Here is a 112358-nt window from a genome sequence, read left to right as displayed (position 1 = left end):
GTGGAACAACTTCTACCAGACCTTCTCCTCAGCGATCGCCTCAAAGACGGGCCCGGCCGTCTCCACGGGTGGCGGCTTCCAAGCGTTCCAGTTCGAGCAGCAGGGCCAGATCGCCTACGCGGACAAGGTGATCGAGAAGCTGAAGGCCAACGGCCAGTTCGATGACTTCCTGCCCGGGGTGCTTGACCCGTTCAAGTCGGACAAGGGCTACGTGGCGGTCCCCTGGCAGCTGGACATGCGCGTCTTCTGGTACCGCAAGTCGCTGTTCGAGAAGGCGAACGTTGCCCTCCCAACGGACTGGCCGTCGCTGCTGGAAGCCGGCAAGGCCCTGAAGAAGGTGGGCGCGTTCGGCTTCACCACCGGCGCCGGCGCGGGCAACAACTACGCCAACCACTCCATGATCATGATGATGGTCAACAACGGCGGCGGTGTCTGGAACAAGGACGGCGAGCTGGACCTGATGAACGACCGCAACGTGGAGGCCATGGAGTTCGTCCTGGAACTCGTGTCCAACGGCATCGTCGACCCCGCAGCGGTCAGCTACACCACGGACAACATGTCCGCGCAGTGGAAGGACGGCAAGGCCGGCTACGGCCTGTTCCAGGTGAACGTCCCGCAGCGTGTGGGCGATACCTCGGGCGACCTGCTGGTGGCCGACCCCATCAAGGGCCCGCACGGGGACAAGGCAACGATCGTCTTCCCGAACAACATCATGATGTACACCAACACCCCGTCCCAGGAGGCGTCGGAAGAGTTCCTGGTGTACTACCTGGGCCAGCTCAAGCAGCTGTGGCAGAAGAAGCTCATGTCCGCCCTGCCGGTCTTCAAGTCGATCACCGAAATTCCCGAGTTCGCCAACGACCCCAACAACGTCAAGATCGTCAAGGACTGGCAGCCCATCGCCAAGACCTTCGCCGCCCAGGGCAGCAGGCTCAACGCCAACCTCGCCGCCCTCGACGGCGGGCAGGCACTGAACCAGTTCAGCCAGACCATCATCACCGGAAAGGCCGACGCCAAGACTGCCCTGCAGACCTTCCAGTCCGGCCTCGAATCCGTCCTGAAGAAGTAGGTCGGACCGCCCATGTCCAGCACCACCACCGAGTCCGGCTTTGCCCGGGCCCGCCGCGGGGTTGCCCCCGGCGGATCCGGGACCGCCCACGGCAACCGCAAGAGCAAGCTCTCCGCCCAGGCCACCAGGACCTTCTTTTGGCTCCTGCTTCCCTCCGTGGTCCTCCTTGTCCTGATCCACGGCTACCCGCTGATCTATGCGGCCATCCAGGCGACGCACGATGGAGACCTGCTCCAGACCGGCAACTTCGTGGGCGCGCAGAACTTCGCCACCGTCCTGACCTCGCCTGCGTTCTGGAAGGCCGCCCAGTTCACGCTGTGGTTCACCATCGTGGGCGTCTTCGGTTCCTGGCTCGTCGGCCTGGGCCTGGCCCTGCTCCTGCGCACCAGAATCCCGGCCGGCGGCACCTTCAAGGTCCTGCTGCTCCTGCCCTGGGTGGTGCCCATCGTGGTGTCCTCCACCGCATGGAACTGGCTGGTGGCCACCCCGGACAGCCTCATCCCGTCGCTGTTCCGGAACCTGGGCATGGGCACCCCGCTCTTCCTGGCAGACCCCTCCCTGGCCTCCATCACGGTGATGGTGTTCAAGGTCTGGGTCAGCTTCCCGTTCATGATGATGATGATCTCGGCCGCCCTGGCCTCCGTGGACACCACCGTCTACGAGGCAGCCAGCATGGACGGCGCCAGCCGCTGGCAGCAGTTCACGCAGATCACCCTGCCGCTGATTGCCCGGTCCACCTACATCAGCTGGATCCTGATGACCATCTTCTGCGTCAACGACTTCCCCACCATCTACCTGCTCACCGGCGGCGGCCCTGTCAACGCCACCACCTCCCTGGTGGTCCTGGCCTACCGGACCGTGTTCCAGGACTTCGCCACCGGCCCGGGCGTGGCCATCGCCTTCCTCATGACCATGACCCTGGTGGTCATCTCGGTCATCCTGTACCGCCAGATCCGAAAGTCGAGCGTCGAATAATGAGCGCAGTACTCCACGCCCACCCCGAATCCGGTCCCACGCTCGGCATCGACGCCGGCAAACGCCGCAAGGTCCTCTCCGAGGCGGGCGAGCGCGGCCGCTGGTGGCGCTTCGCAGCGATCCTCATCATCACCGGGATCGTGCTGGTCCCCATCATGGTCACCGTGCTGCTGGCGTTCACCCCCGGGCCCAACAGCACCGCCACCGGCCTGACCTTCGAAAACCTCAGCAATGTGTTTTCCAAGACCTTCGCCGCCACGTGGCTCAAGAACAGCCTGGTCACCACCCTCTCCACCGTGGTGGTGTCGGTGGCCGTGGCCGCACCAGCGGGGTACGTCCTCTCCCGGGGCCGCAGCAAGGCAGTCTCCGGGTATTCGCTGCTGCTGTTCGTGATGCAGTCGCTGCCGATCATCACCTCGGTGGTGCCGCTGTTCATCCTGTTCGCCGGGATGGGCCTGGTGGACAACCTCCTGGGCCTGACCATCATTTACGTCGGTTCCACCATGACGGTTGCCACCTGGATGATGGCCGCCTACTTCGACTCCATTCCCATCAGCCTGGAGGAGGCTTCCTGGATCGACGGGTGCTCGGTTTTCGGCTCCTTCACCAAGGTGGTGCTCCGGAATTCCCTTCCCGGCGTCCTTTCGACAGCGATCTTCGCCTTCCTCCTCGCCTGGAACGACTACCTGGTAGCCATCGTGTTCCTGCGCTCGAATGAAATCTTCACCCTGCCCATGGGGGTACAGTCCTTCTTCCAGCAGAACGCAACGGACTGGACCTCCGTCATGGCCCTGGCCGTGGTCATGATGCTCCCGCCCGTCATCGTCTTCGCCACCCTGAACAAGTACTTCAGCGTCGGCGGCATCGGCGGCTCGCTCGCCGGCCGCTGACCCCAGCCCACACCTACAGAACAGCTAAAGGAAACCCATGTCCTACTCACTGCAGCTTTACACCCTCCGCAACGCCATCTCGGAGGATCTTCCGGGGACCATCAGGAAAGTGGCGGAGATCGGCTTCACCCAGGTTGAGCCGTACAACTTCGTGGCCACGGCCAAGGAACTCGGCGCGGCCCTGAAGGAGAACGGCCTCACCGCACCGTCCGGCCATGCACCCCTCATGAGCCAGGACCAGGACGAGATTTTCGCGGCAGCCAAGGAACTGGGCATCACCACCGTCATCGATCCGTTTCTGCCCGCCGAGCACTGGCAGAAGGCCGAGGACATCCAGGCAACGGCCGAAAAGCTCAACGCCGCCGCCAAGAAGGGCGCGGACTACGGCATCCGGGTGGGTTACCACAACCACGCCTGGGAACTGGAGTCCAGCATCGAGGGCCGCACCGCCCTGGAGTACTTCGCGGACCTGCTGGATCCGGAACTGGTCCTGGAGGTGGACACCTACTGGGCGGCAGTCGGCGGCCAGGATCCCGTGGAACTGCTGGCCAGGCTGGGCGACCGGGTGAAATTCATCCACATCAAGGACGGCCCCCTGAACAAGGACAACAAGGCCCAGCAGCCGGCGGGCCAGGGCAAGGTGCCGGTCATGGACGTCATCGCCGCGGCAAAGTCGCTGGAGGTGGGCGTAGTGGAGTTCGACGACTACGCCGGCGACATCTTCGAGGGCATCAGCGAGAGCCTGTCCTTCCTCAACGCTGCAGGCGAAGGAGTAAAAGCATGAGCACCACAGCCTCCCGCCAGGGCCCGGTGGGCGTCGGCGTCATCGGCGCCGGCGTGATCAGCAAGCAGTACCTGGACAACCTCACCGCTTTCCCGGACCTCAAGGTCCATGTCATCGCCGACCTCTTCGAGGAAGCCGCCGAGGCACGCGCCAAGGAATACGGCGTCCCCGAATGGGGCGGGGTGGACAAGGCCCTGAACCACCCGGACGTTGAGATCATCGTCAACCTCACCATTCCTGCCGCGCACGTGGAGGTGGCCACCGCCGCCGTCAACGCCGGCAAGCATGTCTGGACGGAGAAGCCGTTCTCGCTGGACCGCGAATCCGGGCTGGGCCTGCTCAAGAACGCTGACGCGGCCGGCATCCGCCTGGGCTGCGCCCCGGACACGTTCCTGGGCGCCGGGATCCAAACGGCCCTGCGCCTGATCCAGCGGGGCGACATCGGGACGCCGCTGACCGCGATGACCACGTTCCAAACCCCTGGCCCGGAGTCCTGGCACCCCAACCCGGCCTTCCTGTTCCAGCACGGCGCCGGCCCGCTGTTCGACATGGGCCCCTATTACCTCACCACCCTGGTCCAGGCCTTCGGCTCCATCCGCAAGGTGGCCGCCGTCGGGTCAAAGTCCAAGGATGTGCGCGTGATCGGTTCCGGGCCCAAGGCCGGCGAGGAGTTCACCGTGGAGGTGCCCACCCACGTCTCCGCGATGGCGCAGTTCGAATCCGGCGCCTCCTCGCACAGCGTCTTCTCCTTCGAGTCCCCCCGCACCCGCATGGGATTCGTGGAAATCACCGGCACGGAAGCGACCATCTCGCTGCCGGATCCCAACTACTTCACCGGCGACATCAAGCTCTGGCGCGCCGGCGACGAGGACTGGACCACCGTTCCGGCCACCGGGCCCGCCAACGGCCGCGGCATGGGCGTACTGGACATGGCGCGCTCCCTCCGAGCGGGAACAGCCCATCGCGCCACGGGTGAGCTCGCCTACCACGTCCTGGACACCATGGTTTCCATCTCCGAGTCCATGGGCTCCGGCACGTTCGTGGACGTGGAAAGCTCTGCCCCGGCGTCGCCCGCCCTCCCCGAGGACTGGGCGCCGGAAACCGCCACCCTCTGATCCAGCAAGTAATCCAGCACCTAGTCCAGCCAGCAGGAAGCACGCAGGAACGCATCATGACCACACCCGCACACCCGTCCGAACCTCCGGCCTCCCGCCCGCTCGGTGTCGCCGCCATCGGTTACGCCTTCATGGGCAAGGCCCACTCCAACGCGTGGCGGAACGTGGCCAGCTTCTTCGACGTCCCGGCCTTCGAGCAGAAGGTCCTCGTGGGCCGGGACGCCGGCGCCGTGGCAGAGGCCGCGGCAAAGTACGGCTGGGCTGAGTCCGCAACGGACTGGCGGACGGTGGTCACCCGCGATGACATCGACGTCGTGGACATCTGTGCCCCGGGCTGGATGCACGCCGAAATCGCCATCGCCGCGCTGGAAGCGGGCAAGCACGTCCTGGTGGAAAAGCCGCTGGCCAACACCCTCGCGGAAGCCGAGCTGATGACCGCCGCCGCGGCCAAGGCCCGCGCCAAAGGCATCCAGTCGATGATCGGCTTCAACTACCGGCGCGTCCCGGCCCTGGCACTGGCCAGGGAACTCATCGCCGAGGGCCGGCTGGGCATTGTCCGGCACGTCCGCGCCGCCTACCTCCAGGACTGGCTCACCGATGCCCAGGCCCCCATGACCTGGCGGCTGCGGAAGGAAACCGCCGGGTCCGGCGCTCTCGGGGACATCGCCAGCCACGCCATCGATCAGGTCCTGTTCCTCCTGGGGGACCAGGTCACCGAGGTCAGTGGCCGGCTCAACACCTTTGTGAACCGCCGCCCCGGGGCGGACGGCATGGAGGATGTAACGGTCGACGACGCCGCCTGGGCCACGCTGTCCCTCACCTCCGGAGCGGTGGCCTCAGTGGAGGTCTCCCGGGTTGCCACCGGCAGGAAGAACTCCCTCCAGATCGAGGTCTACGGCGACAAGGGCAGCCTCCTGTTCGACCTGGAAAACCTCAATGAGCTCGGCTTCCTGGACGCCACGGCCCCGGTCCGTGAGCAGGGCTTCCGCAGGATCCTGGTGAACGAACCCGAGCACCCCTACCTGGACGCGTGGTGGCCGCAGGGCCACATCATCGGCTGGGAGCACACGTTCACCCACCAGGTCCGCGACTTCCTGCTGGCCATCAAGGACGGAAGCCAGCCCTCGCCGTCGTTCGAAGAAGGCCTGAACGTCCAGTACGTCCTGGACGCGGTGGAGGAATCCGCGGCCAACAAGAGCACCCTCACCGTCGTCCGCCACTAGCACCCTTATCTTCCAAGGAGCCCTGCATGCCCCGCCCGTTCACCCTGTTCACCGGCCAGTGGGCCGACCTGCCCTTCGAAGAAGTCGCACGCCTGGCCTCCGGCTGGGGCTACGACGGACTGGAAATCGCCGTCTCCGGCGACCACCTGGACGCCTGGCGCTGGGATGAACCCGGCTACGTCGAGTCCAAGCTCGAGATCCTGGACAAGTACAACCTCAAGGTCTGGGCCATCTCCAACCACCTCAAAGGCCAGGCCGTGTGCGATGACCCCATCGACTTCCGCCACCAGGCCATCGTCGGCTCCAAAGTCTGGGGCGACGGCGACCCCGAAGGCGTCCGCACCCGCGCCGCCGAGGAAATGAAACACACTGCCCGGCTCGCCAAGGCACTGGGTGTGGACACCGTCGTCGGCTTCACCGGCTCCTCCATCTGGCAGTACGTGGCCATGTTCCCGCCCGTCCCCGAAAAGTTCATCGACGCCGGATACCAGGACTTCGCCGACCGCTGGAACCCCATCCTGGACGTCTTCGACGAAAACGGCATCCGTTTCGCCCACGAAGTCCACCCCTCCGAGATCGCCTACGACTACTGGACCACCGTCCGCACCCTCGAAGCGATCGGCCACCGGGAAGCGTTCGGCCTGAACTGGGACCCCTCCCACATGATGTGGCAGGGCATCGACCCCGTCTCCTTCATCTGGGACTTCAAGGACCGGATCTACCACGTGGACTGCAAGGACACGAAGATCCGCCAGACCGGCCGCAACACCGTCCTGGGCTCCCACCTGGCCTGGGGCGACCCGCGACGCGGCTGGGACTTCGTCTCCGCCGGCCGCGGCGACGTCCCCTGGGAAGCCTCCTTCCGCGCCCTGTCCGCCATCGGCTACAGCGGCCCCATCTCCGTGGAGTGGGAAGATGCAGGCATGGACCGCCTCCACGGCGCCCCCGAAGCACTCGCGGCCCTGAAGAAGTACGACTTCCCCGCCTCCCAGACCAGCTTCGACGCCGCCTTCAGCAGCGGGGAGTAGGGGTGGTCCGCACCCTTCAACCAGGCCAGTGCTTGAGGTGTGGACCGCGTCGGTTACCGGGGAATCTTCGCTCGTCTTCCGCACTGAGGACATGCTGCTCGAGGCACCCAACTGGACCCTCGACGGGCGGGGGCTGATCCTCAACGGAGACGGCAGTCTGTGGCGGCTCGACCTGGCGGCCGGCGCCCTCACCGAAGTTCCGCTCACCGGCGTCCCCGATCTCAATAATGACCACGTCCTGGACCCGGACGGCAGCGGTATCTTCCTCTCGGGCGATGACGGCCATATCTACCGCGCACCACTTGCCGGCGGACAGGCCACCAGGATCACGGATGACGACGGATCCTTACATTTCCTCCATGGCGTCAGTCCCGACGGCGGCCGGCTGGCCTATGTGGACATCGCGGCGGGAGACTTTGCACGGCCCGGCCGGTTGCGGACCATCGCGTCCGCGGGCGGCCCACCGGAGAACGTGGAGGTGGGCCAGGGGCACTGCGACGGACCTGAATATTCCGCCGACGGAATATGGCTTTACCTGAACACGGAGTCCTTCACCACGGCACCCGGCCACGCCCAGCTTGCCCGGGTCCGCCCGGACGGCAGCCAGTTCGAGCGTCTGCTGGATAGCGGTACCGTCGACTGGTTCCCGCACCTCTCCCCCGACGGCCGCCTGGCCAGCTATCTCCGCTTTCCCGCTGGAACCCGGGGGCACCCTGCAGACCTTCCGGTGGAGGTCGTCCTGGTGTCCACCAACGACTGGGCCACGCCGCTGCACACCTGGCCGGTGTTCGGTGGGCAGGGCACCCTGAACGTCAGCAGCTGGTCACCGGATTCGAGGCTGTTCGCATACGTGGCCTACCCACTGGACGCCGGACGTGGCGCTTAGCGCCTGATCAGACAGCACCCTCCTTCAGGACGACGTCGTACGCCTCCACCCGCCGGTCCGTCACGGTGGTAGGCGACTCCAGGTGGACCGCTCCCGACGGCAGGATGCCCGCTGCGCCGCAGCGTTCCATCACCTGCCATTGCGCCACCACATCCTCTCCGGCGTGCTCAGCGGGCAGGCTGGTCCAGAAATGGAAGCCGCCGGCGTCGTTCAGCGCCTCCCTGCGGTAGAGCACGCAACCGCCCAGCCACGCCACGTGGTACGGCACCCATTCGCCGGGCTGCAGCGACAGTTCCGCGCTGAGGTGGCTGAGGTTGGCAGCGCTGTGCAGCGGCCAGCGCTCAAAGCCCGGGGCACCCGGCCGGATCCGTTCCGGAGTCACCGGGCCCTCCCAGGCCTGGAAGGCTGCGGTCTGTTCCGGCCTGCGGTCGTCCAGGAAGGACAGGCCCTGCGGCGCCATTCCCACGAAACCGCACTGAAGCTCACCCAGCGCCGTGCTCAGCCGCTCCAACGCACCCGGCTCCAGCCAGACGTCGTCGTCCAGGAAGAGGCACTGCTCCGCTGTGGCCTGTTCCAGCAGGAACTGGCGGTGTTCGGCCAGCCCGCGGCGGGGCAGGTGCCGCAGCAGCGTGACGGGCCGGCCCTGGGCCTCCAGTACCCGCACCATGGCCGCGGCGGCGGGATGGTCCCAGGCCGGTTGCCCGGCTGACTGGTCGCTGATGACGACGGCGAACGCGGGCTCGGCCTGCCCGGCCAGTCCTGCGAGGGTGACGGCGAGCTCGGCCGGCCGGTTGCAGGTGGGCACCAGGACGTCCACCGCCACGTTGTCCGGCCGGTCCTGCTGCCGCGCCCACTGCTCCGAAGTTCTCCTGGCCACAGTCCACCTTCCCGGCGTTGAGATTCCCGCTGGCGGCTGCACAGGCTGCTTATTGCTGCGCCGGCGGATTGGCTTTCCGCATGTTCCGTACCCAGCCGGGCGGGATGTATTCGCCGGTGCTGCCCCACCGCCAGGGATCGATGGGGCCGGGCCCGCTGGACGCCAAAGACCCCCGTTTCCGCTGACACCAGGGGCCGCAGAAACGGGGGCCTGAATGGATGAGGAGGCTTTATCCGGCGTCGAAGCTTTCATCGTTGTCGTTGGGCGACTCCTCCTTGGGAAGATCGTTTCCGCTGCCGTCCGGAATGCCCGTCGCTTCCTGACCGGACTCCGAGGACACTGGCGCCGACCCCTGTGAATCGTCATTGGACTCGTCGATTTCAGCTGCGCTGGACGGAAGATCCATGTCGTGCGGGACGGGCTCCTGGCCAGTGCCCGACTGCGGTTCGTTGGTCTCCGCGCCGCCTGAAGATGCACCGCCACCGGACTGCTGGGCGCCGCCCTGGGTCCCGGCAGCCTCCTGTTCGGCGGTTGGGGTGCCGTAGCCGCCCGGAGCCGTCTCGGGTTCAGCCTGCTGGTTTTCCTGCGTCATGCTTCCTCCTGTTGTTCATTGCCGATATTGCTGGTCTGGTGTTCCTGATTAAAGTCCCTTGCCGCCCGTGACGGGCAGGACTGCACCGGAAATGTAGGAACCATCCTCCGAGGCGAGCAGTACATACGCCGCGGCGAGCTCCGCCGGCTGTCCCGCGCGTTCCAGCGGGGTGTCCTGCCCGAAGGAGGGGAGCTTGTCCGGCCACTCGGTGGCCGGGATCAATGGGGTCCAGATGGGACCGGGAGCCACGGCGTTGACGCGGATCCCCTTGGGGCCCAGTTCCTGGGCCAGGGCCTTGGTGAAGGCAACCTGCGCCGCTTTGGTCATGGCGTAGTCGATCAGCCCCGGCGACGGGTTGAAGGCCTGGATGGAGGCGGTGGTGATGATCGAGGCCCCGGCCTTCAGGTGCGGCACGGCCGCCCGGGCGGACCACAGCAGCGAATAGAGGTTGGTCCGGAAGACCCGGTCAAACTCCTCGGTGGGAAGGGTCTCAAGGCTCTCGCGGTTCTTCTGGTACGCGGCGTTCAGGACCAGGACGTCGAGGCGGCCGAATCCGGAGACCGTCTCCTCCACGATCCGGGTGCTGAACTCCTCGTCGCGTCCATCGCCGGGCAACAGCAGCACGCGGCGTCCGGCTTTCCGGATCCACTCCGCGGTGTCCTGCGCGTCGTCTTCCTCCTCCGGCAGGTAGGAGATGGCAACGTCGGCCCCTTCACGGGCGAAGGCGATGGCGGCAGCCTTGCCGATGCCGGAGTCCCCGCCGGTGATGAGCGCGGCCTTGCCTTCGAGCTTGCCGTGCCCCTCGTAGCTGAGCTCCCCGTGGTCGGGTTTGGGGTCCATGGGCGCGGTCAGTCCGGGCTGCTTTTGTTCCTGTTCCGGAAAGGGGCCCGAGTGGTAGCCGCCGCGGGGATCCTTCGGCTGGTCTGTTTGCTTGTCCGTCTCGCTCATAGTCCGCCTGCCTGTGTCGGTTGACCTGTGTCGGTGGGAAGGGCACCGCCCTGCTCCGGCCCTTCGAAGCTATCCCGGCTGGAGGACCAAGTCCACCGACCATGGGTAATAATCAGTAAACTTATCAAATGTTATAGCTCGCGCAACGGGCCGCCTTGTTTCTGGGTATGGGAGGAGTAGAAAGAAGGCGAGGGCCGGGGCCGGAGAGGAAGGAGGGCCGATGTCCGAAGTTGAGGACTACACGGGCCGGACGGGACGCAACGAGACCCGTGAGGAGCAGCTTGACCGCAACTGGGCGGAACTCCTGCAGGAGTTGCGTGTGCTCCAGACCGGCGTACAGATCCTGGCCGGCTTCCTGCTGACGCTGCCGTTCCAGCAGCGGTTCGAAAAGCTGGACGACTGGGAGGTCAACCTCTATCTGACCAACGTTGTGATCGCCGCGCTGACCACCGCTTTTATCCTCCTCCCGGTCAGCGTGCACCGGCGGCTTTTCCGGAAGCGGCTCAAGGAAACACTGGTCTCCAGCGCCGACACCATCACCAAGATCGCCCTTGGCGGCATTGCCCTGCTGAGCGCCGGAACCGCCGCCCTGGTGTTCGATGTTGCCGTTGGGCGCTCCGCCGGCGTCACGGCCGGCGGCGCGCTGCTGGGCGTCATGGTGGTCATGCTGGTGTTCGTGCCGCTTCGACTTAACAAGCGGGCCACGGGAAGGATCATCCCGCCCGCATCGGAAAAGGAGTAAGACATGCGCAAATGGGCAAAAGAACATGGCCTGTTGCTGGCCAACGTGGGCTGCTTCCTGGCGTTCTTCGTAGGCATGATCCTCTCCGGTGCCGCTTCCTACAGTGAGGATCAGCAGGCCCACGGGGAGCCTGCCGTCTCGGTCCTGCAGTTCCTGGGAACGGGCGCCTTTGTGGAGGCCACGTTTGAGAACTGGGAATCGGAGTTCCTGCAGATGGCCATGTACGTGGTCCTCACCGTATTCCTGTTCCAAAAAGGCTCATCCGAATCCAAGCCCATGGGCAAGGAAGCGCCCCAGGATGAAGACCCGCGCCAGGCGACTCTCAAGAGAACCACGCCATGGCCCGTACGGCACGGCGGAGTGGTGCTCAAGGTCTACGAGCATTCCCTGTCGATCCTGCTGTTTGCGCTGTTCCTCGGATCGTTCTTCCTGCACGCCGCCGGCGGCGTGGACGAGTACAACCAGGACCAGCAAAGCCATGGCCAGCCCAGCATCACGTTCCTGCAGTACCTGGGCACCAGCCGCTTCTGGTTCGAGTCTTTCCAGAACTGGCAAAGCGAGTTCCTGGCCGTCGCGGTCCTGGTGGGCGCCTCCGTCTACCTGCGGGAGAAGGGCTCCCCGGAGTCGAAGCCCGTTGCTGAACCCCACTACGAGACCGGAGCCTGAGGGCGCGTCCAATCACCCGGTCTGGTTATCCAGTCCTGTCAGCCGTCCCATCACCCAGCCCCATCCAAAGAGGAGAGACTGTATGAGAACGTCCGTGCAAACCATCCTGCTGGCCCTGCTGCTCCTGGCCGCTCCGGCCCTTCCTGCCGGCGCCGCCGTTGCGACGGCGCCCGCATCCGCCATCAGCCAGGCGGGCCCGGCACAGGCAGGGACGGCACAGGTCGCGTCAGGATCAACAGGCACGGTGTGGGCCGCGGGCACGTCCCCCACACCTTCCCCCGGTGACACCGCCTCCACCGGCCCCGCCAATCCGGGCACGGGTGAATCGGCAAAGAATGAGTCCACCCGCCTGAACTACGCCCCGTGGGTGATTGCTGGAATCGCGGTCCTGGTGGTGATTGCGGTGCTCATTTTCCGGCGCCGCCGCAACACCACGATCGTGGGCTAGTAAGGCTAGGCGCCTTCAAGTACCTGGCTTGTTGCCCAGGTCAGGTACTTGGCGGCGTTCGCCACGGCGTCTGCAGGGCTGGACGCGACGTCCAGCAGCTGCGCCGCGGCAACCACGCCATGCCCGGCGAGGTCCTCAAGGGTCACCAGGATCCTGCCGGCCACCACGATGACGGGAATTCCGCGTTCCCGGGCCGCGTCCGCGAGCGCGATGGGAGCCTTGCCGGTGAGCGACTGCGAATCCATGGATCCCTCACCGGTGATCACCAGATCTGCCTGCTCCAACTGCGCGGCGAGGCCGGTCAGCCCGGCTACCAGCGCGAAGCCGCCTTCCAGCGTGGCGTCGGTGAAGGCAAGGAACGACGCCGGGAAGCCGCCGGCGGCGCCGGCGCCGGGGACGTTGACGTCCCGGCCCGTTGTTTCCCGCAGCACGGACGCCCAGTTGCGCAGTCCGGCGTCGAGCATTTCCACAGCGTCCTGGTCCGCGCCCTTTTGGGGGCCGAAGACATGCGCGGCGCCCGACGGCCCGTACAGGGGGTTACGGACGTCGACGGCGATGCGGAACGTTGTTGCTGACAGCCGCGGATCCAGCGCGGCCGTGTCCAGGGCCACCACGTCGGCCAGCGAGCCGCCGCCCAGGGGCACCACGTTCCCGGCGGAGTCCAGGGGCTTCAGGCCGAGGGCGCGCAGTGCGCCGCTGCCGCCGTCGGTCATGGCCGAACCGCCCAGGCCCAGGACAATTTCGGTGGCCCCCGCGTCCAGGGCGGCGGCAATGAGCTGGCCGCAGCCGTAGCTGTGGGCACGCAACGCGTTGGCAGGAGTTGGTTCCATGTCGGCCAGGCCGGAGGCCTGCGCCGTTTCGATCACTGCCGTGACCTTGCCGTCGCCGGCCTTGTGGATTGCCCAGGCGGCGCCGAGCGGGGTGAGGATGGGACCCACCACGGCATTCAGCCGCTCTTCATAGCCCGCCGCGACGGCCGCCTCAAGAGTGCCCTCGCCGCCGTCGGCAATGGGGAACTGGGTGGCGACGGCCTCCGGGTAAACCCGCAGCGCGCCTTCGGCGATGGCGGCGGCAGCCTCGGCCGCGGTCAGGGACCCCTTGAACTTGTCCGGAGCGATAAGAATGCGCATGGGCTCCATCATGCCAGCAAGTCCTGGGAATGCGCTTGCCGAGCCTATCAGGGGGGCTTCTGTGACTGCCCGCTTGGAGTCCCGGCCGGATGCGCCCTGGGACTACGCCTCGCGCCAGTCGTTGCTGGTGATGTGCGATCCCGCCTGCGGACCCATCTGGAGCATCCCCCCGTCAACCACCCAGGCCGCCCCGGTCACGTAGCTTGAGGCGGGCGAGGCGAGGAAGGCAATGACGTCGGCGATCTCCCGCGCGTCCCCGGGCCGGCCCAGCGGCACCCCGGGCCGCTCCGTCGTCCTCGGATCCTGGTCCTCCTGCCCCGTCATCGGGGTGGCGATCTCGCCGGGTGCCACGGTGTTGGCAGTGATGCCGTATTGGCCCAGTTCCAGGGCGAGGGTCTTCATGAGCCCGCCCAGCCCGTGCTTCGACGCGTCATAGGCGGACGAGCCCACGCGCGGCTGGAACTCATGGACGCTGGACACCGCCACCAGCCGGCCTCCCCTGCCGGCCTTGACCATGCGCCGCGCTGCCGCCTGCAGGCAGACAAACGCGCCGTTGAGGTTGGTGTCCAGGATCTGCATCCAGTCATCGATGCCCATGTCCAGGAATTTCGTGCTTGCACCGGTGCCGGCATTGTTCACGAAGACGTCCAGCCCGCCCAGCTCCTCGGCGAGTTCATCGATGACGTCCGCAGCAGCACGGAGTTCGGTGGTATCCAGCTGCCGGACCACCGCTTTGCGCCCCAGGCCGCGGACTTCTTCGGCAGTCTCCTCGGCGCCCGCCTTGTCCGAATGCCATGTGACGCCGACATCCATTCCGGCGCGGGCCAGGGCCACGGCGGTGGCCTTGCCGATCCCTGAGTCGGAAGCGGTCACGATGGCGGTGGTGGGCGTGAAGCTGCTGGTGTCCGGCATGGCGGGGCCTTTCTTTGGGTCAGGCGGTTTCTGGTCAGACGTTGCTTGGGTCAGACGGGGGTTCGGGTCGGTTGGAGTTCCGGCGGCCTGGTCAGGCGGGGCGGCGGAGGTCGTCCTCGTAGGACTCGTCGTGGGTGGCCGCGGCCCTGCGGCCGCCTGCCTCGAAATCCGGCTCGGCTTCCGGCACGGCCATCAACGGCACCGCGAAGGTCACCACGGGCCGGCCGTCGCCGTCGTCCGCCGACCTGATGGTCAGGCTCCTGGTGCCGGGCGGCACCGACGGGGTGAAGACCTGCAGGTTGCGGGAGCCCACCGTGGCGGATTCCTTCAGGGTGTATTCCGTTCCGAAGTGGTCCTGGACGGTGAGGCGGGGTTCGGCCGCGTCATCGGAGGGGAGGTGGATGTTGACCACCAGCCCGGACGCCCATACCTCCACGGACAGGATGGTGAATTCAGTGGCGGAGGTAACGTGCCGCCCATAGGTGGGGGGAAGGAGCATCCGGCGCAGTGCGCCGGATGGGATGAGGTTGCTCATGATTGTTCCTGTAGGTCTTGCGCCGGCGGCCGGTGGGTGGGCTCCGGAGGGTGGTCCGGTGCCGGCCGATCGCTGGGGCGCGGGTGCGGCTTAGGCGTCTTCGCGGTTGGGATTTTCCAGGCGGAAGAAATTGGATTGGGTGCCGTCGCTGCGCTGTTCCTGGTAGATGAAATTCAGTTTCCGGGAATCGAAGGTGTCAAACCATTCCTCCCAGCTGATGTGGCGGAGTTTGCCATCCTTGCCACCGAAGTCGATCCGCAGTACTCCAAGGTGGTCGCCGTGTTCCGTGCCCTCCACTGTGGCGGGCACGCCGTCGCGCTCCTCCGCCCACCGCCTGATGACTTCGTGGTGTGTGGTGGCGAGGCTGCGGCCTTCGCGTTCCGGTTCGTCGTCTGTGGAGGTGACTTCCTGCGAGTACTTCAGGGACTTTGAAGAGTCCGGGCCGTGGCGGATCTTTCCGTCCTCGGGGCCTGCGCCCAGGTCCTCCTCGTCCGTGCTGCGGTCAGCGCCGCCGGTCTTGTTGCCTTTGTCCTGTGCCATGGCGGTCTTCCTTTCACCTCCGGCTAACTAGTAAGTCTACTTACTATGGAGCCTCCGGATCCGTCCCCTGTCAAGGGGATGGAAGACACCCTGTGGGCGCGGTGCGGGGATCTGCGCGAAGTCTGCGGGACGGCTGGAACCTCCCGCGGCAGGGCTACCGGCGCGGGCGGACCACCGCGTAATACCCGGGTACCCGGTCCTGGCCCGGCACGCCGGTCACCGGGTTGGTTTCGATAGCCACGTGGCCGTCCTCAAGGAGTTCCCAGGCCGACGCCGGGAAGGCACGTTCGCGCTCTTCGGGTCCGAAGTGCCCCGGCATGGGAAGTCCGCGGATGGCCAGCTCCAATGGTGCAGGAATGCCGCGGGTGGTTGCGCCAAGATGGGTGACGTACTCCACCGGGTTGCCCTGGAAGTTGGTTTCCGCCATGAAAACCGTGCCGCGGCGGCCCACCAGGGTCCGCAGGTTTTCTACCATCGCCGCTTGGTGGGCGGGATCGAGGACGTGCAGCACGCCGCGGATGAAGACGTTGGCGCCGTCCAGGCCCAGTTGGAAGAACTCCGCCAACTCGGCAGCAGCACCTTCCGCCGTCATGTCCCGGGCTTCAAAGGCGGCATTGCTGATTCCGGCAGATTCGGCCCGTGCCCGGGCAACAGCATGCGGCGAGACATCCACGCCGATGACGCTGGGAAAGATTCCTGCGAGCGCACGGGTAAAGCTGCCGTGCCCGCAGCCGGTATCCACCACGGGAAGGGCGGGGTCCAGGTGGCGCAGGAGGCTGTCCTGGTAGCCCTGGAACTCGTGGTTGCTGCCCGAGTCCCACAGGACCTCACCGCCGGGGCCGGTAGCGGTAATGCCGGCCCAATACCGGTCCCACGCCTTGTGCCGGTCCTTCGGGGCGCTGCGCGACAGCCTGACAAGCTTGGGGATCATCAGGTACTTCTGCCAGGCGGACCGTGGCGGGTTTGTTGGAGACACGGCTCAAATATATGGTCCCGGCCGCCGCAGCGGCGGACCTTCGGCAACATTACGGCGTGCCCCAGCCCGGGCGGCAGCGGCGGAAAGTGGACGTAAGGGTCAGCACCCCGTGGACCCTCCGGGCCCGCATCCCCCTAGAATGTACTCAACTGGGAGGGAAGGGAGCACTGTGACGGCTGTCCCGAGTGACGTGCGCCCGCCCCGCACCGCCGTCGTCGCCGATCCCGACGCCGGCCGGCTGGCCCTTAATGCACAGGCACTGCGCGGCGCCGGATACACCGTCCTCGAAGCGACCGACGCCCACAGCCTCGCCGCGGCGCTGGAAGCCACTGAACCGTCAGTCGTGGTGGCTGATGCCTTCCTGTCCGGTGTCCTGTCCACGTCCACGGCACCGGTCCTGGTGATGGTGGACCTGGACAACCCCGCTGAGATCGAAGCCGCCAATCCCCCCGGCATCCACGACTGCATCACCAAGCCGCCTGCACCGCAGGAACTGGTGCACCGCGCATCCGTCCTCATCGACCAGGTATCCCGGCGCCGCGCCTCCCGGCAGGAAGCCGAAGGGCTCCGCGAGCAGCTGCGCGGCGTCTCGGCCGCAGTGCGCGCCACCAACGATCCGCAGGAAATTGCGGACCACGTTGTCGCGGGATTCGGCCGCACCTTGAAGGCCGACCACGTTGTCCTGGCAACCTTCGAGGACCACCGGGTCCCCCTCATCACGGCCAGTTGGCACCGGCGGGGCCTGGCGGAGCTGCCCGTGGAGGCCCTTCCGCACGAGGATAAGGCCCGCGCTATGGCAGACGCCCTCTGGGCAGGGACGGAGACGCTCTCGGGCGACGGAAACGAACAGGCCGCCCGCAGCGAGGCGAAGCCGGGTCCCGGCCCCAACATCGCCGGAGCTGCCTCAACACTGGCGGTCCCTATCGGCGAGGGAAATTCGTCCCTGGGCATCATCTGGATCGCCATGATGGACCGGCCCCGGACCTGGTCCAGCGCGGAACTGGGACTGATCCAGCACGTGGCCGGCAACGCCGCCTACGGCCTCATCCAAAGCCACCTGATCAACAGCCAGCAGCAGGTGGTGAAGCAGCTGCGGGAGCTCGACAAGGCCAAGACGGACTTCCTGGCGACGGTGAACCACGAGCTGCGGACCCCGCTGACCTCGATCATGGCCTACCTGGACATGATCCAGGAAAGTACCGAGCATCCGGTCTCCCGGGAAGTCCACCAGATGCTGGACATCGTGGTCCGCAACACCGAACGCCTCCGCACGCTGATCGAGGACATGCTCAGCGTCTCCCGCGGCGGGCTGGACACCATGGCCATGCAGCTGGCACCGGTGCGGCTGGGGCAGACCCTGGACCTGGTGGCCGCTGCGCTCCGCCCCCTGGCCACACTGCAGAACGTCACCATCGACGTGGACCCCGTTCCGGAGGATCCGGAGATACTCGCCGATGAAGTACAGCTGCAGCAGGTCTTTACCAACCTCGTGTCCAACGCCATCAAGTTCACGCCCAGCGGCGGACGGATCGAGGTGGGCAGCGAATCCCACGCCGCCGCGGACGGCTCCAAGTGGGCCACCGTGCGCATCGCCGATACCGGGATCGGCATTTCGAGCGACGAGATCAACCACGTCTTCACCCGGTTCTACCGGGCCTCCAACGCCATGAACGGCGCAATCCCGGGAACAGGCCTGGGCCTTGCCATCTCCAAGGACATCGTGGACCGCCACGGCGGCCGGATCGACGTCGCCTCCACCCTGGGCACCGGGACCACCGTCACCGTCAGTCTCCCCCTCGGCACAGACAGCGCCCAGGCCAACTAGGCGCCGGAGGAGGACCCGCATGTTTGCCGACGACGACCCCCGGCTTTCCCAGTTGCTGGAAGGTATTGTCCGGCTGGCTTCCGGCGACCTCAGCTCCCGGATAGAGGTCTCCCCCGCCCGCGATGAACTGGACGCGATCATCATGGGCACCAATCTCCTGGCCGAGGACCTTCAGGTCATTTACGAAGAGCTTGAGCAGCGCGTCCAGGTCCGCACCCAACTGCTGCATGAGGCACACCTTGAGATGCAGAAGATGGCCATGCAGGACCCGCTTACCGGCCTGGCCAACCGCTCGGCCCTGATCGAGGCGCTGCGCAGCTCCCTGCAGGCCCGCGATGCTGCTGAGGGCGAGCCTGCGGAGGAAGGCCCCGCCATTCTGCTGCTGGACCTGGACGCGTTCAAGTCGATCAATGACAGCCTGGGGCACACCGCAGGCGACCAGGTCCTGGTGACCGTTGGCGAACGGCTCCGGACCGCTGTCCGCGGCTCCGACGTCGTGGCCCGGCTGGGCGGTGACGAATTCGCGATCGTCATGCCGTCGGCGTCGGCAGACCAGGCTGCCATCGTGGCGCAGCGCATCCTGGCTGACCTCACCGAGCCCATCGAGCTGCCCGGCCGCAGCGTGCGCTGCGGTGCCAGCATCGGGCTCAGCGTGGGCAGCGAAGGCCAAAGCCCCGAGGACATGCTGATGGAGGCCGACGTCGCCATGTATGCCTCCAAGGCCGAGGGGCAGAACAAGCTGCACCGGTTCGAGCCGGCAATGCTGCTGGTGCGACGGCTCCGCAGCCAGCTGGTGGACGACCTGCGGGCGGCCATCAGGAACGACGCACTGACCCTGTACTACCAGCCGGTGGTGGAGCTCGCCACGGGACGGATCGAAGGCGTGGAGGCATTGGTCCGCTGGAACCACCCCACCCGTGGCTTCATCATGCCTGACGAGTTTATTCCCCTTGCCGAGGACGCAGGGCTGATCTCGGAACTGGGCCTGTGGGTGCTCAGGACGGCCGTAAGGCAGCTGCGCGCCTGGATTGACGCATCCCTGCTGGACACGACGTTTTCCGTTCGGATCAACATCTCCGCCACAGACCTGCAGAGCCTGCAGTTCATCGAGGACGTCAGGAACGTGCTCAAGGAGACCGGGGTCAGGCCCGAGCAGGTGGTCCTGGAATTGACGGAAGTAGCCATCGTCAAAGGCAACGAGCTGGACCGGTATTCGCTGGGCGGACTCCGCGGCTTGGGCGTAGGCATCGAAATTGATGATTTCGGTACCGGCTATTCCTCCATCAGCTACCTCCGCCGGCTTCCGGTGGACCGGGTGAAGGTGGACAAATCGCTGATCGCCGGACTGGAGACCGACCCAAGCCAACCTGCCCTGGTGGCCGCGGTGCTGCAGTTGGTGCGGGCATGCGGGCTGGAGGCCGTGTGGGAAGGCGTGGAAACGGCAGAACAGGCGGAGATCCTGCGCGGCCTGGGCTGCCGCAGCGCCCAGGGCTACTACTTTTGCCGCCCTGTTCCGCCGGACCGGATTCCCCAACTGCTGGCTGACCAGCAGGAAAGCGCTAACCAGTAGCGGAAAACTACTGCGCTTTTGTGGCCGCCGTTATACGATCAGCGTGCGGTGTCAGGTTTTTCGCCGCCGCGAAATTCAGGTCTGGCAACACCGTACTTTTATAAGGCGTTTGGAAATTTGAACATTAATGGGCCATGGGGTCATTACTTCGTCAACTGGGGGCGTCGCTAATGTCGGTTCGGGTACAGGCATGGGGAATTATCGCCGCCGTGCTGGCGGATACGGATCCTGCGGGAGCCGCCGTCCGGCAACAGCTGAGCAACAGCCTCGATGAGAATCCCGGCGTGCCCGAACGGGCTTTGCTGGAGTATCTCCTCGAAACCCGGCGCAGCGACGCCAACACCGTGGAAACACTGGAAACGGCGCGGGAAATGCGCCTCACGCCGCCCACGCTGCCGCCGCACTTTGCGGAGCAGCTGGACGCCATCCGCAGCATCTCAAGGATCAGCGCGCTGCTTGAGAACCAGATGCTGATGACCGCCTTCCAGCCCATTTATGGCCTGGAAGGAAAAACCGTGGTGGGCGCGGAGGCCCTCTCCCGCTTCGTCAGCGACGACGGCGCTGCCGCGGAGTTGTGGTTCGCCGAGGCCGCGGCCGTGGGCCTGGGCGCAAACCTTGAATTCTCGGCTTTGGGTTCGGCCGCGGCCGCGGCCCGCGACCTGCCCGAAAACCTTTATGTATCCCTCAATATTTCGCCCACGTCCTGCATGGACCCGCGCCTGCCGGAATTGTTCGACCACATTGAACTCCCCATCCACCGCGTGGTGCTCGAAATGACCGAGGACATTCCCGAAGAGGAATATCTGCAGTTCATTTCCGCAATCAATCCGCTCCGGGAGCAAGGCCTGCGGATCGCCGTCGATGATGCCCATACCGGTGCCGGCGCGCTGAGCCGCATGATTCACCTGCGGCCCGATTTCCTGAAGGTGGGCCGCAACGTGATCGGCGACGTCGACAAGGACGGCCTCCAGCGGACCCTGGCTGCGTGCCTGGTGGACTTCACCGACCAGATCGGCACCACCCTGGTGGCCGAGGGCATCGAAACGGTGGGCGAACTCAAGGTCCTCACCGAACTTGGGATCAGCGCCGGCCAGGGGTACCTGCTGGGGCGCCCGTCGGTGCGGCCCCAGGACTGGGCCAACTGGAATACGCGCCTGGACATGGACGGCCTGGAGCGTCATTTGGCAGGGCCTGCAGGCCCGGCAGAATCCCACGGCCGCCACGGCAAAAACCCTTCCTGACACGGGTCAGCGCGGCGGCGGGATCTTTTCGCCGCCGTGCCGACCATTCAGGCGCTATTCGGAATGGCCCTGGTCCCGACTCATCTGGTCTTCGGCCGGCGGCGTCTCTCCCGGCGGCACTCCCCCGCCCGGTTCAAGACCGGTGACATTGCCCTCCGCCGGATCCGGGTTCGGCGAGCCGCCCGACTCGCGGCTGCGCTGCTCCGCAAGGTGGGACTGTGCGGCGCCAACGTCTTCCTTCCCCGGCCGGTCAGGGTTCGCGGGGTCATTTTCCGGATGGTAAGTGCTCATGCTGCTCTTCCTTCCTCTCCGGCTGCGGTCTGATTCCCCAGCACTGGACTAATTGTAAGCATGCTGATAATTCTGGAGGAGTAGGGCCGGTGTGCCGCTGGGGCACCGGTACGCGATGTCGGAAGGAGCAGTCACATGGGAATCGGCGACAGCATCGGCAAGGCAGCAGAAAACGCCATGGAGGACCTGGCCGGGACATCCAAGCCCACGGAGAAGATGGATGTACCCGACCCCACAAACCCCAATGACGACGTGGAAGTCCATTCGTCCCTGAGCGAAGGCTCAAACGCCATGGAGGCGGAGAAGCAGAAGGCGCCGGGCCTCAAGACGGGGGCCGCTCCGGGGCCGGTATCCGAGAGCCCGTTCGGCGGGGATGTCGACGAAAATGACACTGACGAAGCCGACGACGGCGGCCTGGCCGGCAACGCCACAGCGCCCGGTGCGGCAGGGACAGCCGGCGGCAGCGTTCGGGGGTCCGGTGGACTTCCCGAGAGTAACCCGGATGAGTTGCGGGCAGACCCCACTGAGGGCGACCAGGACCCGTCAACCAGCACGGGCCGCGGCTAGGAGGCTGCGCCAGGTGAGTGGCCCCCTGGCCACTCGCCGCGCTCCATCAGCACGTTGCGGAGCAGGTCTGCCCGGTCCGTGACGATGCCGTCGACGCCCAACTGGAGGAGCCGGTGCATCTCCGCGGCGTCGTTGATGGTCCAGACGTGCACAACCAGGTCCAGGGCATGGGCCCGGCGGATGAAGCCGGCGCTGACAACAGGGACCCGTCCATAGCGGACGGGGACCTGCAGCGCGTGCACGTCCCGGAGCACACCGCGCATGAGCCGTCGGAACAACGGGCGTGGAAGCACCGGGCCCAGCAGGGTGAAGAGGGCGCTGGAGGCCACGCCGGCCGATGAGGCGACCGGCCGGCTGAGAAGTCTCAGCACCGCCCGCCGTCGGCGGTCCGAAAAACTGGTGACCAGCACCCGCTGGTGCGCTTGGTGCCGCTCGATGGCCGCGGCAGTGCTCTGGACTGATTTCCAGTCCTTGACGTCCAGGTTCAGCCTGGCGTGGGGCAGCTGGGTCACCAGTTCATCGAACGTGGGGATGGGCTCGCGGCCGTTGATCCGCGCCTTCGCGACGTCCGCGGCCGGCAGCTCCGCCACACGCCCCCTACCGTCGGTCACCCGGTCCAGGGTTTCATCATGGAAGAGCAGCAGGACGCCGTCGGCCGTGGTGTGCACGTCCGTTTCCAGGTACCGGAAGCCGAGTTCGACGCCGGAACGGAACGCGGCCATGGAGTTCTCCAGCCCCTCGGCGGAGAATCCGCGGTGGGCCATGGCGATGGGAAGCTGCCGCCCGGCGTCGTCCTTGTGCTCGAAAAAGGGCAGGGTCACTCTGCGAGCGTACCCCGGACCTGCCGCTCAGTCCCGGCAGCCGGTCTCCCCGCACGGAACAATGTCCACGCCATCCCCGCAGTGCAGCAGGGTGCGGCCGCGGCCGCCGTCCAGGTGCACCCACACGGCCGTATGGTCCGCGGTGATGGTGTCCACCACGCCGCCCGCCTCGAAGGCGGGTGAGAAGAGGACCCGGACGCGGTCGCCCTGGCGCAGCTGCTTCCAGTGTGGAGCGGGCGTTGCTTTGCGCAGCGTCCCATCGGCCATGTGCTGCCTGACGTTCCTTGCCATGTTGCCCCCTGTGAGCCGGCGGGCGAAGTGCCTGCCTTCCACGCTTTACGCTACGGCCGGAAGGTAAACGCCAGGTGAGCGGTAGCTGTGAACACGGGGCTAGCGGGGATCAGGAAAACTGGACGCCCAGGGAGGCGAGCCTGGCCTCCAGAACCTGGGCCACGCCGTCGTCGTCAAAATGCGGCGCCTGCTGCCCCGCCGCCCGGATGGCCTCTGGATGGCCGCTGGCCATGGCATAACCATGGCCGGCCCACCGCAGCATCTCGATGTCGTTGGGCATGTCACCGAAGGCCACCACGTCGGCGGCGTCAATGCCCAGGGCCGAGGCGTATTCGGCCAGGGTGACGGCTTTGTTGACGCCGGGCAGGGAGAGTTCCAGCATGGGGACACCGGGCGAGGAGTGCGTGGTGGCGGCCAGATGTTCGACGGCGGGCGCCACCTCGGCCAGGAAATCGTCGGGCGTGCCTTCGCGGACGATGGCAAGGAATTTGACCACCGAATCGTCACCCGCGAGGGTGTCCTTCAGCGGCGCGGGGGTGAATTCGGCGAGCAGTTCGCTGGACTCGTTTTCGATGAAGCCCGGTTCCAGGTGGAATCCCGTGAGCGTTTCGGCGGCGAACAAGGCGGCGGAACGGAGCGTCTTGATGATGCGCCGGGCTTCCAGGACGGTGCCGATGGCGAGGGTGCGGGCGGAAACCAGGCGGTCCGCCTCGAGGTCCCAGACCACAGCGCCATTGGAGCAGATCACGCGTCCCGTGTGGCCCAACTGCTCCTCGAGGGGGTGCAGCCACCGCGGCGGGCGCCCCGTAACGAAGACAAGCTCGACGCCGGCATCACGGCAGGCGTGGAAGGCGCGGATGGTGCGGGGGCTGATTTTTCCGTCGTGCCCAAGGATCGTTCCATCGATATCGCTTGCTACCAGCCGCATCCTGCCAGTCTACGTGGGCTGCCGGCCGCCGTCGTACTCCCTTGCGAAGCACCCCGGCCTGTGGGTGGGTGCCGGTTGTCAGCGCTCAGGGCTACACTGAAACTATCGAACATATATTCGAATAAGGGTGTGTTGTGGGCGTTATTATCGGTCCCCGCGTGATAGATGCGGGAGCCTCGTTATTCTCGGTGCTGATCTCCCCCGTGGCGGTGGCGGCAGGCTTTCCGTCGCCGGCGCAGGACTACTTCGACGGACGGATCGACCTAAACGCGCACCTCATCAAGGACATCACCAGCACCTTCGTGGTCCGGGTCACCGGGGACTCCATGGAGGGCGCCGGCATCAGCGACGGCGATGAACTGATCGTCAACCGGGCGCTGGAGCCCAGGGACGGGTGCGTGGTGATTGCGGTGCTGGACGGGGAACTGACGGTGAAACGCCTCCGCATCACCCCCACCGGTGTTGTGCTGCAGGCGGAGAACCCGAACTACCCGGACATCCACGTCCCCGCCCTGTCCGAGCTGACCATCTGGGGTGTTGCCACCAGGTGCCTGCACCATGTCTGACGTCCGCCGGCCTGAGGTGCGCCATGCCTAAGCCCGCGCTTATGCGGCGGATGCCCCAGATTGCCCACGTCGACGTCAACTGCTTCTACGCCTCCGCGGAGCGCGCGTTCGATCCTTCGTTGGAGGGGCGCCCGCTGGTGGTGCTGTCCAACAATGACGGCTGCGCGGTGACCCGCTCCCCGGAGGCCAAGGCGTTGGGCATCGCCACCGGAGATCCTTGGTTCAAGCTCGCGCCCCGGGCCAGAGAGTGGGGGTTGGTGGCGAAGTCCAGCAACTATGAGCTGTACGGGGATATCAGCTCGCGGGTGATGGAACTGCTGGGCCGGTACTCGGCCTGGCTTGAGGTGTACAGCATCGACGAGGCGTTCCTGGGCGTGAAGGGCGGGCCGGGGGAACTGCTGGCTTTGGGCCGCAGGATGAAGGAGGCGGTGCGCCGGAATGTCGGGGTGCCGGTTTGCGTGGGCATTGCACCCACCAAGACCCTGGCGAAGCTGTGCAACAAGTGGGCCAAGAACAACCCCGTCTTCGGTGGGGTCTGCCTTTGGGAGTCGGTCCCCGCTGATGTGCGCGAGGCACTCATGGCCCGATTGCCGGTGGACGAGGTCTGGGGCATCGCCGGCCGGCTGATGAAGCGGCTCAACGTCATAGGGATCTTCACGGTGCTGGACCTGGTCCGGGCGGATCCGGTGGCCATCAGGGACAAGTTCTCCGTGGTGCTCATGCGGACGGTCCTCGAACTGCGCGGCACCCCCTGCATCCCCATGGAGGAGGAGCGCATCGGCCGCGACCAGCTGATCTTTTCCCGGTCCTTCGCCACGCCGGTCACCACCGCGGCCGGCCTGCGGGAGGTACTCAGCATTTATGGGCAGCAGGCGAGCGCCAGGCTTTCCAAGCACGGACTCCAGGCGAAAGTCCTGACGGCGTTCGCTGCCACGTCACCCTTCAGGGACCACGAACAGCATCATCCTTCGGTCTGCGTCACATTGCCCATGCCCACGGCGGATCCGCTCCAGCTCACCAAAGCCGCCCACGCGCTGCTGCCCAGCATCAGGGACGGCCTGAAATACGCCAAGGCGGGCCTGATGCTCACCGACCTGCGGCCCACCGCGAACCAGCCCCCACTGGAGATCTTCGAGAACCGGCACGAGGAACGCGGAATCGGGCCACTGCTTGAGGAAGTGAGCCTCCGGTTTGGGCGTGGGTCCATCGGTTTGGGGCATGCGGGGATCAGGTCAGGCCTCGACTGGACCATGAAGCGGGAAATGCGTTCGCCCCGCTACACCACCCACTGGGACGAACTGCCGCTGGTCAAGGCCGCCTGAATCGCTTCGCGTGGCGTCCCGCCGCAGGCACCACAGCCCACAGCGGGACGCACTTTCGTATCTAAACCCGCGACCTGCCCTGGATGAAGTGGAAGATGAGGACCACCACTGCAACAACCAAAAGTATGTGGATAAGGCCACCGCCGATGTTCGTCAGCAGGCCGAGAAGCCAGAGAACGGCGATGACAATAGCGATCCAAAGCAACATGACGTCTCCTTGTCTAGTTTTTCAAAGCCCCCATGACCTGCACGTACCCACAAGCAGGGCGGGAAAATCAAGGCCGGACAACCTGCCGGTGATCCGGATAAAGACGCTCCAAGACGATTTTTGACGTCCCGCTACGCCGCGTTGAGGCTTCGGGTCGCTTCGTGAACCAGTGCGACACGAATGATTGTGGGGCCGCTGGGCGCTCCGTAATCTCGTCTCAGCATCCGCCCCAGCAAAGGATTTTCCCCATGGCAAACCCACACGAGACGAGTCCGCAAAACCAGCAGCCATCCACCCGCATCGTCGCGGGCGGCCCCGCCAGACCCAAGCGGCCGCTCGGCCTGAAGATCGGCGTCGCGGCAGCCGCCCTCGCCCTCATCGGCGGTGGTGCCGCCGTCGCCTCCGCCGTCAACAGCGGTGCGCCCGCACCGGCAGCCGACGCTGCCCCGGCCGGCAACCCTGCCGCCGAGCTGAAGCTCGGCTACTTCGGCAACGTCACCCACGCGCCGGCCCTGGTGGGGGTCAGCCAAGGTTTCATCGCCAATGAACTGGGCAGCACCAAGCTCAGCACCCAGGTGTTCAACGCCGGCCCCGCAGCCATCGAAGCCCTGAACGCCGGCGCTATCGATGCCACCTACATCGGGCCCAATCCAGGCATCAACTCCTTCGTCAAGAGCCAGGGCGCATCAGTGAACATCATCGCCGGCGCCGCAGCCGGCGGCGCGCAGTTGGTGGTGAAGCCGGAGATCAGCTCCCCCGCAGACCTCAGGGGCAAGACGCTCGCATCGCCGCAGCTCGGCGGCACGCAGGACGTCGCGCTCCGGGCCTGGCTCACCTCACAGGGCTACAAGACCAACGTGGACGGCAGCGGGGACGTCGCCATCAACCCCACGGAGAACGCCCAGACCCTGAAGCTGTTCCAGGACGGAAAGCTCGACGGCGCGTGGTTGCCTGAGCCGTGGGCGTCGCGCCTGGTGCTGACAGCTGGAGCGAAGGTCCTGGTCGATGAAAAGGACCTGTGGGACGGCTCATTGTCCGGTAAGCCGGGAGAGTTTCCCACCACCATCCTGATCGTGAACCAGAAGTTCGCCTCCGACCACCCTGACACTGTCAAAGCCCTGCTGAAGGGCCACGTAAAGTCGGTTGAGTGGCTGAACGCCGCACCGGCCGGCGAAAAGGCCACGGCCATCAACGCCGCGCTCAAGGAAGCGGCCGGCGCCGAACTGAAGGCCGACGTCATTGACCGGTCCCTCAAGAACATTGTCTTCACGGTGGACCCGCTGGCCGGGACCTACCAGAAGCTCCTGGCCGACGGCGTGACTGCCGGCACCACCAAGCAGGCGGACATCAACGGCATCTTTGACCTGCGGGCTCTCAACAGCGTCTCCGGCGAAAAGACCTCGGCTGCGGGGCTCGGCAAGGAGTAGCAACACCCCCATCGATTGCTCCGTAAATGTCCTTTTGAACCCTCAGAACGGCATTTACGGAGCAATCGATTCTTGCTTAAGAGTTCATTTCCACCGCGTTCAGCTCGGCCCGCGTGGGCGGATTGGCGCCGGGGCGGGAAACCGTGACGGCAGCGGCCTTGGCGGCATGTGCCAGGAGTTCGGCCAGCCCCTCGGCGGGAAGCTCCCGCAGTTCCTGCCGGTTCTGCGCGCCGTCCAGCTCCCGGTCCACCAGGCCGGACAACAGCGCCGCCATGAAGGAATCCCCGGCCCCCACGGTGTCCGCCACGTCCACCTTTGGCGCAGGCACCTTGGCCTCGCCGGCCCGGCACACACCCCAGGGCCCATCCGCGCCCCGTGTGACCACCACCATCGCCGGGCCTTCCTCTCCCCCCAGCTCCAGCCATTTGCGGGCCGAATCCAGCACGTCCTGCCCGGGGTACAGCCAGGCCAGGTCCTCGTCGGAGGCCTTCACCACATCGGAAAGCGTGACGAACTTCTCGGCCTGCCGGCGCGCGAAGTCCACATCAGTAACGATGCTGGGCCGGCAGTTGGGATCGAAGCTGATCGTGGCGGAGGGGTGGGCATATTCGACGGCGGCCAGCACCTCGGTGGCACCCGGCACCAGCATCGTCGCAATGGAGCCGGTGTGCAGCAGCGTGGTGCCCTGCAGCATGAAGCCGAGCCGGTCCGCGATTCCCGGCAGCTCCCAGGCGAGGTCGAACGTGTAGGTGGCGGCGCCGTCGTCGTCAATCAGCGCCGTGGCCACGCTGGTGGGCAACCCGTCCGGGGGCAGCGGCAGCATCACTGAACTGGCGCGCAGGTGGGCCGCGACCGAATCGCCGTAGGCGTCCCGGCCGTAACGGCCGATGAACTGCACCGGATGGTCCAGCCGGGCCAGGCCCACCGCAACGTTGAGCGGGCTGCCGCCCACGTGGGCCTCGATTCCCGAGGCGCGCTGGACAACGTCAACAAGGCCTTCGCCGATAACTGTGAGCATGGACATACTCTGCCAGAAACGCAGCCCCGTCAGCAGTTCGTGTCAGCGGAGCAGCCGGCCCACCAGTGCCCGGCACGTAAGATACGCCTCCGCCGTGACGTCGATCAGGGCGAAGTGGTCCCCGGGCACCATGACCAGCTGTGCCGGTACGGGTCCGGACTGGCTAGCGTCCACATAGCTGGTGGACATGCCGAGGGGGACGTCGCCGTCCTTTATGCCGTATACGGCATATACAGGAATATCCAGCGGCAGCGCGGCCATGGGGTCAGCGTACCGATGGCGCTCCGGGAATTCCGACGACGGCCCGGCCAGCAGGTTTGCCACCGCACCATCGCTAAGGCTAAGCCGCTCGGCCTCGCCCAGGTTGAGGACGCCCGACTGGCTCACCACCCCGGTGAGGCGGACGCCGTCGTCAGTGTTTTTCACCTGGCCGCCTTCCGCCGGGACCAGCCCCTCCAGTTTGTGTCTGCCCGCCGCCCACACGGCCAGGTGTCCGCCGGCGGAATGGCCCAGCGCCACCACCTTGCCCAGGTCCAGCGCCTGCGGTTCCGCCAGGTCAGCCAGCTTGTCGATGCCGGCCAGGATGTCCTCGAAGGTGCCCGGCCAGCCCCCGCCGTTGCCGGTGCGCCGGTATTCGAGGTTCCAGGCCGCCATGCCGTGCTCCGCCAGGTCTTGCGCCAGCGGCTCACCCAGTTCGGCCCCGTATGTGGAGCGCCAGTATCCGCCGTGGATCACCACCACCACGCCCTGGTGCCTGGCGCCGGCCGGAAGGTCGGGGAGGAAAAGCTCACCCCACTGGCTGGGGTCCGGGCCGTAGTCATAGCGGTGGCGTCGTGTCACACTGGCCCACTTTAGCGGTCCCGGTCACCGGGAAGACGCCGTGTTTGCGCAGGCAGAACCATCAAAACTGGGCCAGTTCGTGCGGAGCGCCATGCGGCATGTCCGTTTAGCCGCACCGTCCTATGGGCACGGTTCCCGTATGGAAGATCAGGAAGTGACTACGCAAGCGTCAACGGTGGAAGAGTGGACGCGCGCGCTGGCAGAATCCACGGGCTCCCCGGGCGGAGGTGCCGGGACAGGACTGATGCTCGCCGTCGCTGCCTCGCTCACGTCCATGGTGGCCGGCTACAGCGGGAACGACGGCGGGGAGCCGGCAGGGATACGGACGCGGGCACGGGCACTGCGTCAGGAAGCCCTGCGCCTGGCGGATGACGACGCGTCCGCTTCGAAGGCGTTCGGCGCCGCCTTCCGGCTGGAGCCGGGACCGGACCGGGACGAAGCGATTCGCCGCGCCTCCGTGGACGCCGCCGCCTCCTCTGCAGTGCTCGGCGAGCGGGCCATTGCCGCCATTGACGACCTCGCCTGGCTGGCAACCAACGGCAACCGGTCGCTGGTGGCGGACGTCGTGGTCGCATTTGGTGCCCTTCGGGCCGCTGTTGCCGGAGCGCGCACCAACGTGAGCTTTGACCTCGGGTCCCTGCGGTCCGCCGGCGCCACCCTGGACCAGGTCCGGGAGCAGCATCCGGACCTGTGGGCCGCCGTCGAGAAGCTCAACGGCGCCATGGACCGCCTTGACGAACTGACGGCCGCGATTGACCACCGTGCCGCCCCCACCGACGCCGCCTGACCTGCCCAAACTCCTTGAGAGCTTCATATGGGTTGTACCGGTCAGTGGTTGGACTCTGCCCCTGGCCTGTGCTTATGGTGGGCAGCATTGTTTGCCGGTGAGCCTGGGGGAGGCGTACAACGTGAAGTCAAGACTCGATGCCTGGGCGTTTCTCCGCCCGCTGCTGCTCGCCCTGGCGGCGGCTGCATCGTGGATCGCATTGTCCGCCACAGGCGCATCTGCCGACTCTTCCGCTTCCAGCGACCCACTCCCCGGTGCTGGCCCGTCTACCGTGATCGCGGTCCCTGCCACGGTGGCCCATCCGGCCAAGGACATCCTGGAACCGGTAGAAGCAGGGCTGGGCGGCAACCTGGCATCAGCTCCCGCTTCCTCCATCCCAACCCCCGCCACAGCGCCACCCATCCACGCGGCAGTGGAGGAAGTGACGGGCATGGTTGATCAAGTTGTGGAGACCGTTCCGGTGGTCGAGCGGATGGTGCCGGACGGCACGGTGGCGGCAGTGGTGGATCCCGCCGTCGGGAGCGTGGACGGCCTCGTCGGCGGGGCGGTGGGGACTCTTGTTCCCCTGGCCGGCGCCGCCCTTGAACCTCTTGACCCCGTACTGGAGCCAGTCATCGGCCCTGTGCCACCGCCAGTGGCTGCGCCGGAACGTGCACCGGACAGCTCTCCGCCCTTGGTTACCGAGGTGCCTCAGGTGAGTGGGGAGACGGCGGCGCACCCGGCCGAAACGGCAGCGGAGCCTGAGGGCACTGTGTCCGTTTCCGACCGAGTGACCAGCTTCGACAGCCTGCACCATAACGGCGCGGCCTGCGATGCGCATCTGAGGCCCGCATCCGCAACGGCGGTGCTGTCCGCGGCAGGTCCTGGAGACGCACCGGTCGATGCACCGCAGGAACCGGCCATTCCCGCCGTCACCACGGGAGGAAGCAACCCGTCCGGGGGCCACGGATCAACCATGCCGGCGTGCCTCGGCGCCTATCATTTCCAGATCCCTCCGGCCGACTGGGCCGCCGCCCAGGCCAGGTTGTTAGCTGTCCCCGCACCGGTGTCCTTCGACCCTGGTTCATCTCCTGACTAGTTGAGGCCCTTCCGCAGCCACAGGCGGAGACGAGCCCAGCCCGGTCTATGCAGTAGGCCAGTCCAACTTTCAGGAGAACTTCATGATGCACCGCAATATCCGTGGCTGCCTGCTCGGCGCCGTGATCGCACTCAGCCTTTTGGCCTCTGGTGGCGTCGCCGCCCACGCCGCGGATACCACCTCAGGGACGCAAGGACTGCCGTCCGGGACCCAAGCGGCAACCACCATCAACACCGCCACCGGCCTCTGGGCCATTCCTCCGGCGGCCACCCTGCCGGCTGTAAACCGACCCGCCGTGGCCACTCCCGTGCTTGCCGGTCCGGGCATGTACCTCGCTGCGGCCCAGCCCTCCGCCGTAGACGCGGGCGCCAACGGTGGCCTGCTGGTGGTGGGCGTGCTGCTCCTGGCGTTCGGAGGACTGCTGGCGCTGATCCTTGGCAGGAAGCGCAGCTGACCTCTGCGCCTGCTGCCTGGCTGCTTCCGCCGGCGCGCTCCGTCAGGCAGCAGGGAGGGCGCTGCCCGCATTCATTCCCATGTGGCGCTGAGCCGAGCCGCGGGCTACTTCAACCTGTCCGTTCATCAGCCTCGACGTGGCCGCTACTGATGGACGGAATCCCTTATGAACGAGAAAAAGATACTAGGCGTGCGTTGAGCGGATGACGTCCGCGACGCTTTCCAGGTGAACTCGCATAGCTTCGGCGGCCGCATCGGGGTCGTGCGCGCAGACCGCATCGATGATTGCGAGGTGCTGGGGCAATGAAACGGCAGGACGGCCAGGTTGCCGGGCCAGCCGAAACTGGAAGCGCACGGCCTGCCCACGAAGGCGGTGGATAGTAGCAGCGGCCGTTTGCTGTGCACTTATTTCGATGACCCTCGCGTGCAGGGTCTGGTTGCTTTCCGAATAGGAATCCCGGTCGCCACGCTCCACCGCGTCCTTCATGCGTTTAGCGAGTTCCTGGAGTTCGGAGGCTTCGGCGTCCGTGATCCGCTCCGCGGCCTTACGCGCGCAGAGCGCTTCAAGGGCAGCACGTACTTCTGTAATTTCAACGGCTTCCTCCACGGACACCGCCCGTACGCGGGCGCCCCGGTTCTGGACCCGCTCAACCAACCCTTCGACGGTCAACTCCGCCAAGGCGGCACGTATGTTTCCCCTGCTGGCCCTGTACTCAGCAGCCAGGTCCGCCTCGACGAGACGTTGGTTGGGCACGAGTTCCCCGCCGACAATGGCCGAGCGCAGCACATTTACGAGTTCCGCCACGGTTAGCGAACGCCCCTCCAGGCCTTCGAGGGTTTCCATGCCTTTCCACCTCCATGCGCACCTAAGCAGCGAGCAATATTGTCAACAACTTCTCATCAGAGTACTTGGCTCCTTCGCCTTCGGCATCTGGACGCGGAAGAACCGTAAACATAAATGTACAAGAAATTGTTGACAATCTTGAATGTAACTTGGTTCACTTAAGGCGACGGCGCCGTTCCAAAGGCGTTCCCCGGATTACCAAAGGACGGACATGGATGAGAGCCTGAACAAAACGGCTGGAGTGGATCTACTCTTGCCGGAGAGCTCGCCTGAACCTGCTGGTGGAATCCACCCTTCAGGGGGCCAACTGGCGGTCCCGTGCTGGTTCATGCGGGGCGGGACATCTAAGGGCCCGTTCTTCCGCGCCACAGACCTGCCTAGGGATATCGCCGCCCGTGACGCCGTGCTGTTGGCTGCCATGGGATCCCCAGACCCCCGGCAGATCGACGGGCTGGGCGGCGCCCACCCGCTGACCAGCAAAGCGGGGATCGTCTCGGCCAGCGACCAGGAGGGCGTGGACCTGGAGTTCCTGTTCGCGCAGCTCCAGCCCACGACCAACGTGGTGGACACGACGCCAAATTGCGGCAACATGCTGGCCGCGGCGCTGCCTTTCGCGATCGAGGCTGGCCTTTTGACACCCGACGGCGACACCACCACCGCGCGCGTCCTCACCTTGAACACGAACATGATTGCCGAAATCACCGTCCAGACTCCCTTGGGTAATGGCGGCCGGTACGTCGACTACGCCGGAGACACCCGAATCGACGGCGTCCCCGGCACGGCCGCGCCGGTCACAATCAACTTCCTGGATACGGCAGGCTCGGTCTGCGACTCCCTGCTGCCCACCGGGAACCTCCGCGACAGTGTGGATCTCGACGGCGTCGGGCCGGTTGATGTGACCTGCATCGACAACGGACAACCCTTGGTGATCATCAACGCCGACGACCTGGGCCGCACGGGGCGGGAGTCCGCCGTCGACCTTAACAAGGACGCTGAACTCAAGGCCCGCCTTGAGGAACTGCGGCTGGCGTGCGGAAACCTAATGGGCCTGGGGGACGTGACGGATAAGAACTACCCGAAAATGACGCTCGTCTCTCCTCCCGCTGCGGTCGGCGCCCTCTGCACCCGCAGCTTCATCCCGCATGTCTGCCACGAATCCATCGGAGTGCTTGCCGCCGTCACCGCCGCAACCGCCGCAACCCTCAAGGGGACCGTGGCACACGACGCGGCCGTCCTCCCGGAGGGGACCGATCTCACCGTCTCGGTCGAACACCCCAGCGGCGAGTTTACTGTCCAGCTTGGCCTTGACCCTGCCGACCCCACCAGGGTGGTCAAGTCCGCGCTGATCCGAACCGCGCGGCTCCTCATGTCCGGTGAGGTCATGGTTCCCGCCTACCTCTGGAAGGCCGCCAACACCGAGGCGCCAGCCCTTTCTTCCCAGGAGCATCAACTGTGATTATCGACATCCACGGCCACTACACCACAGCCCCGCCCACACTCGGTCGATGGCGGGACCGGCAGGTGGCCGCCCTGAAGGACCCAGCCGCAGCACCGTCCCCGGCCGAGTTGAAAATTTCCGATGACGAGCTCCGCGAGAGCATCGAAGCGAACCAGCTGCGCCTCATGGACGAACGCGGCATCGACCTTACGGTGTTCTCGCCCCGGGCGTCGTTCATGGCCCACCACGTTGGCTCCTTCGAGACCTCATCGGAGTGGGCGGCCATCTGCAACGAGCTCTGCTACCGCGTCAGCCAGCTTTACCCGGAGCGGTTCGTCCCAGCCGCGATGCTTCCACAGTCCCCCGGAGTGGACCCAGCCACCTGCCTCCCCGAGCTCACCCGCTGCGTGGAGGACTACGGCGCCGTGGCCCTGAACCTGAACCCGGACCCCTCCGGCGGGCATTGGACCGCTCCCCCGCTGACGGACCGGTACTGGTACCCGATCTACGAAAAAATGATCGAGTACGACATCCCCGCCATGGTCCACGTCAGCACCAGCATCAACCCGGCCTTCCACACCACGGGCGCCCACTACCTAAACGCCGACACCACCGCCGTCATGCAGCTCATCCAGGGCGACCTGTTCGCAGACTTTCCCACCCTGAAACTGGTCATCCCGCACGGCGGAGGGGCCGTCCCTTACCACTGGGGGCGCTTCCGCGGCCTGGCCATGGCACTCGGCAAACCCACCCTGGACGAACACCTGCTGGGCAATGTCTTTTTCGATACCTGCGTCTACCACCAGCCCGGCATCGACCTGCTCCTGGACGTCATCCCCACAAAGAACATCCTCTTCGCCTCCGAAATGATCGGGGCCGTCCGCGATATCGATCCCTGCACAGGGCACAACTTCGACGACACCCACCGGTACCTTGACGCGGCAGGACTGAACGAAGCAGACCAGGCCGCCATCCAGGAACACAACGCCCGCACCGTCTACCCCCGCCTTCACAGCCTGCTCAAGCAGCAGGGCCGTTAGCCAACCCAGGAGCCAGAAACATGCAGGAACTCGGCGTGGTCCACACCTCCATCACCCGCGCAGTTGAACAAGACGTCAAAGCCCTTTCCGGGTTCGGCGTCAGCACCATTCATGAAGCGATGGGCCGCCTGGGCCTTATGCGCCCGTATATCAGGCCCGCCTACCCCGGCGCCAGCATGTGCGGCACGGCCGTCACCGTCCTACTCCAGCCCGGCGACAACTGGATGATGCACGTCGCCGCCGAACAGGTCCAGCCCGGCGACGTCGTGGTCGCCGCCTGCACCACCGAAAGCGAAGACGGCTTCTTCGGCGACCTCCTGGCCACCTCCCTTCAGGCACGTGGCGCGAAGGGCCTCATCATCGACGGTGGCTGCCGCGACATTGCGGCCCTCCAGGACATGGACTTCCCCGTGTTCAGCCGCGCCATCAACTCCAAGGGCACCGTCAAGGCCACCCTGGGCTCCGTCAACATCCCCGTGGTCTGCGCCAACGCCCTGGTCAACCCTGGCGATGTGGTGATTGCCGACGTCGACGGCGTGGTGGTGGTCCCCGCCGCCCGCGCCGCAGAAGTAGCGGAAGCAGCCCGTAAACGCGAGGAAAACGAAGAAGCAAAACGCCGTCGCTTCGCCAACGGAGAGCTCGGCCTGGACATCTACAACATGCGTGGACCCCTCGAAGCTGCCGGACTGCGCTATGTCGATTGACGGACCCTTGAAGACCGACGAACCGGACCAGGCCACGGCCGACCGAAGGAGCCCCATGGACACCGCATCCACAAAGACGCCGGGCTGGCTCGACTGGTACAGCAACCCGTCCAAGCCCCGCTTTCAGCTTCCGGAAGGAGCGGTGGACTCACACTGCCATGTCTTCGGCCCGGGGGCGGAATTTCCCTTCGCTCCTGAACGGAAGTACACCCCGTGCGATGCCGGCAAGGAACAACTTTTCGCCCTTCGCGACCATCTGGGGATCAGCCGCAACGTCATTGTGCAGGCCACCTGCCACGGCGCCGACAACAGCGCGATGGTGGACGCGGTGCAGGCAGCAGGAGGCCGGGCCCGGGGAGTAGCCACCGTCCGCCCGGACATCAGCGATGCGGAGCTCCAACGCCTCGATACTGCCGGAGTCCGAGGCGTACGATTCAATTTCCTCAAACGGCTGGTCAACGCTGCGCCGCAGGAGGAGCTGGCGAAAATAGCCCGCAGGATCGCCCCACTGGGCTGGCACGTAGTCATCTACTTCGAAGGAGAGGACCTGGAAGACCTTGAGGGATTCTTCGGGTCCCTGCCGACCCCATTGGTGGTGGACCACATGGGCCGCCCGGATGTGACCAAGCCGGCGAACGGTCCCGAGTTCAACCGCTTCCTGCGATTCGTGGAAAACAACGACGTATGGGTCAAGGTCAGCTGCCCCGAACGGCTCAGCGTCTCCGGTCCGCCGGCGTTGGAAGGGGAAACGGCGCCGTACCGTGACGTTGTCGCGTTCGGCCGCACCGTCGTCGAAAAATTCCCTGACCGGGTGCTCTGGGGAACCGACTGGCCCCACCCAAATCTGACCGATCACATGCCGGATGACGGGCTGCTGGTGGACTACATCCCCCAAGTGGCCACCACTACTGAACTGCAGCACAAACTGCTGGTCACCAATCCCATGAACCTCTACTGGCCCGGCGAAAACGCCTAGGCACCCGCCCTGATTCCCGTACCTTTGCCCCAAGGATTCCAATGATGCATTCCAACGCCGCCAACCGCCTTGACCGGTTGCCCATCTCAAAATTTCACAAGATCGCCCTCGTGGCCGTCTCATTCGCCTATTTCTTCGAGTTCGCCGACATCAACAGCTTCGCCACGACCGTTCCAAAACTCATCAAGCTGTGGGGTGTCACCGTTAACCAGGTGGCATACGTGACGTCCGCGTCCTTCGTCGGCATGTTCTTCGGATCACTCATCGCCAGCTGGATGGCTGACCGCTGGGGGCGCAAGAACGCCTTGGTCATCACCACGCTTTGGTACGCGTCCTTTTCCTTGGTAGCAGCCTTCTCCTGGGACATCGTGTCCCTGGGGGTGTTCCGGGTCCTGACCTCGGCAGGCCTGTCCGCGATGACCGTAGTGGCTGTCATCTATGTCAACGAACTGTTCCCGGCAGCCAAGCGCGGAAAGTACCAGGCGTACGCAATTGTCATCGGCATTTGCGGTACCCCTGCAACCAACCTCATCGCCAGCCTTGTAGTTCCCCTTGCGGACTGGACCTGGCGCCTTGTGTACGTGTGGGGCGCACTGGGCATTCTGTTTGTCCTGTTCACCCGCCGCCTTAAGGAGTCCCCGCGCTGGTACGAGAACAAGGGCGATTATGCGAAAGCCGACGCCATCCTGAACGAGATCGAAGCCGCCGTCAGCGCCGAGAAGGGGGCGCTTCCCAAGCCTGCAGCACCCGTCGAAGCACCCCGCACCACCAAGGCACCCCTAACGCTCCTGCTGCAGAAGAAGTACCTTGCGCCGACCGCCCTGCTGACCATCCTGTGGGTGACCCAAACCATCGGATTCTTCGGCTACTCCAGCTGGGCACCCACCCTCCTTGCGAAGGAAGGCTTCAGCGTCGAGAACTCCATCTTCTACGTGGCACTGACCACCGTCGGCGCGCCGCTGGGCTCGTACCTGGCTTCCCTCGTCACCGACCGGTTTGAACGGAAGTGGTGCCTGGTGGTCTTCGGCAGCGTGATCGCTGTGTGTGGCCTGCTGTACGGGCTCACCTTCAACCCCGTTCTCATCGTCCTGTTCGGCTTCCTGGTCAACCTGTTCGAACGCGGCTACACCGCACTGGCCTACGCCTACTCCCCCGAACTGTTCGACACCACCGGACGCTCCATGGGCACCGGCGTTTCCTACGGCCTGGGGCGCCTTTCCAACGCCGCCGGTCCGCTGATAATCGCAGCGCTCTACAACGGCAGCGGCTACCAGAGCGTCTTCTTCTTCATCGCCGGCACCTGGATGTTCGGCGCAGTTGCCCTGGCCATTTTCGGCCCAGCCACCAGGAAGGCGCGCTTGTCCGCCACCACGGGCGCCAATCCTGCGACTGGCCCGTTGGACGGCGCGGCCTCCGTCACTGCGCGCAAGGGAGGTTCGCAGCAGTAGCGTAGGGACACCACGAGCGAAAGGGGCCCCGCATGGCACGCGTCTTCATCACCGGATCCACCGATGGGCTGGGCCGGGCAGCGGCGGCATCCCTGTTGCGGGACGGCCACGAGGTGATCGTGCACGCCCGATCCGCCCGCCGGGTCCCCGCGGTCCAGCACCTCCTGGACCGCGGGGCACAGCTGGTGACCGGCGACCTCAGCATTGAAGAGGAAGTCCGGCAGATCGCTGCTGAGGCCGGCGGGATGGGCAGCATTGATGCCGTCATCCACAACGCCGGCGTGCTGGACGGACCGGCGCTGCTGCCGGTCAACGTGGTGGTGCCATACCTGCTGACCGCCCTCATCCCCGGACCGCGCCGGCTCATCTACCTCAGCAGCGGCATGCACCGCGGTGGCGACACCGGCCTGGAAGGCCTGGACTGGGCAGGACGAACGACGACGGCCTCCTACTCCACCACCAAGCTGCAGGTCACTGCGCTGTCGGCAGCGGTGGCCCGGCTGGTGCCGAGCGTCGCCAGCAACGCCGTGGACCCTGGCTGGGTGCCCACGCGGATGGGCGGCCGGTCGGCACCGGACAGCCTCGAACTGGGGCACCGGACCCAGGAGTGGCTGGCCACCAGCGATGATCCGGCCGCATTGGCCAGCGGCGGCTACTGGTACCACCAGCGCCGGAAAACCCCGCATCCGGCCGTGAAGGACCCCCAGTTCCAGGACGCCCTCCTGGCCCGGCTCGCGGCGCACACGGGCGTCACGCTCGACGCGCTGGGCTAGCCGCCACAGCTAGCCCGGGGATCCGGCCGGTGCCGCGAGTTCCCGGATGGTGATCCCGGAAAAGGTGGCCGGCCCGCCGTCGGTATACAGGGAGATGCCGGTATCACCTCCCGCAAAGTGCACCTGCTGGGAGAGCACGGTGTGCCCGGCGTTGACGAACACTTCCACGCTCTGGGTATCCACCAGGATGCGCAGGTGAACCGACCGGGCGTTGGCATCAATGGGTGCTGCGGCCCGCGTGAAGGGCACCAGCGAGTACCCGGCAAGGTCCGACGGACCCCGGTCGACATACAGCTCTGCGCCATATTTTCCGATGTTCGTGTGGCGGGCCCCGTCCGCAGACCGGCCCACGGATACCCCTACGTTGGCGGCGGCGTCCCAGGAGATGTCCAGTTCCAGCTCATAGGCCCGCCCACTCCAGGGCAATACGGCGCTTCCATCCACGATGCGCGCAGGGAGCCCGACGGTGGCCGTCACGTAGCCTGAAAGCACATTGGCGGGGCTGCTCAGCAGGCTGTACCAGCCCCCTTCCTGGCGCTCCAGGCGGAGTTGGCGCACCACCGAGTTCTGTCCGTTGTACCCGTCCGTGGCGTCGGTGGGAACATCCCGGGCGGCGTACTTCCAGTTGTTCATCCAGGCAATGGCATACCGGCGCGTCTCGGGTGCTTCGACTGAAGGCCACGTCACCGCCGCATACCAGTCCCATCCCCAGTCCAGCCATTGCGGGTGGTTAACGTCGTCTGCCAGGAACTGTTCGCCGTCCCACGTTCCGGTCCAGTAGGCGTAGGTCATGGGCAGTCCGATGCTGTAGGCATCCATGCTGGCGCCGAGCACCCCATGCCGGGTGCCGTCGTCGGCCGTCATCTCAAAAAGGTCGGGGCACTCGATGCCGCCCAGCGCGTGGTTGGGATAGTCGAAGTTGCGCTTCAGCTGCCATTCCCGCAGGTTGGCGGACGTGTAGAAGGCCGCGTACCTGGCCCGGCCGATCACGCACACCCACTCCCCGCGGGCCGCGTCCCAATGGATCTTCGGGTCGCGGAACCACTCCGCATTCTCGATCTCCGCCTGGCTGGTGGCCGTGCGCCCGTCGGTGTTGGCTATGACAGGGTCGGGCAAGGAGGTGAAGGTGTATCCGCCGTCCGTGGACCAGTAGAGATACTGCTCCTGGTACTTGCGGATGCCGCCCGTGGGCTGGGTTGCCAGGACAACAACAGCACCGGCGCCAAAGCCTGCGGTGTTGGCCGCATCCACCACTGCCGAGCCGGACCAGACGGGGAAGTCCGGCTGCAGCGGCAATGCCACGCCATGGTGCGTAAAGGCCACACCATCCGTAGTGGTGGCGTGGTCCCAGCCACCGTCAGCGTTGTTCCGGGCGGAATGCAGGTAGTAGAGGTGGTAGGCGCCGCTGAGGTAGACGGGGCGCTGGGGATCGCAGAGCCAGCCCGCGGGCGGAGTCATATGGTAGGCGGCCCTCAGCGAAGTTTTGGAGGCACGGGCAGGGGTGGATGGCGCGTTGCCCAGGACCAGGGCGAGCGCGCCGGCGCCCGAACCTTGCAGGACGTGACGGCGGGACAGGGCAGGGGTCATCCTTGACTTCCTCTCGGTAGGCGGCATCATCGCCGGAGCGCTCGTGGCCTCCGCGGCCCTCATTGGGCCCGTGGGATCGCCGTCGTGCTTAAGCGCTTTAGCAGGAGAGGATAGCCGCCGGCCGATCGGCTGGTCAAGCGTTTGAGCAGGTCAGCCTCCGTCATAATCACGGCAGGAACCGGCAGGAAAACAATTTTTGCTAAAACGCTTGATCAACCGTTGCCATTCACGCTACCTTCATGGTGATCAAACGCTTTAGCAGAAATGGACATCACCGCCGATGAGCTACCCCGTCTTCTTCCAGCCCGCCGATGCCTGGGTTGGTGACCTGATCCCCTTCCAGAAGGACGGCGAGTTCTGGCTGTTCTACCTTCACGAAGTTCGCACCGACCCCAAGCCCGGCACTGCCTGGAACCTGGTCACCACCAAGGACCTCACACAGTTCCAGGACCACGGCGTGGCCCTCCCTCACGGCACCAGGGAGGACCCCGACTTCAACTGCTACACCGGCAGCATCGTGGCCGACGATTCCGGGGTGCATCACCTGTTTTACACCGGCCAGAACCCTGCCAACCTCGGCCCGGACGGGCTGCCCCTGCAACTGGTCATGCACGCCACCAGCACCGACGGCATGGCCACCTGGACCAAGCACCCCGGGCTCACCTTTGGGGCGCCCGGCGGGTATGAGTCGGCGGACTGGCGGGACCCGTTCGTCTTCCGTGACGAAGCCGCCGGCCTGTGGCGGATGCTGCTCGCCGCCAGGCACTCCGAGGGCCCGGAGCGCCGCCGTGGAGTCATTGCCCAGTGCGTCTCCACCGACCTGATGGCCTGGACACACACGGATCCATTCTGGGACCCGCGCCGCTACATCACCCACGAATGCCCGGACGTCTTCGAATGGGACGGCTGGTGGTACATGGTCTATTCGGAATTTTCCGAAACCTTCACCACCAGGTACCGCATGGCCAAGAGCCCCACGGGCCCCTGGACAGTCCCCGCGCAGGACAGCGTGGACGGCCGCGCCTTCTACGCCTCCAAGACGGCGGAGCGGGACGGCCGGAGGTTCTTCTTCGGCTGGATCGCCAGCAAGGAAGGAAATTCCGACGACGGCGCCTGGCAGTGGGCAGGGACCATGGCGGTTTTGGAGGCACGGCAGAACGCCGACGGGACGTTGGCGTTCGGGTTCGCCGACGAGCTGGTGGACAGCTTCTGGGATGAAGTGCCGCTGGAGCTCGACGGCCAACTGATCCACCGGGAGCTGCCCCTCCGGCTGGACGCACCGGACGGCTACAAGGCCGCCATCACCGCCAACGCCATGCCAACCCAGTTCCACGCCAGGGCCGTGTTCGATATCCAGGCCGGAACCACAGAATGCGGGCTGCTGGTCCGTTCCAGCCCGGACGGCGACCGCTCCTACGTCCTCCGCCTGGAACCAAAACGCGGACGCCTGGTCTTTGACCGCTGGCCCCGGACCGTCACCGGGGACGCCCAATGGCACGTGTCCGGCGATGTCCCCTTCGCCGTCGAACTCGAGCGCCCCTGCCACCTTCCACCCGGCCGCCACATGCTGGAAGTCATTGTGGACGGGGACCTGTGCGTCGCCGTCGTGGACCGCCAAGTGGCCCTCAGCACCCGCATCTATGACCTTCCCGCCGGCGGAATAGGCGTGTTTGCCGGCGAAGGATCCGTCACCGTTACCGATTTCGAAGTCCGCAAGCGCACCGACAACTGAATACCAATTCCGTTCCACCTGACCCACTCAAAAGATCCACTCCAATCAAGGGAGATTGCCGCAATGAAGAACCTGTTACGCGCTGCCGCCGTCGCAGCCGTTACCGCCCTGGCCCTCACCGCCTGCGGGGGCGGAAGCCCCACCAGTTCCACCAACGTCGCCCCCACCGGCGACATCAAACCCCGTGAAATCTCATGGCTGCTGTCCCGGCCCGCGGACGGCGCAGTCATCAACATCATGAAGAAACTGGCCGACGACTACGCCAAGGACCACCCCGGCTTCAAGCTGAACCTGATCACCACCCCGGACCGGCCGTCCTACATCCAGAAGCTTGAGACCCTGGCAGCGGCCAACAAGCTGCCCGAGCTGTTCGACACCGACGCCACCCCCTTCGCCCGGCAGCTGGCACAGCAGGGCAAGATGCTCGACGGTGAGAAGCTGCTCAAGACCCTGGGCATCTACGACAAGTACCGCCCCGGCGCCCTGGACTACCAGCGGTTCGACGACGGATCCCTGTATATGATCCCGTTCCAGTTCGAGCTCGAGTTCATCTGGTACAACAAGGCACTGCTCCAGAAGGCCGGCGTGGCCGTACCCAAATCCCTGGATGACATCCCCGCCATGTGCACTGCCCTGCGCAGCGCCGGCATCACGCCCATCGCCGTGGACGGCCAGGACCAGTGGCCGCTGGAACGGTACGTGGCCTACCAGCCGTTCCGTGAAGCCGGACCGGACTTCGTCCAGAAACTGAAGAAGGGCGAAGCCAAGTTCACCGACCCTGCCGGCCAGAAGACCGTCAACTGGCTGGCGGAGCTGGGCAAGGCCAAATGCTTCCAGGACGGGTTCTCCGCCCAGGGCTACTCGGACGCGCAAAACCAGTTCACCTCGGGACAGGCCGCCATGTACAACATCGGAACCTGGGAACTGCCCAGCCTGGCCACGGACAAGCTCAACCCCGCCGTTCGCGACGACATCGACTTCTTCACCCTGCCCACCACGGCCGGCTCGGTGACGGCAGCCAACGAGTTCGTCTCCCCATCGGGCATCGGCATGGCCGTCAACGCCAAGACCTACGATCCCCTGGTAAGCGACTTCCTGAAGTTCGCCCTGCAGAAGTACCCCGCTGAGTACGCCGCCACCGGGGCGCTCTCCCCCACCACCGACGTCGAAACCACTGTCCCTGCGAACGCCACACCGCTGTACCGGAAGGCGCTGGACCAGGCCAAGGACCTTGGTTCCAAGCAGGCCATGCCCTGGGACACGCAGCTGGACCCCACCACCAACGGCCGGCTGCAGCAGGAACTCGTCCTGCTGGTGCAGGGCGAAATCACACCGCAGCAGTTCACGGAAACGATGGACAGCACCATCGCCCAGAACGCTCCCAAGTTCTTCAAGTAAAGGCCGGCCATGCTTCCCACCAGGATGCTTCCCAATAGGTCACGGACTTCAGTCCTGGTCTTCCTGCTCCCGCCGCTGCTGCTCTACTGCGCGGCCGTCCTCTTCCCGATCCTCCAGTCGCTGTTCCTGAGCTTCTTCTCCTGGAACGGCATCAGCGACATGGAATTCGTGGGCCTGGCGAACTACGCCCGCATGTTCACAAAGGACGATGTCTTCTGGCGGGCATTCCTGAACGCCCTCCTCTACCTGGCCATCTGCCTGGTCCTGCAACTGGGCGGCGCCCTGGTGGTGGCCAGCCTGCTCACCTCCCTTCGCCGGGGACGGGAGCTGATCAAGACGCTCTACCTGCTGCCGGCCGTGATCTCCACGGTGGCCATCGCCTTCCTCTTCGTCCGGATCTACTCCCTGGAACCGGTGGGCCTGCTCAACCAGTTGCTCCAGTCGATCGGCTTGGGCAGCCTGGAACGCCCATGGCTCTCGGACGTCAACACCGTCCTGGCCGCGGTCTCCGCACCGGAAGGTTGGCGTTTCACCGGGCTGTACATGCTCATCATCTACGCTGCGCTGCTTGCGGTCCCCAAGGAGCTGGAGGAGGCCGCGGTCCTGGACGGCGCCTCCCGGTGGACCCTGTTCACCAAAATCCGCTTCCCGTACATCCGCCCGGTCTGGATCACCACCACCATCATGGCCACCACCTACGGCCTGCGCGGCTTCGATATCCCCTACCTCATGACCAACGGCGGGCCCGGGCAGTCCTCGGAACTGCTCACCACCTACATGTACAAGACGGCCTTCACCAGCACGGACTTCGGCTACGCCAGCACCATCTCGGTGTTCATCGTGGTGGAGTGCCTCGTGGCCGTCGGCCTCATCCTGTTCCTGCTCAAGCGGAAGTCAGACGCATGATCACCCAAACAGCCCCGCCCACCCCGCCCGCCGCCGTCGTACCTCCCGGGGCGCCCGCAAAGCGCCGACGCCGGCCAGACCTGTTCCGGACCCTGTCCCGCGTGCTGATCATGCTGATCGTGATCGTGCAGGTCTACCCGCTGGCGTGGCTGTTCCTCACCAGCCTGCGCACCGAACACGACTTTGCCACCGGCGATCCCTTCGCCCTGCCCGGCGCACTGACGTGGGAAAACTATGCCAGGGCGTTTGAAACCGGCGACCTCGGCCGGAACATCCTGAACAGCTTCGTGGTGACCATGGGCGCCAACATCCTCATTGTGCTGCTGGGCATGATGGCCGCCTACGCCATCCAGGTCCTGGGCTTCCGGCTCAGCAAACTGGTCCGCGGGCTGTTCCTGGTCGGCATCATCGTCCCTGTCCAGATCGCCCTGGTCCCGCTCTTCATCGACTACGCGGCGGTGAACCTGCTGGACACCTACCAGTCCATGATCATCCCGCTGGCCGGGTTCTCGCTGCCCATGTCCGTGTACCTCTTCTGCTCGTTCTACGAGTACATCCCCAAGGAAACGTATGAAGCCGCCTCGCTGGATGGGGCCGGCCCCTACCGGATCTTCGGGCTGATCACGCTGCCGCTGTCCCTGAACACCGTGGTCACGGTGGTGCTGGTCAACAGCATCTTCATCTGGAACGACTTCATCTTCGCCAACACCTTCGTCCTGTCCGAGGACCTGAAGACCATTCCGCTGGGCCTGCAGAACTACATCGGCGCCATGGGCAAGGTGGACTGGACGGCAACCTTCGCCGCCGTGTGCGTCACCATCACCCCGCTGCTGCTGGTGTTCCTGGTGCTCAACAAGGCCATGATCCAGGGGCTCGAAAGCGGGGCGACCAAGGGATGACGGCCACGGCAGGCGGATATACTCCTGACGGAGGCCAGAAGATGTCAACGGAGAACACGCCAGGCGGGCCGGCGCCCGCCGCCCGCACCCCGCGGATGCCAGACCGCGCCCACCCGGTGACGCTCCGCGAAGTGGCCGAAGCGGCCGGGGTCTCCACGGCCACAGTCTCCCTGGTGGTCAACAAGAAGAAGAGCGCCAGGATCGCCGAAGAGACCAGGCAGCGCGTCAAGGATGCCATCCGCACCTTGGGTTACCGTCCCAACGCCATGGCCAAAACCTTGGTCAGCGGGACCTCGAAGTTCATCGGGCTCGTGGCCGACGGCGTGGCCACCACCCCGTTCGCAGGCCAGATCATCCACGGTGCCCAGGACGAGGCTTGGAAGCACGGCTACGCCCTGCTCATTGCCAACACCGAGGGAAACGGCGAGCTGGAACAGGACGCCATCAGGATGATGCTCGAGTACAAGGTGCGCGGCATCCTGTACTCCACCTGGTTCCACCGGCAGACGGACATCCCGGAACAGCTGCGCGAAGCCGAGTTCGTCCTGGTCAACTGCTTCTCGGATGAGCCCGGCACCCGGGCCGTTGTTCCGGACGAGGTCCAGGGCGGCCGGTCGGCCACTGAGATCCTGCTCCGGAACGGCCACCGCCGGATCGCCTTCATCAACGCCACCATCCCCGCTCCGGCCAAGGACGGACGACTGGCCGGCTACCGGCAAGCCCTCGAGGATGCCGGGGTGGCGTTCGATCCCGCACTGGTAATGGAGGCGTACCCGGACCAGGAGGGCGGATACGGGGCCACCGCGGAACTCCTTAAGCGGGATGTGGCGGCGGTGTACTGCTACAACGACCGGATGGCCATGGGCCTCTACGACGGCCTGCGCGAGCGCGGGCTGTCCATCCCGGACGACATGGCAGTGGTGGGCTTCGACAACCAGGAAGTCATCGCCGCCCACCTCCGCCCACCGCTGTCCACCGTTTCCCTGCCCCACTACGAGCTGGGCGCGGCCGGGGTCCGGACCCTGCTGGGAATCGATGCTGCTCCTGACGGGGCCGCCAAAATCCACTGCCCGCCGGTGGAGCGGGCCTCAGTCCGCGCCCAGGCGCGCGCCTAGCCGCATCCATTGCTCCGTACTTGTCGTTTTCGGGCGTGAAAACGACAAGTACGGAGCAATCGATGGGGGTTTATCGAGTCGGGTGCCGGTTATTGGGGTCAGGAGGTGCGGAGGCGGCGTTCGACGTCGGCCGTGTCCGGGTACGCGGCCTGCGTGCCTTTGCGGGTGGTTGCCAGGGCCGCGGCAACGGAGGCGAAGGCGGCGGCATCGGCGAGCGCATCGCCTGCGGCCAGCCGCACGGCCACCGCTCCCGTGAACGCGTCCCCGGCGCCGGTGGTATCCACGGCGTGCACCTCGGTGGGTTGAACGAACGTCACGCGGGAGCCAGCCGGAGCCAGCGAGTCCAGCACCACGGACCCTTGCGATCCCAGCGTCACCAGCACCTGCTGGATCCCGCGGGCAGCAAACCGCTCACGAACCCCATCCCAGTCGGCGGCAGCCGCACCGGCCTCCGGCACGGCAACCCCGAGGAACAACGCGGCCTCGTGCGCGTTGACCAGGAGGACATCGGCCAGCCCGGCCAGGGCTGACGGGATCTCCGCATACGGCGAGAGATTCAGCAAAACTGTGGCGCCGGCGTCGTGCCCTGCCTGGGCGGCGGCCAGCACCGTGTGCATGCCCACCTCCAGGCAGAGGCTCACCACGGCGGCCCCGTCCAGTACGTCCGCGGCGCCCGCAACATCGTCCGGAGACAAAGTGCCGTTGGCCCCGGCAGAGATGATGATGTTGTTCTCGCCACGGGCGTCCACGGCAATGACAGCCACGCCGGTGGGCTCACCCGAGGTCCGCACATGCCCAACATCCACGCCGGCGCCGGCCACCGAGGCCTCCAGCATGGCTCCGTTGGCGTCCTTCCCTACGGCGCCCACCAGGCTGACGCGCCCGCCCAAACGGCCGGCGGCCACGGCCTGGTTGGCGCTCTTGCCGCCGGGGTTCACGGCGAACCCGTTGCCCTGGACGGTTTCGCCCGGTTGCGGGAGCCGTTCGCAGTAGATGGTGAGGTCCGCGTTCAGGGAGCCGACGACGACGATCCGGCCGGCGCTCCCGGCCGCGGCATTCACGGGGCCACCTCAGCCGGGGCCACCTCGGCCTCAACGGGCTTGGGGATCAGCAGGGACGCGGCGAACGCGGCCACGGTCAGCGCCAGGCCGACCACCACGACGGTCAGGTAGGAGGCCTTCGCGTCGCCAAGTGCCGCCGTCGCCACCAGCACGGCGGGCAGGATCAGGAAGCTGAGGCCCGCGCCCAGGTTGAACGCGCCGGCATTCATGCCGGGCAGGAAGCCGGGGTTGCCGGCGGGCGAGAGGACAACGCCGAGTCCGTTGAGCATGATGTTGACCGTACCGGCGTACATGATGCCCAGCAAGACCGTGCCGGCGATCATCAGCGGCAGGCTGTTCAGGCCTAGGAACGCAATCAGCGCCAGCGCGGCGATGCTGCCCAGGAGGCCGATCCGCAGCACCCTGGTGTAGCCGAGCACCGGCGCCAGCTTGCCGGAGATCGGTCCCACCAGCCAGCCCAGCAGGGCGTACGGGGTGAGGATGATCAGCGACATCTCGGTGGGACCCACGCCGAACCCGGGGTTTGCGGCCTGGACGTAGGCGGGGACGATCCCGTTGATGACGGCGAAGATGCCGGTCATGGTCAGGGTGGTGGTCAGCAGCGGCGCCCAGGTGGAGCGCTGGCGCAGGTGCACAGTTTCCACCATGGGCTGCGCGGCACGCTGTTCCGTGCGCCAGAAGGCAAAGAACGCGACGGCGGCAACCAGGACCAGCGCAAGGCTCAGCATCAGCGTTGCGGCGGAGAAGCCGCCCACCAGCTTGGCGGCTTCATTGAGCGCGGTCAGCAGGGCGCCGACGGCCACTACGATGAAGAACACGCCCAGCCAGTCCATCCGGGTGCCGGCGGCAGGCTTGCTTTCGGAGGCCAGGAACATGATGAGGGCCGTGGCGGCGACGGCCAGGACCACCATCAGCCAGAAGATGCTGCGGAAGCCGTAGTGCTCGGCGAAGTAGCCGCCCACGAAGGAGTCGACTCCGGCCACGCCGCCGTTGACCGCGGTGATCAGGCCCATCAGCGTTCCGTACTTGCGCGGGTTGCTGACGGCCGAGCGGAGCATGATCAGGCAGAGCGGCACGGTGGGTCCGCTGACGCCCTGGATGATGCGGCCCACGAACAGCCAGGTGACGTCCGGGGCGAGGGCTGCGATCACGGACCCTACGGCCATGAGCAGCATCATGCCCACCAGGACCTTCCTGCGGCCGATGATGTCGCTGAGGCGGGGCAGGAAGAGGGAGAAGAGCGCGGCGGCGGTGAAGAACCAGGTCTGGGAGAGGCCGATGACGGCCTGGTCGGTCTTGAGTTCCTGGCCCATGGTCACCAGGGCGGGGCTGAGCATGGAGGCGTTGAGCTGGAACGCCACGCAGGCTGCCAGCAGGGCGGTCATGAGGGCGGCGATGTTGCCGCGGCCGGCCTTGGATTGGGTCATGGTTGCGGTGGCCATCTACTTGACCCCTCCGGCGGTGAGGTGGGCACTGTCGGGGCGTACGACGTCGGCCGCGTTGCCATTGGTGATTGGCTCGCCGATGCGTTCCAGCGCGCCGGTGACCAGGTCCCAGAACCGCTTGTGGTCCAGGTCCACGGCCACGCTGGTGTGGCAGTCGGCAGGGGCGGGGGCGCGGAAGTCTGCCACCGTCATGCCCAGGGTGAGGGTGCCCTGCAGTTCGATGTTGACGGGCACTTTGCGGGTGCTCACGACGCTGGGGTCGATCACGTAGGCCACGGCGCAGGGGTCGTGGACGGGCGGGTAGTCGAAGCCCTGCGCATCCTTGTAGGTGTGGGCGAAGAAATCCATGAGCTCGGTGACGAACTTTGCCGGGGTCGTGCCGATGGCCGCGATCTTTTCCACCACGTCCGGGGTGGCGAGCGCCTGGTGGGTGAGGTCCAGGCCCACCATGACCACTGGCCACTTTTCGTTGAAGACGATGTGCGCGGCCTCGGGGTCGATGATGACGTTGAACTCGGCCACGGCGCTCCAGTTGCCCACGTGGTAGCCCCCGCCCATGAGGACCACTTCCTTGACGCGTTCCACGATCCGCGGTTCCTTGCGGGCGGCCAGGGCGATGTTGGTCAGGCCGGCGGTGGGGACAAGGGTGACCGTGCCGGGTTCGTGGGCCATGACGGTGTCAATGATGAGGTCGACGGCGTGGCGCGGGTCCAGTTCGATGGTGGACTCGGGGAGCGCGGGGCCGTCCATGCCGGACTCGCCGTGGATGTCCGGTGCGGTTTCGATGCTGCGGACCAGTGGGCGCGGGCAGCCTGCGGCGAAGGGGACGCCGGTGATGCCGGCGATGGTACCTACGGCCAGGGCGTTGCGGGTGACTTTTTCGAGCGTCTGGTTGCCCACCACCGTGGTGACGGCCAGCAGTTCGATGTTGGGGTTGCCGTGCGCCAGCAGCAGGGCCACGGCGTCATCGTGGCCGGGGTCGCAGTCCAGGATGATCTTCCTCGGCTCTGTCTGGTTCGCTTGGGGATATGGTTCCACGATGGTTCTCCACGTCATTGGGGCCTGCCGGGGCAGGAATTCAGTATTCCGGGAGTGATCATGGCAGGCTTTTGTGGCCTGCGTCAAACGCTTAACGCTGGCTTTCCGTTTGCGCACGTCAAACGCTTGATGTCCTGCGGCTGCTGGCGTGTTGGCCGCGGCGGCTAGGATCGAAGTATGGATTCCGGGGAACAGGTGCAGCAGCGGGCGCGGCCCCGGCGGGTGACGGCGGCCATGGTCGCGGCGCGGGCCGGTGTCTCCGTGGCCACGGTGTCCCTGGTGGCCAACGGCAAGACGGCAGGCCGGGTCTCCGAGGACAACATTTCCCGGGTGCGGGAGGCCATCGCCGAGCTGGGGTACGTGGTGGACGGCATCGGCAGCTCACTGGCCAAGGGCGTCAGCTCCATTGTGATCCTGGTGGCTCCTGACATCTCCAACCCGTTCTTCGCCAAGGTGATCGGCGGGGTGCGGGAGGCCCTGGGACCCAGCTACCAGCTGCTGCTGTCCGTCACGGATTCGGGCGAGTTCCCCAAGGCCGACGACGTGCGGAAGCTGATGTCCCTGCGCCCGGCGGGGCTTCTGGTTGACGCCCCGAACGCCGGCTTCCTGGCCGATCTCTCCATTGCAGGCCCCCTGGTCCTGCTGGACGCCCCCGGCCTCGAATCGGCCGCTCCGGCCGTGAACCTTGACGTCGCACAGGGCGCCCGGGCGTTGGCCGCCCACCTCGCCGACGCAGGCCACCGGCGCGTGGCCTACCTGGACAGCGTGACTGGAACGGAAACCTTCGCCATCCGGCGCGAGGCGTTCCTGGCGGAAGCTGCGGCCAGGGGCATGACAGTGGACCCGGAGCATATCCCCGCCACTACCATCGACGTCGGCGAAGCGGCGGCGGCCTTTGCCGCAGCCTGGCCGGACTGGCAGCGCGAGGGGGTGACCGCCGTCGTCTGCGCCACGGACACCCATGCGTACGGTGTGCTGCAGGAGGCCCGCGTGGAGGGGGTCCGGATTCCGGCGGAACTGGCAGTAGCCGGTTTCGATGACCTGCCCTACTCCGCCACCAGCAGCCCGGGCCTGACCAGCGTGCACCTGCCCGCGGCGCAGCTGGGCCTCAAGGCCGGCGAGCAGCTCCGCCGCCTGATGGAGGGGCAGCCGCTGGAGCAGGAGGAACTCATCCTGGAGAGCTCCCTGGTGGTGCGCGGATCCACGTCAGCGGCCTCAAGGTAGGGGCAACAAAACGGCTGGCTGTCGGGCCCCCGCCGTAAGCTGGGACCATGCCGAGTAACTGGGAAAACCTGGACGAGCCGCTGCGTGAGTCGGTGCAGCACAACGTGGAGATCTATGAGCGCGTCCGGCCTGCCCTGAAGCTGGTTACCCGGGACGTTCTGCTGGTTCTGCGGGACATGCTCAAGGACAGCGAGGTCACGCCGCTCTTCGTCACCGGCCGCACCAAGACGGTGGAATCGTTCAAGGAAAAGATCTCCCGGACGGAGGAGCCGCTGGAGCCCGGTGGCCGCCGCCTGCTGAAGTTCCCGGACCCGTTCCGCACCCTCAATGACATGGTGGGCATCCGGGTGATCACCAAGCTGCCGGCCGAGAACGCCGCCGTGGCCAACATCATCAAGCGCCAGCGGCAGCTGTTTGACTGCCGCGGCGACCGCGAGAAGGACATCGGGTCCATCGAGTCCGGCACGTATGGGTATTCAAGCCGGCACCTGATCCTGCGCACCATCCAGAACGAGGCCGTCAAGGAGTACCAGCAGGTCTTCAACCCGGACCTGCAGCCCAACGGCAGCTACTTTTTTGAGTGCCAGATCCGCACTATCTTTGCCCACGCGTGGAGCGAGATCGAGCATGACATCCGGTTCAAGGCCGAGGATCCCCGGGCCTGGACCCCGCATTTCGACCGGCAGTTCACGGCCACCGCGGCCATGCTGGAAACCGTGGAGACGGCCTTCGCGGACCTGCACGAACGGTACGAGGAAGTCCGCAGCTTCTGGGACGTGGACGGCGAAGGGGCGGCGCCGCTCACGCCCAACCGGATCCGCGACGTATGGCGCACGCTCCTCCCGCACGTGGACCGCAAGGTGGACGACGACTGGGGGTGGGCCGCCGAACTCCTCGCCGCGCACGGGATGAACCAGACCATGCAGCTGGCCGGCCTGCTCAGCGCCAACCGCATCACCGAGGTCCGCAAGGCCCTGGACCACCGCTACTCCCCCGGCCCGGACCGGCTTCTGGACGACCTCCTGCTCTGGCAGTACGGCACCAAGCACATCGACCTCACCGCGGAAGAGCCCGACGCCATCCCGCACCCGCGGCGGGACAGCCTCCTGCGGCGGCTGCGGCAGATCGAGCGGTACAGGATGACGAAGAAGTAGGGGTTTGGTGCCGGGTTAAGAAAGGCTCTTTGCACCCCGCATGAACCAGACCCCGGATATGGCCTCACAGTCAGCTGCCTTGACAAAAGTGGCGTGCATCACGCATTCTTTTTATCGATACAAATTTGGCAGAAGCGCTACGTCACTGCGGACGGAGGTCAAGAATGGAACAGCCCACATGCACTGCCCGCCAGCGGTTTGCCGGCGGCCTCTCATCGGCCAACCGCAGTCGATTCACGGGCTATGACGCGCGCCTGGCTCACAAATTCGGTGGGCCCCTGCAGCGGCGAGTCGCCGGAAATCCTTCGGACCAGGAGGTTGACGGCCGTACGCGCCATCTCGGCACTGTCCGGGTCAACGGTAGTCAGGGAGGGGATGCTGTACTCACCTTCCACCAGGTTGTCGAAGCCAATCACTTTCACATCCATGGGGACATGAAGCTTGGCCTCGTGGAGGGCGCGAAGCGCACCGAGCGCTATGGTGTCGGTGGCGCAGAACAGTCCGTCAAAATGAATTCCGGATCCGATCAGCCGGTCAACGGCTTCGCGTCCGCCGCTCAAGGTGAATTCGTTGATCGTCACGTGGAGCGAGGAATCGACGTCTATGCCTGCGGCGGCCAGCGCTTGCTGGTAGCCCGCATAGCGGAGCGAGGAGGCGTCGGGTTCGGCCCCCATGGGACCCATCACGGCAGCAATGCGACGGCACCCGCGTTCGACCAAATGCGCTGTGGCGGCCTTCGCTCCTTCAACATTGTCCATGGCGACGTGGTCGACCGGGCCGGAGAAAATCCGTTCGCCCAGGATTACCACGGGGTAGTCGACGCGCAGCATGTTGGCGTCCCCCGCGCTCAATCCAACGGTACTCAGGATCAGTCCGTCATACATTCGGTTTCTGGACAGCGCCAGGGCATTAATTTCATTTTCCTTGCTGCGGCCCGTCTGCTCCACGAGGACCCGGAGGTTGTGCGTGGCGGCTTCCTCAATGACGCGGGTTGCGAAGTGCCCCCAGTAGGGGCGGTCGAATTCCGGGACTGCAAGTCCAATGGTGAAAGTCCGGCCGGCGCGCAGGTTCCGGGCGGCGTGGTTCACGCGGTAGTCCAATTCTTCCATCGCCTTGACCACTTTGGCCCGGGTACTGCTTTTCACGTGGGGATGGTGGTTGATGACGTTGGACACCGTCATCGGCGAAACCCCTGCGGCCTTGGCTACATCCTGAATGGTTGCCATCCTCTTACCCTCTTCCCGCCAGACTGACCGGCTGCACCGATTAGCGCCAGCCGAAACATTGTATCGATCCACACTTATTGTATCGATACATGACCTAAGGAGATCTTTTGAACACGAGCAGTGCCGGGGACCCGGCAGTTCCCACCCTCATCGAGGGCTACTACGCGGACCCACACTTGTGCGTCTTTGGCGGACGGTTCTATTTGTACCCAACAACCGACGGCAGCGACTCCTGGGGCGCCACCTCCTTCAAGGCGTTCTCTTCCCCGGACCTGATCGAGTGGACCGATCACGGCGTCGTCTTCTCGCTGCCGGAGCACACGCACTGGGCCAGGGAACATGCGTGGGCGCCCGCCGTCGCAGAACGGAACGGGAACTATTTCCTGTATTACACCGCGGAGCAGGAAAACATCGGGGTAGCCGTTGCTTCCTCCCCCACCGGGCCGTTTGTGGACCTGGGACACCCGCTGATCGCAGAAGGTGATTTCCCTGGGCGGGCCATCGATCCAAACATCTTCGTTGACGATGACGGTGCCGCCTACCTCTGCTGGGGCAACGGCATCGCCCACACCGTGCCCCTGAATGAGGACATGATCTCATTCGATGCATCGCGGGTGATCTCGTGGATTCCGACGGGTTTCCGTGAGGCGGCCAACCTGCACCGGCGTGGGGATACCTACTACCTCTCATGGTCAGAGAACGACACCCGCGACGAGAACTACAGGGTCCGCTATGCGACCTCCACCAGTCCCTTCGGACCTTGGACAGAACACGGCGTGCTCCTGGAAAAAGCTCCCCAGTGGGGGATCCGCGCCACCGGGCACCACTCCATTGTCAGGATCCCCCACAGTGATGACTGGCTCATCGCCTATCACCGCTTTGCCATCCCTGGAGGGACGGGATACCGGCGGGAACTGGCAATCGACCCCTTGGTCCACGCCGAAGACGGCTTACTCCAAAAAGTCATCCCCTCGCGCGAACCCATCGTGAGGGATCTGGCGACTTATCGCCCCGAATCCGAAAAAGCATCAAACTAACACTGGAAAGGCACCTGCAATGCTCGATCACACAAACGTCTTCCGTCCCCGCCGCAAAACCTTCCTGCGACTGACAGTCCTGGGCACCGTACTCGCGGCAGCGACCGCCCTGACCGGATGTTCCGGATCCCCCGGAGGCTCAGACTCGGACAACACGGTCAGCCTTTACTCATGGGACAACGAGGCCAGCATGAAGCCGATCCTGGACGAGTTCAAGAAAGAAAACCCCTCGATTGACCTCAAGGTCTCCTACGGCACCCCGGTCCAGGGCTACATCTCCACCCTCCAGACCCGCATTAACAGCGGAACCGCAGCCGACGTCTTTATCATTACCGCCGAGAACAAAACGGAAATCATGAACGGCGGATTCGCCAAGGACCTCAGCGGTGAACCCTGGATCGGGAACATCGCTGATGCCGCCAAAGCAACCTACACCAAAGACGGAAAGGTATACGGCGCAGCAACCTCCTCGTGGGGCGGCGGCATCCTCTACAACAAGGACCTCCTGGCGAAAGTCGGCTTCACCAACCCGCCGGAGACTTGGGATGATTTCCTGGCCCTGTGCAGGAAACTCAAAGACGCCGGCATCACTCCGTTCTACGAGCCTGCCGACACCATCCCGGTGAGCCTGGCTGCCCTTGTCGGGCTGCAGAACCAGGCCAGCGGCGGCACCATGGACGCTGACATCTGGGCTGGGAAGACTTCCTTCGCCAAGACCTGGACGGGTCCACTGGAGGACTGGTCCAAACTGTTCAGCCAGGGACTCGTTTCGTCCTCGGTGGCGGGCCTTACGGGTGACCAGATCACCTCCGAGTTCCAGAGGGGCTCTGTCGCGATGATCAGCACCGGCTCGTGGGCCCTGGGCAGCATCCAGAAGGCCGCACCCAACATGAACATCGCATTCATGCCGGTACCCGGTGACTCCGGAACCTACTGGGCCGGAGCAGTCTCCCCCGGATATGCGATCAATGCCAAGACGCAGCACCCCAAGTCGGCCGAGAAGCTTGTGGAGTTCCTCCAGAGCAAGACCGCCGTGGAGTTGTACCAGAAGCAGAACGCCGCGATCACAACGACCAAGGACTTCACCCCCAAACTCGACCCCGCCCTGTCCCCGATGGTCCCGGCAGTACGTGACGGGAAGTTCTACCTGCCCCAGGTCACCTGGCCCACCAACTCGGCCGCCCTGAACAGTGAGGCTGTCTCCCTCCTTCAGCAGCTCATTCAGGGCCAAAGCACGCCCGAGAAGGTTGCATCGGGGCTCGACGCGAAGCTGGCGTCGCTCCAGGGCAAGTAGCACCCGTGTGGGCCGGCGGACAGCGAAAGCCGCCGGCCCCCAACCACAGAAAGGCATCCCTACCTTGGCACTCTCAACAACGCCCGAAGTGCAGCCACTGCGATCGCATCACGCCAGCGGCAGGACACTCCCCCGTAAGCGGCTGCACCGGCTCTCCATTACGTCGTGGGTCTTCATGGCCCCCATCTCGGTGGTGTTCATCGTGCTTTACGTGATCCCCATGAGCCAGTCGCTTTACTACAGCTTCACCGACTTCAACGGCTACGTCAGTAACCCCAAATTCATCGGCCTCGACAACTACGCAGAGCTCTTCAAAGACCCCTCGATGCTCTCGGCGCTCGGCTACACCATCTTTTACGCCGTCTCCACCACCATCCTGGTCACCATGGCGGCCATCCCCCTGGCGCTGACCCTGAACAGGAAGTTCCTCGGCCGCAACCTCGTCCGCTCAGCCTTCTTTTTTCCCGCTGTACCCAGCGTCGCCATCCTGGGCCTGGTATGGGGCTTTATCCTCAATCCCCTCGGCTCCGGCGTGCTGAACAGCATCATCCACTCCCTCACCGGCCTCGGTCCCATCCCGTGGCTCTCCAACAGCACCCTCGCCCAACTCTCAACAGTGGCTGTCACAATCTGGGCGCAGACAGGATGGCACGCCGTGCTGTACCTCGCCTATCTGCAAGCCATTCCAGCCGACTACTACGAAGTCTCAAAAATCGACGGGGCGAGCAGCTGGCAGAGCTTCCGATACATCACCCTCCCCCTGCTCGTGCCAGCCATGGCGGTCAGCCAACTGCTGCTGATGACCAACGGCCTGAAAGTCTTCGATCTGCCCTTCACGCTCACGCGCGGCGGCCCCGGCTTCTCCACCAGGACCCTCACCCAATCCCTGATCGAGGACGGCATCGCGCAATCCCGCGTCGGGGCCGCTTCAGCCCTCGCCGTCCTCTTCCTTCTCGTCGTCGGCCTGGTCGTTCTGGGCCAGATGGCCCTCACGAACGCACTCCAAAGGAAATACTCATGACCAAGACCCGGCACCCCCTGATGTCCGTCCTCATGCTCGTGCTCGCCGCCGTCATGAGCGTCCCCTTCTACTACATTGTGGTCAACACCTTCAAAACACAGGAGGAGACCACCAACAGCCCGCTTGCGCTCCCCACACACTGGGTTTTCGACAACTACGTCAAGGTCTTCGAAGGCACCCCGATCGTCCAGAGCCTGATGAACACCGTCTATGTCACGGTCATCTCGATCTTTCTCATGCTGGCCATCGGATCACTGGCCGCGTTCGGCCAAATCACCGGCCGCAGCCGAATCTCCCAAATCATCGGGGCAGTACTCGTCGCCGCATTCATCATCCCGGGGCAGGCCACCCTCGTGCCCCTCTACCGGATGCTCGTCGGTGTTCATTTGGTGGACTCGCTCAACGGGCTCATCGTGATTTACGCCTGCGGTTCCATCTTCTGCTACTACCTGATCCTCGGCTACATGCGGACAATTCCGGCAGAGGTCCTCGAGGCCGCCAGGATCGACGGTGCCGGGCCCTTCCGCATCTACTGGATGATCGTCCTGCCCCTCATCCGGCCCATCCTGGTCACCGTTGGCGTATTCCAAACCATGTGGGTCTGGAATGACTTCATCACCCCGAACGTGTTTATCAGCTCGGAAGACAAACAGACCCTGGTCCTGCAGGTTTACTCCGCGGTGGGACAATTCACCACCGACTGGCCCTCCTTCATGACCCTGACAGTCATCGTTCTCACCCCAATGGTCCTCTTCTTCGTCTTCATGCAGCGGCACATCGTCAGCGGACTCATCAGCGGAAGCGTCAAGGGATGACTGGGGAACCTGCGGGCTACCTCTTCGCCTACTTCACCTCCGCCGCCGAAGCAGACGGAGAACAGGTACGTTTCGCACTGAGCACCGGCCCCAGCCCCCTCAACTGGATGGTCCTCAATGGCGGCAGCCCGATCCTTTACTCCAGCGTGGGTGAGCAGGGCGTAAGGGACCCCTTCGTGCTGCGTGCGGCCGGCCTGCCGGGCGAGCGCGCCCGCTACTACCTTTTGGCCACCGACCTCTGCATCGCCAGGAGGGACCCGGCAACCGCCTGGGAGGACTCCGTCAGAGCTGGAAGCCGCTCGATCGTGATCTGGGAAAGCAATGACCTCGTGTCATGGACAGACCCGCGTCTCGTAGAAGTCGCCCCGCCCACCGCCGGCAACGCCTGGGCCCCGGAAGCAACCTTCGACAAGGCAACGGGGACCTACCTGGTCTACTGGGCTTCGACCCTCCATTCCCCCTCGAATGATCCGGCGCGCGGCCCGTACCACCGGACGCTCTGCGCCAATACCAGCGACTTCCGGACTTTCACCCCTGCGCGCATCTGGATTGATCGCGGATGGTCAGTCATCGACTCAACCGTGGTTGAAGCAGACGGATATTTCTACCGCTTCAGCAAAGACGAACTGTCCGCCGATTCCTCGTCACCGGACGCCAAATTTATAACCGCCGAACGCTCCCAAAAACTCGACAGCACTCACTACTCATTGATTGCGACCGGGATCGGTAAGGAGGAGATCGTACACGGTGAAGGGCCAATCGTCGTTCCCGGGCCAGAACCCGAATCCTGGTTCCTTTTCGTCGACGAATTCGGCCACCGCCGGTACACCGCCTTCACCAGCGACTCGCTGACATCCAGCCTCTGGACCCCGGCATCGGCCATCATGCCCCCCGGCGCCAGCCATGGCTCAATCCTCCCCCTCACGGCCGGGGAATACGCCCAACTCCAACACCTCGCGGACCGCAACAGTGCACCGACCGGTCGGCCTGCCTGAAAACCCGTTCAGCATATGGCACGTCATCCACTATGATGAACAGATGACTTCCCGTAAGACCGTGGCCATCGCCGTCCCGCTCGAGGCAGAGCTTGTGGACCAAATCCGCGCCATTGATCCATCAGTAACCATCCTTTACGAGCCCGACCTCCTGCCGCCGGAACGTTATCCCGCAGACCATGCGGGTGATCCCGCATTTAGGCGCACCGAGGAGCAGGAGGAACGCTACTGGGCAATGCTCAACAGCGCGGAGGTGCTCTACGGATTTCCCAACGAAAGCCCCGCCGGGCTCGCCCGCGTCGCCAAGGACAACCCCGGACTGCAATGGGTCCATGCCATGGCGGCGGGAGCAGGCGGAGCGGTCAAGGCGTCCGGCCTCAGCCAGGACGTCCTGCAGAAATTCAAGATCACCACCTCCGCCGGAGTGCACGCCCTGCCCTTGGCCGAATTCGCCGCGCTGGGGATCCTCAACGGCTTCAAACGGAGCGCCGAACTTGCCCAGGACCAGGCGGCAAAGGTCTGGCCCACCCTCCGTGTCCCCACCCGACTGGTCAACGGGTCGAACCTGGCAATCAGCGGGCTGGGGGAAATCGGCCTGGAAACAGCCAGGATTGCCCGCGCCCTGGGCATGAAGGTCAGCGGCACCAAGCGTTCCGTGGAACCCATCGAGGGAATTGACCAGGTTGTGGACAACGCCGGCCTTCCCGCCCTCCTGGCCACGGCAGACGCCGTCGTCAACACCCTGCCGGGCACGGAGTACACGGAGAAGCTGTTCAACCGCGAACTGTTCGCCGCCATGAAGCCCGGCACAACATTCGTCAATGTTGGCCGCGGCACCGTGGTGGACGAGGACGCCCTGCTGGAGGCGCTGGACAACGGCCAGGTGGGCTACGCATGCCTGGACGTCTTCGCTGTGGAGCCGCTGCCGCAGGACAGCCCGCTGTGGAACCATCCGCGGGTCATGGTTTCGCCCCATACCTCAGCTCTCAGCGCAGCCGAGAACCGCCTCATCACCGAGCGCTTCTGCAGCAACCTGCGCACTTTCCTCGACGGCGGGGATCTCCCCCACCTCGTGGACACCGTGCACTTCTACTAGGCCGCGGCAGGGAGAAAAGATGCGCATCGCCAGAATCAAAACCGCAGCAGGTCCCCAGTACGCAGTGGAACGCGACAGCACGTGGGACCACATCATGGACCCCTTTGAGGAAGCGCTCCGCTACACGGGCGGCACCACGGCACACAGTGAGGCCATCTTCCTCGCTCCGGCAATACCCAGGGTGGTCCTCGGCATCGGCCACAACCGGACCCTGAATGACCATCAGCTGCCCATCCAGGCCTGGCACAAGTCCGTTCACACCATCGCCAACCCCGGGGACCCGGTAACGGCCGCCCGCAACCGCGGCATCGTCAACGCCGAAGGGGAACTCGCCGTCGTAATCGGCAAGACCGCAACACACCTGACCGCAGCGAACGCCCTGGACCACGTCCTGGGCTACACCTGCGTCAATGACGTCACCAACGTTGACCAAAACGCGGTGGACGAGAGGAACTTCCAAGGTAAGGCCGGCGTCAACTACACGCCGCTGGGACCGTGGATCGAAACCGAACTCCCGGATCCCGAGCGTACGGGCATCGACGTGTACGTGAACGGAACAGCCAGGGCCAACTCCGGCACCTTCAACCTCCCCTCCAGCGTGGCCGAATGCCTCGTCTACGTCACGTCCTGGCTCACCCTTGAGCCGGGGGACGTGGTGATGACCGGTGCACCCGGCACCGCGGTACCCGTCGTGCCAGGTGACTGGGTGGACGTTGTGGTGGAGGGAATCGGAACCCTGAGCAGCGCCGTGGCCTGAGCCGGGCCAGCAGCAGGGGCGTCGTGACACCTTAAGATGGATAACGTTCAGTTGACTGAACACCAGCGAAGCCCGCCCGGCAACCTAAGGAGAATCATGGCCGATTCCCCCATTCCCGTTTCATCCGATAAGTCGGGAACCGCTTCTCCGGCGCCCGCCGTCACGCGCGCCGCGGCCGTCCTGGATGCCCTGGCCGCCTCGGCGACCGGCCGACTGACACTGAGCGACCTGTCGCGCGAAGTGGGAATTCCCAAGTCGTCCACCTCCAACCTCCTGCTGGCCCTGGAGGAGGCGCGCCTGGTCAGCAGGCAGGGCGCGGAGTTCACCCTTGGCCGCAAACTGGTGGAACTCGGCGCCGCCTACCTGGGCCGCATGGACGAAGTCCAGGAGTTTTACCGTTACTGCGAACAAGCCTCCGTCCTTTCCCGCGAGACGGTCCGGATCGCCATGCTGGACGGAACCAACGTCATTTACCTTGCCCGGTACGAGGGCCACCCCGCGGTCCGGCTCACCTCCAACATCGGGGACAAGATGCCCGTGTCCCTCTGTGCAGTGGGGAAGGCGCTGATTGCCCGGCTGAACGTGCACGACATTGAGGAGATGTTCCCCGATGACGCAGAGCTGCCCGTCCTCACACCCAAGTCCCTGCGGACGGGCGCGGAGCTAAAGGCCCAGTTGCGGGAAATCCGCGAGCAGGGCTTTGCCTTCGAGGATGAAGAATCCACCACCGGCGTGGTCTGCCTGGCCGTTGCCGTCCCCACCCGGGGCGCCCACGGTCCCAGCCTGGGCCTGTCCGTAACGGCACTCAAGGCCACCTACACACCGGAACGGGGTTCCCAGATAGTCAAGGAACTGCAGGAGCTCGCCCACTCGCTGGGCAACCCGATGGGCTAGTTATCTGGAGGGCCTGGGTCTTCCCGCACGTAAGACACCAAAAAGACTGTTGCCGGTTGTTCAAGATGCTGTATTGTGTTCAGCATAGTGACCGACACGATGTGTGTTGTCGCTATCCCACCAGGCCAACGGGGGCCTGGAGTGCGTTAGAGGGAGTTTTCGTGACAACTCGTACTAAATCACCGCAGGCCACCGCGGACGGCGCCGTCGTCGATCCGGACCAGCTGCGAAGGGCAACTCTTGCCAGTTCCGTGGGCTCCGCCCTGGAGTACTACGACTTTTACATTTACGGCCTTGCCTCGGCCCTGATCTTCGGCCCGCTCTTCTTCGCGCCGCTGGGTGAGAGCGGAGCAGTCATCGCCTCCTTCGCCACCTACGGCGTCGGCTTTGCTGCCCGGCCCTTCGGCGGCGTGGTGTTCGGCTACATTGGCGACCGCTTCGGCCGGAAGATGGTGCTGATCCTGACCATCGGCCTCATGGGCCTGTCCAGCTGCGCCATCGGCCTCCTGCCCACCTTTGAACAGGCGGGAATGCTGGGGGCGGTGCTCCTGGTGACCCTGCGCATCCTGCAGGGCCTGGGCGCCGGCGCCGAGCAGGCAGGCGCCACGACCCTCATCTCGGAGGTGGCCCCGCGCCGTCGTCGTGGTTTCTTCGCCTCCCTGCCGTTCGTTGGCATCCAGCTGGGCACCCTGCTGGGTGCGGGAACCTTTGCCCTGATGGCGCTGGCGGACAAGGCAATCCTGCAGGCCTGGCTGTGGCGCGTACCGTTCCTGGCAAGCGTCGTCCTGATCGCGATTGCCGTCTTCATCAGGCTCCGGCTCAAAGAGACCCCGGTGTTCCAGGAACTCGAGAAGCACAAGGCCGTGGTCAAGAACCCCGTGGGCCAGATCTGGAAGCACTCCAAGAAGAACGTCCTGATAGGCATTGGCCTGCGGATGGGGGAAAACGGCAACTCGTCCATCTACTCCGCACTCCTGGTGTCCTTCATCAGCATGCCGGCAGGTGTGTTCGCCGGCGACAAGTTCATCGGCCCCACGGGCCTGCTGATTGCCGCAGGCTTCGCGGCGGTCATGGTTGTTACCTTCGGCGCCCTGTCCGACCGCTTCGGCAGGGTTCCCGTCTACCGCTACGGCGCACTCTTCCAGGCCGTTATCGCGTTGCCGGCCTTCTACCTGGTCACGCTGGGCAACGTCACCCTGGTGTGGATTGTCATGGTGATGGGCATCGCGCTGGGCGTGCAGGCCATGCTTGGTCCGCAGTGCGCCCTGCTGCCGGAGCTCTTCGGCTCCCAGCACCGCTTCACCGGTGTGGCCCTCAGCCGCGAACTGTCCGCCGTCCTCGCCGGCGGCTTCGCGCCCATGATCGGTGTTGCCCTCCTGGCCGCAACCAACCACTCCTGGCTGGTCCCGGCAATCTACTCCCTGGTCCTGGCAGCAATCTCGTTCATCACCACGTTCTTCACTCCGGAAACGAATGGCCGCGACCTGGTGGTCGTAGAGGACGCCAGCTAGACAACCCCACCACCCCGCAACGCCACGGATCCCGCACCCAAGGGTGCGGGATCCCTTGCGCCGGGCACCACTCCAGCCGAAGGGCTCACCACGGCCCCCATAAAGTACGGACCCTGCGATATTCTGTTCCTTTGAATCCGGCCCAGGGGGTGGCCAGGACACAGCACGTCGAATGGCCCTTAAATGATTCCCAGCAGCGATCTTCCAGGACTCCTGTCAGCCAATATCCCGCATGAGGATTTTCTCGACTGTCCCACCGGACTGGTCGAGTACTACTTCTCAGACGGCATCTTCCGCTGGTCTGACAGCCTGTACCGGATGTACGGGTATGAGCGCGGCGAGGTTGTCCCCTCCATGGACATGGCCATGGCCCACATCGAGCCGGAAGACCGCCCCCGGGTCCAGGCCTATTGGGAGCGCGTATCGTCGGCTGGCGGGCCATCGTCCATCTACGTGTCCATTCGCGACCGCAAGGACCGCCAGCACAAGCTGCTGTACTCTGCGGACTACATCATGGAAGGGGACACTCCCGTTGGCGTCTGGGGTGTGGTGGTGGACCTGACGCAGTCAATCCATACGGACCGCCACCAACTCGCCACCGAGGCAGTCGCCGCATCAGCGGTCAACCGGGCAGTGATCGAACAGGCCAAGGGCATCCTGATGGGACGCACCGGCGTCACCGCGGACCAGGCCTACGGACTCATGAGCCAGCTGAGCCAGGATACGAACCGCAAGGTGTATGCCATTGCCCATGAAATCGTGGAACGGGCAACCGGGCAGGGCGGTGACCCGAAGGACCAGGACCACCCCCTGCTGTAGCGTCCGCACCCAGGCATGGACCGCCGTCGAACCCTACAGCGCCAGGCGCGGCCCGTCCGCCACAACAGGCCCGGAACCCACAACAGGCCTGGAACCCACAACCGGTAGGGAACCGGTCAGCGCCTCCACAACGGCCATCTGGCCGGTGGTGTCGGGGACCCCGGGGTACTGCACCTGCGCCGGCTCAGCGGGAGCAACGGGGTTTTCGGAACGCATGCGGACCAGCGCAACCGCGGAGATCAGGAACCACGCCACGTTGGTGACCACGGACGGCCACGCCCCATGCAGGGTGCCATTGATGATGAACGCCACGGAGCCGAACAGGTTCGCCATCTGGAAACCCTTGCCGGCCTTCAGCCAGCCCATGGAAACGGCGAGGTACGCGCTCAATATCGCCGCCGCGCCTGCCCAGCCGGCAATTTCCCACAGCAGTTCCATGTGTCCTTCCAAAGTCGTGCCTGCGCAGTATCCGGGCAGGGCTGAAGATGGTAATTCAAGGTTTGGTTTGCGCCGGATGCCGTCCTGGAAGGACCAGCAGCATCCAGCTCTGCGTTGCCTCGAGCCCTGTTCGGGCGAGGACCTCATTCGCTGGCGGCGGCATAATCATACCCCGTACTGAAGCGCCTATTTGACGCCCCATTCCCTGCTGCCCGAAGGGTGGACAAGACCCCTGCCGCGTAGCACGATCAGAGCTGTGACCACCAGCCCCGCTTCCGATCCCTACCTCCGCGAACTCACCCAGCTGAGGCGCGTCAAGGACCGGATGGACCGGGAGTACGCGCAGCCGCTCGACGTCGAATCCCTCGCCAGGGATGTCCACATGTCCGCCGGCCATTTCAGCCGGCGCTTCAAGCTCGCCTACGGCGAATCCCCCTACAGCTACCTCATGACCCGCCGCATCGAACGGGCCATGGCGCTCCTGCGCATCGGCGACCTCAGCGTCACGGACGTATGCTTCGCAGTCGGCTGTTCCTCGCTGGGGACCTTCAGCACCCGCTTCAGCGAGCTGGTGGGCATGCCGCCCAGCGTCTACAAACAGGAAGCACAAAGCGCGACGGCGGGCATCCCCGCCTGCGTGGCCAAGCAGGTCACCAGACCGGTCAGGAATCGAGAAGCGCCCCTTGCCGAGCCGTTACTAGCATGACTGCCATGGACATCAACATTTCCTCAACCTTCCTTCCCGCTACCGATCCCGACGCCTCGCTGGCGTTCTACCGCGACGCCCTGGGCTTCGAAATCCGCAACGACGTGGGCCGTGGCACCATGCGGTGGATCACCGTTGGCCCCGCAGGCCAAAAGGACGTTTCCATTGTTCTGCACCCGCCGGCCGTGGACCCCGGAATTACTGATGACGAACGCCGCACCATCACCGAGATGATGGCCAAGGGCACCTACGCCACCATCGTGCTCTCCTCACCTGACGTGGACGCCGCGTTCGCCAAGGTGGAGGCCACCGGGGCCGATGTCGTCCAGGAACCCATCGACCAGCCGTACGGAATCCGCGACTGCGCCTTCCGCGATCCCGCCGGAAACACCGTCCGGATCAACCAGCAGCCGTAGGCATATAACCAGCCACGTATATAACGGACGACGCCGACGGGAGGCTGCCAGCGCAGCCTCCCCTGGGCGACGTTCCGGAAAGAGGGGGACACCTTGAGCACGGACATCACCACGGACGCGGGCGTGGAAGCCGGTCAGCCCGGAACCCATATCGCCGACACCCACGACCTCATCCGCGTCCAGGGCGCGCGGGAGAACAACCTCAAGGACATTAGCCTTGAACTGCCCAAGCGCCGCCTCACCGCGTTCACGGGCGTGTCCGGTTCGGGCAAGAGCTCCCTGGTGTTTGCCACCATCGCCGCCGAGTCGCAGCGGATGATCAACGAGACCTACAGTGCGTTCGTGCAGGGCTTCATGCCCAACCTGGCCCGGCCCGACGTGGACCGGCTGGAGGGGCTGACCACCGCGATCATCGTTGACCAGGAGCGGATGGGCGCCAACCCGCGCTCCACCGTGGGCACCGCCACCGACGCCAACGCCATGCTGCGGATCCTCTTCAGCCGCCTGGGCAAGCCCTACGTGGGTCCGCCTACCGCCTTCTCCTTCAACGTGCCCACCCGCAAGGCCAGCGGCATCATGAGCACCGAAAAGGGCGGCCGGGTGGAAAAGAACGTGGTCCGCCAGGTCACCTACCTCGGCGGCATGTGCCCCCGCTGCGAGGGCATGGGCAACATCAGCGACATTGACCGGACCGCCCTCTACGACGAGTCAAAGTCCCTGAACGAGGGAGCGCTCACCGTCCCCGGCTACTCAATGGACGGCTGGTACGGGCGCCTGTTCGAAGGCATGGGCCTGCCCATGGACAAGCCCATCGCCACGTTCACCAAGAAGCAACTGGACACGATGCTGTACGCCGAGCCCACCAAGATCAAGGTGGAGGGCGTCAACCTCACGTTCGAGGGCATCATCCCCAAAATCCAGAAGTCAATGCTCTCCAAGGACGTGGAAGCCATGCAGCCGCACGTGAAGCGGTTCGTGGAACGCGCCGTCACCTTCGCCACCTGCCCGGACTGCGGCGGAACCAGGCTCACTCCGGAGGTGCTCAACGCACGTATCAACGGCAAGAACATCGCCGACCTCTGCACCATGCAGATCAGCGACCTGGCGCAATGGATCCGCGGCCTGGACGAACCCTCCGTCCGCCCGCTGCTCATGGGCCTCAAGGACCTCCTCGATTCCTTCACCGAGATCGGCCTGGGCTACCTTTCGCTGGACCGCCCGGCCGGCACCCTCTCCGGCGGCGAGGCCCAGCGGACCAAGATGATCCGCCACCTGGGCTCCTCCCTGACCGATGTCACCTACGTCTTCGATGAGCCCAGCATCGGACTCCACCCGCACGACATCGAGCGGATGAACACCCTCCTCCTGCAGCTGCGGGACAAAGGCAACACCGTCCTGGTGGTGGAGCACAAGCCGGAGATGATCGCCATCGCCGATCACGTCGTCGACCTCGGCCCCAAGGCCGGCACCGGCGGCGGCGAGATTGTCTACGAGGGCGACGTGGACGGGCTGCGTTCCAGCGGCACCATCACCGGACGCCACCTGGACGACCGCGCCCGGCTGAAGGATTCATTCCGGCAGCGGACGGGCGCACTGGAGGTCCGCGGCGCCTCCACGAACAACCTCCGCAACGTGGACGTGGATGTCCCGCTGGGCATGCTGTGCGTGGTGACGGGCGTGGCCGGATCCGGCAAGAGCTCGCTGATCCACGGCTCGCTGGCCAGGCGCGAGGGCGTGGTGGTGATCGACCAGGGCGCCATCAAGGGGTCCCGGCGCAGCAACCCGGCCACCTACACCGGCCTGCTGGAGCCCATCCGCAAGGCCTTCGCCAAGGCCAACGGCGTGAAGCCGGCCCTCTTCAGCTCCAACTCCGAGGGCGCCTGCCCCACCTGCAACGGCGCGGGCGTGATCTTCACCGAACTCGGCGTGATGGCTACGGTCGAATCCACCTGCGAGGACTGCGAGGGCCGCCGCTTCCAGCCCGCCGTCCTGGAGTACACGCTGGGCGGGCAGAACATTGCCGACGTGCTGGCCATGTCCGTGGACGCTGCGCTGGCGTATTTTGCCGAGGGTGAGGCCAGGACCCCGGCCGCCCACAAGGTCCTGGAACGCCTTGCCGACGTCGGCCTGGGCTACATCACCCTTGGCCAGCCGCTGACCACCCTGTCCGGCGGCGAGCGCCAGCGGCTGAAGCTGGCCACGCAGATGGCGGAGACCGGCGACGTGTACATCCTGGACGAGCCAACCGTGGGCCTGCACCTGGCCGACGTCCAACAGCTCCTGGGCCTGCTGGACCGGCTGGTGGATTCCGGCAAGTCGGTGATCGTGATCGAGCACCACCAGGCGGTGATGGCGCACGCGGACTGGATCATCGACATTGGTCCCGGAGCAGGGCACGACGGCGGCAGGATCGTTTTCGAGGGCACGCCGGCTGAGCTGGTGGCCGGGCGGGCGACGCTCACCGGGCAGCACCTGGCGGCGTACGTAGGGGCCTGAATCCGCGCGTACGCTGGCCATATGGCCGAAAACTTCCGCTACGACGTCGAGATCCTGCACCTGCTGGTGTCCCCCGCGCACGCCTATTTCGGCCGCGCCCGGGAGGGCGCAGCCGACGTTCCCACCACTGACGCGGTGGTGGCCGGCAAGGGCATCGCGGGCGACCGGTTCTTCGGCAAGGCCGCCCACATGGACGCTGCGGTGACCCTGTTCGCCGTCGAGTCCCTGGAAGCCATCGCCGCGGAACTGGACGCCGGGCCGTTCGACCCCCTGCTGACCCGGCGGAACGTGGTGCTCCGCGGCGCCCACCTGGCACCGCTGCTGGGGCAGGACTTCGTGCTGGAATCCGGCGCCTCCTCGGTTTCCCTTCACGGCGGCCGGCACGCCCAGCCCTGTGCGTGGATGAATGAGATGCTGGCCCCCGGAGCACACCCGGCCATGCGGGGGCGGGGCGGCATCCGCTGCCGTGCCCTCTCCAGTGGACTCCTGCACCGTGGCCCGGCCGTGCTGGTCAGCCCGGTGCCACTGGATCCGGCCCGGGCCGGCGAGGCGAGCCTGCTGCGGCCGTCGCGGCTTCCGTAGCAGCGCCTGCCTTGGCAAGGCGTCCGACGGCGTCACGCACGGCACGCTTTCGGCCCACCTTTGGCGCGGAAACCCCGGAAACCCGGGGTCCCGCCGTCGTCCGTTCCCCGAAAGCATGCCCGGCGTGACGCGCGCGTGCCGCGATCAGTCCAGCTGCACGCCCCGGAGCAGCAGGAGCGTCCCGCCCACCACAACTGCAGAGGCCAGGAAGACCCCACCCGAGCCCAGCCCGGCCGCCACGCTGCCGACGGCACTCGGCAGGACCACCTGCCCCACCCGGTTCCCGGCGAGCCTCAAAGCCAGCGCCCTGCCACGCTGCCCCGCCGGCGCCTGCGCCGAGAGCCAAGACATGGTCAGGGGCTGGCCGATGCCGAGCCCCAGCCCGAGCACCGCCATGACGGCAAACAGCAGCCACAGGGGCATCGGGATGGCCACGACGGCCAACGCAAAAGTGGACAGGGCCAGGCTCACCACCAGCAGCCTCATCCGGCCGATCCTCCGGGACACCCGCCCCAGCAGGAGCCGGGAAACCATGGAGAACACGGCCCGCACGGTCAGCATGGCACCCACCGTCGCCGCAGTGAGTCCCCGGTCGGCGCCCAGCGCGGGCAGGTACACCATGGTCAGGTCCACCACGGCGAGGACGGTGGCGCTGGTGGCCAGCGCGCGGGCCACGCCGGGAGCCTTCAGCAGCGAAACGGCGCCGCCCTTGGTGGCGGCCGCGCCCTTTTTCCTCCGGACGCTGACGTGCGCCGGGAGGACGAAGGTTGTCACGAAGAGCACCAGGCTCATGAGCACCGAGAGCAGGAAGATCGCCTGGGTGTCGGGCCGGACCGAGGCGCCGCCCACCAGCGAAATTGCCAGCGGCCCGAGGGCCTGGCCCAGGGATGCGGCGAACGTCAGGTATCCGAACGCGGAGTCCATCCGGGACGAGGCGGCATTGTTGGCCACCACCGCCTGCTGCCCCACCACGCAGGCCAGCTGCCCGGCACCCAGCAGCGCGGTCCCGGCCACCAGGGCCACGATCGACGAACCCCACAGCAGCAGGAAGGCAGAGCAGGAGAGGACGACGGCGGACCCGATGGCCATCAGCCGCCGCTCACCCAGGCGGTCCATCAGGCTGCCCGTGGGGACGGCGAGCAGCAGGGGAAAGACCGCGTAGCTGGCCGCCAGCAGGCCGAGGGCGAAGTCCGGAACGTCCAGCTCCAGCGCGCGGTAGGTGGCTGCCGGCCGGACCAGGAAGGTGACGGCCTGGATCAGCGCTGAGTGGACCAGCAGGGCCATGGACGAGCGCCGCCCCAGCTCACCGATCATGAGCCGGCGGCACTGTTGCCGGACATCGCCCTGACCGCGGCGTCGCGGGCGCCCATGACGTGGTCGAACGCGATTTTTGCTGCCTTGTCCGGGTCGCCCCCGGCCAGGGCCGCCACCAGGATCCGGTGCTGGGCCAGGGCCTGGTCCCGGCGCTCCTGGGTGCTGTTGGTGAAGTGCCGGTAGCGTTCCATCTGGCTGGAGATCTGGCCGTGGAAGCGGCGGGCCCAGGAGTTCCCCGCGATCATGGCGATCCTTGCGTGCAGTGCCATGCCCTGCTGCATGGCGTCATCGGCGAACTTCACCATGGCCGCGTTGCGTTCCAGATTGCCTTGGAGGTCTTCGATGTCGGCCGGCGTCGCCTTCATGCAGGCATTTCGGGCCATGAGGGATTCCATGGCCGCGCGGACCTCGTACAGTTCGGAAATGGCGGCCTCGTCCAGCGCCGGCACCAGCACTCCGCCGGTGGGCTGCTGTTCCAGCAGGCTCTCCGAGATGAGCCGCCTGATGGCCTCCCGGAGCGGTGTGCGGCTCACCTGCAGGGCCGACGCCATGGCCGGCTCGTAGAGGCGTTCCCCCGGCTTCAGCTCCAAGCTCAGGATCCGCCGCTTCAGTTCGGCGTAGACATAGTGGGCACCGGTGTTCCGGGCGGGTATTTCGGGCATCATGGACCTCCACCCGCCATCATACTTGTATACATCTATACAATCGCGAGGAGGCGAACGTAACGAAGGAGGGGGCAGCATGGGCTGCCCCCTCCTGAACCTGCAGTTGTGCGCGTCGGCTGGGCTATGCCCCGGCCTTCGCCGTTTTCCGCACCTCGAGGTCCTCAAGTGACTTGCCCTTGGTGTCCGGGGACATCAGGGTGGCTACGGCGGACACCAGGCAGATGCCCAGAGTGGTCAGTCCGATGGTTACCGGGACGTTGCTGGAGCCCGGAGGCGCTATGGCGGTGAAGATGCTGGGGAAGAACGACGCAATCATGAGTCCGATGTTCTGCGAGACGGCGAAACCGGTCACGCGGATCCGCATGGGGAACTGCTCCTGGAAGAACGTGGCGAAGGTGGCATTCCACATCTGGAAGAAGATGCCCTGCACAATGACGACGCACACGAAGACCAGCGGCAGGCTCCCTTGTTCGATGGCCCACAGGTACCCGGTCACCAGCAGACCGCCGGTGACACCGCCGGCCGCCATGAGCATCCGCCGGCCAATCCTGTCCGACAGTGCGCCGAACAGCGGGATGGTGGCGACGGCGGCGATGTTGGCCACGAGGGTCACCCACAGGAACTCGCTGCTGGAGAAGCCGTTGCCGTAGCCCTTCTGGGTGGCGTAGGAGACGCCGAAAATGAGGGTGGCCATGCCGATGACATTGGTGAAGGTCATGACGATGCAGCGGACCAGGGCGCCTGGCCGGGTGCGCAGGAGTTCAACGAGCGGGAATCGCTTGCTGTCCCGCTTGCCTGACTGCGCTGCGTAGGCGGGCGGTTCCTGCACCCGGCGGCGGATGAAGTAGCCGGCCAGGATCACGACGGCGGAGAGCAGGAACGGGATGCGCCAGCCCCAGGTGCCGAACTGGTCAGCCGGGAGGATGGCGGCGAGCGGGAGCAGGACGGCGGTGGCGAGGATCGAGCCCACCTGGGTGCCCTGGAGGCTGAAGCTGGCAAAGAATCCGCGCTTGGCGTCGGGCGAGTGCTCCACGATCATGGCGCTGGCACCGCCGAGCTCGCCGGCCACGGCAAAGCCCTGGATCAGGCGGAGGAGCACCAGGAGGGCGGGCGCCAGGAGGCCCACCTGCCCGTAGGTGGGCAGGAGTCCCACCGCGAAGGTGGCAAAGCCCATGAGCAGCATCGCGAAGACGAGAACCTTCTTGCGTCCATGTCGGTCGCCGTACGCTCCAAGGACCACGGCACCTACCGGACGGGAGACATACCCGACGGCGTATGTTGCCAGGGAGGCAATGATTCCGACGGTGGGGTTCTCGGACGGAAAGAAGATGGTGGGGAAAATCAGCGTGGCCGCCAGGGAGTACAGCGCGAAGTCGTAGTACTCCAGGGCGCTTCCGATCCAGCCGCTCATCGCCGCTTTTTTCGGGTCCCGCGGACCCGTTCCAGCTCCCTGGCTGCTGAGGGGAACGAGGGTTGGGGTGGTGCTCATGTACTTATGTCCTTCGTCTTCATTGGCAAGGAACCGGAACCGCTGTTCGCGCTGTTCATTGGTGGTGTCTGCGCCCGAAAACGACCTGTTCGTAATGGCTTTATCAGGCCGGGGCGGCAGCTCTTGAATCGATTCATCAAATATAGAAGGTGACGCGGATTACGTCAATGGCAAGCGCTATCCCGGAGTGTGGCCAGCCTTGTGCGGGCCCTCTAGTAGCTGGCGAAATAGGCGGCTGCCATGTCCTCTTTGGTGCGCCCCTGGCCCGCCACCCGGTCAAGCCGGGCGGCATACGCAGCAGCGCCGTCAAGCTTCAGGCCCTGCTCTACAGCGGCGTCGACGATGAGGTGGGCATCCTTCCGCGCGGTGTCCACGGCAAACGAGGCGGGCTCCAGCGCGTCATTGAGGATCAGGTCCATCTTGGTACGCAGGTAAGGCAGGTCCAGCGGACCGCCGTCGAGCACGCCAAGGAACTGCTGGGGATCAACGCCCAGCGCCTGGGCAAGGGCAACCACTTCACCTGCGGCGTTGGAGGCTGCGATGACCCAGCTGTTGACCACCAGCTTGAGTCGGGCGGCCGAACCGGCGGAGGGAACATCGCCCGTCCAGATGGTCCGGGCGCCCACAGCATCGAGGACCGGGGCCACGCGTTGCCGCACTGGCTCGGGACCGGCGGCAAGGACCAGGAGCTGGCCGGCCTCGGCAGGGGCCCGCGTTCCGGAAACAGGCGCCTCCACCAGGTCCAGGCCAAGCTGCGCAGCCAGGGCGGCCAACGAGGGGACCTCCCGCACCCCGACCGTGGTGGCCTGGATCCAGGCCGTGCCGGGCCGCACAGCCGGCGCTGCACTTCGAATCACCTGTTCCACGGACGCGGCGTCATAGAGCATGGTCAGGACAACGTCTGCCGCCTCAACAGCTTCGGCAGGGGTGGCGGCACGGCGGGCACCTTCGCCAACCAGCGGTTCCGTCTTGGCCGGGTCCCGGTTCCACACTGAAACTTCATGGCCGGCCCGCAGGATGTTCCGGGCCATGGCCGCTCCCATGATTCCCGTCCCCAACACAGCCACTTTGAGCTTCGCGTCCATCGAATCAGCCTTCCGGTCCAGGTTTTTTTCTTCCTTACCTACCCAACGTTCCAAAGATTCTGTAAATTATTCATACGGAGGGGAGTATCCCCCACTTCAGTCCATCGTCAGTACGGAGGCCCCTGCGCCTTCCGGTGGACGGGCCACGCGATGGCCGGGAGAGACCTCCAGTTGGTAGTTACTGACTGGAAGCAGGTACCCCAATGAACGTGCCCCTTTGGATGTGGTTCGCCGTCATCGGATTCATCCTCCTGATGCTTGCCATCGACCTCGTGGCCCACCGCCGCGCCCACATCATCAGCGTCCGTGAGGCCGCGGCCTGGTCTGCGGTCTGGGTGCTGTTCGGCGTAGCCTTCGGCGGACTGGTCTGGTTCCTGTACGGCGCGGAATTCGGCCAGCAGTACTTCGCCGGATACCTCATCGAGAAGTCACTTGCCGTGGACAACGTCTTTGTCTGGGCGATCATCTTCACGTTCTTCGCCGTCCCCCGGGAGTACCAGCACCGCGTGCTCTTCTTCGGCGTCCTGGGTGCACTGGTGTTCCGCGGCCTGTTCATCGCTGCGGGCTCGGCCATCATTGCCGGCGCGGGCTGGGTCCTCTACCTGTTCGCGGCGTTCCTGCTCTTCACCGGCTACCGGATGCTCAGGCAGCGTGATGAGCACATCGACCCCGGGAAGTCGCGGGCGTTGAAGCTGTTCCGCCGGCACGTGCCCATGACGGACGCCTTCCATGGCCAGCGCTTCCTGATCCGGAAGGGCGGCGTTTTGCTTGCCACTCCCCTGCTGGCGGTCCTGGTGCTGGTTGAAGTCACGGACATCATTTTCGCCGTCGACTCCATCCCGGCCATCTTCGCCGTCACTGACGAGGTCTTCCTGGTGTTCACCGCCAACGCGTTCGCCATCCTGGGCCTGCGGGCCATGTACTTCCTGCTGGCGGACCTCATCCACCGCTTCGTGTACCTGAAGGCGGGCCTGGCGCTGGTGCTGATTTGGGTGGGCATCAAGATGGCGCTCAAGATCGACGTCTACTACATCCCCACGCCGGTCTCCCTCGCCGTCATTACTGCCATCCTGGGCATTTCCATTGGCGCAAGCCTCATCGCCACCCGGCGCACGGGCCCGCAGCAACCGCCCGTCCCGGCAGAACCGCCGTTCCGGAATGCAACGCCGGAAGAACTCGACGCCCTGGAGCCGCTGTGGCCCCGGAGCAGCAGCAAGGAGGAACTGCCGCCCGCGGAGAAGTCGCTGCAGTAGCGGGGGCAGTAAGAGTGCCGGGCAGGCATCCGCGCCAGCAGTTTTCGCGCGGGTGCCTGCCCAAAAGCCGCTGCCATGAAGATGTGCACTTCTGAAGAAGGTCAGCTCCCGCGGAATGTCAGCGCCCCGTCCTAGACTCGTAACCATGAGCGACAGCAACCAGGAAACGATTGGCAGCCCGGAACCCGAGCCCAATGCAGGCCTCAACAGGGACCCGGAAGACTGGGTTACCGGGGATGAACCCATGACAGCGGCGCAGCGCAGCTACCTCGATACGCTGGCACGCGAGGCCGGGGAAGAACTACCCGCGGATCTGAGCAAGGCGGAGGCGTCAAAGCACATTGACCGGCTGCAGCAGCACAGCAACCGGGTTTCCGGAGACGGGGACAGTTCCGGCAACTAAGCCGGAGAGGGCCCTACCAGGCCTGCTGTTCCCGGGTGAGGCCAAAGGGAACCGCGTCGCTGAGGGCTACGGTGAACTTGTCCACGCCGTGCCGGGTAACGAGAATGCCGTGGCTTTTGCCGTCCAGTGCGTGGGCTTTGGCGGCAGCGACGGCGGCGTCGAGCTCGCGGTCCATGCTCTGGCGGTCGGACACGGTGAGGGTCAGCGGGAAGTTCATGAGTGGGGCCTGTGTCTTTCGAGGGGTGGGTGGGCATACGCCCAGCGCTCCCCCTGGCTGCATAGGCGGTGGGCACTTTCGCGCCCAGTTCATGATGCCCGAGTAATGGATCACCAGCAACTTGAAAAATCAAGTAATAAGTCGCCGCAGGTCAAGAGTGTGACGACTCGGGCCGGGCCCAGCAATTACGGGCGCCAAAGGGCCGTGAATTAGAGTTGGACAGGAGTGGAAGCTGTTTCCGGACGGCTCCGATGCCCCTGAACCAGCCATGCGGCAAAACCAGCCACCAGCACGACACCGTGTGCCACAACCTGACAAGGATCCGCCATTTCCACCGACGCTTTCTTCGGCAATCTGACCAGGATCCGCAACGTCATCCTTCCCGCCCCGGCGCGGAACCGGTTGAACACCGGGCCCGGCCTCCTGGGCGGCTTCATTGTGGTGCACCTTGTCTTCCTGGTCTTCGCTGCATCGCTCTCCCTTCGCGGCGAAGCATTCAGCGACACCTTCATCTACCGTGACTGGGCCATGGCGGCATTCAACGACGCCAACCTCAGCGGCGGTCCCAGTCCGTGGGTGTACCCCATCCTGGCGCTCATCCCCATGGCCATCGCAGGCCTGGCCGGACCCGGACCGTTCTTCTTCATCTGGGTCCTCATGACCACGCTCCTCAACGGCTGGGCGCTGCTTAAACTGACAGAGCGCGGCCGCAACACCAGCGCCATCCCGGCCGGCTGGTGGTGGCTGGCGTTCACCTTCCTGATGGGCTGGCTGGGCTTCGCCCGCGTGGACGGCCTCACCGCCCCGCTGGTCCTCGTGGCCCTTGCCTACGGCGTCAAGCGACCCTTCGTCGCCTCGGTCCTGCTGGCCATCGGCACCTGGGTGAAGGTCTGGCCCGCCGCCATCATGCTGGCCCTCTTCGCCGTCGTGAAGAACCGCCTGCTGGTGGTGCTGGCAGGAATTGCGACGACGGCGGGCGTGGTTGCGCTGGCAGCCGCCCTGGGCAGCGTCCCCAAGCTCCTGAACTTCCTCACGCAGCAGGGCGACCGCGGCATGCAGCTCGAGGCCACCTTCACCACGCCCTGGCTCTGGCTCTCCGTCCTGAACGTCGGCGGCTCGCGCATGTACATGAACACGGACATCAACTCCATGCAGGTGGACGGCCCGGGTACCGCCACCATGTCCGTGCTGATGCAGCCCCTCCTGGTCCTGGCCGCCCTCCTGGTGGCCGGGCTGACGTTCTGGGCGCTCCACAACGGAAAGCAGCACAAGGTGGCCGGCGGCGTGGACCGCACCGAACTGCTGCTGGCCGGTGCCCTCGCCCTGGCCGCCGCCTTCGTGGTCTTCAACAAGGTGGGATCGCCCCAGTTCATGGTCTGGCTTGGCCCCGCCGTCGCCGTGGGCCTGGCGCACAGCTGGCGCGAATGGCGGGTGCCAGCGGCAATGCTGATCGCCATTGCGGTGGCAACCTACTTCATCTACCCCCTCTTCTACGATGCCCTGAGCCACAACAATCCCTGGATGGCGCTGGTGCTGACCATCCGCAACGTCCTGCTCGTGGTCCTGTTCCTCTGGAGCGTCCGGCGCCTCTACTCGCTGGGCAAGAAGACCGCCGCTCCCGCCCCCGCGCTCAAGGAGACCTAAGATTTCCACGAGGTTCTTTGACCGCCTGGTGACCGTCCGCACCAGGCTGCTCCCGGCAAAAGTGGTGGACTGGTTCGCCCGCCCGTCCAGCGTCTGGTGGGGCTTCGCCGTCGTCCATGTGTACTTCCTGGGCTGGATGGCATCCTTCTTCCTGAACGGCGATACCTTCAGCGATACCGAGCAGTACCGGCAGTGGGCCACGGCCGGCTACAACCCGTCGGACCTGAGCGGTAAGATCAGCCCCTGGGTTTACCCGGTATTGGCGCAGATCCCCATCTTCCTGGCCAACGTCGCCGGGCCCAGCCTCTACCTGCTGGTCTGGTTCCTGATCATCACGGCACTGAACGCCGTCGGCCTGGTCTACCTCACCCGCGGCCCGCGGAAGGTGACGGGCATTGCCCCCGCCTGGTGGTGGCTGTTCTTCACGGTGTTCATGGGCTACCTGAGCTTCGCCCGGGTGGAGGGCATCACCGCGCCCATCGTGCTGATCGCCCTGCTGTACGCGGCCGAACGGCCCGTGGTGGCGGGCGTCCTGCTCAGCATCGCCACCTGGATCAAGGTGTGGCCCGCAGCCGTCCTGGTTCCCATCGTCATCGCCAGCCACAAGCGGATCCAGGTGGTGCTCGCCGGCGCCGCCGTCACCGCCCTGGTGGGCATGGGCACCTGGCTCACCGGCGGCCTGCCGCACATCATGGACTTCCTGCTGAACCAGGGCGAACGCGGCATGCAGCTGGAGGCCACCTTCTCCACACCCTGGGTCTGGCTGAGCGTCCTCCACATCGCCGGATCAAGGATGGCGGACAACACGGCCATCAACTCCACAGAGGTCTACGGCCCAGGGGCGGCAACGGCAGCTTTCCTGATGCAGCCACTGCTGGTCCTTGCAGCCATCACGGCAGCCATCCTGCTGGTGCGTGCCATGCGGCGCGGTGCCGAGCGGGAGGAACTGTTCCTCGAGGGCTCGCTCATGATGGTCACCGCCTTCATTGTGTTCAACAAGGTGGGTTCGCCGCAGTTCATCATCTGGCTGGCGCCGGTGATCATTGCCGGCCTGGCCCACGACTGGGAGCGCTGGAAAGTCCCCGCGGCCCTGCTCATGGGCATCGCAATGACAACGTTCGTGATCTACCCGCTCTTCTACACCCCGCTGATCCACGCCCACCCGGTCATGGCCGCCATCCTGACAACCCGGAACGTGCTCCTGGTGGTCCTGCTGTGGTGGTCGGTGAAGCGCACCGCGGAGTTGGGCCGGAAGGCTTCAGCCCGGGTGCCGGCCGGAGCCTAGCCGGGCCGCGGGCTGTTTACGGCTTTCGGACCGTCAGCGGTTTTCGGACGGGTCGGCGGTGGTGCCTGCGGCAGCCCGCCGCGCTGCCCTGCGCTCCACCACCCAACGCCAGGCCTGCCGGGCAAGGTCCAGCGGCCTGCCCTCGATGAGCAGCTTGCGGGTGTGGACGTCCAGCACCAGCAGGTAGAACGTGAACGCCAGTGCCGTGAAGAACGCCAGGGACGAGGCGTCGATGGGCAGTTCCACGAAGGACCAGACCGACAGCTGGTCCTGGGCCCCGAACACCACAAAGAACGTCACGGCCACGTAAAGTGAGCGGATCTGCCAGTCGTCCCGGATCCCGGTAACAGCCAGGAACGGCAGGAACCACAGGATGTACCAGGGCTGGATGATGGGTGAAAGCATCACGACGGCGGTGAACGCCAGGGCCATCCGGCGCACCGCCCGCGAGTAGTCGCCGCGGAACATCAGCAGCAGGACCAGTGTGATCGCTCCCCACTTCATGCCGGTCCGCAGCCAGGTGGCCAGCGTTCCGCCGGGCAGCCCCAGGGCGTTGGCGAGCATTTCCACCTGCTGGCCCAGGAAGCCCGACGGCGAGTAGCCGGTATAGCCGGGGGTGGGGTCCATGATGGCCCAGGTCCAGCCGATGCCCAGGTTGTAGGGGATGCCGCTGAGGGCCAGAACCCCGAAGCTGATGCCCGCGGTGGCGCCCCACATCAGGAACTTGCGCGGCCAGGAGGCGCCGGGGCCGGCCCACATGACTCCGATGAAGGGCAGCAGCAGCACCGTGATGGGCTTGATGCCGATCGAGGCGGTGACCAGGAGGACACCCAGGAGGTAGCGGCGGGTGGCGGCCAGGTAGACACCTGCGACGGCGAGCCCCACCATCAGGGCGTCGTTATGGGCGCTGGCGATGAAGCTGATGAGGAACAGCGGGTTGGCCACGGAGATCCAGAGCGCCCGCGCTCCGTTGATCCCGTGCAGTTCGGCGAGCTTGGGCACGTAGATGACGCAGAGCAGCACGCCGACGCCGGCCAGGAGCCGGAACAGCAGGACGGACGCGTCCGGCTGGGCTCCGGTCAGTCCCACCACCGCGCGTGCCAGCCAGAGGAAATACGGCCCGTAGGGGGTGCGGTTTTCCGCCCACGCGGGATCGGCGCCCAGGGAGAACCAGTTGTTGAGGGTGGAAATGCCCACCTCATAGGGGTTCTGGCCCTCCTGGACCAGGCGGCCCTGGCCGGTGTAGGCGTAGACGTCGCGGGAGAAGACCGGGACGCAGAACAGCAGCGGCAGGGACCAGGCGGATATGGCCACCACCACGGACCGCAGTGACGATTTTCCCCAGTCCCCCAGCCGCTGGCCCAGCCGTAGCCAGGAGCGCATCAGGAGCATGGCGCCGGCCGTGAGCAGCACGGTGGACACGGCCACGCCCCAGCCTTCGGTACGGAGTGCAATCACCACGGGCTGGCGGATCATCGGCGAACCATTGGCGATCCAGCCCGTCCCGATGGAGCCGACGAACATCATGAGGGCGCCGATGAAACCTTCGATGGTTGCCAGGTAGGCATGGCCCTTGGCGGGCACGGAAATCCCGGCCGGTGTGCCCGGCCGGCTCTCCGACATCCTGAGGTGTGACCCGCCTGCCGTCATGATTGTGGTCCCCTACCTTGTTACGGCACTGCTTGCCCCAGCTTCAAAAAGGCCGCCCTGCAACCCGGCCATTTTATCAGCCGTGCTTACTGCCGCCCCGGGCCGGGGCCGGCCGGAACGCCACAGTTTGGCAACGGCACGGAACACATCCAGCTTCCGGCACCCACGCGCCGCGCCATGCCCCCGCTGCCACCCCCGGCGCGGCCGGACGGTTTGACGGTAAGGTTGCCTACAGCCGAAAGTCACCGGCACATTCCCTTTCCACCCATTGTCTTCCATGGCCGGGCTGGACCCGTGCGCATCGTGGCGCGCAGAAACGTCGCACACCCCGCTCTCCTCGGAGAGCCATGTCCCCTGGAGCCGCTTCTTGGCCGTCGCCCACCGCACCCGCCCTCTTCGGACCCCGATCACCGTCCTCACCGCGCTGCGCTCTCCGCGGCAGCTGTCCCGCGAGGTCCTGGCCGGCATGGTCACCACCCTCGCCCTGGTCCCGGAAGTCATTTCGTTCTCGATCGTGGCCGGGGTGGATCCCATGGTGAGCCTTGTGGCCTCCATCGTGCTGGCCCTGGCGATGTCGGTCCTTGGTGGCCGGCCCGGCGTTGTCACTGCCGCAGCCGGTTCCGTCGCCCTGGTGATCGCCCCACTGGTCCACGAGCACGGCGTCCAGTACGTCCTGCCCGCCGTGCTCCTCGCCGGCGTGATCCAGGTGGTGTTTGGCCTCGCTGGATTAGCGAGACTGATGCGCTTCATCCCCCGGTCGGTGATGATCGGATTCGTCAATGCCCTGGGCGTGCTGATCTTCATGGCGCAGGTGCCCCATGTCCTCAATGTCCCCTGGCCCGCCTATGTCTTGTTCGCCCTGACCTTCGCGATCATCTTCATCCTTCCCCGGTTTACCAAGGTGGTGCCGTCGCCGCTGGTGGCCATCGTCGTCGTCACGGCGATCGTCATCATCGCCGGCCTCGCCGTGCCGGACGTCCTGGACGAAGGTCCCCTCACCGGCAAGCTGCCCGGACTCACCCCGTTCCTTGTCCCGGTGAACCTGGAGACCTTCCAGCTGGTGCTGCCCACCGCGCTGAGCGTCGCGTTCGTGGGCCTCATGGAAAGCCTCCTGACGGCGAAACTCGTGGACGACATCACGGACACCCCCTCGCACAAGGGGCGTGAGTCCTGGGGCCTGGGGGTCTCGAACATCCTGGCCGGTTTCTACGGCGGCATTGCCGGTTGCGCCATGATCGGCCAGACGGTCCTCAACGTGAAGACCGGCCAAGCCCGCACCCGCATCTCCACGGTCGTGGCCGGGCTGTTCCTGCTGGCCCTGGTGACCGGCCTCAGCTCGGTCATGGGGCAGATCCCCATGGTGGCACTGGCCGCGGTCATGATGGTGGTGGCTGTCACCACGGTGGACTGGCACAGCGTCAAACCGTCCACCCTGAAGCGGATGCCCATCCCGGAGACCCTGGTCATGGTGGTCACGGTGGCCGTCGTGGTCCTGACGGGGAACCTCGCCTACGGCGTCCTGGTGGGCGTTGTCCTGGCGATGGTGCTGTTCGCCCGCCGGGTGGCCCACGTCATCACTGTGGAGCGGACCCCGGCCGGGGACGGCCGGAGCGTCCGCTACGACGTGGTGGGGCCGCTGTTCTTCGGCAGCAGCAACGACCTCGTTGAGCAGTTCGCCTATGCCGACGATCCCGCCCGGGTGACCATCGACCTCAGCCGTGCCCAGATCTGGGACGCCTCGACGGTGGCCGCCCTCGACTCCATCGAAACGAAGTACGCCGACCACGGGGCCGCCGTGACCATCCAAGGCCTTGATGAACGCAGCACCGGCTTCCACCGCCGGCTCACCGGGCATTTGGGGGCCTGAGCGGCCGCTTCCCAGCCCGGACCAGGCCTGGACGCGGCCGCTTCCCGGCCCGGACGCGAAAACAGGCGGAGCCACACGGCCCCGCCTGTTGTGCTTTAGGAGAAGCGGCCGGGCCGGAAGGTGGCCAGCATGGGGTGCTTCCGGCCGGTCAGGATCTCGCCGGCGAGAAGTTCTCCGGCAATGAGTCCCAGGGTGGCGCCGGAGTGCGTGAAGGCAACGTAGCACCCTGGCACCTGGCCCAGTTCGCCCAGCACCGGTTCGCCGTCACCGGGAATCGGCTTGTAGCCCATCTTCCAGGAGGCGGGCTTGAGTTCCGGGTTGCCGGCCACCAGTTTGGACGCCTCATCCGCGAGTTCCTGCACCACCTCGTCCGGGATGCTGAAGGAGCCGTCCGCATGTTCGGTGATGTGTTCTTCGTACCAGTCGTGGTCCAGGGCGAACGTGCCGCCCGGGTTGGGCCGCACGGCTGCGCGCGGGGTGTTCATCACCGCGGCCACGTCGTGCTGCACCTGCTTGGTCACCACCAGCATGGAGACGGGTGAGCCGTTGGGGATGTGCACCCCCAGGGGTTCGACGACGGCGGGCGTCGCCGCGCCGCACGCCACCAGGACGGCTTCGGCCGGGTACGTCCCGCCCGAGGCAGTCTCCACACCGGAGGTGCGGCCGTCCTCCACCATGACGGAGGCCTTGCCGGCGTTCAGGACCAGTTCGCCGCCCCTGGCGTGGAATTCCTCCATGAGGAAGTCGATCAGGTCCGGCAGGCTGACCCAGCCTTCGCCCGGATTGAAGATGGCGTTCTCCGGCACGGCGTCCGCATCGATTCCCGGGGTAACGGACGCAATTTCGCGCGGGGCAATCAACTTGGAGTCATAGCCGATGGACTTTTCGTAGGCGTGCCGGGCCTCGGTGGCCTCGCGCTGCCCCGCGGCGTTCCACATCAGGCCGCCGCCGAACTGGAGCCAGTCCCGGCCGGGGTCCGAGGCGAAAAGGGTGCGGTAGCGGTCCACGCCGGCCACGCGGAGCTGGTGGTACGGGGTGGACCGTTCGCCGGCGGAGTTGAGCCAGGACAGCGAGCGGCCGCTGGCTTCGCTGGCGAGGCCGCGCTCGGTCAGCAGGATGACCGAGGCTCCTTCGCGGAGCAGGTGGACTGCGGTGGAGACGCCGAGGATCCCGCCGCCGATGACGGCGACGCGCTTGGTGGCTGATGCAGAGGACATGAGGGTCACTTTCTATGGAATACGTGGGTGGGATGGACGCGGACGGCGCGTCACTGGAAAAGAATCAGAGGGGGCGTCAGGCCAGGGCGTGGATGCCTTCGATGACCTTCAGCACCTCAAGGGGTTCGGCAGGATCGACGGGGAGCGCACCGTTCCCGCGCAGGGCGGCGGCCAGCTGGACGTAGAACTCCGGGTACGCGCCGCGTTCGGCAGGTACCGGAGTGGTTGCCCCGTCCACCCCCAGGAGCCCCCAACGCTCCTGGGGGTCCACGCCAAAGGCAGGGTCCGACGGCGGCATCCCGGCAGCGAGCGCGGGTTCCTGTCCGTCCAGGCCCCACTTGGTGTAGCCGGCCCGGTTGCCCAGGACGTGGAAGCGGGGCCCGGCCTGGGCGGCCATGCCGTTCATCCAGAGCCGCGTGCGGACGCCGGAGGCGTGCAGCAACGACACGAAGGCTTCGGTGTCGGCCGCATCCGGATGCGGCCCGCGGTTGGCCGTCTCCCCGTAGCTGGTGTCCACCGGGCCGAACAGCTGGATGGCCTGGTCGATCAGGTGTGCGCCGAGGTCGTGCAGGATGCCGCCGCCCTCAGCCAGGGACACCGTGTCCCGCCAGTTGCCGAAGCCTTCGGGCCGCCACCATTCAAACCGCGACTCGAAACTGGTCACCTCGCCAACGCCTCCGGACGCCAGCACCTTCTGCAGGGTGAGGAAGTCGGCATCCCACCGGCGGTTCTGGAACACCGTCAGCTGCACCCCGCCGTCGGACGCCCTGCTGATCAGCTCCTCGCCCAGGGCGGACGTGGGCACGAAAGGCTTGTCCACCACCAGGTTCAGGCCGTGGGCTATGGCCGTTGCGGCCAGCCCATAGTGCGTGTGCGGCGGAGTGCCCAGGATGACCAGGTCCAGGTCCGCAGCCAGGGCGAACAGCTCCTCCGGAGTGCCGACAACCCGTGCCTGCGGATAGAGGCGTGCCGCCTCCGCCGCACGCTCCGCCTGCGCCGTGACGATCACGTCCAGCGAGAAATCCGGGTTGGCAGCGATCAGCGGCGCGTGGAACACCTTGCCGGAGATTCCAAAGCCGACGACGGCGGTCCGGATGGGTGCTGCTGCAACCGCACCCATCACAGCACCTCCGAGAGGAAGCGCTGCAGGCGTTCGCTGCGGGGGTTGTCGAAGAGCTGGGCAGGGGTTCCGGCTTCCACTACCTCGCCTTCGTCCATGAAGACCACCTGGTCGGCAACTTTGCGGGCGAAGCCCATCTCGTGCGTGACCACGAGCATGGTCATGCCGCGGCGGCCCAGTCCGGCCATGAGGTTCAGGACGCCTTTGACCAGCTCGGGGTCCAGGGCGCTGGTGGCCTCGTCGAAGAGCATCACTTCGGGTTCCATGGCCAGGGCACGTGCGATGGCGACACGCTGCTGCTGGCCGCCGGAGAGGTCGCGGGGGCGGTGGTCTGCGCGTTCGGCCAGTCCAACCTCGGCGAGCCGCTGGCGGGCGCGTTCCATGGCCTGGGCCTTGGGCATGCCCTTGACGCTCCAGAGGGCAAGGGCCACGTTTTCCTCGGCGGTGTGGTCCGGGAAGAGGTTGAAGTGCTGGAACACCATGCCGATGCGGGTGCGCAGGGTGTCCGGGTTGGCGCCCAGGGTGCTCTCACCGGCGAGCAGCACGTTCCCGCTCTTGGGTTCGTGAAGCCGGTTGACGCCGCGCAGCAGCGTCGACTTGCCGGATCCGGAGGGGCCGATGATGCACGTGGTGGTACCCGGGGCCACGGTGAGGCTGACGTTGCGCAGAACCTCGATATCGCCGTAGGCCATGGTGAGGTTGTGCAGTTCCAGGCTTGAACCGTGGAACGACTGGGTCTCAGGGGTGGCAGTGTTCAGGGTGGTGGGGGTTGGGGTGTTCATGTGTTGCTCCCGGCTGTGAGCGGCGAGGCCGCGTCGAGTTCCTTGACTTCCTTCAGGCCGCTGGTGGGCGGCGCGGCGCGGCGGCGGCCGGTTCGGAACTTGTTGTCGAAGTAATTCACCAGGTGCGTCAGCGGGACGGTGATCACCAGGTAGAGGAGGCCGGCGGCCACCAGGGGTGAAAGGTTGCCGGACAGCACCGCGGCGTCCTGGCCCACGCGGAAGAGTTCGCGTTCGGTGACCAGCAGGCCCAGGAAGTAGACCAGGGAGGAGTCCTTGACGATGGCGATGAACTGGTTCACCAGGGCCGGGAGGACCCGGCGGACGCCCTGGGGCACCACCACCAGGGCCATGGACTTGGCGTAGCTCATGCCCAGGGCACGGCAGGCCTCGCCTTGGCCCTTGTCCACGCTGAGGATTCCGGCGCGGAAGATCTCGCCGATATAGGCGCTGGCGATCAGGCTCAGCGCGATGATGCCCAGCGGGTAGGGCGAGGGGCCGAAGATCGATTGACTGAGCCGGGCGAAACCCTGGCCGATCAGCAGGATGGTGAGGATGGCGGGCAGGCCCCGGAACAGGTCGGTGTAGATCCTGGCGGGAACCCGCAGCCACTTGGATGGTGAGATGCCCATGACGGCCACCACCATGCCCAGCACCGTGCCAAGGACGGTGGCGGCAATGGAGATGATCAGCGTGTTCAGCAGGCCGACCGCCAGGAGTTGGGGCAGGACCTCGGCCATAGCGCCGAAGTCGAAGAAGGTACGGATGATGGTGTTGAGCCAGTCCATGGTTGCTCTCAGAGGTAGATGATGGGGGGTGCCGGGCGGGCCGCGTACGGCGGCCCGCCCGGTCAGGTGGCCAAAGGGCTTGCTGGCCAGGCGCTTACGTGCCGGCGCCTGGTTGCCCGGTGCCTATGTGGCCCTGGCGCCTATTTGGCCGGTGTGGGCGACGCGGTCTGTTCAGCCTTGGGCAGGTACTGCTCGGGCATCGGCGAGCCCGGGAACCACTTCTGGTAGAGCTTCTTCCAGGTGCCGTCCTCCATGGCTGCGGCCAGGCCCTTGTTCAGGGCTTCCTTGAAGGCCGTCTTGCCCTTGGCTACCGCGAACCCTGCCGGAGCATCGAAGGAGGGGATGTCCGCGGCGCTGACCAGCCCGTGCTGCTCCTCATAGGCCTTGGCGGCCTCGTAATCCAGGAAGTGCGCGTCAACGGTTCCGCTGTTCACCGCTGCGATGGCGGTGTTGTTGTCAGGGAAGCGGACCAGGCTGGCCGAGGTGAAGTTCTTGACCGCATAGGCTTCCTGCAGCGTTCCCTGGACCACGCCCAGACGTTTGCCTGCCAGCCCGTCCGCGCCGGTGATGCCGGAGGTTTTGGTGGTGATGACGGTAAGGTAGCCGGCCAGGTAACCGTCGGAGAAGTCCACGGTTTCCTTCCGCTTGTCCGTGATGCCGATCGCTGCAACACCGGCGTCGAACTGCCCGTTGGCAACCGCGGCAAGGAGGCCCGAGAAGTCCTGTCCGGTGAAGACCACATTGTCCACACCGGCCCGGTGGGCCACGTCCTTGAAGAGTTCCACGTCGAAGCCGGTGAAGTTTCCGGAGGCGTCGGTGAACGTGTAGGGCTTGGAGTCGCCCAGGCTTGCCACCCGGATGGTGCCGGGCTGGATCAGTCCGTAGGGGTTGTTTTCAGTGGTGGAGGCAGCGGAGGTGGAGCTGCAGCCGGAGAGCGCCAGGACGGCAGCCATGGCTGCCGCGGCAATGCCGGCCGGGCGGAGAGTCTTTTTCTTCACAGCGTTGTCCAATCGTTGGGAGGGAGGCGGTGCTGTCAGGGCCGCCGAAGAAAGTCGCCGATGCTCTTGTTGAGTCCGGTCTCACACCCTAGGATTGAGACCGGACTCACATCGATGGATAGAAATGTAGCGGAAGTCACAGGGCCCGTCAACAGGTCCCCGAAAGGTGAAGATGAACGGTGATGGAGCACGACGCCGGGACGTAACAGTTGCCGACGTCGCCAAGGCTGCGCAGGTTTCCAAGGCCCAGGCCGCCCGGGCGCTGGGCAATTATGGCGCCGTCAGCGACGACGTCCGCGAGCGCGTCCTCGCTGCCGCGGAGGCACTCTCCTACCGGCCCAACGAGCTGGCCCGCAGCATGAATACGGGGAAATCCCACACCATTGGGGTGGTGGTGGGTGACATCGAAAACCCGCATTTCGGCCTTGCCACGCGCGGCATCACGGACACGGCCAAGAAAGCCGGCTACAACGTCATCCTGGTCAACACCGATGAGGACCGGGCGGCGGAAGTGGACGCGGTGCGGGTCCTGCTGGACAAGCGGGTGGACGGACTTATCGTCGCCCCCGCATCATCCGTGGACACTCAACACCTCCAGCAGGTGCACCGCTCCGGGCGCCCGCTGGTCTTCATCGACCGCACCGCAGGGGACCTCCAGGTGGACACCATGGCCGTGGACATGGCCCGGATTTCCCGGGAGGCCACGCAGTATCTGCTCGAGGCCGGGCACCGGCGCATCGCCTTCATCTCCACGCTGCGGACCGACGCCCCCTACAGCACGGGCATCACCCTGGAGTCCTCCCAGATTGCGGACCGCATCGAGGGGATGCGGCAGGCTTTCCTGGAGGCGGGGCTTCCCTTTCCGGAGGACCTGGTGAGGTTGAATGCCGGCGACGCCGATTCGATCCGAAGCATCACGCGCGAGGTCCTCCGCGGGCCGGACCAGGCCACTGCCGTTGTGGCTTCGGACGGCCTGATTGCCCTCAGCGTAGTGGAAGCGATCCAGGAATTGGGCCTGTCCATCCCGGCCGACGTTTCATTCCTGATGTACGACGACTTCGCATGGACCCGGCTCACCACGCCGCCCCTTACGGTCATTGCCCAGCCGGTCTACAACATGGGCGTTGCAGCAGCCAAGGCGCTGATCCGGCAGATGGAGGGACTGCCCCCTGCCGCTCCCGCCCAGTTCACGGCCACCCTGGTGCGCAGGGGTTCCGTGGGGCCGCGCCGGACCGAGGCAGCGGACATGCCCGGGCTGGAGGCCGTGAAGGCCTAGCAAACAATCCGCAACGGCGGCTGCCTACCGGTCCATTCCGGACGGGCGGCAGCCGCCGTTTTTTCGTTGGCGTCCGGCTCTTGCGGTTGCAGGCACAAAATTTACAAAGGACCGGGCACCTGCGGCCTGATGTCAGCCGCGGCGGGCGGGCTTGTCGAAGCGCCACCCCTCTGACCGCAGTTCGGGAATGATCTGATCGACGGCCTCAACGGTTTGGCTTCGATCCCCACCGCCGTCATGCAGGAGGATGACGGCACCCGGAGTGATGCCCTCCTCAAGACGGCGCACCAGCTCGGATGTTCCCGGCGGCTCCCAGTCACCAATGGCAAGGCGCCAACCAAGAGGCTGCATTCCCATGTCGGCGGCCACCTGCGGCGTCTGCCCCCAGCTGCCGTAAGGTGCCCGGAAGTATTTGATGTCTGCGCCGGGGACAGCGTCGCGAATGACGGCGCTGGTCTCTTCCAGATCCGCCCTGATCGCCTCGGCACTCCACGTAGACATGTTGTCGTGATGCATGGTGTGGTTGCAGAGCGCATGCCCGGAGTCAGCTATCTGGCGGACGATTTCGGGGTGCTGTTTCACGTGGTCGCCCCAGAGGCAAAAGGTCGCCTTGACATGGTGCTTTTCGAGCACAGCGAGCAGCTTGGGGGTGTTGACGGGGTCGGGGCCGTCGTCGAACGTCAGGCTGAGGTATTTGCCCTCGTGCCGGGTCGAATCGACGATGGCCGGCGTGGCTTGGTCCGCAAGGGCGGGAGCTGCGCCGGCCAGGCCTGCGGGAACAGTGGCGGCCGCGGCCAAGGCGAGGGCAGCCAGGGGCAGGACTGCCTTGGGCAAAACGTAGGGGCGTGGGCGTGGCATCTTCATCGCTACCTCTTAGGAGTCACCAAATAAATTTCCGGAAGTTTCCGGAGTGCGCTCAGCGTAGGTATCGGACCGCTGTTCCGTCAAGGGTACGAAGCGGCAAAGGCAATCAGTTCGGGCGTGGTGGCGACGTGCTCTCCCGGAGCACCAGCCTGGTGGCCAATTCCACCCGCGGACTCTCCACGACTTCGCCCTGCACCATGCGAAGCACCGTGCGCGCCGCCAGCTTGCCCATTTCGGCGAGCGGCTGCCGCACTGTGGTGAGCGGAGGCGATGCCCAACGCGCTTCGGGAAGATCATCGAAGCCCAAAACACTGACGTCCTCGGGAACCCTTAGGCCTTTCTTGCGTACTGCCTCGTACACGCCGAGGGCCATTTGGTCACTGGCGGCGAACACCGCTGTCGGCGGGCTGGCGAGCTCCAGCAGCGTCCGTCCGGCACGGAACCCGGACTCATAATCAAAGTCACCCTCAACCACCAATGCGGGATCAAAGGCTATACCGGCAGCATCAAGGCCTGCCCGGTAGCCATCCAAGCGGGCCCGGCTGCACCACAGGCCCGGGACCCCTGCAACAAACCCGATTCGCTGGTGGCCCAGGCCGGTCAGGTGTTCAGTGGCACCCACGGCCCCGGTCCAGTTTGTGGCGCCGATGGTGGGCACGTCCAGGTCGGGCACGCCTGCAGGGTCTATTACCACCGCGGGGACATCAAGCCGCTGGAGTTCAGCCCGTAAGGATGAGTCCAGATCCGTCGTAACTAGGATTGCACCGTCGCTCGCCCTGGCGCTGACATTGTCCAGCCACTGCCGGGTTGAAGTGGGGCTTGCGCTGCGATGGATCGCTGAGACCACCGTGGACGCGCCGACCTCGTTGGCCGCCTCCTCCACTCCGCGGATGATCTCAACCGCCCAGGGGCTGTCCAAGTCGTTGAACACGAGGTCGATGAGACCAGAGCGTACAGATGGCCGGCTGCCCCGCCGCTGGTAGCCATGCTCGCGCAGCAGCGCTTCCACCCTTTCCCGGGTACGGGGAGATACATCACTGCGGCCGTTGAGCACCCGGGAGACCGTGGGGACAGACAAACCGGCCTCGGCCGCAATAGCGGAAATTGTGACTGCCGGGCGCTGGGTCTCTTGCACGCATTCCTCCTGGTTTCGCTGCCACTCTAGGTTCCCGCAACCTGGCTCCTGCGCGAAACTTTTATCGAAACCCTTGACGTGCGCTTCCGAAGGTTCCTAGTCTACAACCACTCACTTCCGGAAACTTCCGGAACTATTGGTGCGGCCTACCGCGCCGATTACTCGTACCTCAAAGGAGAGCTCTTGATGAAGGCTGCCAAGACTATCGCCGCCGCCCTTCTCGCGTCGGCGTTTGTCCTCCCCACCGCACTGCCTGCAGTCGCCGCGGAGAACGACAAGCCGCAGGCACCGGGTCTGGCCAAACAGGACACCCTGCGATGGGCGGCGCCTAAGGACATCCGGATCGGCACCGCAGTTGCCGGCGGCGGGCACCATGAGACCATGCCGTACCCCAACCCGTTCACCTTTGACCAGCAGTACCGCAGCGTGCTGGCTTCGGAGTTCAGCTCCGTCTCCCCTGAAAACCAGGCCAAGTGGGAATTCATCCACCCGCAGCGCGACGAATACCGCTTTGCCGAAATGGACGCGATCGTTGAATTCGCCCAGCAGCACGGCCAAGTGGTCCGCGGCCACACGCTGTTTTGGCACAGCCAGAACCCGGCCTGGCTGGAACAGGGCAACTTCAGCAAGGACGAACTCCGTTCCATCCTGAAGGACCACATCACCACAGTTGTTGGACGCTACGCAGGCAAGATCCAGCAGTGGGACGTCGCCAATGAGATCCTGAACGGTGACGGGTCCCTCCGGACTACGGACAACATCTGGATCCGTGAACTCGGTCCGGAAATCATCGCCGACGCCTTCCGATGGGCCCACGAAGCCGATCCGGCCGCCAAGCTTTTCTTCAATGACTACGGCGTGGAAAGCATCAACCCCAAGAGCACCGCGTACGTAGGCCTCATTTCGAAGCTCCTGGCTGCAGGCGTCCCCGTGGACGGTTTCGCCGTACAAGGGCATCTCAGCACGCAGTACGGCTTTCCCGGCGACCTGAAGGCGAACCTCCAGCGCTTCGATGACCTCGGCCTGGAAACTGCAGTGACCGAGATCGATGTCCGCATGAACATCGCTGCAGGGACCAAGCCGACTGAAGCTCAGCTGGCCAAGCAGGCCAGCTACTACCAGCAGGCCCTGGAAGCATGCCTGAGCGTCGAGGACTGCAAGTCCTTCACCATCTGGGGCTTCAATGACAAGTATTCATGGGTCCCGGTCTTCTTCAGCGGCCAGGGCGAGGCGACCGTGATGTGGGAGGACTACACCCGCAAGCCTTCGTACTACGCGCTGCAGTCCACCCTCCTGAAGGCAAACCCGGGCGGAGAGCAGCGCGACGCCCACCACCCCGCCTACCAGCAGTAGCTATTTCCCGAACAGCCAGCGGCGGCCTGGAATAACGTGTTCCAGGCCGCCTCCTGCTGTTCCCGTTACTGACGGTCAGCAGCGCCCGCCGTGAGCGCAGAGGATTGGGGACGTTGCCCTGTCACTCACCGGACGCGCTTGGCGTTGCCTGCGCCATGTTGAAGTAGGACCGGGCATCCGTGGGCCGGATATCGGCCACCACGTCGCTGAAGATCCGCATGGGATGCGGCGTGAAAGGGTGCTCGGCGATCGCGTCAAAGTCGAGCTCGATGCCCAGCCCGACTCCTTCGGGGATCATGATGTCGCCCTCCTCGGTCAATTCAAGGCGCTCGTTCGAAATCTCACTGCGCCACGGCACATCCGTGGCCATGATTTCCAGGTACCGGAAATTCGGCAGCGCCGCCCCAAGCTGCAGAGTCGCCGCCGTACTGAGTGGCCCGCTCGGGTTGTGCGGTGCGAACGGGACGTAATGGGCCGCAGCAAGCGTGGAGATGAACGAGAGTTCCAGCAGGCCGCCGGCATGGGTTACGTCCGGCTGGATATAGTCCACTGCCTTACGGGCGAGGGCTGGAACGAAGGTATTCCGTCCCATCCAGCGTTCGCCGGCCGCAATAGCAACCGGGGACTTGCTGCGCACCTCGATGAGTGCATCGATTCCGTCCGGCGGGCAGGGCTCCTCAAAGAACACCGGCTGGAACTGCTCGATTTCCCGGGCAACCCGGATGGCTGTGGGGACATCGAACCTGCCGTGTCCTTCTATGAAGAGCTCAACGTCATCGCCCACCGCCTCCCGCACCGCGGAAACGGGCTCAAGCATGCGCCGCAGGTCCCGCGGTTCAAGAATGAGGTCCGCAGCCTCGAACGGGTCCCACTTCAGTCCGCGGAAACCTTGGGCAACCGTTTGTACGGCTGCCTCGGCAAATTCTTCAGGCGTCCGGGCTCCGGAGAACCAGCCGTTGGCGTAGGCCCGAACCCTGTCACGGACCTGTCCACCCAGCATCCGGTGGACCGGGACTCCAAGGGCGCGGGCCGAAACATCCCACATGGCCATTTCAAGGGCGCTGAGTGCCGTCATGGACACCGGACCGCCACGCCAATAGGCGTCCCGGTTCACCTCATAGATGGTCTGCGTGATCCTGGTGGGGTCCTTGCCCCTGACAGCATCGGCCAGGACGGCCACCGCTCCACGGACTGCGTGCTCCTGCCCTTCGAGGGTGGCCTCGGCCACACCGGTGAGGCCTTCATCGGTCATCATCCGGACGAAGATGAGGTTGGTCCGGTAGAAGTCCACCACCACGGTATCGAGGTTGGTTATTTTCACGTGACGTCTTTCAGGCAGCCGGAGGAGCGGTGGATTCACGGACGATGACCTGCGTGGCCAGCTCAACCCGGTGCGAATCCAGGACCTCGCCGCGCACCTGGCGCAGCAGCGACCCGAGGGCCGCCCGGCCCATCTCCTCAAGCGGCTGGGCCACAGAGCTCAACGATGGCACGGATTGCTCGCCCTGGTTGGTGCCGTCGAAACCGATGAGGCTGATGTCTTCCGGAACCCTGATCCCATGGTGCCGCGCTTCGCTCAGGACACCCAGGGCAATCGCGTCGCTGCCGGCAAAGATGGCCGTGGGAAGGGAGTCGAGCTTCAGCAGCTCCCTAAACCCGCTGACCCCGCTCTCGGTCCGGAACCGGCCGCCGGACACAATGTAGCTGGGGTCCACCTTGATGCCCTGTGCCATGAGGGCGGCCATGTAGCCGTGCAGCCGCGCCTGGTTGCATTCGGCGCCCTCTATGCCGCCGATGTAAGCGATACGGCGGTGTCCCAGTCCCAACAGGTGTTCGGTGGCCGCTTTTCCGCCGGCCCAGTTGGTGGCGCCAACGCTGACAACATCCGCTGAGGGCGGATTCAGTGGGTCAATGACGACGACGGGAATCTGGCGGCGCCTGAACGCATGTAGTTGCGCCTCACTGAAGGCCGAGGTCACCACGATCATCCCAGCCCGGCCCTCTTCCAGCATCCGCTGCGCCCGGCGCTCCGGAGTGTGGCGGCCAGGGGTGGATTGACCGGTCACGCTGACCAGGATTTCGACGTCGGCGCTGGCCGCGGACTGCAGGATGCCGTTCAGGACCTGGATGGTATAGGCGGAGTCGAGCACGTCGATCACCACTTCAATCACGGTCCCGCTTTCCGCAGCGGCCCGTCGCTGCAGTGGGGACTGATACCCCGCCTGTTCCAGTACGGCAAGAATCCTGGCCCTCGTTTCGGGGGCAACGTCGTCACGGCCGTTCACCACTTTGGACACCGTGGGCGCCGAAACCCCTGCCTGCTTGGCCACGGTAGCGAGCGTGGGCTTGGTCCGCTCCGACAATCTGGTCGTCATGGGTTCGCAATCTTTCGAAGGTGGGGAAACGTTTTCATTGTGCAGAACGGCGACTTCTGGGGTCAAGGCCCATTCAGAACTCGGGCCGTGATGGAAAAATATCCTCCACGATCCCTTGACCGCGCGGCTTTTTCCCGCTTTAGTTTACAACGTGACTTATATCACCGGGTCGAAATATTTCGAACAACTGTCGAAGATGACGCCCGGAACCCGACTGCAAAATCACAATGGAGAAGCAATGAAGCAACCCCAGTCCTCCCGGCGCTCTTTCCTCGCCCTCGCTGCCCTTACTCCCTTTGCCGTTGCCGCAACCAGTGCCTGCGGGACGTCCGGCCCGGGCGCTTCCAGCGGCGGCGGGGGCGCCAGCATGTGGTATCTGTCCGGCGAGCCGAACCAGACCACGATGCAGAAGGCCGCGGACGCGTTCAGCTCGGCGAACCCGAACGACAAAATAACTGTCACCTATTTCCAGAACGACGCATACAAGACCAAGATCAAGACTGCGATCGGCGCGGGCCAGGCGCCCACCATCATCTACGGTTGGGGCGGCGGTGGCCTGAAGACCTACGCCGAGGCCAACCAGGTAGAGGACCTGACCAGCTGGTTTGACCAGAACCCGGACCTGAAGAAGAAGTTCTTCCCGTCCGTCTTCGGTGCAGCCACTGTCAACGGCAAGATCTATGCCCTGCCCAACCAGTACGTCGCCCCGATCGTCCTTTTCTACAACAAGGAACTCTTCGCAAAGGCAGGCGTCCAGCCGCCCAAGACCTGGGACGACATTATGTCTTTGGTCAAGACCTTCAACGGCATGGGAGTGGCCCCCTTCTCCCTGGGCGGGCAGTCGCGCTGGACCTCCATGATGTGGCTCGAATACCTGCTCGACCGGATCGGCGGCCCCGACGTTTTCAAGGCCATCTTCGAAGGAAAGCCGAATGCCTGGATGGACCCTGCCGTGATCGAGACCGGCACCAAAATCCAGGAACTCGTCTCCGCGGATGGCTTCATCAAGGGTTTCTCCTCCATCACCGCGGACTCCAACGCAGACCAGGCACTTCTGTTCACGGGCAAGGCCGCCATGATGCTGCACGGCTCCTGGACCTACGGTGGCATGAAGAAGAACGGCCAGAATTTCGTCCAGGACGGAAAGCTGGGTTTCGTCAACTTCCCCACTGTCGCAGGCGGCAAGGGCGATCCCAAGAACGGCGTTGGCAACCCTGCCTCGTACATGTCGATTTCCTCCAAGGCCACTGACAAGGAAAAGGAGTCCGCCAAGAAGTTCTTCAAGGACGGGATCCTGACCGACACCGTCATTGATGCCTACATCAATTCCGGCTCGGTTCCCATTGTCAACGGCATCGAGGACAAGCTGAACGGCTCCCCGGACAAGGACTTCCTCAACTTCGTCTACGGCATGGCCAAGAACGCGCCGAGCTTCCAGCAGTCCTGGGACCAGGCGCTGAGCCCCACCGCAGCCGAGGCCCTGCTGAACAACATCGACCAGTTGTTCCTGAAGTCGATCACCCCGCAGCAGTTCGCCGAGAACATGAACGCCACCCTGGGCAAATGAGTAACGCTATCTCCACCGCCCCGGGAGCCGCCGTCGGCATAAAGGATGCCAGGGAAACCGAAAAGCGCAAGGCCGCCCTGGCATGGCTGACACTGCCGGCACTGTTCTTCTTCCTGGTGTTCGCCGTCATCCCGCTGGCCGGCGTGCTCATCCTCAGCTTCACCAGCTGGGACGGCATCGGTGCCATCGGGGCGGCGGGCATGGACAACTGGTTCTCCGTGTTTGCGGATCCGGGACTGTACAACGCGCTGGGCCTGACGTTCCTGATCATGATCGTCTCCTGGCTGGTCCAGACCCCCATCAGCCTCCTGCTGGGGGTGTTCACAGCCGGAAGCCAGCGCTACCGGGCCGCCCTGGCTGTGCTGTACTTCCTGCCCCTGCTGCTCTCATCCGCTGCTGTCGCCATCGCCTTCAAGGCCCTGCTGGATCCCAACTTCGGCCTGGCAACCGGACTGGGGTTGCCGTTCCTGGCGCAGGACTGGCTGGGAGTGCCGCACCTGGCGCTCGGCCTGGTCATCTTCGTCATCGCCTGGCAATTCGTCCCGTTCCACACCCTCATCTACCAGGGCGGCGTGCGGCAGATTCCGAAGTCGCTCTACGAGGCGGCCCAGATCGACGGGGCCGGGACCATCAAGCAGTTCTTCCACATCACCCTGCCCCAGTTGAAGTACACCATCATCACCTCGTCCACGCTGATGGTGGTGGGGTCGCTGACCTACTTCGACCTGATCTTCGTCCTCACCGGCGGCGGCCCCGGAAACTCCACCCGGATCCTGGCGCTGGACATGTACCTGCGGGGCTTCCGGGCCAACCTCATGGGCCCGGCCAGCGTCATCGCCGTCATTCTCGTCATCATCGGCCTCGGTCTTGCCTTGTTCCTCCAGCGTCTTGGCGGCAAGGACAAGCAGGGCAGCCAATTGGAAGGTTTGTAGGGTGAGCACCGTATTGAAAAGCAATACGCAGGAGGCCCGGAGTGGAACCATGGGCGGCTCCATGGTTCCCAAGCGGGGCCTCGGCCAACGGCTGAGCCGGCTCAACATCCCGGGAGGACTGGGCGGCTGGATCTGGCTGGCCATCATCATCCTGCCGGTCTACTACGTGGTAATCACCAGCCTTAAGACGCAGGCGGGGTACTTCGGCCAGAATCCCCTGGCCCTCCCGACCTCTCCGACGCTGGAGAATTACCAGCTGGTCCTTGAGGCCGACTTCGCCACGTACTTCATGAACAGCGCCATCGTCACGCTCGGTTCCGTGATACCCACCGTGCTGATTTCATTCATGGCCTCGTTCGCGATCGTCCGCGGCAGCGGGCGGTTCCTGAAGCTGGTCAACGGCATGTTCCTCATGGGGCTTGCCATCCCGCTGCAGGCCACGATCATCCCGATCTACCTGATGATCATCCGGCTCAACCTGTACGACAGCCTGCTGGCTCTGATGCTGCCGTCCATCGCCTTTGCCATCCCGCTGACCGTGCTGATCCTGTCCAACTTCATCCGCGACGTCCCGAACGAACTGTTCGAGTCAATGCGGCTGGACGGCTGCAGCGAATGGCAGACCATGTGGCGGCTCGCCCTGCCCCTCACCCGCCCTGCCATCGTGACCGTGGCCATCTACAACGGCCTGCATGTCTGGAACGGGTTCCTGCTGCCGCTGGTCCTCACCCAAAGCCCGGGCCTGCGGGTCCTGCCCCTGGGCCTGTGGAGCTTCCAGGGCGAGTACAGCGTCAATATCCCGGCCGTCCTCGCCTCGGTGGTGCTCAGCACGCTGCCCATCCTGGTGCTTTACGTCATCGGCCGCCGCCAGCTGCTGGCAGGCCTGACCGCCGGCTTCAGCAAGTAACGCCCGGGCGCTTACAGAAAGGACTTTCAACATGACCGCTGCCAAGCCCCTGCGGGTCGGCATGGTGGGCTACGCCTTCATGGGTGCAGCCCACTCCCACGCCTGGCGCACCGCACCGCGGTTCTTCGACCTGCCGCTGCAGCCACAGCTCACCGCGGTGGCCGGCAGGAATGCCGACGGCGTCCGTGCCGCGGCAGACAAGCTCGGCTGGGACTCGGTTGAGACCGACTGGCGGCGCCTGATCGAGCGTGACGACATCGACCTCATCGACATCTGCACCCCCGGCAACACACACGCCGAGATTGCCATCGCCGCCCTTGAAGCGGGCAAGCATGTGTTGTGCGAAAAGCCGCTGGCCAACTCCGTGGAGGAGGCCGAACGGATGACGCTCGCTGCGGAAACCGCCGCAAAGAACGGCGTCTTCTCCATGTGCGGCTTCAGCTACCGCCGCACCCCTGCACTGGCCCTGGCCAAGCGGTTCGTGGAACAGGGCAGGCTCGGCGAGATCCGCCACATCCGCGCCCAGTACCTGCAGGACTGGCTCTCCGATGCCAATGCCCCCATGACCTGGCGGCTGGACAAGAGCAAGTCCGGCTCCGGCTCCCTGGGTGACATCGGAGCCCACAGCATCGACGCCGCGCAGTGGGTCACCGGCCTGAATATCAGCGGGGTGTCGGCAATGCTGGAAACCTTCGTCCGGGAACGCCCGCTGGCCGGCGACCTGGTGGGCCTTGGCGGCCACGGCGACCTCAGCAGCGACGCTCCGCGCGGGGCGGTCACCGTTGATGACGCCGCCATCTTCAGCGCAAAGTTCGACGGCGGTGCCTCCGCGGGTGCCATCGGCGTCTTTGAGGCGACGCGCTACGCCCTGGGCAGGAAGAACGCCATGCGGCTGGAGGTCAACGGCACAAAGGGCTCCTTGGCCTTTGACTTCGAGGACATGAACGTCCTGTCCTTCTATGACGCTGCCGAATCTCCCGACGCCGGCTTCCGCCGGATCTTCGTCACGGAACCCGAGCACCCCTATGTGGGGAACTGGTGGCCCACCGGCCACGGCCTGGGGTACGAGCATGGCTTCACCCACCAGGTGGTGGACCTCGTCACGGCCATCGGAGAAGGCCGCCAGCCCGAACCGTCCTTCGCCGACGCCCTGCAGGTACAGCGGGTCCTCGCCGCGGTGGAGTCCAGCGCCGCCAACGCCAGCCAATGGCAAAAAGTCTGAGCGGCACCGAACTTCAAGCAACCAAGGAATACACATGACACGACCAATCACGCTGTTCACCGGGCAGTGGGCCGACCTCCCCTTTGAGGAAGTGGCGCGGCTTGCCGGCGAGTGGGGCTTTGACGGGCTGGAGATCGCCTGTTGGGGCGACCACCTGGACCCGCGCCGGGCTGCGGAGGACGACAACTACCTCCAGGGCCGGCTGGACATCCTCGAGAAGAACAACCTCAAGGTCTTCGCCATCGCCAACCACCTCACCGGCCAGGCCGTCTGCGACGACCCCATCGACGAACGCCACCAGGGCATCCTGTCAGCGGAAGTCTGGGGCAACGGCGAACCTGAAGGAGTACGCCGCCGGGCGGCGGAAGCCATGAAGGACACCGCCCGCGCGGCCGCGCGGCTCGGCGTCAAGACCGTGACAGGGTTCACCGGTTCCTCCATCTGGAAGGCCGTCGCCATGTTCCCGCCAGCCTCCCAGGCAATGATCGACGCCGGCTACCAGGACTTCGCGGACCGGTGGAACCCCATCCTGGACGTCTTCGACGAAGAGGGTGTCCGGTTCGCACTCGAGGTCCACCCCTCCGAAATCGCCTACGACTACTGGACGGCGAAGCGGACGCTTGAGGCCACCGGCCACAGGGAGAACTTCGGCCTGAACTTCGACCCCTCCCACTTCATCTGGCAGGACCTGGATCCGGTGATGTTCCTGCAGGACTTCGCGGACAAGATCTTCCACGTGCACGTCAAGGAATCCGTCCGCCAACTGGATGGCCGCAACGGCCGCCTGGGCTCGCACCTCGCCTGGGCGGATCCACGGAGGGGCTGGGACTTCGTCACGGCAGGACACGGGGACGTGCAGTGGAACCGGATCTTCCGGACCCTGAACGCCATCGGCTACGACGGCCCCACCAGCATCGAATGGGAGGATGCGGGAATGGACCGCCTCATCGGCGCCCCCCAGGCGCTGGCCATGGTCCAGGACCTGGCCCGGATCGCCCCGCCGGCAGCCGCCTTCGACGCCGCCTTCGCCAGCCACTGACCCCTGCTCGTTCCGGCCGGCAGAGCCGGCTGCCAAACAAAGGAAACTTCAATGACCGAACGCAAGAATGCCCTGGTGGTCCGGGGCGGCTGGGACGGCCATCAGCCGTATGAGGCCACCGAGCTCTTCATCCCCTACCTGAAGGACAACGGCTATGACGTCCGGGTGGAAGAAAGCCCCAAGGTCTACGCCGACGCTGCCTACATGGCCGGCGTGGACCTGATCATGCAGTGCATGACCATGTCCACCATTGAAAAGGACGAGTTCGCCGGACTGCGGGCAGCCGTGGAGAACGGCACCGGCCTGGCGGGGTGGCACGGTGGAATCGCCGATTCCTACCGGAACACCTCCGACTACCTGCACCTGATCGGCGGACAGTTCGCATGCCACCCCGGCAAGCACCCGGACGAGTGCGTCGGCGAGCAGTCGGACAACTATGTGCCATACACGGTCAACATGCTGCCCGCAGCCGCCGAACACCCCATCACCCAGGGCATCAAGGACTTCGACCTGGTGACCGAACAGTACTGGGTCCTCTCCGACGACTACATCGACGTCCTGGCCACCACCACCCAGAAGGTCCGCGAATGGGACCCGTGGAACCGTGAAGTGACCTCCCCCGCCATCTGGACCCGGCAGTGGGGCAAGGGCCGGATCTTCGTGACCACCCCCGGCCACCGCGTGGAAATCCTGCAGGACCAGAACGTACGCACCATCATTGAAAGGGGCCTGCTGTGGGCAAGCCGTTGAAAGTCGGAATCATTGGCTGCGGAGCCATCATCGCCCAGTACCTCACCAATTTCCGGCGGCTGGACCAGGTCCAGCTGGTAGCCGTGGCGGACCTGGATCCGGCACGTGCCCAGGCGGTGGCGGATGACTACGAGGGCGTCCGCGCCCTGTCCGTGGATGAACTGCTGGCTGCTAACGACGTGGACTTGGTCCTGAACCTGACCATCCCCGCCGCGCACGCGGACGTGGCGCTGAAGGCGATCGCGGCGGGCAAGAGCGTGTACGGCGAAAAGCCGCTGGCCGCCACAACTGCGGAGGCACGCCAAGTGCTGGACGCAGCACGCCAGGCAGGCGTCGTCGTCGGCTGTGCCCCTGACACCGTGTTGGGCACCGGCATCCAGACGGCCCGCAAAGCCATCGACGATGGCCTCATCGGTGCCCCCATCTCGGCGTCGGCCACCATGGTGACTCCGGGCCACGAGCGCTGGCACCCAAACCCTGACTTTTACTACCAGCCCGGCGGCGGGCCCCTTTTGGACATGGGCCCCTACTATGTCACCGCCCTGGTGACGCTGCTGGGCCCCGTTGTCTCGGTGCTGGGCGCAGCCAGCCATACCCGCAACGAGCGGACTATCGGATCCGGGCCGAGGCAGGGTGAAAAGGTGCCCGTCACCATCGACTCCCACGTCACTGGCATCCTGGTCCACGCCTCCGGGGCGCTCTCCACCCTTTTCATGAGCTTCGACGCCGTGAAGTCCAAGTCGCCCAACATCGAGATCCACGGCGAGCGCGGATCCCTGGTGGTACCGGATCCCAACCACTTTGACGGCGACGTCCAGCTGTTCTCCCTGGGCGCGGAGGACTGGGAAACCCTTCCCGCTTCGGCAGGGTACGTCGATTCCGGCCGGGGATTCGGCATCGCGGACCTGGCCGCCACTCCCCAGGGCAAGGAACCCCGCGCGGGCGGTGCCCTGGCCTACCATGTCCTGGAGGTCATGGAATCGGTCCTGAAAGCCGCCCACAGCGGCATGACGGTGAGCATCCAAAGCACCGTTGAGCGGCCGGAAAGCGTGGCGCTGACCGTCCTGGCCGAGCAGGCAGACGCCCTTCAGGCCAAATAACCATCCGGAACCGCGCCGCCCGTCGCAGGGGAGCTAATGCACACCATCGCTGCGGGCGGCGCGGTTTCTCCCCAGGGACTTCGCCCTGTACAGGGCCGCATCAGCCGCGGCGATGAGCTCCTCAACATCCGAGGTCCCGCCGTCATAGGTGGAAATGCCGTAACTCGCGGTGGGCATCTCCATTCCGGCCGGCGCAACCGCCCCGGCCATGCGCCTGCTGATTTCCCCGGCAATCGTCTCGGCCCGTTCGGCGCTTGCGCCAGGCACCAGGATGACGAACTCTTCCCCGCCGTACCTCCCGGTCAGGTCGGTGGAGCGCACGGTTGCAGCGCAGGCGTCAGCGAAGGCCTGCAATGCGAGGTCTCCGGCGGCATGGCCGTAGGTGTCGTTGACAGTCTTGAAATGGTCAAGGTCCGCCAGGATCAGGGCTCCTGAGCCGCCGGTAATGGAGCGGTCCGCCAGCTGCTCCCCGGCCAGGTCCAGGAAGGCCTTGCGGTTCAGGAGTCCGGTGAGGTCGTCGCGGCTTGCCACCACGCGCAGGGCCCGCGTCTGTTGTTCGGTGCTCAGCGCCGCCATGCTGAAGGAGACCACCACCAGCAGCACCATGGTCAGCAGGGTGGTGACGGCGGATCCAAAGATGGTGACGAAGATCCTGCCCTCAGGCCCCTCGGCCAGAAAGGCCAGCCAGCGGAAGAAGTAGAAAACGCTGAGCCCTCCGGCAGCCATCGCCAAGGGGATGCGGACGCGTGAATAACCCGGCTCAAGGCGCCAGAGTTCACGTGACGCCAACCCGATGGTCAGGCTCATGGCGGCGAGGAACACTGGGCCGCCGGACCAGGTGTTGGTGGCGGGATGGTCCAGCAGGGAGGCCACCAGGGTGACCAGCGGAACGCCGGTGAAGGCCCACTTGGGCGGCCGCACGGTCCGCAGGGAGCGGGCCCCGGCCCACACGGCGACGCCGCCGTGCACCAGCAGGGCGTTCCCCACCGGGTTGGCCCACACCTGGTGGGCTGTGCCGTCCAGCAGGTAGCAGCCTGCCCCGGAGAGGAAGAACAGCAGGGCGCCGCACCACCAGGCGCTGTAAGGCGAGCGCGTCAACCGGTAGGCGGCAAAGTAGAAGAGGACCACCAGGACAAGGGCCATGAGGCCAAAAGCGATGCGGAGGGTCGCCGTATCCAGAACCATCTGCCAGTAGCCCCCCAAAGCCCCGATGTTGCCTCACGCAAGTATTGCATCCACCAACATGGTGCAGAAGACCCCTTACCCCCGCCGGGACTCCTCAAACCCACCTAGGCTGGCAGGTAAACCACGGGACCACGAAAGGCATGACATGCTCCTTCTCTTCGGTTTCAAGACCGTCCACAAGGCCCTCCCAGGGCGGGCGGCAACCTGCAGTAACTGCGGCGCCTTCATCCACCATCTCCTGGAAGAGCAGGCCACCAGGTTCACCCTGTTCTTCATTCCGGTACTCACGGTGTCGCGGAAATTCCGCATCACCTGCACCAACTGCGGCTACGTTTCGTCCATTACTGGACGACAGAAACGGGCACTGGAACTTCGGCGGTAGCCCTCTGGACCCCGGCATCGGGGGCCGCTAGAGTGGGACGCGTTCCCGCCCTGCCGCTTCCCGGCAGGAGGACCGGAACCCGCACGAGGGAATGGAGGTGGTTTTGATGACTGCTGTTGCCGCGCGCCGTGAGCGCCCCGCATCCACCACATCAACCATCCCGCCCGGCTGCATTCGCGTTTCCTGACGCTGCGCGTCCAACCGCCAGTGCACCGGGGATATCCAAGGAAACCACAGTGCATACTTCTTCAGGCAACCCCCTGGACACCACCAACGAACACAGCGACAGCACCGCAAACAGCGATCCGATGCAAGGCGGGGCCTTGTCCGCCTACGGCTACACACCCGCCGTGGCCCACTATTTCGATCAGCACCCCTGCCCGGGGGCAACTGCACCCGGGCGGGTGGTGCGCGTGGACCGCACCCTGCTGCTCGTTGCCGTCGACGACGGGCTCCTGCACCTGCCATACCCCCTGTCCGGCGGGCAGGCCGTCACCGGTGACTGGGTCTGGATCGGCCCAAACCGGGCGGGCGACCGGCAAATCCTGGCCGTCCTTCCCCGACGCTCCGAGCTCAGCCGAAAACGGGCATTCGAGGACTCCTCCGCCGCCCAGGTCCTGGCCGCGAACATGGACACGGTGGGGGTGGTGGTGCCCGTGGACCGGCCCCTCACTCACAACCGATTGGAACGCACCCTCGTCGCCGCATGGGATTCCGGCGCCACTCCCCTGGTGATCATCACCAAGGCAGACCTGGCAGAGGTGGCGGACGACGTCGTCGGGAAAGTCATCCTGCAGGCGGCAGGTGTGGAGGTGGTCACCACGTCGGCCGAAAACGGGGACGGGATCGACGAACTGATGGGGCAGATTCCGACCGGCGGGACCATCGTGCTCCTGGGGCCGTCCGGTGCCGGGAAATCCACGTTGATCAATGCCTTGGTGGGCCGCCAGGTCCAGGAAACCGGGGAGGTGCGGTCCGGAGATTTCAAGGGCAAGCACACCACCACTGCCAGGGAGCTGGTGCCGCTGTCCAACGGGACGGTGCTGATGGATACGCCCGGCGTGCGCGGGTTTGGGCTGTTCGACGCCGGCGAAGGGCTGGACGGGATGTTCGGCGACGTCGAGGAACTGGCCGCCGGTTGCCGGTTCGCTGACTGTGCGCACGGTACTGAGCCCGGCTGCGCCGTCCGCGAAGCGATCCACAGCGGCGCCCTGGCAGAACGCCGCTGGAATTCGTATGTGAAGATGCAGCGGGAACTGGCGGCACTTGCACGCCGATCCGACGTCGCCGCCCAGCGCGCCTACCACCGGGAGTGGCAGCAAAAAGTGGTTGCGGCGGGCAAATCACAACGCTGGGCCGAGCGCGAGGCCTCCGAACGCGGGAGCCGGACGGGAGGCAAGGACCGGAAGCGGAAGCGATAGGACAAGACGCTTCCGTGTTGGGGGCGGGGAGTAGGGTTCGGTCATGGACATCATCCTGGTACCCGGTTTCTGGTTGGACGCCTCGTCGTGGGATGGGGTGACACCTGCCCTGGAAGCAGCAGGGCACCGGCCCCGCCCCCTCACCCTTCCCGGCAAGGAATCGGCGGAGGCCAGTCGCGTGGGTATCAACCTGCAGGACCACATCGATGCAGTGGTGCGGGTCCTGGATGGCTTGCCGGCCAAGGCGGTCCTGGTGGGCCATTCCGGCGGCGGTGCCATCATTCACGGGGTGGTGGATGCACGGCCGGAGAAGGTGGAACGCGCCATCTACGTGGACAGCGGACCGCTGGGGGAAGGCGGCGTCATCAACGATGAGCTGCCGGCGGAGGGGGACGATGTGCCGCTGCCGCCTTGGGAGAGTTTTGACGATGCCGATCTGGTGGATCTCACCGACGGGCTGCGGCAGGCCTTCCGGGCCCGGGCTGTTCCCGAGCCCCGCGGCGTGGCCTGCGGCAGGCAGCACCTGCGTGACGAGCGGCGCTACAGCGTGCCCGCCACCGTGATCGCCTGCGAATTCCCGTCCGCCATGCTCCGGGAGTGGATCGCGGCCGGCAGTCCGTTCGTGGCGGAACTGGCAAAGGTGCGGGAGGTGGAATTCGTCGACCTGCCAACAGGGCACTGGCCGCAGTTCACCAAACCGGACCAACTGGCGCATGCCATCCTGGCGGCGGTGGACCGGACGGCCACGGGCACGGCGGGCACGGCTTAAAACGAAACACTCTTGCGCCCGCTCAGCGCCGAACCCATAATAAATGAATGGCATTCATTTATTCGACAGTCAGGGACAGCGCCGCCCTTGATCACGTTTCCACCGGCACCACTGCCCGCATGCCCGCAGAGTGGGAGGCCCACCAGCGCACCTGGATGGCGTTCCCGCCACCCAATGACACGTTCGGCCCCGTCGGAAGCCCCACCCTTGACCGCGCACGTGCAGCCTGGACCAGGGTGGCACAGACCATCGCCCGGTACGAGCCCGTCACCGTGGTGGCTGACCCAAGGGACGCCACGGCCGCGAGGGAATGGCTGGGCGGCGGCATCGACGTCATGGAGCTCCCGCTCGATGACGCGTGGCTGAGGGACAGCGGCCCCACGTTCGTGCACCAGCCGGACGGCTCACTGGCTGCCGTTGACTGGATCTTCAATGGCTGGGGCGCGCAGGAGTGGGCGGCCTGGGCCAAGGACCAGCACGTCGCCCGGACAGTGGCCGCGGGCGCCGGAGTGCCCGTCCGGCCAAGCGCCCTGGTCAATGAAGGCGGCGGATTCCATGTGGACGGCGAAGGCACCGTCCTGTTGACCGAGACAGTCCAGCTGGATCCCGGCCGCAACCCCGGCGCCACCAAGGAGTCGGTGGAAGCGGAAGTCCACGGCGCCCTGGGCACCACCAAAGCCGTCTGGCTTCCGCGCGGACTGACCAGGGACTACGACGAGTTCGGCACACGGGGCCACGTGGACATCGTGGCAGCCTTCGCCGGCACAGGCACCATCCTGCTGCACCGCCAGGACGATCCCGCACACCCCGACCACGCCGTGTACCTGCAGCTGAAAGCCGTCCTCGCCGGCGAACTGGACGCCCAGGGCCGGCCGCTGCGCATCATCGACGTTCCGGCCCCCACAGTCCTTCGTGACGAGGAAGGCTGGGTGGACTGGTCCTATATCAACCACTACGTGGGCAACGATGTGGTGGTGCTCTGCGGCTTCGACGATCCCAACGACGCCATTGCGGCCGGGATCCTGGAACGTGCCTATCCCGGCAGGACGGTGGAGCTGGTGGATGCCCGGGACATCTTCGCCTTCGGTGGCGGCATCCACTGCATCACCCAGCAGCAGCCGGCCGCCAAGGACGGGGGCGCACTGTGAAGCTGGCCGAAACGCAGGCTCCGCTGCCGCTCAACGAAACGTTCAACGTTGTGGAGGCCGGCATCGCGCAGCTGCGCGCCGCCCTGGACTCCGGCCAGATGACCAGCGAGGAACTGGTCCGGCTCTATCTCGAACGCATAGAGAAGTATGACTCCTCGGGCATACGCCTGAACGCGCTGGTGGTGATGAACCCGGACGCCATCACCGAGGCACAGGCGTCAGACCGGCGCCGCGCCGCCGGCTTCACGCTCAGCCCCCTCGACGGCATCCCCTACACGGCTAAAGACAGCTACCAGGTGCAGGGTCTCACGGTCGCCGCCGGCTCACCGGCCTTCAAGGACCTGGTGGCCCAGCGCGACGCCTTCACCATCGAACGGCTGCGGGCCGGCGGCGCGGTCCTGATCGGACTCACCAACATGCCGCCCATGGCCAATGGAGGTATGCAGCGTGGAGTATATGGGCGGGCGGAAAGCCCCTACAACGAGCACTACCTCACCGCGGCCTTCGCGTCCGGGTCGTCCAACGGCTCAGGTACCGCAACTGCCGCCAGTTTCGCCGCTTTCGGACTCGCAGAGGAAACCTGGTCCTCGGGGCGGGCACCCGCGTCCAACAATGCGCTCTGCGCCTACACCCCCTCCCGCGGCGTCATTTCCGTCCGCGGCAACTGGCCACTTGTCCCCACCATGGACGTGGTGGTTCCGCACACCCGCACCATGGCCGACCTGCTGGAGGTCCTGGACGTAGTGGTGGCGGACGATAGCGAGACCCGCGGGGACTTCTGGCGCGTCCAGCCCTGGATCCCGGTACCCAAGGCATCCGCTGTCCGCCCGTCGTCGTACATGGACCTCGCGGTGCGGGACGTTTCCGCGGCCGCAGGCGTGCTGGCGGGTAAGTGCTTCGGTATCCCCCGGATGTACATCAACGCGGACCCGGACGCCGGGACCTCGGAGGCACCCGGCATCGGCGGCCCCACAGGCCAGCGGATCGAAACACGCCCGTCCATCCTGGAGCTCTGGAAAGCGGCGCGCCGTGACCTGGAAGCCGCAGGCGCGGACGTGGTGGAGGTGGATTTCCCGGTGGTGTCCAATTATGAAGGCGACCGGCCCGGTGCGCCGACCATTGCCACGCGCGGACTGGTGTCACCGGAATACCTGCGGCGGGAGATCGTGGACCTGTCTGCCTGGGCGTGGAATGACTTCCTTGATGCCAACGGCGACCCTGGCCTGAACCGCCTTGCCGACGTCGACGGTTCCGCCATCTTCCCAGCCCCCGAGAGCGCGCTGCCGGACCGGTACGACGGGTTCGACGACGACATCGCGGACTACCCCGCCTGGATCCGCGACAACGGGGTTCCCGTCCTGGCCAATATTCCGCACCTGCCCCAGGGGCTGGCAGGTCTCGAGGAGACCCGCAGGGTGGACCTGGAGGAGTGGATGGACCGGCTGGGCCTGGATGCAGTGGTGTTCCCGGCAGCCGCCGACGTGGCCCCAGCGGATGCGGACGTCAATGAAGGCTCTGCGGACATCGCCTGGCGCAACGGCGTTTGGGTTGCCAACGGAAACCTGGTTCCGCGCCACCTTGGCATCCCCACAGTCACGGTTCCCATGGGCATCGCTTCCGATATCGGGATGCCCGTGGGCCTCACCATTGCCGGCAGGGCCTACAGCGACACCCAGCTGCTCCGTATAGCGGCGGCCTTTGAAGCCACCGGAAGCCGTCGCGTTCCTCCCCCGCGCACCACGCCGGCAGGGGATACCAAAAACAACTGACCGATCCCCGCAGCAGCGGATACTCTGGACGCAGTGATTCTCATACATTGCCTTTGATGTCCAGCAGTCCGCAGTTCCCGTCATCCCAAGCAGGAACGGTGATTCCGCGTGTCCCGGAGGGGAACCCAGCGATGGGTTCCCCTCCGTCCCGCACCCCTATCGGAACCACCCTCGGGAGCCATCTTGAAACCCACCAACCCTCCTTCCGCTGCGATCTCCCCCGGCCAGCCCGCCCTTCGGCCTGACTGCTCGCAATGCTTTGCATTGTGCTGCACTGCCTTCGGGTTCACCCGCTCGGCCGACTTCGCCATCGACAAACTGCCGGCCACGCCATGCCCCAACCTGGCAGCGGACTTTTCCTGCACCATCCATGACCGGCTCCGGCCCCGCGGCTTTGTTGGCTGCACGGTCTTTGACTGCTTCGGCGCCGGCCAGGCCGTCAGCCAGCGGTTGTTCGGAGGCACCAGCTGGCGGGAGGACCCGGCATTGGCGCCGGATATGTTCGCGGCCTTCAAAGTCCTGCGCCAGCTGCACGAAATGCTGTGGCTCCTAGGGCAGGCCGGGGCGAAGGCCTACGGCCCGGAGACTGCCGGGGATGTGCGCCACCTGCAGGCCATGGTCCGGGACGTTGCAGAGGGTCCCCTCGACGACGTCCTGGCCGCCGACGTCGGATCCCTGCACGTCCAGGTAGGCGACGCACTGCGCTGGGTCAGCGAGGAGGTCCGCGCGGGCTACTTTGACGACGACCCGCGCCTTGGCCGGCTCCGGCCCGGTGCGGATCTGGCCGGGGCAGACCTGCGCGGCGTGGCGCTCTGCGGTGCCGACCTTCGCGCCGCCTGCCTGATCGCCGCGGATTTCCGGGGCGCGGACCTTACGGCGGCGGACCTGCTGGGGGCCGACCTGCGGGATGCGAGGTTCGACGACGCCGACCTTACCAACGCGCTCTTCCTCACCCAGGCACAAATCACCGCGGCCCGCGGCAGCGCTTGCACCCGACTCCCCGCCGGTCTTGAGCGGCCCGGCCACTGGCTGGGCGGTGCAACCCCGCCCGCACCGTGGAAGCTTCTTGACACGGGCAATTGTTAGCGCTGACAGTTGGAGGAAACCGACCCCAAGCGAAAGCCACCGATGAAGAACTGGGCAGGAAACCTCGAATACTCCTCCGCGGATGTCCGGCGGCCGGAATCCGTAGCGGAACTGGCGGACATCGTGGCGGCCGCGCCCCGGGTCAAGGCCCTGGGTTCCCGGCACTCCTTCAACCGGGTGGGTGATACCGACGGCGTGCACATCCTCCTCGATGCCCTGCCACAGCAGGTGGACCTGGACGCAGCCAAGGGCACCGTGCGCGTCAGTGGCGGAGTGAGCTACGGGGCGTTATGCCGGACGTTGGAGCAGTCCGGGGTGGCCATCCATAACCTGGCCTCGCTGCCGCACATCTCGGTGGCCGGTGCGGTGCAGACCGGCACGCACGGCTCAGGGGTGGACAACCCTTCACTTGCCGGCGCCGTGGAGTCCATCAACCTGGTCCGGGCCTCCGGAGAGCAGGTCACGCTCACCCCGGCGGACGGGGACGAGTTCCTCGCCAGCGTGGTGGGCATCGGCGCCCTGGGCATCGTCACCGGACTGGAACTGGCCGTGCGCCCCAGCTTCAGGATGCGCCAGCGCGTCCTGGAGGATCTCCCCTGGGACAACGCCCTGGCCGATTTCAGCACCATCGTATCCAGCGCCTACAGCGTGAGCCTGTTTACTGACTACACCGGCGACAGGATCAACCAGGTCTGGCTCAAGGCACTTGATGAAGAGCAGCCGCTCGCCAATCTGTTCGGTGCCACCGCCGCCCTCAACCCCCGGCACCCGCTGCCGGACATGTCCGCCGAGAACTGCACAGTACAGCTGGATGAGCCCGGGCCGTGGCTGGACCGGCTGCCGCATTTCCGGCACGAATTCACGCCCAGCAACGGGGACGAACTGCAAAGCGAGTTCATCCTTCCCCTGGAGCACGCCCCCGCCGCCCTCCAGGCAGTGCGCGGGCTTGCCGGACAACTGGCACCACTGCTCTTCGTCTCGGAAATCCGCACCGGCGCTGCCGACGAGTTCTGGCTCAGCCCCTTCTACCGGCAGCAGAGCGTGGCCCTGCACTTCACCTGGAAACCGCTGCAACCGGAAGTGGAAGCCTTCCTCCCGGTCCTGGAAGAGGCCCTCCGGCCCTTCGGGGCCCGCCCGCACTGGGGCAAGCTCTTCACTCCGGACAGCCATGACTGGGAGAAGCTGTACCCGCGCTTCGCCGACTTCCGTTCCTTTGCCGCCCGTCATGATCCGGACGGCAAATTCCGGAACGCACTCCTGGACAGCATCCTGGGCGTCCCGGCCCGCCGGTAGGCACCGCCGGTACGCTGGAGGAATGACTTTCCGCACCGCCGTCGTTACCGCCGCTTCCCTGTCCACCGCCCTGTTGCTGCTGACCGGATGCGGCGCCGTAGGGGAAGCCGCCGGCAATGCGGCCAGCGACGCCGCCTCCAAGGTTGCCTCGGCCGCCGCCCAGGAGGTCAACCGGCAGATCTGCTCCGTGGTACAGGACGGCCTGGTCAGCGTGGAGGACCGCCAGGCGCTGGCGGGCCTCGTCTCGGCGGCATGGACAGCAGGGGTTCCGGCGGAAATTACGACGCCGTTGGGCCAGATTGCGGAGGCCGGAGACCAGGTGCCAACAGAGTCCGTCCGCGCCCTCAAAGATGCCTGCCAGGCCTATGAGCAGGAAGACAAGGGTTAAGTAAAAGCAGTGGCCGGTCCGAAAGGTCCGGCCACTGCCTTTCCTGCTGATGATTCCGGCCGGACTCTCAGTTCCGGCAAGGAGTTCAGTTCTGGCGGGGCTGGTCCCAGCTCCGTGCGCCGCCTGCCCGCCCGGCCTGCGGCCGGTGGCCGTGCCCGGCCCGGTGTTCGGGCGGGGCAAACGGGACAACACCGGTATCACGGCCCGGCGGTACTGCGCGGACAAACTTCGTCAGCTCCTCGCGGAGTACATTCCACGCAATGTCCGGGTCATCCGGGTAAGCGTTGACCTCGGCCTTCCGTGCGGCTTCGACGGCGGCTTCGCCGGCATCGGTGAGCTCCACCTTCAGCTGCCTTCGGTCCGAAGCCTGGCGCACCCTGGTGATGAGTCCGGTGGCTTCAAGCCTGGTGAGAACCCTGCCCAGCGTCTGGCTTTGGACCCTGATCGCGTCGGCGAGCTGTTCCTGGTTCAGTGGGCCCCCCATCAGGCCTTCCAGTGCAATAACAGCGGCACGGGTGAGGCCAAGGGGGGCCAGTGCATCGTCCTGGCGCCGCTGGATCAGCCGCGCCGCCAACGTGATAAGGCGGTAGCTGCTCCGGGCGTCCGGATCGAGATTGCTGGTCATCGGCCGCGGCCTTCCTATAGGTGGCGAAGTGCTGGTCACCCTGCGTCGCTACACCCCTACAATAAGCATGCTTAGCAACCTGTTCGCAAGTAGGCTTACTATCCACCTCGCCCCGGGGCCCGCGTCAGGCGCCCCGAACTTCAAACAGCAGGACATTGCCCCTTGCAATCGAAATGAGAAGTGTGCTTAGTATCTAGTTAGTAACCTTGCTTACTAAGTTGCCAGCACTGCTGGTTCTTGTTCGCCAGCTAACCCTTTCTGAAAGAGAGTGATGATGACAGAGAACCAATGGCCCCAGACTCCGCGCACCACAACCGACCCGGCCGTCGTCGATCCATACGGCGCAACCGAGGCAGTACCCGGCCAGACCTCCTACACGGGAACCTCAGCCGACACCTCCAAGACGCAGGCGGCGAAGGAGGAGGCTTCCAACGTTGCCGGTGAAGCTGCATCTGCCGCCCAGGGAGTAGCCCAGACGGCCAAGGGTGAGGCCGCGAACGTTGCCCACGAGGCCAAGGCCAACGCCCAGGACCTGCTCCACCAGGCGAAGTCGGGCCTGACCAGCCAGGCCGGTACGCAGCAGCAGAAGGCCGCCGAGGGCATCCGCAACATCTCCAGCCAGCTGCACAGCATGGCCAGCGCACCGGACCAGCAGGGCATGGCCAGCGACCTCATCCGGCAGGCAGCCGATCGCACGTCCTCCATGGCGTCCTGGCTGGAGAACCGGGAGCCGGGTGACCTCCTGAACGAGGTCCAGCGGTTTGCCCGCAACCGGCCCGGAACGTTCCTGCTCCTCGCCGCCGGCGCCGGCGTCCTGGCCGGACGCCTCACCCGCGGCCTGACCGCAGGCGCCCCCGGCTCGCAGGGGCAGGTCCAGGCCTCAGGCCAGCAGGGTTTGGGCCAGCACCGCGCAGTGCAGTCACCGCCCGTAGCGCCCCTGCACCCGGAGACCGTGTACGCAGCCGGAACCGATGACCTCTTCGCTGAGCCGACGGTAGCCAGCGGCGCCCCGGTATCCACCAGCACCCTGCCCTCGGGGACCGCCGAGGAGACCCCGCTTCGGTTTGATGACGACCCCTACCGGGCCGAAAACGGCGTCTACAACGACGACGAGCCGTTCGGCAGCGAAGGCACCTCCGGCACCGGCCGCCGCGGCACGGGTGGTCTGTGATGAGTAGCCAGATTCCGGAGATGCCGCCGAGTGAGGCGCATATGAAAGCGGACAACGCGTCGCTGGGCGAGTTGCTGGGGGATGTGACCCGGGACCTGTCCACCCTGATGCGCCAGGAAGTGGAGCTGGCCAAGGCCGAAGCGAAGCAGTCCGCCACCCGCGCAGGGAAAGGCGCCGGCATGCTCGCCGGCGCCGGCGTGGGCGGCCACTTCGTCCTGCTCTTCCTGTCCCTGGCCCTGATGTGGGCCCTCGGGGCCATCATGCCCCTGGGCTGGTCCGCGCTGATCGTCGCCGTCATCTGGGGCATCATCGCCGCGGTCCTGGCCTCCATCGGCCGCAAGGAACTCAAGCAGATCAAGGGCCTGCCCCAAAC

The 112358-nt window shown here is 65.7% G+C and carries 111 protein-coding genes (1 of these 111 running past the window's edge); 72 read left to right on the top strand and 39 right to left on the bottom strand.

The window, feature by feature from the left end; all coding sequences use genetic code 11:
• The 8 genes in view from ACR65K_RS16470 to ACR65K_RS16435 are tightly spaced (at most 56 nt apart) and all read left to right on the top strand, a layout consistent with a single transcriptional unit that may run on beyond the window.
• Window positions 1-1069, top strand: partial view of an ABC transporter substrate-binding protein gene (locus ACR65K_RS16470; RefSeq protein WP_056330533.1) — the 3' portion only. It extends 260 nt beyond the left edge of the window; the window shows 1069 of its 1329 coding nt (coding positions 261-1329); the start codon falls outside the window, past its left edge; its stop codon occupies window positions 1067-1069.
• 12 nt (window positions 1070-1081) lie between these two features.
• A complete protein-coding gene (locus ACR65K_RS16465; protein ID WP_440154085.1) occupies window positions 1082-2044 on the top strand; it encodes a carbohydrate ABC transporter permease in 963 nt (320 codons plus the stop codon).
• Window positions 2044-2934, top strand: coding sequence for a carbohydrate ABC transporter permease (locus ACR65K_RS16460; RefSeq protein WP_056330526.1), 891 nt, complete (start codon window positions 2044-2046; stop codon window positions 2932-2934). The genes ACR65K_RS16465 and ACR65K_RS16460 overlap by 1 nt, the downstream gene beginning before the upstream one ends.
• Window positions 2935-2971: 37 nt before the next feature.
• On the top strand, window positions 2972-3718 hold the full coding sequence (locus ACR65K_RS16455; RefSeq protein WP_056330524.1) for a sugar phosphate isomerase/epimerase family protein: 747 nt from the start codon (window positions 2972-2974) through the stop codon (window positions 3716-3718).
• Window positions 3715-4833, top strand: a complete 1119-nt coding sequence (locus ACR65K_RS16450) for a Gfo/Idh/MocA family protein (RefSeq protein WP_440154084.1) — start codon at window positions 3715-3717, stop codon at window positions 4831-4833. The genes ACR65K_RS16455 and ACR65K_RS16450 overlap by 4 nt, the downstream gene beginning before the upstream one ends.
• A gap of 56 nt (window positions 4834-4889) precedes the next feature.
• Window positions 4890-6056, top strand: a complete 1167-nt coding sequence (locus ACR65K_RS16445; protein ID WP_440154082.1) for a Gfo/Idh/MocA family protein — start codon at window positions 4890-4892, stop codon at window positions 6054-6056.
• A 26-nt stretch (window positions 6057-6082) separates the two neighbouring features.
• Entirely contained in the window at window positions 6083-7084 is a 1002-nt protein-coding gene (locus tag ACR65K_RS16440; protein ID WP_440154081.1) for a sugar phosphate isomerase/epimerase family protein, read from the top strand.
• Between the two features lie 28 nt (window positions 7085-7112).
• Window positions 7113-7970 (top strand): TolB family protein, encoded by an 858-nt coding sequence (locus tag ACR65K_RS16435; RefSeq protein ID WP_440154079.1) that lies wholly within the window; start codon window positions 7113-7115, stop codon window positions 7968-7970.
• A gap of 7 nt (window positions 7971-7977) precedes the next feature.
• Here the strand turns inward: ACR65K_RS16435 and ACR65K_RS16430 are convergent, their stop codons facing one another.
• The 3 genes from ACR65K_RS16430 to ACR65K_RS16420 form a co-directional block, all read right to left on the bottom strand.
• Window positions 7978-8847 (bottom strand): glycosyltransferase family 2 protein, encoded by an 870-nt coding sequence (locus ACR65K_RS16430; RefSeq protein WP_440154078.1) that lies wholly within the window; start codon window positions 8845-8847, stop codon window positions 7978-7980.
• 229 nt (window positions 8848-9076) lie between these two features.
• Window positions 9077-9439: a hypothetical protein gene (locus tag ACR65K_RS16425; protein ID WP_440154077.1), complete on the bottom strand. Its 363-nt coding sequence runs from the start codon at window positions 9437-9439 to the stop codon at window positions 9077-9079.
• A 48-nt stretch (window positions 9440-9487) separates the two neighbouring features.
• Window positions 9488-10387, bottom strand: a complete 900-nt coding sequence (locus ACR65K_RS16420; protein ID WP_440154076.1) for an SDR family oxidoreductase — start codon at window positions 10385-10387, stop codon at window positions 9488-9490.
• A 220-nt stretch (window positions 10388-10607) separates the two neighbouring features.
• Between ACR65K_RS16420 and ACR65K_RS16415 the strand changes: the two genes are divergently transcribed.
• The 3 genes from ACR65K_RS16415 to ACR65K_RS16405 all read left to right on the top strand — a co-directional run bounded on the left by ACR65K_RS16415 (window position 10608) and on the right by ACR65K_RS16405 (window position 12243).
• On the top strand, window positions 10608-11129 hold the full coding sequence (locus ACR65K_RS16415) for a DUF6328 family protein (protein ID WP_440154074.1): 522 nt from the start codon (window positions 10608-10610) through the stop codon (window positions 11127-11129).
• Window positions 11130-11132: 3 nt separating this feature from the next.
• The gene (locus tag ACR65K_RS16410) at window positions 11133-11795 is read left to right on the top strand and encodes a DUF6766 family protein (RefSeq protein ID WP_440154072.1); all 663 of its coding nucleotides are present in this window, start codon (window positions 11133-11135) and stop codon (window positions 11793-11795) included.
• 82 nt (window positions 11796-11877) lie between these two features.
• A complete protein-coding gene (locus ACR65K_RS16405) occupies window positions 11878-12243 on the top strand; it encodes a LuxR family transcriptional regulator (protein WP_440154071.1) in 366 nt (121 codons plus the stop codon).
• A gap of 5 nt (window positions 12244-12248) precedes the next feature.
• Here the strand turns inward: ACR65K_RS16405 and ACR65K_RS16400 are convergent, their stop codons facing one another.
• The 5 genes from ACR65K_RS16400 to ACR65K_RS16380 form a co-directional block, all read right to left on the bottom strand.
• A complete protein-coding gene (locus ACR65K_RS16400) occupies window positions 12249-13373 on the bottom strand; it encodes a glycerate kinase (RefSeq protein ID WP_440154070.1) in 1125 nt (374 codons plus the stop codon).
• A 102-nt stretch (window positions 13374-13475) separates the two neighbouring features.
• Window positions 13476-14285: an SDR family oxidoreductase gene (locus tag ACR65K_RS16395; protein WP_440154068.1), complete on the bottom strand. Its 810-nt coding sequence runs from the start codon at window positions 14283-14285 to the stop codon at window positions 13476-13478.
• A 91-nt stretch (window positions 14286-14376) separates the two neighbouring features.
• Window positions 14377-14820, bottom strand: a complete 444-nt coding sequence (locus ACR65K_RS16390) for a hypothetical protein (protein WP_440154067.1) — start codon at window positions 14818-14820, stop codon at window positions 14377-14379.
• A 90-nt stretch (window positions 14821-14910) separates the two neighbouring features.
• Entirely contained in the window at window positions 14911-15360 is a 450-nt protein-coding gene (locus tag ACR65K_RS16385; RefSeq protein ID WP_440154066.1) for a hypothetical protein, read from the bottom strand.
• 154 nt (window positions 15361-15514) lie between these two features.
• Complete coding sequence (locus ACR65K_RS16380) at window positions 15515-16291, bottom strand: class I SAM-dependent methyltransferase (protein ID WP_440154159.1); 777 nt, start codon at window positions 16289-16291, stop codon at window positions 15515-15517.
• Window positions 16292-16475: 184 nt separating this feature from the next.
• Between ACR65K_RS16380 and ACR65K_RS16375 the strand changes: the two genes are divergently transcribed.
• The 3 genes from ACR65K_RS16375 (at window position 16476) to ACR65K_RS16365 (ending at window position 20972) form a co-directional block, all read left to right on the top strand.
• Window positions 16476-18161 (top strand): sensor histidine kinase, encoded by a 1686-nt coding sequence (locus ACR65K_RS16375; RefSeq protein ID WP_440154064.1) that lies wholly within the window; start codon window positions 16476-16478, stop codon window positions 18159-18161.
• 19 nt (window positions 18162-18180) lie between these two features.
• Entirely contained in the window at window positions 18181-19731 is a 1551-nt protein-coding gene (locus ACR65K_RS16370) for a putative bifunctional diguanylate cyclase/phosphodiesterase (protein WP_440154063.1), read from the top strand.
• A 170-nt stretch (window positions 19732-19901) separates the two neighbouring features.
• Window positions 19902-20972: an EAL domain-containing protein gene (locus ACR65K_RS16365; RefSeq protein WP_440154061.1), complete on the top strand. Its 1071-nt coding sequence runs from the start codon at window positions 19902-19904 to the stop codon at window positions 20970-20972.
• 54 nt (window positions 20973-21026) lie between these two features.
• On the opposite strand, the gene ACR65K_RS16360 is transcribed toward ACR65K_RS16365, so the two are convergent.
• Entirely contained in the window at window positions 21027-21263 is a 237-nt protein-coding gene (locus ACR65K_RS16360) for a DUF6480 family protein (protein ID WP_056330482.1), read from the bottom strand.
• Window positions 21264-21398: 135 nt separating this feature from the next.
• Here ACR65K_RS16360 and ACR65K_RS16355 point away from each other — a divergent pair, with 135 nt between their 5' ends.
• Window positions 21399-21830 carry a hypothetical protein gene (locus ACR65K_RS16355; protein WP_440154060.1) on the top strand — a complete coding sequence of 144 codons (432 nt, stop codon included), beginning with the start codon at window positions 21399-21401 and terminating at the stop codon, window positions 21828-21830.
• Here the strand turns inward: ACR65K_RS16355 and ACR65K_RS16350 are convergent.
• The 3 genes from ACR65K_RS16350 to ACR65K_RS16340 all read right to left on the bottom strand — a co-directional run bounded on the left by ACR65K_RS16350 (window position 21827) and on the right by ACR65K_RS16340 (window position 23870).
• Complete coding sequence (locus ACR65K_RS16350; protein ID WP_440154059.1) at window positions 21827-22651, bottom strand: glycerophosphodiester phosphodiesterase family protein; 825 nt, start codon at window positions 22649-22651, stop codon at window positions 21827-21829. The genes ACR65K_RS16355 and ACR65K_RS16350 overlap by 4 nt on opposite strands.
• 27 nt (window positions 22652-22678) lie before the next feature.
• Complete coding sequence (locus ACR65K_RS16345) at window positions 22679-22942, bottom strand: hypothetical protein (protein ID WP_440154058.1); 264 nt, start codon at window positions 22940-22942, stop codon at window positions 22679-22681.
• Window positions 22943-23051: 109 nt separating this feature from the next.
• Window positions 23052-23870: an HAD family hydrolase gene (locus ACR65K_RS16340; RefSeq protein ID WP_440154057.1), complete on the bottom strand. Its 819-nt coding sequence runs from the start codon at window positions 23868-23870 to the stop codon at window positions 23052-23054.
• Window positions 23871-24004: 134 nt separating this feature from the next.
• Between ACR65K_RS16340 and ACR65K_RS16335 the strand changes: the two genes are divergently transcribed.
• Together ACR65K_RS16335 and ACR65K_RS16330 are read left to right on the top strand one after the other, a co-directional pair.
• Window positions 24005-24436 (top strand): LexA family protein, encoded by a 432-nt coding sequence (locus tag ACR65K_RS16335; protein WP_440154055.1) that lies wholly within the window; start codon window positions 24005-24007, stop codon window positions 24434-24436.
• Window positions 24437-24459: 23 nt separating this feature from the next.
• Entirely contained in the window at window positions 24460-25758 is a 1299-nt protein-coding gene (locus ACR65K_RS16330; RefSeq protein WP_440154054.1) for a Y-family DNA polymerase, read from the top strand.
• A 61-nt stretch (window positions 25759-25819) separates the two neighbouring features.
• Here the strand turns inward: ACR65K_RS16330 and ACR65K_RS16325 are convergent, their stop codons facing one another.
• The gene (locus ACR65K_RS16325; protein ID WP_142118975.1) at window positions 25820-25966 is read right to left on the bottom strand and encodes a lmo0937 family membrane protein; all 147 of its coding nucleotides are present in this window, start codon (window positions 25964-25966) and stop codon (window positions 25820-25822) included.
• 248 nt (window positions 25967-26214) lie between these two features.
• Here ACR65K_RS16325 and ACR65K_RS16320 point away from each other — a divergent pair, with 248 nt between their 5' ends.
• Window positions 26215-27393 (top strand): ABC transporter substrate-binding protein, encoded by a 1179-nt coding sequence (locus ACR65K_RS16320; protein WP_440154052.1) that lies wholly within the window; start codon window positions 26215-26217, stop codon window positions 27391-27393.
• Window positions 27394-27469: 76 nt separating this feature from the next.
• Here the strand turns inward: ACR65K_RS16320 and ACR65K_RS16315 are convergent, their stop codons facing one another.
• Window positions 27470-28411, bottom strand: coding sequence for a carbohydrate kinase family protein (locus tag ACR65K_RS16315; protein ID WP_440154051.1), 942 nt, complete (start codon window positions 28409-28411; stop codon window positions 27470-27472).
• 42 nt (window positions 28412-28453) lie between these two features.
• On the bottom strand, window positions 28454-29251 hold the full coding sequence (locus tag ACR65K_RS16310; RefSeq protein WP_440154049.1) for an alpha/beta hydrolase family protein: 798 nt from the start codon (window positions 29249-29251) through the stop codon (window positions 28454-28456).
• Between the two features lie 139 nt (window positions 29252-29390).
• Between ACR65K_RS16310 and ACR65K_RS16305 the strand changes: the two genes are divergently transcribed.
• The 3 genes from ACR65K_RS16305 (at window position 29391) to ACR65K_RS16295 (ending at window position 31570) form a co-directional block, all read left to right on the top strand.
• Window positions 29391-30038, top strand: coding sequence for a cyclodeaminase/cyclohydrolase family protein (locus tag ACR65K_RS16305; protein ID WP_440154048.1), 648 nt, complete (start codon window positions 29391-29393; stop codon window positions 30036-30038).
• A gap of 121 nt (window positions 30039-30159) precedes the next feature.
• A complete protein-coding gene (locus tag ACR65K_RS16300; RefSeq protein WP_440154047.1) occupies window positions 30160-31116 on the top strand; it encodes a hypothetical protein in 957 nt (318 codons plus the stop codon).
• Between the two features lie 82 nt (window positions 31117-31198).
• Window positions 31199-31570, top strand: coding sequence for a hypothetical protein (locus ACR65K_RS16295; protein WP_440154046.1), 372 nt, complete (start codon window positions 31199-31201; stop codon window positions 31568-31570).
• A 183-nt stretch (window positions 31571-31753) separates the two neighbouring features.
• On the opposite strand, the gene ACR65K_RS16290 is transcribed toward ACR65K_RS16295, so the two are convergent.
• Window positions 31754-32413 carry a GntR family transcriptional regulator gene (locus ACR65K_RS16290; RefSeq protein ID WP_056330427.1) on the bottom strand — a complete coding sequence of 220 codons (660 nt, stop codon included), beginning with the start codon at window positions 32411-32413 and terminating at the stop codon, window positions 31754-31756.
• A 241-nt stretch (window positions 32414-32654) separates the two neighbouring features.
• On the opposite strand from ACR65K_RS16290, the gene ACR65K_RS16285 reads away from it, so the two are divergent.
• Genes ACR65K_RS16285 through ACR65K_RS16260 form a run of 6 tightly spaced genes read left to right on the top strand, consistent with a single transcriptional unit; the run spans window position 32655 to window position 38792 of the window.
• Window positions 32655-33869, top strand: a complete 1215-nt coding sequence (locus tag ACR65K_RS16285; RefSeq protein ID WP_440154158.1) for a 4-oxalomesaconate tautomerase — start codon at window positions 32655-32657, stop codon at window positions 33867-33869.
• The gene (locus tag ACR65K_RS16280) at window positions 33866-34891 is read left to right on the top strand and encodes an amidohydrolase family protein (RefSeq protein WP_056330424.1); all 1026 of its coding nucleotides are present in this window, start codon (window positions 33866-33868) and stop codon (window positions 34889-34891) included. The genes ACR65K_RS16285 and ACR65K_RS16280 overlap by 4 nt, the downstream gene beginning before the upstream one ends.
• A 20-nt stretch (window positions 34892-34911) precedes the next feature.
• Window positions 34912-35595: a 4-carboxy-4-hydroxy-2-oxoadipate aldolase/oxaloacetate decarboxylase gene (gene ligK, locus ACR65K_RS16275; protein WP_056330421.1), complete on the top strand. Its 684-nt coding sequence runs from the start codon at window positions 34912-34914 to the stop codon at window positions 35593-35595.
• 55 nt (window positions 35596-35650) lie between these two features.
• On the top strand, window positions 35651-36571 hold the full coding sequence (locus ACR65K_RS16270; protein ID WP_440154044.1) for an amidohydrolase family protein: 921 nt from the start codon (window positions 35651-35653) through the stop codon (window positions 36569-36571).
• 41 nt (window positions 36572-36612) lie between these two features.
• A complete protein-coding gene (locus tag ACR65K_RS16265) occupies window positions 36613-38019 on the top strand; it encodes an MFS transporter (protein WP_056330416.1) in 1407 nt (468 codons plus the stop codon).
• A gap of 32 nt (window positions 38020-38051) precedes the next feature.
• On the top strand, window positions 38052-38792 hold the full coding sequence (locus ACR65K_RS16260; protein ID WP_440154042.1) for an SDR family NAD(P)-dependent oxidoreductase: 741 nt from the start codon (window positions 38052-38054) through the stop codon (window positions 38790-38792).
• A 9-nt stretch (window positions 38793-38801) separates the two neighbouring features.
• Here the strand turns inward: ACR65K_RS16260 and ACR65K_RS16255 are convergent, their stop codons facing one another.
• The gene (locus ACR65K_RS16255) at window positions 38802-40379 is read right to left on the bottom strand and encodes a glycoside hydrolase family 32 protein (protein WP_440154040.1); all 1578 of its coding nucleotides are present in this window, start codon (window positions 40377-40379) and stop codon (window positions 38802-38804) included.
• A gap of 280 nt (window positions 40380-40659) precedes the next feature.
• On the opposite strand from ACR65K_RS16255, the gene ACR65K_RS16250 reads away from it, so the two are divergent.
• From ACR65K_RS16250 to ACR65K_RS16230, 5 genes are all read left to right on the top strand, one after another.
• Window positions 40660-42111 (top strand): family 43 glycosylhydrolase, encoded by a 1452-nt coding sequence (locus tag ACR65K_RS16250; protein WP_440154038.1) that lies wholly within the window; start codon window positions 40660-40662, stop codon window positions 42109-42111.
• Window positions 42112-42174: 63 nt separating this feature from the next.
• Entirely contained in the window at window positions 42175-43509 is a 1335-nt protein-coding gene (locus ACR65K_RS16245) for an ABC transporter substrate-binding protein (protein ID WP_440154036.1), read from the top strand.
• Window positions 43510-43533: 24 nt separating this feature from the next.
• On the top strand, window positions 43534-44415 hold the full coding sequence (locus ACR65K_RS16240; protein WP_056330692.1) for a carbohydrate ABC transporter permease: 882 nt from the start codon (window positions 43534-43536) through the stop codon (window positions 44413-44415).
• Window positions 44412-45314: a carbohydrate ABC transporter permease gene (locus ACR65K_RS16235; RefSeq protein WP_440154035.1), complete on the top strand. Its 903-nt coding sequence runs from the start codon at window positions 44412-44414 to the stop codon at window positions 45312-45314. Before ACR65K_RS16240 ends, ACR65K_RS16235 begins: the two co-directional genes overlap by 4 nt.
• 41 nt (window positions 45315-45355) lie before the next feature.
• A complete protein-coding gene (locus tag ACR65K_RS16230; RefSeq protein WP_440154033.1) occupies window positions 45356-46429 on the top strand; it encodes a LacI family DNA-binding transcriptional regulator in 1074 nt (357 codons plus the stop codon).
• 98 nt (window positions 46430-46527) lie between these two features.
• On the opposite strand, the gene ACR65K_RS16225 is transcribed toward ACR65K_RS16230, so the two are convergent.
• Genes ACR65K_RS16225 through uriH form a run of 3 tightly spaced genes read right to left on the bottom strand, consistent with a single transcriptional unit; the run spans window position 46528 to window position 49991 of the window.
• Window positions 46528-47490, bottom strand: coding sequence for a ribokinase (locus ACR65K_RS16225; RefSeq protein ID WP_440154032.1), 963 nt, complete (start codon window positions 47488-47490; stop codon window positions 46528-46530).
• Window positions 47487-48932: a uridine transporter UriT gene (uriT, locus tag ACR65K_RS16220; RefSeq protein ID WP_440154031.1), complete on the bottom strand. Its 1446-nt coding sequence runs from the start codon at window positions 48930-48932 to the stop codon at window positions 47487-47489. The genes ACR65K_RS16225 and uriT overlap by 4 nt, the downstream gene beginning before the upstream one ends.
• Window positions 48933-49991, bottom strand: a complete 1059-nt coding sequence (gene uriH, locus ACR65K_RS16215; RefSeq protein ID WP_440154030.1) for a uridine-preferring nucleoside hydrolase UriH — start codon at window positions 49989-49991, stop codon at window positions 48933-48935.
• 216 nt (window positions 49992-50207) lie between these two features.
• Here uriH and ACR65K_RS16210 point away from each other — a divergent pair, with 216 nt between their 5' ends.
• A complete protein-coding gene (locus ACR65K_RS16210) occupies window positions 50208-51197 on the top strand; it encodes a LacI family DNA-binding transcriptional regulator (protein ID WP_440154157.1) in 990 nt (329 codons plus the stop codon).
• A 47-nt stretch (window positions 51198-51244) separates the two neighbouring features.
• A complete protein-coding gene (locus ACR65K_RS16205) occupies window positions 51245-52351 on the top strand; it encodes a GTP pyrophosphokinase (RefSeq protein WP_440154029.1) in 1107 nt (368 codons plus the stop codon).
• A gap of 212 nt (window positions 52352-52563) precedes the next feature.
• Here the strand turns inward: ACR65K_RS16205 and ACR65K_RS16200 are convergent, their stop codons facing one another.
• Window positions 52564-53577, bottom strand: coding sequence for a LacI family DNA-binding transcriptional regulator (locus ACR65K_RS16200; RefSeq protein WP_440154027.1), 1014 nt, complete (start codon window positions 53575-53577; stop codon window positions 52564-52566).
• A 107-nt stretch (window positions 53578-53684) separates the two neighbouring features.
• Between ACR65K_RS16200 and ACR65K_RS16195 the strand changes: the two genes are divergently transcribed.
• The 10 genes from ACR65K_RS16195 to ACR65K_RS16150 all read left to right on the top strand — a co-directional run bounded on the left by ACR65K_RS16195 (window position 53685) and on the right by ACR65K_RS16150 (window position 63816).
• Window positions 53685-54614: a family 43 glycosylhydrolase gene (locus tag ACR65K_RS16195; RefSeq protein ID WP_440154025.1), complete on the top strand. Its 930-nt coding sequence runs from the start codon at window positions 53685-53687 to the stop codon at window positions 54612-54614.
• 19 nt (window positions 54615-54633) lie between these two features.
• The gene (locus tag ACR65K_RS16190) at window positions 54634-55908 is read left to right on the top strand and encodes an ABC transporter substrate-binding protein (RefSeq protein ID WP_440154024.1); all 1275 of its coding nucleotides are present in this window, start codon (window positions 54634-54636) and stop codon (window positions 55906-55908) included.
• 64 nt (window positions 55909-55972) lie between these two features.
• Window positions 55973-56929: a carbohydrate ABC transporter permease gene (locus tag ACR65K_RS16185; protein WP_440154023.1), complete on the top strand. Its 957-nt coding sequence runs from the start codon at window positions 55973-55975 to the stop codon at window positions 56927-56929.
• Window positions 56926-57744, top strand: a complete 819-nt coding sequence (locus ACR65K_RS16180) for a carbohydrate ABC transporter permease (RefSeq protein WP_440154022.1) — start codon at window positions 56926-56928, stop codon at window positions 57742-57744. The genes ACR65K_RS16185 and ACR65K_RS16180 overlap by 4 nt, the downstream gene beginning before the upstream one ends.
• Window positions 57741-58739, top strand: a complete 999-nt coding sequence (locus tag ACR65K_RS16175; RefSeq protein ID WP_440154021.1) for a glycoside hydrolase family 43 protein — start codon at window positions 57741-57743, stop codon at window positions 58737-58739. Before ACR65K_RS16180 ends, ACR65K_RS16175 begins: the two co-directional genes overlap by 4 nt.
• A gap of 43 nt (window positions 58740-58782) precedes the next feature.
• Window positions 58783-59835 carry a D-2-hydroxyacid dehydrogenase gene (locus tag ACR65K_RS16170; RefSeq protein WP_440154020.1) on the top strand — a complete coding sequence of 351 codons (1053 nt, stop codon included), beginning with the start codon at window positions 58783-58785 and terminating at the stop codon, window positions 59833-59835.
• Window positions 59836-59854: 19 nt separating this feature from the next.
• A complete protein-coding gene (locus tag ACR65K_RS16165) occupies window positions 59855-60592 on the top strand; it encodes a fumarylacetoacetate hydrolase family protein (RefSeq protein ID WP_440154018.1) in 738 nt (245 codons plus the stop codon).
• A gap of 96 nt (window positions 60593-60688) precedes the next feature.
• The gene (locus tag ACR65K_RS16160) at window positions 60689-61486 is read left to right on the top strand and encodes an IclR family transcriptional regulator (RefSeq protein ID WP_440154017.1); all 798 of its coding nucleotides are present in this window, start codon (window positions 60689-60691) and stop codon (window positions 61484-61486) included.
• A 65-nt stretch (window positions 61487-61551) separates the two neighbouring features.
• The gene (locus ACR65K_RS16155) at window positions 61552-62997 is read left to right on the top strand and encodes an MFS transporter (RefSeq protein WP_440154156.1); all 1446 of its coding nucleotides are present in this window, start codon (window positions 61552-61554) and stop codon (window positions 62995-62997) included.
• Between the two features lie 183 nt (window positions 62998-63180).
• Window positions 63181-63816 (top strand): ANTAR domain-containing protein, encoded by a 636-nt coding sequence (locus ACR65K_RS16150; RefSeq protein WP_440154016.1) that lies wholly within the window; start codon window positions 63181-63183, stop codon window positions 63814-63816.
• A 33-nt stretch (window positions 63817-63849) separates the two neighbouring features.
• Here the strand turns inward: ACR65K_RS16150 and ACR65K_RS16145 are convergent, their stop codons facing one another.
• Window positions 63850-64254, bottom strand: a complete 405-nt coding sequence (locus ACR65K_RS16145) for a CBU_0592 family membrane protein (protein ID WP_440154015.1) — start codon at window positions 64252-64254, stop codon at window positions 63850-63852.
• Window positions 64255-64510: 256 nt separating this feature from the next.
• Between ACR65K_RS16145 and ACR65K_RS16140 the strand changes: the two genes are divergently transcribed.
• The 4 genes from ACR65K_RS16140 to ACR65K_RS16125 all read left to right on the top strand — a co-directional run bounded on the left by ACR65K_RS16140 (window position 64511) and on the right by ACR65K_RS16125 (window position 68454).
• A complete protein-coding gene (locus ACR65K_RS16140; protein WP_440154014.1) occupies window positions 64511-64960 on the top strand; it encodes a helix-turn-helix transcriptional regulator in 450 nt (149 codons plus the stop codon).
• Complete coding sequence (locus ACR65K_RS16135) at window positions 64957-65376, top strand: VOC family protein (RefSeq protein WP_440154012.1); 420 nt, start codon at window positions 64957-64959, stop codon at window positions 65374-65376. The genes ACR65K_RS16140 and ACR65K_RS16135 overlap by 4 nt, the downstream gene beginning before the upstream one ends.
• 93 nt (window positions 65377-65469) lie before the next feature.
• The gene (locus tag ACR65K_RS16130; RefSeq protein ID WP_440154010.1) at window positions 65470-67872 is read left to right on the top strand and encodes an ATP-binding cassette domain-containing protein; all 2403 of its coding nucleotides are present in this window, start codon (window positions 65470-65472) and stop codon (window positions 67870-67872) included.
• A 21-nt stretch (window positions 67873-67893) separates the two neighbouring features.
• Window positions 67894-68454: an MOSC domain-containing protein gene (locus tag ACR65K_RS16125; protein WP_440154009.1), complete on the top strand. Its 561-nt coding sequence runs from the start codon at window positions 67894-67896 to the stop codon at window positions 68452-68454.
• Window positions 68455-68598: 144 nt separating this feature from the next.
• On the opposite strand, the gene ACR65K_RS16120 is transcribed toward ACR65K_RS16125, so the two are convergent.
• From ACR65K_RS16120 to ACR65K_RS16105, 4 genes are all read right to left on the bottom strand, one after another.
• On the bottom strand, window positions 68599-69768 hold the full coding sequence (locus tag ACR65K_RS16120) for an MFS transporter (protein ID WP_440154008.1): 1170 nt from the start codon (window positions 69766-69768) through the stop codon (window positions 68599-68601).
• On the bottom strand, window positions 69765-70430 hold the full coding sequence (locus tag ACR65K_RS16115) for a GntR family transcriptional regulator (RefSeq protein WP_440154006.1): 666 nt from the start codon (window positions 70428-70430) through the stop codon (window positions 69765-69767). The genes ACR65K_RS16120 and ACR65K_RS16115 overlap by 4 nt, the downstream gene beginning before the upstream one ends.
• Before the next feature lie 124 nt (window positions 70431-70554).
• Complete coding sequence (locus ACR65K_RS16110; protein ID WP_440154005.1) at window positions 70555-71922, bottom strand: MFS transporter; 1368 nt, start codon at window positions 71920-71922, stop codon at window positions 70555-70557.
• 212 nt (window positions 71923-72134) lie between these two features.
• Complete coding sequence (locus ACR65K_RS16105; RefSeq protein WP_440154003.1) at window positions 72135-73007, bottom strand: NAD(P)-dependent oxidoreductase; 873 nt, start codon at window positions 73005-73007, stop codon at window positions 72135-72137.
• 203 nt (window positions 73008-73210) lie between these two features.
• Here ACR65K_RS16105 and ACR65K_RS16100 point away from each other — a divergent pair, with 203 nt between their 5' ends.
• A complete protein-coding gene (locus ACR65K_RS16100) occupies window positions 73211-74260 on the top strand; it encodes a TerC family protein (protein ID WP_440154001.1) in 1050 nt (349 codons plus the stop codon).
• 145 nt (window positions 74261-74405) lie between these two features.
• Window positions 74406-74663: a DUF3072 domain-containing protein gene (locus tag ACR65K_RS16095; protein ID WP_440153999.1), complete on the top strand. Its 258-nt coding sequence runs from the start codon at window positions 74406-74408 to the stop codon at window positions 74661-74663.
• Between the two features lie 13 nt (window positions 74664-74676).
• Here ACR65K_RS16095 and ACR65K_RS16090 read toward each other — a convergent pair whose 3' ends face one another.
• Window positions 74677-74880 (bottom strand): hypothetical protein, encoded by a 204-nt coding sequence (locus tag ACR65K_RS16090; RefSeq protein ID WP_056338064.1) that lies wholly within the window; start codon window positions 74878-74880, stop codon window positions 74677-74679.
• Window positions 74881-75255: 375 nt separating this feature from the next.
• Between ACR65K_RS16090 and ACR65K_RS16085 the strand changes: the two genes are divergently transcribed.
• Window positions 75256-76524: a glycosyltransferase family 87 protein gene (locus ACR65K_RS16085; protein ID WP_440154155.1), complete on the top strand. Its 1269-nt coding sequence runs from the start codon at window positions 75256-75258 to the stop codon at window positions 76522-76524.
• Between the two features lie 28 nt (window positions 76525-76552).
• The gene (locus ACR65K_RS16080; protein WP_440153998.1) at window positions 76553-77809 is read left to right on the top strand and encodes a hypothetical protein; all 1257 of its coding nucleotides are present in this window, start codon (window positions 76553-76555) and stop codon (window positions 77807-77809) included.
• Between the two features lie 33 nt (window positions 77810-77842).
• On the opposite strand, the gene mptB is transcribed toward ACR65K_RS16080, so the two are convergent.
• Window positions 77843-79459 (bottom strand): polyprenol phosphomannose-dependent alpha 1,6 mannosyltransferase MptB, encoded by a 1617-nt coding sequence (gene mptB, locus ACR65K_RS16075; RefSeq protein WP_440153996.1) that lies wholly within the window; start codon window positions 79457-79459, stop codon window positions 77843-77845.
• Between the two features lie 367 nt (window positions 79460-79826).
• Between mptB and ACR65K_RS16070 the strand changes: the two genes are divergently transcribed.
• Window positions 79827-81326: a SulP family inorganic anion transporter gene (locus ACR65K_RS16070; RefSeq protein ID WP_440153995.1), complete on the top strand. Its 1500-nt coding sequence runs from the start codon at window positions 79827-79829 to the stop codon at window positions 81324-81326.
• A 95-nt stretch (window positions 81327-81421) separates the two neighbouring features.
• On the opposite strand, the gene ACR65K_RS16065 is transcribed toward ACR65K_RS16070, so the two are convergent.
• The 5 genes from ACR65K_RS16065 to ACR65K_RS16045 all read right to left on the bottom strand — a co-directional run bounded on the left by ACR65K_RS16065 (window position 81422) and on the right by ACR65K_RS16045 (window position 86228).
• Entirely contained in the window at window positions 81422-82543 is a 1122-nt protein-coding gene (locus ACR65K_RS16065) for an NAD(P)/FAD-dependent oxidoreductase (protein WP_440153994.1), read from the bottom strand.
• A gap of 76 nt (window positions 82544-82619) precedes the next feature.
• On the bottom strand, window positions 82620-83663 hold the full coding sequence (locus ACR65K_RS16060) for a Gfo/Idh/MocA family protein (protein WP_440153993.1): 1044 nt from the start codon (window positions 83661-83663) through the stop codon (window positions 82620-82622).
• Complete coding sequence (locus ACR65K_RS16055) at window positions 83663-84445, bottom strand: amino acid ABC transporter ATP-binding protein (protein ID WP_440153991.1); 783 nt, start codon at window positions 84443-84445, stop codon at window positions 83663-83665. Before ACR65K_RS16055 ends, ACR65K_RS16060 begins: the two co-directional genes overlap by 1 nt.
• A complete protein-coding gene (locus tag ACR65K_RS16050) occupies window positions 84442-85230 on the bottom strand; it encodes an amino acid ABC transporter permease (RefSeq protein WP_056338086.1) in 789 nt (262 codons plus the stop codon). The genes ACR65K_RS16055 and ACR65K_RS16050 overlap by 4 nt, the downstream gene beginning before the upstream one ends.
• A 140-nt stretch (window positions 85231-85370) precedes the next feature.
• Window positions 85371-86228, bottom strand: a complete 858-nt coding sequence (locus ACR65K_RS16045) for an ABC transporter substrate-binding protein (RefSeq protein ID WP_440153989.1) — start codon at window positions 86226-86228, stop codon at window positions 85371-85373.
• A 172-nt stretch (window positions 86229-86400) separates the two neighbouring features.
• Between ACR65K_RS16045 and ACR65K_RS16040 the strand changes: the two genes are divergently transcribed.
• Complete coding sequence (locus ACR65K_RS16040) at window positions 86401-87504, top strand: LacI family DNA-binding transcriptional regulator (RefSeq protein WP_440153988.1); 1104 nt, start codon at window positions 86401-86403, stop codon at window positions 87502-87504.
• 132 nt (window positions 87505-87636) lie between these two features.
• Here the strand turns inward: ACR65K_RS16040 and ACR65K_RS16035 are convergent, their stop codons facing one another.
• Window positions 87637-88368, bottom strand: coding sequence for a polysaccharide deacetylase family protein (locus ACR65K_RS16035; protein ID WP_440153987.1), 732 nt, complete (start codon window positions 88366-88368; stop codon window positions 87637-87639).
• A gap of 106 nt (window positions 88369-88474) precedes the next feature.
• On the bottom strand, window positions 88475-89503 hold the full coding sequence (locus tag ACR65K_RS16030; protein WP_440153986.1) for a LacI family DNA-binding transcriptional regulator: 1029 nt from the start codon (window positions 89501-89503) through the stop codon (window positions 88475-88477).
• 186 nt (window positions 89504-89689) lie between these two features.
• Here ACR65K_RS16030 and ACR65K_RS16025 point away from each other — a divergent pair, with 186 nt between their 5' ends.
• Window positions 89690-90856, top strand: a complete 1167-nt coding sequence (locus tag ACR65K_RS16025; RefSeq protein WP_440153985.1) for an endo-1,4-beta-xylanase — start codon at window positions 89690-89692, stop codon at window positions 90854-90856.
• A 121-nt stretch (window positions 90857-90977) separates the two neighbouring features.
• Here ACR65K_RS16025 and ACR65K_RS16020 read toward each other — a convergent pair whose 3' ends face one another.
• Both ACR65K_RS16020 and ACR65K_RS16015 read right to left on the bottom strand, forming a co-directional pair.
• Window positions 90978-92177 carry a mandelate racemase/muconate lactonizing enzyme family protein gene (locus ACR65K_RS16020; protein ID WP_440153984.1) on the bottom strand — a complete coding sequence of 400 codons (1200 nt, stop codon included), beginning with the start codon at window positions 92175-92177 and terminating at the stop codon, window positions 90978-90980.
• A 10-nt stretch (window positions 92178-92187) separates the two neighbouring features.
• Complete coding sequence (locus ACR65K_RS16015; RefSeq protein ID WP_440153983.1) at window positions 92188-93231, bottom strand: LacI family DNA-binding transcriptional regulator; 1044 nt, start codon at window positions 93229-93231, stop codon at window positions 92188-92190.
• A 238-nt stretch (window positions 93232-93469) separates the two neighbouring features.
• Here ACR65K_RS16015 and ACR65K_RS16010 point away from each other — a divergent pair, with 238 nt between their 5' ends.
• The 7 genes from ACR65K_RS16010 to ACR65K_RS15980 are packed head-to-tail and all read left to right on the top strand — an operon-like array spanning window position 93470 to window position 100748.
• Window positions 93470-94798 (top strand): extracellular solute-binding protein, encoded by a 1329-nt coding sequence (locus tag ACR65K_RS16010; RefSeq protein ID WP_440153982.1) that lies wholly within the window; start codon window positions 93470-93472, stop codon window positions 94796-94798.
• Window positions 94795-95730, top strand: coding sequence for a carbohydrate ABC transporter permease (locus ACR65K_RS16005; protein WP_440153981.1), 936 nt, complete (start codon window positions 94795-94797; stop codon window positions 95728-95730). The genes ACR65K_RS16010 and ACR65K_RS16005 overlap by 4 nt, the downstream gene beginning before the upstream one ends.
• Window position 95731: 1 nt before the next feature.
• Window positions 95732-96637 carry a carbohydrate ABC transporter permease gene (locus tag ACR65K_RS16000; protein ID WP_056338109.1) on the top strand — a complete coding sequence of 302 codons (906 nt, stop codon included), beginning with the start codon at window positions 95732-95734 and terminating at the stop codon, window positions 96635-96637.
• 31 nt (window positions 96638-96668) lie between these two features.
• On the top strand, window positions 96669-97859 hold the full coding sequence (locus ACR65K_RS15995; RefSeq protein WP_440153980.1) for a Gfo/Idh/MocA family protein: 1191 nt from the start codon (window positions 96669-96671) through the stop codon (window positions 97857-97859).
• A 34-nt stretch (window positions 97860-97893) separates the two neighbouring features.
• The gene (locus tag ACR65K_RS15990; RefSeq protein WP_440153979.1) at window positions 97894-98898 is read left to right on the top strand and encodes a sugar phosphate isomerase/epimerase family protein; all 1005 of its coding nucleotides are present in this window, start codon (window positions 97894-97896) and stop codon (window positions 98896-98898) included.
• Window positions 98899-98949: 51 nt separating this feature from the next.
• Window positions 98950-99648 (top strand): ThuA domain-containing protein, encoded by a 699-nt coding sequence (locus ACR65K_RS15985; protein ID WP_056338125.1) that lies wholly within the window; start codon window positions 98950-98952, stop codon window positions 99646-99648.
• A complete protein-coding gene (locus tag ACR65K_RS15980; RefSeq protein WP_440153978.1) occupies window positions 99633-100748 on the top strand; it encodes a Gfo/Idh/MocA family protein in 1116 nt (371 codons plus the stop codon). The genes ACR65K_RS15985 and ACR65K_RS15980 overlap by 16 nt, the downstream gene beginning before the upstream one ends.
• 33 nt (window positions 100749-100781) lie before the next feature.
• On the opposite strand, the gene ACR65K_RS15975 is transcribed toward ACR65K_RS15980, so the two are convergent.
• Window positions 100782-101933 (bottom strand): GGDEF domain-containing protein, encoded by a 1152-nt coding sequence (locus ACR65K_RS15975; RefSeq protein ID WP_440153977.1) that lies wholly within the window; start codon window positions 101931-101933, stop codon window positions 100782-100784.
• Between the two features lie 145 nt (window positions 101934-102078).
• Here ACR65K_RS15975 and ACR65K_RS15970 point away from each other — a divergent pair, with 145 nt between their 5' ends.
• The 8 genes from ACR65K_RS15970 (at window position 102079) to ACR65K_RS15935 (ending at window position 110189) form a co-directional block, all read left to right on the top strand.
• On the top strand, window positions 102079-102315 hold the full coding sequence (locus tag ACR65K_RS15970) for a zinc-ribbon domain-containing protein (RefSeq protein ID WP_440153976.1): 237 nt from the start codon (window positions 102079-102081) through the stop codon (window positions 102313-102315).
• 236 nt (window positions 102316-102551) lie between these two features.
• A complete protein-coding gene (gene rsgA / locus ACR65K_RS15965) occupies window positions 102552-103736 on the top strand; it encodes a ribosome small subunit-dependent GTPase A (protein ID WP_440153975.1) in 1185 nt (394 codons plus the stop codon).
• 43 nt (window positions 103737-103779) lie between these two features.
• Window positions 103780-104505, top strand: coding sequence for an alpha/beta fold hydrolase (locus tag ACR65K_RS15960; protein ID WP_440153974.1), 726 nt, complete (start codon window positions 103780-103782; stop codon window positions 104503-104505).
• 47 nt (window positions 104506-104552) lie between these two features.
• Window positions 104553-105653, top strand: coding sequence for an agmatine deiminase family protein (locus tag ACR65K_RS15955; protein WP_440153973.1), 1101 nt, complete (start codon window positions 104553-104555; stop codon window positions 105651-105653).
• On the top strand, window positions 105650-107422 hold the full coding sequence (locus tag ACR65K_RS15950; protein WP_440153972.1) for an amidase: 1773 nt from the start codon (window positions 105650-105652) through the stop codon (window positions 107420-107422). The genes ACR65K_RS15955 and ACR65K_RS15950 overlap by 4 nt, the downstream gene beginning before the upstream one ends.
• A 183-nt stretch (window positions 107423-107605) precedes the next feature.
• Complete coding sequence (locus tag ACR65K_RS15945; protein ID WP_440153971.1) at window positions 107606-108508, top strand: pentapeptide repeat-containing protein; 903 nt, start codon at window positions 107606-107608, stop codon at window positions 108506-108508.
• A gap of 42 nt (window positions 108509-108550) precedes the next feature.
• Entirely contained in the window at window positions 108551-109801 is a 1251-nt protein-coding gene (locus ACR65K_RS15940) for a D-arabinono-1,4-lactone oxidase (protein ID WP_440153970.1), read from the top strand.
• Window positions 109802-109823: 22 nt separating this feature from the next.
• On the top strand, window positions 109824-110189 hold the full coding sequence (locus tag ACR65K_RS15935; RefSeq protein ID WP_440153969.1) for a hypothetical protein: 366 nt from the start codon (window positions 109824-109826) through the stop codon (window positions 110187-110189).
• An 85-nt stretch (window positions 110190-110274) separates the two neighbouring features.
• Here ACR65K_RS15935 and ACR65K_RS15930 read toward each other — a convergent pair whose 3' ends face one another.
• Window positions 110275-110814: a MarR family winged helix-turn-helix transcriptional regulator gene (locus ACR65K_RS15930; RefSeq protein ID WP_056338156.1), complete on the bottom strand. Its 540-nt coding sequence runs from the start codon at window positions 110812-110814 to the stop codon at window positions 110275-110277.
• A gap of 274 nt (window positions 110815-111088) precedes the next feature.
• On the opposite strand from ACR65K_RS15930, the gene ACR65K_RS15925 reads away from it, so the two are divergent.
• Both ACR65K_RS15925 and ACR65K_RS15920 read left to right on the top strand, forming a co-directional pair.
• A complete protein-coding gene (locus ACR65K_RS15925) occupies window positions 111089-111985 on the top strand; it encodes a hypothetical protein (RefSeq protein ID WP_440153968.1) in 897 nt (298 codons plus the stop codon).
• Window positions 111985-112358, top strand: a 374-nt coding sequence (locus ACR65K_RS15920; protein ID WP_440153967.1) for a phage holin family protein, incomplete at its 3' end; no start/stop codon positions are given. The genes ACR65K_RS15925 and ACR65K_RS15920, both read left to right, overlap by 1 nt.

The sequence above is a fragment of the Arthrobacter sp. SAFR-179 genome (assembly GCF_059414945.1).
This window is presented reverse-complemented; position numbering and strand designations above follow the sequence as displayed.

What these genes read in the sequence shown, in the direction of transcription:
- ACR65K_RS16465 (WP_440154085.1), top strand. Translation starts at nt 1,082, where the DNA reads ATGTCCAGCACCACCACCGAGTCCGGCTTTGCCCGGGCCCGCCGCGGG.
- ACR65K_RS16460 (WP_056330526.1), top strand. Translation starts at nt 2,044, where the DNA reads ATGAGCGCAGTACTCCACGCCCACCCCGAATCCGGTCCCACGCTCGGC.
- ACR65K_RS16455 (WP_056330524.1), top strand. Translation starts at nt 2,972, where the DNA reads ATGTCCTACTCACTGCAGCTTTACACCCTCCGCAACGCCATCTCGGAG.
- ACR65K_RS16450 (WP_440154084.1), top strand. Translation starts at nt 3,715, where the DNA reads ATGAGCACCACAGCCTCCCGCCAGGGCCCGGTGGGCGTCGGCGTCATC.
- ACR65K_RS16445 (WP_440154082.1), top strand. Translation starts at nt 4,890, where the DNA reads ATGACCACACCCGCACACCCGTCCGAACCTCCGGCCTCCCGCCCGCTC.
- ACR65K_RS16440 (WP_440154081.1), top strand. Translation starts at nt 6,083, where the DNA reads ATGCCCCGCCCGTTCACCCTGTTCACCGGCCAGTGGGCCGACCTGCCC.
- ACR65K_RS16425 (WP_440154077.1), bottom strand. Translation starts at nt 9,439, where the DNA reads ATGACGCAGGAAAACCAGCAGGCTGAACCCGAGACGGCTCCGGGCGGC.
- ACR65K_RS16420 (WP_440154076.1), bottom strand. Translation starts at nt 10,387, where the DNA reads ATGAGCGAGACGGACAAGCAAACAGACCAGCCGAAGGATCCCCGCGGC.
- ACR65K_RS16415 (WP_440154074.1), top strand. Translation starts at nt 10,608, where the DNA reads ATGTCCGAAGTTGAGGACTACACGGGCCGGACGGGACGCAACGAGACC.
- ACR65K_RS16410 (WP_440154072.1), top strand. Translation starts at nt 11,133, where the DNA reads ATGCGCAAATGGGCAAAAGAACATGGCCTGTTGCTGGCCAACGTGGGC.
- ACR65K_RS16405 (WP_440154071.1), top strand. Translation starts at nt 11,878, where the DNA reads ATGAGAACGTCCGTGCAAACCATCCTGCTGGCCCTGCTGCTCCTGGCC.
- ACR65K_RS16400 (WP_440154070.1), bottom strand. Translation starts at nt 13,373, where the DNA reads ATGCGCATTCTTATCGCTCCGGACAAGTTCAAGGGGTCCCTGACCGCG.
- ACR65K_RS16395 (WP_440154068.1), bottom strand. Translation starts at nt 14,285, where the DNA reads ATGCCGGACACCAGCAGCTTCACGCCCACCACCGCCATCGTGACCGCT.
- ACR65K_RS16390 (WP_440154067.1), bottom strand. Translation starts at nt 14,820, where the DNA reads ATGAGCAACCTCATCCCATCCGGCGCACTGCGCCGGATGCTCCTTCCC.
- ACR65K_RS16385 (WP_440154066.1), bottom strand. Translation starts at nt 15,360, where the DNA reads ATGGCACAGGACAAAGGCAACAAGACCGGCGGCGCTGACCGCAGCACG.
- ACR65K_RS16380 (WP_440154159.1), bottom strand. Translation starts at nt 16,291, where the DNA reads ATGATCCCCAAGCTTGTCAGGCTGTCGCGCAGCGCCCCGAAGGACCGG.
- ACR65K_RS16375 (WP_440154064.1), top strand. Translation starts at nt 16,476, where the DNA reads ATGTACTCAACTGGGAGGGAAGGGAGCACTGTGACGGCTGTCCCGAGT.
- ACR65K_RS16370 (WP_440154063.1), top strand. Translation starts at nt 18,181, where the DNA reads ATGTTTGCCGACGACGACCCCCGGCTTTCCCAGTTGCTGGAAGGTATT.
- ACR65K_RS16365 (WP_440154061.1), top strand. Translation starts at nt 19,902, where the DNA reads ATGTCGGTTCGGGTACAGGCATGGGGAATTATCGCCGCCGTGCTGGCG.
- ACR65K_RS16360 (WP_056330482.1), bottom strand. Translation starts at nt 21,263, where the DNA reads ATGAGCACTTACCATCCGGAAAATGACCCCGCGAACCCTGACCGGCCG.
- ACR65K_RS16355 (WP_440154060.1), top strand. Translation starts at nt 21,399, where the DNA reads ATGGGAATCGGCGACAGCATCGGCAAGGCAGCAGAAAACGCCATGGAG.
- ACR65K_RS16345 (WP_440154058.1), bottom strand. Translation starts at nt 22,942, where the DNA reads ATGGCAAGGAACGTCAGGCAGCACATGGCCGATGGGACGCTGCGCAAA.
- ACR65K_RS16340 (WP_440154057.1), bottom strand. Translation starts at nt 23,870, where the DNA reads ATGCGGCTGGTAGCAAGCGATATCGATGGAACGATCCTTGGGCACGAC.
- ACR65K_RS16330 (WP_440154054.1), top strand. Translation starts at nt 24,460, where the DNA reads ATGCCTAAGCCCGCGCTTATGCGGCGGATGCCCCAGATTGCCCACGTC.
- ACR65K_RS16325 (WP_142118975.1), bottom strand. Translation starts at nt 25,966, where the DNA reads ATGTTGCTTTGGATCGCTATTGTCATCGCCGTTCTCTGGCTTCTCGGC.
- ACR65K_RS16320 (WP_440154052.1), top strand. Translation starts at nt 26,215, where the DNA reads ATGGCAAACCCACACGAGACGAGTCCGCAAAACCAGCAGCCATCCACC.
- ACR65K_RS16315 (WP_440154051.1), bottom strand. Translation starts at nt 28,411, where the DNA reads ATGCTCACAGTTATCGGCGAAGGCCTTGTTGACGTTGTCCAGCGCGCC.
- ACR65K_RS16305 (WP_440154048.1), top strand. Translation starts at nt 29,391, where the DNA reads ATGGAAGATCAGGAAGTGACTACGCAAGCGTCAACGGTGGAAGAGTGG.
- ACR65K_RS16295 (WP_440154046.1), top strand. Translation starts at nt 31,199, where the DNA reads ATGATGCACCGCAATATCCGTGGCTGCCTGCTCGGCGCCGTGATCGCA.
- ACR65K_RS16290 (WP_056330427.1), bottom strand. Translation starts at nt 32,413, where the DNA reads ATGGAAACCCTCGAAGGCCTGGAGGGGCGTTCGCTAACCGTGGCGGAA.
- ligK (WP_056330421.1), top strand. Translation starts at nt 34,912, where the DNA reads ATGCAGGAACTCGGCGTGGTCCACACCTCCATCACCCGCGCAGTTGAA.
- ACR65K_RS16270 (WP_440154044.1), top strand. Translation starts at nt 35,651, where the DNA reads ATGGACACCGCATCCACAAAGACGCCGGGCTGGCTCGACTGGTACAGC.
- ACR65K_RS16265 (WP_056330416.1), top strand. Translation starts at nt 36,613, where the DNA reads ATGATGCATTCCAACGCCGCCAACCGCCTTGACCGGTTGCCCATCTCA.
- ACR65K_RS16260 (WP_440154042.1), top strand. Translation starts at nt 38,052, where the DNA reads ATGGCACGCGTCTTCATCACCGGATCCACCGATGGGCTGGGCCGGGCA.
- ACR65K_RS16255 (WP_440154040.1), bottom strand. Translation starts at nt 40,379, where the DNA reads ATGACCCCTGCCCTGTCCCGCCGTCACGTCCTGCAAGGTTCGGGCGCC.
- ACR65K_RS16250 (WP_440154038.1), top strand. Translation starts at nt 40,660, where the DNA reads ATGAGCTACCCCGTCTTCTTCCAGCCCGCCGATGCCTGGGTTGGTGAC.
- ACR65K_RS16245 (WP_440154036.1), top strand. Translation starts at nt 42,175, where the DNA reads ATGAAGAACCTGTTACGCGCTGCCGCCGTCGCAGCCGTTACCGCCCTG.
- ACR65K_RS16240 (WP_056330692.1), top strand. Translation starts at nt 43,534, where the DNA reads ATGCTTCCCAATAGGTCACGGACTTCAGTCCTGGTCTTCCTGCTCCCG.
- ACR65K_RS16235 (WP_440154035.1), top strand. Translation starts at nt 44,412, where the DNA reads ATGATCACCCAAACAGCCCCGCCCACCCCGCCCGCCGCCGTCGTACCT.
- ACR65K_RS16230 (WP_440154033.1), top strand. Translation starts at nt 45,356, where the DNA reads ATGTCAACGGAGAACACGCCAGGCGGGCCGGCGCCCGCCGCCCGCACC.
- uriT (WP_440154031.1), bottom strand. Translation starts at nt 48,932, where the DNA reads ATGGCCACCGCAACCATGACCCAATCCAAGGCCGGCCGCGGCAACATC.
- uriH (WP_440154030.1), bottom strand. Translation starts at nt 49,991, where the DNA reads ATGACGTGGAGAACCATCGTGGAACCATATCCCCAAGCGAACCAGACA.
- ACR65K_RS16210 (WP_440154157.1), top strand. Translation starts at nt 50,208, where the DNA reads ATGGTCGCGGCGCGGGCCGGTGTCTCCGTGGCCACGGTGTCCCTGGTG.
- ACR65K_RS16205 (WP_440154029.1), top strand. Translation starts at nt 51,245, where the DNA reads ATGCCGAGTAACTGGGAAAACCTGGACGAGCCGCTGCGTGAGTCGGTG.
- ACR65K_RS16200 (WP_440154027.1), bottom strand. Translation starts at nt 53,577, where the DNA reads ATGGCAACCATTCAGGATGTAGCCAAGGCCGCAGGGGTTTCGCCGATG.
- ACR65K_RS16190 (WP_440154024.1), top strand. Translation starts at nt 54,634, where the DNA reads ATGCTCGATCACACAAACGTCTTCCGTCCCCGCCGCAAAACCTTCCTG.
- ACR65K_RS16180 (WP_440154022.1), top strand. Translation starts at nt 56,926, where the DNA reads ATGACCAAGACCCGGCACCCCCTGATGTCCGTCCTCATGCTCGTGCTC.
- ACR65K_RS16175 (WP_440154021.1), top strand. Translation starts at nt 57,741, where the DNA reads ATGACTGGGGAACCTGCGGGCTACCTCTTCGCCTACTTCACCTCCGCC.
- ACR65K_RS16170 (WP_440154020.1), top strand. Translation starts at nt 58,783, where the DNA reads ATGACTTCCCGTAAGACCGTGGCCATCGCCGTCCCGCTCGAGGCAGAG.
- ACR65K_RS16165 (WP_440154018.1), top strand. Translation starts at nt 59,855, where the DNA reads ATGCGCATCGCCAGAATCAAAACCGCAGCAGGTCCCCAGTACGCAGTG.
- ACR65K_RS16160 (WP_440154017.1), top strand. Translation starts at nt 60,689, where the DNA reads ATGGCCGATTCCCCCATTCCCGTTTCATCCGATAAGTCGGGAACCGCT.
- ACR65K_RS16155 (WP_440154156.1), top strand. Translation starts at nt 61,552, where the DNA reads ATGCTGTATTGTGTTCAGCATAGTGACCGACACGATGTGTGTTGTCGC.
- ACR65K_RS16150 (WP_440154016.1), top strand. Translation starts at nt 63,181, where the DNA reads ATGATTCCCAGCAGCGATCTTCCAGGACTCCTGTCAGCCAATATCCCG.
- ACR65K_RS16145 (WP_440154015.1), bottom strand. Translation starts at nt 64,254, where the DNA reads ATGGAACTGCTGTGGGAAATTGCCGGCTGGGCAGGCGCGGCGGCGATA.
- ACR65K_RS16135 (WP_440154012.1), top strand. Translation starts at nt 64,957, where the DNA reads ATGACTGCCATGGACATCAACATTTCCTCAACCTTCCTTCCCGCTACC.
- ACR65K_RS16125 (WP_440154009.1), top strand. Translation starts at nt 67,894, where the DNA reads ATGGCCGAAAACTTCCGCTACGACGTCGAGATCCTGCACCTGCTGGTG.
- ACR65K_RS16120 (WP_440154008.1), bottom strand. Translation starts at nt 69,768, where the DNA reads ATGATCGGTGAGCTGGGGCGGCGCTCGTCCATGGCCCTGCTGGTCCAC.
- ACR65K_RS16115 (WP_440154006.1), bottom strand. Translation starts at nt 70,430, where the DNA reads ATGCCCGAAATACCCGCCCGGAACACCGGTGCCCACTATGTCTACGCC.
- ACR65K_RS16110 (WP_440154005.1), bottom strand. Translation starts at nt 71,922, where the DNA reads ATGAGCACCACCCCAACCCTCGTTCCCCTCAGCAGCCAGGGAGCTGGA.
- ACR65K_RS16105 (WP_440154003.1), bottom strand. Translation starts at nt 73,007, where the DNA reads ATGGACGCGAAGCTCAAAGTGGCTGTGTTGGGGACGGGAATCATGGGA.
- ACR65K_RS16100 (WP_440154001.1), top strand. Translation starts at nt 73,211, where the DNA reads ATGAACGTGCCCCTTTGGATGTGGTTCGCCGTCATCGGATTCATCCTC.
- ACR65K_RS16095 (WP_440153999.1), top strand. Translation starts at nt 74,406, where the DNA reads ATGAGCGACAGCAACCAGGAAACGATTGGCAGCCCGGAACCCGAGCCC.
- ACR65K_RS16090 (WP_056338064.1), bottom strand. Translation starts at nt 74,880, where the DNA reads ATGAACTTCCCGCTGACCCTCACCGTGTCCGACCGCCAGAGCATGGAC.
- mptB (WP_440153996.1), bottom strand. Translation starts at nt 79,459, where the DNA reads ATGACGGCAGGCGGGTCACACCTCAGGATGTCGGAGAGCCGGCCGGGC.
- ACR65K_RS16065 (WP_440153994.1), bottom strand. Translation starts at nt 82,543, where the DNA reads ATGTCCTCTGCATCAGCCACCAAGCGCGTCGCCGTCATCGGCGGCGGG.
- ACR65K_RS16060 (WP_440153993.1), bottom strand. Translation starts at nt 83,663, where the DNA reads ATGGGTGCGGTTGCAGCAGCACCCATCCGGACCGCCGTCGTCGGCTTT.
- ACR65K_RS16055 (WP_440153991.1), bottom strand. Translation starts at nt 84,445, where the DNA reads ATGAACACCCCAACCCCCACCACCCTGAACACTGCCACCCCTGAGACC.
- ACR65K_RS16050 (WP_056338086.1), bottom strand. Translation starts at nt 85,230, where the DNA reads ATGGACTGGCTCAACACCATCATCCGTACCTTCTTCGACTTCGGCGCT.
- ACR65K_RS16040 (WP_440153988.1), top strand. Translation starts at nt 86,401, where the DNA reads ATGAACGGTGATGGAGCACGACGCCGGGACGTAACAGTTGCCGACGTC.
- ACR65K_RS16035 (WP_440153987.1), bottom strand. Translation starts at nt 88,368, where the DNA reads ATGAAGATGCCACGCCCACGCCCCTACGTTTTGCCCAAGGCAGTCCTG.
- ACR65K_RS16025 (WP_440153985.1), top strand. Translation starts at nt 89,690, where the DNA reads ATGAAGGCTGCCAAGACTATCGCCGCCGCCCTTCTCGCGTCGGCGTTT.
- ACR65K_RS16015 (WP_440153983.1), bottom strand. Translation starts at nt 93,231, where the DNA reads ATGACGACCAGATTGTCGGAGCGGACCAAGCCCACGCTCGCTACCGTG.
- ACR65K_RS16010 (WP_440153982.1), top strand. Translation starts at nt 93,470, where the DNA reads ATGAAGCAACCCCAGTCCTCCCGGCGCTCTTTCCTCGCCCTCGCTGCC.
- ACR65K_RS16005 (WP_440153981.1), top strand. Translation starts at nt 94,795, where the DNA reads ATGAGTAACGCTATCTCCACCGCCCCGGGAGCCGCCGTCGGCATAAAG.
- ACR65K_RS15995 (WP_440153980.1), top strand. Translation starts at nt 96,669, where the DNA reads ATGACCGCTGCCAAGCCCCTGCGGGTCGGCATGGTGGGCTACGCCTTC.
- ACR65K_RS15990 (WP_440153979.1), top strand. Translation starts at nt 97,894, where the DNA reads ATGACACGACCAATCACGCTGTTCACCGGGCAGTGGGCCGACCTCCCC.
- ACR65K_RS15985 (WP_056338125.1), top strand. Translation starts at nt 98,950, where the DNA reads ATGACCGAACGCAAGAATGCCCTGGTGGTCCGGGGCGGCTGGGACGGC.
- ACR65K_RS15975 (WP_440153977.1), bottom strand. Translation starts at nt 101,933, where the DNA reads ATGGTTCTGGATACGGCGACCCTCCGCATCGCTTTTGGCCTCATGGCC.
- ACR65K_RS15970 (WP_440153976.1), top strand. Translation starts at nt 102,079, where the DNA reads ATGCTCCTTCTCTTCGGTTTCAAGACCGTCCACAAGGCCCTCCCAGGG.
- ACR65K_RS15960 (WP_440153974.1), top strand. Translation starts at nt 103,780, where the DNA reads ATGGACATCATCCTGGTACCCGGTTTCTGGTTGGACGCCTCGTCGTGG.
- ACR65K_RS15955 (WP_440153973.1), top strand. Translation starts at nt 104,553, where the DNA reads ATGGCATTCATTTATTCGACAGTCAGGGACAGCGCCGCCCTTGATCAC.
- ACR65K_RS15940 (WP_440153970.1), top strand. Translation starts at nt 108,551, where the DNA reads ATGAAGAACTGGGCAGGAAACCTCGAATACTCCTCCGCGGATGTCCGG.
- ACR65K_RS15935 (WP_440153969.1), top strand. Translation starts at nt 109,824, where the DNA reads ATGACTTTCCGCACCGCCGTCGTTACCGCCGCTTCCCTGTCCACCGCC.
- ACR65K_RS15930 (WP_056338156.1), bottom strand. Translation starts at nt 110,814, where the DNA reads ATGACCAGCAATCTCGATCCGGACGCCCGGAGCAGCTACCGCCTTATC.
- ACR65K_RS15925 (WP_440153968.1), top strand. Translation starts at nt 111,089, where the DNA reads ATGACAGAGAACCAATGGCCCCAGACTCCGCGCACCACAACCGACCCG.